The organism is Anaerorudis cellulosivorans (assembly GCF_025943985.1).
Lineage (GTDB): Bacteria > Bacteroidota > Bacteroidia > Bacteroidales > Dysgonomonadaceae > Anaerorudis > Anaerorudis cellulosivorans.
The window spans coordinates 57,672-141,728 of record NZ_JAPCWE010000007.1; the positions used below are offsets into that span (position 1 = coordinate 57,672).

The 84,057-nt window shown below is 41.0% G+C and carries 56 protein-coding genes, 2 tRNA genes and 2 pseudogenes; 33 read left to right on the forward strand and 27 right to left on the reverse strand.

Annotated features, from left to right (window positions below):
• Positions 1-253: 253 nt before the first annotated feature.
• On the forward strand, positions 254-694 hold the full coding sequence (locus OLM34_RS05415; protein WP_264405751.1) for a very short patch repair endonuclease: 441 nt from the start codon (positions 254-256) through the stop codon (positions 692-694).
• A gap of 68 nt (positions 695-762) precedes the next feature.
• On the opposite strand, the gene OLM34_RS05420 is transcribed toward OLM34_RS05415, so the two are convergent.
• From OLM34_RS05420 to OLM34_RS05440, 5 genes are read right to left on the reverse strand one after another with little or no spacing between them, the layout of a single operon-like run.
• Entirely contained in the window at positions 763-3,099 is a 2,337-nt protein-coding gene (locus OLM34_RS05420) for an AIPR family protein (protein WP_264405752.1), read from the reverse strand.
• Positions 3,096-4,091, reverse strand: a complete 996-nt coding sequence (locus OLM34_RS05425; RefSeq protein WP_264405753.1) for a PD-(D/E)XK motif protein — start codon at positions 4,089-4,091, stop codon at positions 3,096-3,098. Before OLM34_RS05425 ends, OLM34_RS05420 begins: the two co-directional genes overlap by 4 nt.
• A complete protein-coding gene (locus OLM34_RS05430) occupies positions 4,081-6,870 on the reverse strand; it encodes a Z1 domain-containing protein (protein WP_264405754.1) in 2,790 nt (929 codons plus the stop codon). The genes OLM34_RS05425 and OLM34_RS05430 overlap by 11 nt, the downstream gene beginning before the upstream one ends.
• Positions 6,863-8,335 carry an ATP-binding protein gene (locus tag OLM34_RS05435; RefSeq protein WP_264405755.1) on the reverse strand — a complete coding sequence of 491 codons (1,473 nt, stop codon included), beginning with the start codon at positions 8,333-8,335 and terminating at the stop codon, positions 6,863-6,865. Before OLM34_RS05435 ends, OLM34_RS05430 begins: the two co-directional genes overlap by 8 nt.
• A 3-nt stretch (positions 8,336-8,338) precedes the next feature.
• Positions 8,339-9,622 carry a DNA cytosine methyltransferase gene (locus tag OLM34_RS05440; RefSeq protein ID WP_264405756.1) on the reverse strand — a complete coding sequence of 428 codons (1,284 nt, stop codon included), beginning with the start codon at positions 9,620-9,622 and terminating at the stop codon, positions 8,339-8,341.
• 630 nt (positions 9,623-10,252) lie between these two features.
• Here OLM34_RS05440 and OLM34_RS05445 point away from each other — a divergent pair.
• Complete coding sequence (locus OLM34_RS05445; RefSeq protein ID WP_264405757.1) at positions 10,253-10,423, forward strand: RagB/SusD family nutrient uptake outer membrane protein; 171 nt, start codon at positions 10,253-10,255, stop codon at positions 10,421-10,423.
• A 536-nt stretch (positions 10,424-10,959) separates the two neighbouring features.
• A pseudogene (rhuM, locus tag OLM34_RS05450) lies at positions 10,960-11,124 on the forward strand (RhuM family protein); the annotation flags it as partial.
• Positions 11,125-11,241: 117 nt separating this feature from the next.
• Here the strand turns inward: rhuM and groL are convergent.
• Positions 11,242-12,873, reverse strand: coding sequence for a chaperonin GroEL (gene groL, locus OLM34_RS05455; RefSeq protein WP_264405758.1), 1,632 nt, complete (start codon positions 12,871-12,873; stop codon positions 11,242-11,244).
• A 28-nt stretch (positions 12,874-12,901) separates the two neighbouring features.
• Positions 12,902-13,174, reverse strand: a complete 273-nt coding sequence (locus tag OLM34_RS05460; RefSeq protein ID WP_264405759.1) for a co-chaperone GroES — start codon at positions 13,172-13,174, stop codon at positions 12,902-12,904.
• A gap of 291 nt (positions 13,175-13,465) precedes the next feature.
• Here OLM34_RS05460 and OLM34_RS05465 point away from each other — a divergent pair, with 291 nt between their 5' ends.
• The 5 genes from OLM34_RS05465 (at position 13,466) to secDF (ending at position 21,034) form a co-directional block, all read left to right on the forward strand.
• Entirely contained in the window at positions 13,466-13,696 is a 231-nt protein-coding gene (locus tag OLM34_RS05465) for a hypothetical protein (RefSeq protein ID WP_264405760.1), read from the forward strand.
• A 76-nt stretch (positions 13,697-13,772) separates the two neighbouring features.
• Entirely contained in the window at positions 13,773-14,879 is a 1,107-nt protein-coding gene (locus tag OLM34_RS05470) for an AI-2E family transporter (RefSeq protein WP_264405761.1), read from the forward strand.
• Between the two features lie 161 nt (positions 14,880-15,040).
• The gene (locus tag OLM34_RS05475) at positions 15,041-15,514 is read left to right on the forward strand and encodes a Dps family protein (protein WP_264405762.1); all 474 of its coding nucleotides are present in this window, start codon (positions 15,041-15,043) and stop codon (positions 15,512-15,514) included.
• Positions 15,515-15,765: 251 nt separating this feature from the next.
• Positions 15,766-17,886 (forward strand): M3 family metallopeptidase, encoded by a 2,121-nt coding sequence (locus OLM34_RS05480; protein ID WP_413777195.1) that lies wholly within the window; start codon positions 15,766-15,768, stop codon positions 17,884-17,886.
• A gap of 187 nt (positions 17,887-18,073) precedes the next feature.
• Positions 18,074-21,034, forward strand: coding sequence for a protein translocase subunit SecDF (gene secDF, locus OLM34_RS05485; RefSeq protein ID WP_264405763.1), 2,961 nt, complete (start codon positions 18,074-18,076; stop codon positions 21,032-21,034).
• A 252-nt stretch (positions 21,035-21,286) separates the two neighbouring features.
• Here secDF and OLM34_RS05490 read toward each other — a convergent pair whose 3' ends face one another.
• The 3 genes from OLM34_RS05490 to OLM34_RS05500 form a co-directional block, all read right to left on the reverse strand.
• Positions 21,287-22,369 carry a glycosyltransferase family protein gene (locus OLM34_RS05490; protein ID WP_264405764.1) on the reverse strand — a complete coding sequence of 361 codons (1,083 nt, stop codon included), beginning with the start codon at positions 22,367-22,369 and terminating at the stop codon, positions 21,287-21,289.
• 159 nt (positions 22,370-22,528) lie between these two features.
• The gene (locus tag OLM34_RS05495; RefSeq protein WP_264405765.1) at positions 22,529-23,869 is read right to left on the reverse strand and encodes a dihydroorotase; all 1,341 of its coding nucleotides are present in this window, start codon (positions 23,867-23,869) and stop codon (positions 22,529-22,531) included.
• Positions 23,866-24,630, reverse strand: coding sequence for a polyprenol monophosphomannose synthase (locus OLM34_RS05500; RefSeq protein ID WP_264405766.1), 765 nt, complete (start codon positions 24,628-24,630; stop codon positions 23,866-23,868). Before OLM34_RS05500 ends, OLM34_RS05495 begins: the two co-directional genes overlap by 4 nt.
• Positions 24,631-24,749: 119 nt before the next feature.
• Here OLM34_RS05500 and OLM34_RS05505 point away from each other — a divergent pair.
• A tRNA-Met gene (locus OLM34_RS05505) sits at positions 24,750-24,822 on the forward strand.
• A gap of 261 nt (positions 24,823-25,083) precedes the next feature.
• Positions 25,084-25,575: a septal ring lytic transglycosylase RlpA family protein gene (locus OLM34_RS05510; protein WP_264405767.1), complete on the forward strand. Its 492-nt coding sequence runs from the start codon at positions 25,084-25,086 to the stop codon at positions 25,573-25,575.
• 148 nt (positions 25,576-25,723) lie between these two features.
• Here the strand turns inward: OLM34_RS05510 and OLM34_RS05515 are convergent, their stop codons facing one another.
• Together OLM34_RS05515 and OLM34_RS05520 are read right to left on the reverse strand one after the other, a co-directional pair.
• On the reverse strand, positions 25,724-28,021 hold the full coding sequence (locus OLM34_RS05515) for a GH92 family glycosyl hydrolase (protein WP_264405768.1): 2,298 nt from the start codon (positions 28,019-28,021) through the stop codon (positions 25,724-25,726).
• A gap of 28 nt (positions 28,022-28,049) precedes the next feature.
• Positions 28,050-29,498, reverse strand: a complete 1,449-nt coding sequence (locus OLM34_RS05520) for a glycoside hydrolase family 125 protein (protein WP_264405769.1) — start codon at positions 29,496-29,498, stop codon at positions 28,050-28,052.
• Between the two features lie 269 nt (positions 29,499-29,767).
• Here OLM34_RS05520 and OLM34_RS05525 point away from each other — a divergent pair, with 269 nt between their 5' ends.
• The 15 genes from OLM34_RS05525 to ilvC all read left to right on the forward strand — a co-directional run bounded on the left by OLM34_RS05525 (position 29,768) and on the right by ilvC (position 47,656).
• Complete coding sequence (locus tag OLM34_RS05525; RefSeq protein ID WP_264405770.1) at positions 29,768-31,126, forward strand: Na(+)-translocating NADH-quinone reductase subunit A; 1,359 nt, start codon at positions 29,768-29,770, stop codon at positions 31,124-31,126.
• A 37-nt stretch (positions 31,127-31,163) separates the two neighbouring features.
• Positions 31,164-32,399: an NADH:ubiquinone reductase (Na(+)-transporting) subunit B gene (locus OLM34_RS05530; protein WP_264405771.1), complete on the forward strand. Its 1,236-nt coding sequence runs from the start codon at positions 31,164-31,166 to the stop codon at positions 32,397-32,399.
• A gap of 16 nt (positions 32,400-32,415) precedes the next feature.
• Positions 32,416-33,147 (forward strand): NADH:ubiquinone reductase (Na(+)-transporting) subunit C, encoded by a 732-nt coding sequence (gene nqrC, locus OLM34_RS05535; protein ID WP_264405772.1) that lies wholly within the window; start codon positions 32,416-32,418, stop codon positions 33,145-33,147.
• Between the two features lie 14 nt (positions 33,148-33,161).
• A complete protein-coding gene (nqrD, locus tag OLM34_RS05540; protein WP_264405773.1) occupies positions 33,162-33,794 on the forward strand; it encodes an NADH:ubiquinone reductase (Na(+)-transporting) subunit D in 633 nt (210 codons plus the stop codon).
• Positions 33,795-33,827: 33 nt separating this feature from the next.
• On the forward strand, positions 33,828-34,442 hold the full coding sequence (gene nqrE / locus OLM34_RS05545) for an NADH:ubiquinone reductase (Na(+)-transporting) subunit E (RefSeq protein ID WP_264405774.1): 615 nt from the start codon (positions 33,828-33,830) through the stop codon (positions 34,440-34,442).
• Between the two features lie 45 nt (positions 34,443-34,487).
• A complete protein-coding gene (gene nqrF, locus OLM34_RS05550; protein WP_413777196.1) occupies positions 34,488-35,765 on the forward strand; it encodes an NADH:ubiquinone reductase (Na(+)-transporting) subunit F in 1,278 nt (425 codons plus the stop codon).
• 328 nt (positions 35,766-36,093) lie between these two features.
• On the forward strand, positions 36,094-37,584 hold the full coding sequence (locus tag OLM34_RS05555) for a 2-isopropylmalate synthase (RefSeq protein WP_264405775.1): 1,491 nt from the start codon (positions 36,094-36,096) through the stop codon (positions 37,582-37,584).
• A gap of 5 nt (positions 37,585-37,589) precedes the next feature.
• Positions 37,590-38,978 (forward strand): 3-isopropylmalate dehydratase large subunit, encoded by a 1,389-nt coding sequence (gene leuC, locus OLM34_RS05560; RefSeq protein WP_264405776.1) that lies wholly within the window; start codon positions 37,590-37,592, stop codon positions 38,976-38,978.
• Positions 38,979-39,001: 23 nt separating this feature from the next.
• Positions 39,002-39,598 (forward strand): 3-isopropylmalate dehydratase small subunit, encoded by a 597-nt coding sequence (leuD, locus tag OLM34_RS05565; RefSeq protein ID WP_264405777.1) that lies wholly within the window; start codon positions 39,002-39,004, stop codon positions 39,596-39,598.
• 24 nt (positions 39,599-39,622) lie between these two features.
• Entirely contained in the window at positions 39,623-41,179 is a 1,557-nt protein-coding gene (locus OLM34_RS05570) for an alpha-isopropylmalate synthase regulatory domain-containing protein (protein ID WP_264405778.1), read from the forward strand.
• A 60-nt stretch (positions 41,180-41,239) separates the two neighbouring features.
• The gene (gene leuB, locus OLM34_RS05575) at positions 41,240-42,310 is read left to right on the forward strand and encodes a 3-isopropylmalate dehydrogenase (protein ID WP_264405779.1); all 1,071 of its coding nucleotides are present in this window, start codon (positions 41,240-41,242) and stop codon (positions 42,308-42,310) included.
• 58 nt (positions 42,311-42,368) lie between these two features.
• Complete coding sequence (gene ilvD / locus OLM34_RS05580; RefSeq protein WP_264405780.1) at positions 42,369-44,240, forward strand: dihydroxy-acid dehydratase; 1,872 nt, start codon at positions 42,369-42,371, stop codon at positions 44,238-44,240.
• A gap of 25 nt (positions 44,241-44,265) precedes the next feature.
• Positions 44,266-45,993: a biosynthetic-type acetolactate synthase large subunit gene (gene ilvB / locus OLM34_RS05585; protein WP_264405781.1), complete on the forward strand. Its 1,728-nt coding sequence runs from the start codon at positions 44,266-44,268 to the stop codon at positions 45,991-45,993.
• Between the two features lie 31 nt (positions 45,994-46,024).
• On the forward strand, positions 46,025-46,591 hold the full coding sequence (ilvN, locus tag OLM34_RS05590; RefSeq protein ID WP_264405813.1) for an acetolactate synthase small subunit: 567 nt from the start codon (positions 46,025-46,027) through the stop codon (positions 46,589-46,591).
• An 18-nt stretch (positions 46,592-46,609) separates the two neighbouring features.
• On the forward strand, positions 46,610-47,656 hold the full coding sequence (gene ilvC, locus OLM34_RS05595; RefSeq protein WP_264405782.1) for a ketol-acid reductoisomerase: 1,047 nt from the start codon (positions 46,610-46,612) through the stop codon (positions 47,654-47,656).
• 137 nt (positions 47,657-47,793) lie between these two features.
• Here ilvC and pdxA read toward each other — a convergent pair whose 3' ends face one another.
• The 3 genes from pdxA to rlmN all read right to left on the reverse strand — a co-directional run bounded on the left by pdxA (position 47,794) and on the right by rlmN (position 51,144).
• On the reverse strand, positions 47,794-48,897 hold the full coding sequence (gene pdxA / locus OLM34_RS05600; protein WP_264405783.1) for a 4-hydroxythreonine-4-phosphate dehydrogenase PdxA: 1,104 nt from the start codon (positions 48,895-48,897) through the stop codon (positions 47,794-47,796).
• Positions 48,898-48,941: 44 nt separating this feature from the next.
• Entirely contained in the window at positions 48,942-49,949 is a 1,008-nt protein-coding gene (locus tag OLM34_RS05605) for a DUF4837 family protein (protein ID WP_264405784.1), read from the reverse strand.
• A gap of 148 nt (positions 49,950-50,097) precedes the next feature.
• Positions 50,098-51,144 (reverse strand): dual-specificity RNA methyltransferase RlmN, encoded by a 1,047-nt coding sequence (rlmN, locus tag OLM34_RS05610; RefSeq protein ID WP_264405785.1) that lies wholly within the window; start codon positions 51,142-51,144, stop codon positions 50,098-50,100.
• A 215-nt stretch (positions 51,145-51,359) separates the two neighbouring features.
• Between rlmN and OLM34_RS05615 the strand changes: the two genes are divergently transcribed.
• The 6 genes and pseudogenes from OLM34_RS05615 to OLM34_RS05640 all read left to right on the forward strand — a co-directional run bounded on the left by OLM34_RS05615 (position 51,360) and on the right by OLM34_RS05640 (position 59,993).
• Positions 51,360-53,279, forward strand: coding sequence for a peptide-N-glycosidase F-related protein (locus OLM34_RS05615; RefSeq protein ID WP_264405786.1), 1,920 nt, complete (start codon positions 51,360-51,362; stop codon positions 53,277-53,279).
• 22 nt (positions 53,280-53,301) lie between these two features.
• Entirely contained in the window at positions 53,302-54,096 is a 795-nt protein-coding gene (locus tag OLM34_RS05620) for a carbohydrate-binding family 9-like protein (RefSeq protein ID WP_264405787.1), read from the forward strand.
• 55 nt (positions 54,097-54,151) lie between these two features.
• Positions 54,152-55,432: pseudogene (locus OLM34_RS05625) on the forward strand (alpha-L-fucosidase); the annotation flags it as partial.
• A gap of 453 nt (positions 55,433-55,885) precedes the next feature.
• Positions 55,886-56,977: a glycoside hydrolase family 10 protein gene (locus tag OLM34_RS05630; protein WP_264405814.1), complete on the forward strand. Its 1,092-nt coding sequence runs from the start codon at positions 55,886-55,888 to the stop codon at positions 56,975-56,977.
• Positions 56,978-57,796: 819 nt separating this feature from the next.
• A complete protein-coding gene (locus OLM34_RS05635; protein WP_264405789.1) occupies positions 57,797-58,078 on the forward strand; it encodes a hypothetical protein in 282 nt (93 codons plus the stop codon).
• A 133-nt stretch (positions 58,079-58,211) separates the two neighbouring features.
• Positions 58,212-59,993: a DUF4091 domain-containing protein gene (locus OLM34_RS05640; RefSeq protein ID WP_264405790.1), complete on the forward strand. Its 1,782-nt coding sequence runs from the start codon at positions 58,212-58,214 to the stop codon at positions 59,991-59,993.
• Positions 59,994-60,018: 25 nt separating this feature from the next.
• Here OLM34_RS05640 and OLM34_RS05645 read toward each other — a convergent pair whose 3' ends face one another.
• The 10 genes from OLM34_RS05645 to OLM34_RS05690 all read right to left on the reverse strand — a co-directional run bounded on the left by OLM34_RS05645 (position 60,019) and on the right by OLM34_RS05690 (position 78,540).
• The gene (locus OLM34_RS05645; RefSeq protein ID WP_264405791.1) at positions 60,019-62,853 is read right to left on the reverse strand and encodes a sugar-binding domain-containing protein; all 2,835 of its coding nucleotides are present in this window, start codon (positions 62,851-62,853) and stop codon (positions 60,019-60,021) included.
• A gap of 272 nt (positions 62,854-63,125) precedes the next feature.
• Positions 63,126-63,872, reverse strand: coding sequence for an SGNH/GDSL hydrolase family protein (locus OLM34_RS05650; RefSeq protein ID WP_264405792.1), 747 nt, complete (start codon positions 63,870-63,872; stop codon positions 63,126-63,128).
• 18 nt (positions 63,873-63,890) lie between these two features.
• A complete protein-coding gene (locus OLM34_RS05655; RefSeq protein WP_264405794.1) occupies positions 63,891-65,483 on the reverse strand; it encodes a sulfatase in 1,593 nt (530 codons plus the stop codon).
• 299 nt (positions 65,484-65,782) lie between these two features.
• The gene (locus tag OLM34_RS05660) at positions 65,783-65,989 is read right to left on the reverse strand and encodes a hypothetical protein (RefSeq protein WP_264405795.1); all 207 of its coding nucleotides are present in this window, start codon (positions 65,987-65,989) and stop codon (positions 65,783-65,785) included.
• 25 nt (positions 65,990-66,014) lie between these two features.
• On the reverse strand, positions 66,015-67,652 hold the full coding sequence (locus OLM34_RS05665; RefSeq protein ID WP_264405796.1) for a glycoside hydrolase: 1,638 nt from the start codon (positions 67,650-67,652) through the stop codon (positions 66,015-66,017).
• Positions 67,653-67,656: 4 nt separating this feature from the next.
• Positions 67,657-69,270, reverse strand: coding sequence for a RagB/SusD family nutrient uptake outer membrane protein (locus OLM34_RS05670; RefSeq protein ID WP_264405797.1), 1,614 nt, complete (start codon positions 69,268-69,270; stop codon positions 67,657-67,659).
• A gap of 20 nt (positions 69,271-69,290) precedes the next feature.
• Positions 69,291-72,305 (reverse strand): SusC/RagA family TonB-linked outer membrane protein, encoded by a 3,015-nt coding sequence (locus OLM34_RS05675; RefSeq protein WP_264405798.1) that lies wholly within the window; start codon positions 72,303-72,305, stop codon positions 69,291-69,293.
• A gap of 21 nt (positions 72,306-72,326) precedes the next feature.
• Positions 72,327-73,673, reverse strand: a complete 1,347-nt coding sequence (locus OLM34_RS05680; protein ID WP_264405800.1) for a hypothetical protein — start codon at positions 73,671-73,673, stop codon at positions 72,327-72,329.
• 112 nt (positions 73,674-73,785) lie between these two features.
• A complete protein-coding gene (locus tag OLM34_RS05685) occupies positions 73,786-77,139 on the reverse strand; it encodes a DUF5107 domain-containing protein (RefSeq protein WP_264405801.1) in 3,354 nt (1,117 codons plus the stop codon).
• Between the two features lie 18 nt (positions 77,140-77,157).
• A complete protein-coding gene (locus OLM34_RS05690; RefSeq protein WP_264405803.1) occupies positions 77,158-78,540 on the reverse strand; it encodes a sugar porter family MFS transporter in 1,383 nt (460 codons plus the stop codon).
• A 163-nt stretch (positions 78,541-78,703) separates the two neighbouring features.
• Between OLM34_RS05690 and OLM34_RS05695 the strand changes: the two genes are divergently transcribed.
• A complete protein-coding gene (locus OLM34_RS05695) occupies positions 78,704-79,585 on the forward strand; it encodes an AraC family transcriptional regulator (RefSeq protein ID WP_264405805.1) in 882 nt (293 codons plus the stop codon).
• A 196-nt stretch (positions 79,586-79,781) separates the two neighbouring features.
• Here the strand turns inward: OLM34_RS05695 and OLM34_RS05700 are convergent.
• Positions 79,782-79,854: transfer RNA gene (locus tag OLM34_RS05700), tRNA-Lys, on the reverse strand.
• Between the two features lie 315 nt (positions 79,855-80,169).
• Positions 80,170-81,594: an adenosylhomocysteinase gene (gene ahcY / locus OLM34_RS05705; RefSeq protein WP_264405808.1), complete on the reverse strand. Its 1,425-nt coding sequence runs from the start codon at positions 81,592-81,594 to the stop codon at positions 80,170-80,172.
• Between the two features lie 338 nt (positions 81,595-81,932).
• Here ahcY and OLM34_RS05710 point away from each other — a divergent pair, with 338 nt between their 5' ends.
• Positions 81,933-83,621 carry a transposase gene (locus OLM34_RS05710; protein ID WP_264405809.1) on the forward strand — a complete coding sequence of 563 codons (1,689 nt, stop codon included), beginning with the start codon at positions 81,933-81,935 and terminating at the stop codon, positions 83,619-83,621.
• The last annotated feature ends 436 nt before the right edge of the window (positions 83,622-84,057 follow it).

Here is an 84,057-nt window from a genome sequence, read left to right on the forward strand (position 1 = left end):
TACCTGACAAGCAGCTATATTACTTCTCCAGCAAACGTGATGGATATCTCCAAAATTTTCCCAAAAGGGAACTTGCATGATAAAGCAATAACCAATAAAACAAAATATAATCAAATTGCAAATTATACCTAACAAAACCCTTTTAGCAGATATTTTTTCGTCTGACATATCTCATTTTGGGTAATAAAAAAATTAACTATGGTTTGGAATAAAGACACAAAACAAATACATAACATGCAATTATTGAAAATTAATGGATATTTGGGATAAGAAAAAACGATCAGAAGTAATGTCGAAGATTCGCTCAAAGAATACCAAGCCAGAGATGACATTACGCAAAGCACTCTTTGCTAGGGGGTTCCGTTTTCGTGTGAATGATAAAAGATTTCCCGGAAAACCCGATATAGTTTTGCCAAAATATAAAACGGTGATTTTTGTGCATGGATGTTTCTGGCATAGACATGAAGATTGTCAATATGCCTATATTCCAAAAACTAATACTGATTTTTGGGTTGACAAAATAAATTCAAATGTCGAAAGGGATAAAAAGAATGCTGAAAAATTAAGTGTACTTGGCTGGAATGTCTTGACAGTTTGGGAATGTGATATACGACACACATACAAAAATGATATATCACCACTAATCGATTCAATTGTAAATAAGATACTTGAAAACCATTCGAGAGAAACTTAAATGAAGTTTTGAGTGGATCAGGAAAATGAAAAATCGAAGGATTCGGATGTTCTTATATATATAAGATTTTAATCAATCGTAAAACCGTGTTTTTTCAATATTTCAAGATTCTTCCTGCAACCCCATGCATATCTGTCGTTTAGCGGGTATTTACCGTTAACAATATCATTCATCACTTTCCATTGCCAGTCTTTAAGAATACGCCGGCGTTTATCCCATTCAACCATTTTCTTTACCAATTCAATGGTAATTCCATGATCGGAGTCCGCTTTTTCAGCATCTGTATCTGGCTCTTTTGTTGAATCCGTGAGTTCATCAGCCTCAGAAAGCAAATCAATATTGTGTTCACAAACTATTTCATAAATAATCATTGCTTTTTTGCGATTAATATCTGAAATTTCCCGATTGTATTTTACAGCGTTTGCCATATCAAAGCTTGCGAATGACTGCTGATTTATAGAAAGAAATCCACTATCCTTACCCCATTGTTCTATTTTTTTCCAAAGTGCATAAGGTATTGAGCGTAATAATGAAATTTCATAGTTCTTTTGTAAGGTATTCTCGTCAATATCATCGGCAATAGATTTTCTTTTCAGCAATTGTTCTTCCGTCGCGAAATCAGCTTTTATACTTTCACTATCCAAAATCCAACTTTGTTTTTTTACAGTTTCCCAGCATTCTTCCTTTTTTGCCCATTCAATATAATGTGAACTTGGTGAATTCTGCAAAATAAAATCATTTAGCTGTTTCATCAACGAGTAAAGAACAGCAGCCAATTCTTCAGAAATGCTCTGATTTTTCCAGATTTTTTCCAAACTCAATTTGTAATCAGTTAGATACCCTAATAATGCGATAGCATATGGAACGACAGCATTACGCATTTCGCCAATATTATTTGGCTTTATACCATACAATCTTTCCGCTTCACGAAATAATATGAATTTTGCAATTACATCTTCAAAATATACACCTGTAACTTTCTTTGGAAGGTTTTTGGCAATAAATTGTGCATAATTTTTTTCATTACCACGCACAACCACGTTCGGGCCAATCACCAATTTTTTACCTTCGTAGACTTCGTTATAGGAATTGACAAATTTAGCCAGATCCGTCTTCTTAAACATTTGTTTCCTTGGGTATTTTAAATCAAATTGTTTTTGACGGGCTTTTGTAAAACCATCGCGTAAACGCAAATTTCTATACTGCCCGTTAGCCCGTTCAAAGAACCAAATTGTAGGAATAGGATTTTTTACTGAAACAGGTGAAAATGACCGTCGGGAAATTTTTTCCAATTCAATGAGGATTTCATTATTTGCTGAAAAGTCAGCATCATTTACTTTATTTTGAGTGTTGGCATATTTTGAAATCTCTGATACAATTGTATTGTATGATTCGATTTTTTTTATAACTGATATTTTCATCTGGACGAAAATATTCGAAATGTCAGCTTTATCCTTATCCCATGTATGATAGATTGAAGCAGTTGTTTGACCTCCATTCACAATTTGCAGGTTGCTGATTTTATTTATATAACGTCCCGTTTCATCCAATTCAATATAATCTGCTGTTGCAGCAATACCGTTGTTGTACGCCAGAAACATATGAGGCAATTCATTGATGGTTCTACGGATACCTTTATTTATTTTTCCGGTAAATTGGAGAAATGACCTTACGTTTTGCTCCAATAACCGTGATCCAAATTGTTTATACAGCATAGCCAATCCTTGCCCCGGCATTATAGCAATATAAGATTCGTAATCTATATTTTCCATCGGCGCTTTCAAACAGGGAATCAGGATGTTCATTTCTTCAAAATCCAATTCGATAGGTATATGGGACTTTTCAGATATAGTATAAAGCCGGTTTATATCAAAAACGTTATAGTAAATATCCTGGCCTGCTACTTTTCCCTGTTTGGGAATCTCTCCATTGTAAATTCCATTTGTCAAGATAATTGCCTTAACACGCACAAGCATTTCTCTTAATTCGGATAGCTGAGCCAAATCATGAGCAAACTGAAAAACCGGCGAGGTTTCTTCTATTTCTTTCGAATAGTCATTGTAAAACGCTTTGCGAAAAAAATTAGTAACGCGCTTTGCAGCACGATCTATTTCATCCTTTGAAATACGACCTGGAGTGTCGCTGTTTTGAAAAATAGAAATGAACAAACATACTTCCTCATAATTGTCTGAAATGCTATACCCGTTAATTTTATGCTGTTTTTTTGTACCCAGCTCTTTTTCATCATAAGCTGGCGTTGCGTTTTCGGTTTCCCCCGCTTCCGCAAGTATTTCAATAGCTATTTGTGTAAAAAGCTGTTCTTGTGTTTCTCCTTCTTCCGAGGTGCTTTGCATTGCACGAATATCCTGCAATAGCAAGGTGTAATATTTTTCTATTTCATTCATATAGATTCAATTGTATTCAAAACTGACATTTCATCAACTAAATAGTCATTGCAATGAGAAAGGATAATAGAATACCTTACATCGCCCACTCCGTTACGAATTTCTTTTTCCTTGATACGAGGAAATTCACCATCTATTCTGTAATAATTTTCATTACGAATTTGATAACATCTTTCATCGTACAAATAGGCATGTTTTTCAAAATAGCCGGCTTCTAAAAGTTTTTTATTGAAAATATTTAAAAACATAATATCATTTTTCAGTGACTCACGAATTAAATTTATCTTGAAATTCAAATTTTCTCCGTTTTTCTTTGCTACTTCAACAGATAAGTGAAACAAAAACAGGTTTTTCAGCATTGTTTCATCCAATTGTCTTTCGTTGTTTATATTAACTTTCTGGTGGTTATTCCCTGAGGTAGTTTTAACTTCTACAGCCCAATCATTATACTGAAAATCCCTTATCCCTTTTTCTGTACCTACCCATGAATTGAGGGCAAGAATAATATTCTGTTTGGCGATAAGCTTCTGTAAAAAATGCAATTCTCCATAAAGTCCCTGCTGTTCATAAAAGGTCAGTCCATCTCCTTTCATTTTTTCGAAAAGACTTTGCCACTTTTCGAGTTGATTTAAAATTGTTTGCACAACTTGTTTTTCTGAATGTAAAGTTATTACGGACTGCACCATATTTTCGCACATTACCGCAAAAACGTCACGGTTTTCATATTGCAAAAGTTTAATTATAAGCATATTATTTTTGAAGAAGGAAGTGTCAGGCTGCAGTGATACTTGTAAATCTCGTAAATTGGAAAATGATAAAATATCTACGTAAATATCTTTACTGAACGATAGAGCAATTCCACAGTATTTTTCAGGATTTTGAAAAATTCCATAAATATGTAATTCAGTTTCACTTGTATAAAGTCGCTTCAATAATCCTGTTTCATTTGTTTGCTCTATATTCGACCATATATCCAATATATTATTCATCATCTTCCAAATTATCGTTATTTTCCTCAAAATCAACTTCAGATTGATAATATTCATTTGTCAATGCTGTATTGATTGCATATTCAACTGTATGTTCCAAATTACTTTTAGGAAAAACGATAGCGAGGCCAATTATCACATCATCTTCAGCATTGAAAATTATTTTTTCAGGAATTGGTTCGCTTGTTTTGCCTTTTTTCGGGTTTGCTCCAAGTGGATCCAATGGATAAATAATCAATAAGGGATTGTTCACACCTCTGAATTTTTCTCTTACAATCTTTGGCTTGGGATATGGTTTTTCCCAATCCTTATCTTGTAAAGATATTTGCAAAGCCTTTTTCAAATCGTCTGGATCAATATCAATTAATTCATCGGTCGGACTAACTATATGATTTTTTTTGATAATATATGTATCTGTATCTCCTGCTGTATTACGAGTAAAACATCCAACTGCAATCTGACTTGATAATTCAAATCTTTTTACAGCAGTGGTTTTGTTCATTAATGCAACCCGCCACGATTGAAGTTCATTATTTTGATTAAGTTTGCGAATGTAATTGCTGATTAAAGTTAAATTAACTTTATTTAGTTCAGGAGCAACTTTAAATTCAGAAAAGAATTTGAAAATATCTCCAGGCGAAACATCTACCCAAAGATAATTCATGTTTAACTTTGTAAAGGAATTGCCTAATTTTGATAAAAATGTTTTTGTAGTATTCAAATTTTTGTGAATGATATCTTTATCTGTAGGCAATTTATATGTTTCGACTAAACTTCCAGACCATGAAACTTTAATTTTGTCTACATTACGCATTTTTGTTATTGCTGTAACTTGCAATTGCCCCGGATGTGTACGAACTTTTAAGGCATATTTTTCGGGTGTGGCTTTAGCAGTCCACATTAAATCAAATTCTTCACGCAAATCCTCACTTGCCATTGAAATATGCCTAAACCACTCGTTCAACTCGCTGCTTGTGAATAAACGGCATAAATCAACATATCCAGGCCTATATCCAAACCAGCGTCCCATTTGCATCAATGTATCATACATCTTTGAAGCGCGTAAAAAGTAACTTACAGATAATCCTTCCAAGGTTAATCCTCGTGAAAGTTTGTCTCCTCCAATAGCTATTACTGAAATACCATTTTTATCATTTTCATAATATTCCAAAGCATCATCAGACATACCATTTATAGACATCACTTTTATTTTCTGAACAGCTCCGTACAAACATGGTTTTATCTCTTCCCATGAATGTATTTCCATTTTGTTGTCTATATCTTTAAATGAAGAATTAAGAATATTTTTGGTTGTTGTACAATATGAGATATAATCGTTGGTATCTATTTCAAAAACATTCCTAAATTGTTCAAGGATATCTCTGTCTTCTTGTTCAATACCACGTTTATAATAATTGAATAATTTTTCAACCAAATCTTTCAGTGAATTTTGCCACTTCAAATAACGCGTAACATGTATAAGCATTGAATTGTGCTTGTTTCCCTGCCCACGTGCAATTCGGATAGCACAAGTAACGATAAAACACTTTATAGCAGTTTTTAACGATTCAGGCAATTCTGTTGGAGTTGGATCATTCTTTTTATGTCTATCAGGAAAATATTTACCGTAATCATCAATTTTTCGAACAACAGGTAACAAATCATCATTATTTTCATCAGCTTCAAATGAAATACCAAAAATTTTTTCTGGACCTATATAATTACTAGGTGCAGGCAAGTTTATTATAAAATCTCTTGGAAATAAATCATCCTTTTCAAGTGGAATAAATATATTTGCAAATGGCGTAGCAGTATAACCAACATATGCAAAACGATAAAAATGATTGGTAATTTTCCGAATCCAGCCATTTATCGCAGTTGGTGATTCATTAGCTTTATTTGTATTGATCGAAGCAATATCTGCTTCATCATCAATTATTAAAAGTGATTTGTTTATAATTTTCTTTTCACCATTAATTTCTCGACATTGTGAGAGAAGCCAAGTGTTAAGTCGTCTCAGAACAGTAGAATTTTTCTTTACTACTAGTAATAAAGGATTTTCTATGTCAAAACTAATACCCAAACTGTCTGCTAAAGATTTTTTAAAATCAGACTTAATCGTTGTAATTGAAATGGCAGTGTTATTATTATCCATCACTCCAACACCAATTCTGTTTGTCCCATTTGTTTGCCAAGCCCGCTCGTGTTGTGTATCAAAGCCTAAAAAATCCTCGTCAAGACGATGTTGAGTTTGACTTCTGAGGTTATTATGCATACCTGCCAAAACAATAATAAGATTAAACCCAGCATCTGCTGCCTTGCAAATCAATCCCGTGTAGTTAGCAGTTTTTCCAGATTGCACTTGGCCGACAACCAATCCTTTTTTATCGATACCTTTTATGTTTCGGATTGTCGGATCAAATAATTTGTCTAAAATGTCATCCGTTAATCTGTTAATTTCATCAATTACTTTCGGCGCAAAGTTTTTTTTATTCTGCAAATAGGCAACGTATCTATTCCAAAATTTCCAAGTATCTTTTTTCCTTGTTGCCTTGAAGTTGATCAACCATGGAATATTTCTCTCATTGTCAAAAAGCATTTTGTATTCTTCCTGACGAACATTATAAAGTTTCATTAACTCAATATGAAGTTGTTCCCTATTAAATGAAGCAAATAATGGCATAGTCAAACACTGCTCAATAGCATTGTCTATTTCTTCATCAGTAACACTCGATTTTTCACCAATTATTGCCCTGCAGATATTTAATGCTTTATCAATCATAATCTTCTATTGATTCAATAAGTTCTGGAAAAAAATTAAAAGGTTCCATATTGGCAAGAAGAATTTTAATCTGTTCAGAATTTTTCCCGCTTTCCTTTTGAGCTTTATAAATTTGGCTGATCATAATTTTAACTATTTCGATATTAGAGGATTCAAATGGTTCAAAAGTTCCGACATCTTCAGATTCCCTGATAAAAATTGATTTAGCTGGCACAGTTTCTTCAATAAAACGCAAAAGATATTCAATGGCTTTATCGGGCTCTAATTTCGCCAAATGTTTTAATTCAGTAATCATTAAATGATTTCTATTAATGACAAATGACAATTTTTTCCCTTGTTTCTTTTCAAGCCAAAAAGGCTGAAACTCTTGCTGGTTTTTTTTTGTTAATATTTTGCCTCGATGCCTGAAAACTTCAACTCCCCGATTACGTACAGTTTTTGCATAGGATTTAATCTGATCCCGATATTCAAAAGGAGGACGTGCGGTTGATTTTTTTATGTCAATTTGCCAATCTGAATCCAAAGAATTCGGCAGGTCAATTTGTATTCTTACTAATTTATAATGCTCTTCTTTCCGAAATAAACCCAGCCAATCACCTGCCAACATTAACCGTTTCCCCCTATAAACGTAGAAACCCTGCTGATTTGACCAGCCATTTATGCCTTCAGCATATTTGTGGATTTCTTTTGAGATATGGCTTTTATGTGGTAAAACATATCCTTTCATTACAGCTTGACCTATATGTTCTTCCGGAAATGCCTGTGTAGCCGGTTCATCAAGCAAAAATGGATTCCAAGGATTTATTTCATGACCCCAACAATAAATTTTTACGATTTTTTCTCCTATAAAGCGATGAAAAGTCATCGCAAGATGCTGTTTAACTTTGTCCATTTGAGCTAAAAACCTTTCTTTGGCAATTTCATTTGATGTCAAGGTATCAGGAGAAACAATTCTATCCAATTTATCCCAGACAACCACTGTCCCGGATTCTTTATTATTCAATAAATTCACAAATTCATCCGGAATAGGATAACGGACTAACTCCCATTTCCCCGTTTTGTTAACATAATCTAAATCCCAGATCCAATAAATTGGAGAATATCCTTTTTTTTTACTTAGTACAATCAGCTTTCGACATTGCGAAAAAGAGGCAGTTTTTAATCCTAAACCAAAACGGCCCAAATCATTATCGCTTCGGTCATTTAATGGATGTTTTGCTCCAGGGCGCATTGCTTGAATAAGTTCTTCATTATTCATACCACATCCATCATCCAAAATAGTTATGAAAGATTTTCCTCCTCTCCATTCGGAATTGAAGAATATGTTTTTCGCAAAAGCAGAAATTGAGTTATCAATAATATCAGCAATAGCTGTTTCCAAATTATAGCCAATTGCTCGGAATGTTTCTATCATAGAGGACGCATATGGCTCCGCTGAGGTTGTTTCAATGTTAATATAATCCATTGTTTAAAGCTGTTTTTTTAATTCTAATGCAATTTTATAAGCTAAAACTACGGGAACCGCATTGCCTATTTGCTTAAAAGCGGCAGTTCTACTGCCCTCAAAATAATAATCATCGGGAAAGGATTGAAGACGAGCAGCTTCTCGTACGGTTATGGAACGCACATTTTCAATAGTGGGATTTAAAGTGGGATAAATATAATAATGTCCGTCCATTGCAATATGAGCAACAACAGTATGACTGCACCCATGAGGATCTACAACTTGGAATCGATTTAGAAAAGATTCCTTATTTTTATGATGTTGCAAACGAGATGGGAGTTTGGAATAATCAAGTCTTTTCTTTTGCTTGTTCCACATTTCTATTGCCATTTTGTATATTTCCCTGTCATTCTGATTGTTTGGCCGAGCAATATGTTGTGTTGTAAAATCAAATTCATAATTACGAATAGATGATTTTTCCAAATATTTCATCTCTAAAAGTGATTTTGTATATTTAACAGGTGCACATAATTGACCTTCACCCTGCTTTCTTTCCGGCAAATCAGCAAATAAATCCCTTAAAACCTCGTAATTATTTTCTTCTTTTTCCAATTCAGGGTAATGAAATAATGTAGAATTTCCATTTTTGTCTTTTTTTTTCCATCCAACAATAATTACGCGCTGGCGATGTTGCAAAACGCCATGTTCGGAAGCGATTTGAATATCGTATTCCATCTTATATCCTGCTTTTTCTACCAATTGTTTAAGATTTTCAAAAGGTTTACCTTTTTTTGCAGTGAGAATACCTAAAACATTTTCAAAAACAAAAATTTTAGGTTGATAGCGTTCCAAAAAATTTACATAGTATTTGTAAAGTTCATTGCGAGGGTCATTTTCAGCAGCTTTGCCCATTCTGGCTCTTCCAACAACGGAATACGCCTGACAAGGTGGCCCTCCAACAACAATATCAACTTGTTTATCTCCTTTCAATTTATCAACTTTTTCAAAAATATCTTCAATTGTTCTTTCACCGATTTCTGATTGTATTACGGTGTCAATTACTTCCTTTGGAACTTGCGACCATAGTTTGTTCCCATCTTCTTTTTCCTTTTTTTCATATAGATACCGTTTATAAATAGAAAGCTTACCATGATCTTTTAACCAATGATAGGCAGCTCGCGTCTTCAGGGTATCGCAGGCAAATTTGTCCATTTCGATATGCGCCAATGGCGTATAACCGGCACGGATAAAACCCTCAGAAAGGCCTCCTGCTCCAGCAAACAAGTCTATGAAGTTTATGGCATTCATATTAATCGATTTTGGAAAGCTTAAATTCAAAATTACAATTTATTTCTATCATTCGACAAAAAAATCGTTCCAATTTTTCTAACGAGTGGCTTATCATTGAACTTTGTCCGCATAGTAAGAGAGTTCGGACTCATTTATAAAAAATTAGTTTTTTTAATACTTCACATTCTCTGTACCGTCTATGCGAGGTTTTTAACAAAAATAATTCTCTCAATTTCTTTTATCCTTTTGTTTTATTGTATTCCAAAGATAAGTGGAATCTTACTCTTGGAGAAGCGTTTGGTAATTTATTTTTCAACTCTTTGTTTTTTTAAATTTACACTTTCGTTGCAGAATTAAGGTATCTTTTGACGCCATTCAGGCTTCCTCTCGCTTGTTTTATTCGAACGATGTACCAAAGACAATTTTGGCAAAAATGTACATGTATCTTGGAGAATACGACAAGGCATATCCTTTGTTGACGCAAATTATTCAAAGCGGCAATTATCCCTCAGCAATTCGAAGACGAATGCCTTATCTTCCGGCAGTAAGGAAATTATTTATGCCTTCAAACAAGACCCGCAAAGCGAATACAGTCGGTATATCGAATCGACGGATATTGTTCCCGCTCTTTTATATTCCGAGGTCATCATGTTGGCCGCAGAATGTGCTTATCGTCTTGGCAATAATGGCGAAGCAGTAAATTATTACAATAAGATGGCCGAAGAAGCATTGAATATTCCTGCTTACAAACAGTTGTTGCCGATTCCGGAAAGTGAATTGATGCGAAATCCTTATTTGGTACAAAATCCGGAATATTAACGGGAGAAGTAAATGCAGCATCGGCAAAGTACAGATGTGTTCACTACCGAAAAGGTGAGCATATGCGATTATGATCCATTGGAAGCCATTACGAAAATAACGACATGTACAGACTGCTTACGGGAATAAGTGTCTCGAAAATGGTCGGTTCCAATTTAAAGGGTTATTTCATGGGAAAAATGAATTTTCTAAATTGAATATGACATCGCTATTGTGATCATTGCCTATTTACAAAAGTATTTAAAACAAACTGAAAGAAACCTACAACTGCCACCAGCAGCTACGTGGAGCAGAATAACGTGAACGAAGAAGTGAATATCGAAAAACTGAATGCCGCATTGCCGAGATTCGTCATCCGCCAACAAAAACTACGCGAAAACATCGACGAAATTGTTGTCGATTCCGGAAAGGGTTTCAACATGAGAAAATTTGTAGGAATAATGGCAACCTGTCGGAATTTCCGACAGGTTGTGGTTGTTCGGTTTTTCCGAACTACCACAAATGTTTCACAATTCATTACACAGGGTGTCACATATTCAGTTGTCAAGTATTCCTTGACAACTGCCGCAGACGGCAAAAACTACCGTACAAAACATTACAACTTAGATGTAATTATATCAGTAGGTTACGGGGTGAAATCACTTCATGGCACACAATTTCGGATATGGACTACCGAACGTTTGCGCGAATATCTGATTAAGATCCAACAACTTCACATCTGGGCGGTTTAGGGTGCTGCGATAGCAAAAAAAGCGTAAAGCCTTCGATGTTTGTTTTCAGGCTTTACGCTTTTAAAAAATGGAATTATGTTTTGTTCTTTACATCATGCCCATGCCTTCATTCATCGGCATTTGGGGAGCAGGAGCATTTTTCTCCTTCTTATCGGTAATCACACATTCGGTGGTCAGGAACATGCCGGCAACAGAGGCTGCATTTTCCAGTGCAACACGCGTTACTTTAGCCGGATCGATTACACCGGTTTCATACAGATTTTCATATCGATCGGTACGGGCATTGTAACCAAAATCGCCTTTCCCTTCACGTACTCTCTGTACGACAACGGCACCTTCTTTTCCACTATTGTAAACAATTTGACGCAGCGGTTCTTCAATAGCGCGTTTAATGATTTCGATACCGGTGATTTCGTCTTCGTTATCCCCTTTCAGACCTTCCAGTTTCTCGATAGCACGCAAGTAAGCCACGCCTCCGCCGGGTACGGTTCCTTCTTCTACTGCTGCACGAGTTGCCGAAAGGGCGTCTTCCACACGATCTTTCTTTTCCTTCATTTCCACTTCGGAAGCAGCACCCACATAAAGAACGGCTACACCACCGGCTAATTTGGCCAGACGTTCTTGCAGTTTTTCGCGATCATAATCGGACGTTGTTTTCTCGATTTGTGCACGAATCTGCGCGATGCGGTTTGCAATGGCTTTTCTGTCGCCTGCACCGTTTACGATAGTGGTATTGTCTTTGTCGATCGTCACTTTTTCGGCACTGCCCAGCATATCGAGCGTAGCATTTTCGAGCGTCAGCCCTTTTTCTTCGGAAATTACGGTACCGCCGGTAAGAATGGCAATATCTTCGAGCATTTCCTTGCGGCGATCGCCAAATCCCGGAGCTTTAACGGCTGCCACTTTCAACGAACCGCGCAGACGGTTTACAACCAAGGTGGTCAATGCTTCGGAATCGATATCTTCGGCAATGATCAACAGCGGTTTGCCGGTTTGAATTTCTTTTTCCAGAATGGGAAGCAAATCCTTGATTGCCGATATTTTCTTGTCGTGAATCAAGATATAGGGATCATCGAAAACTACCTGCATGTTTTCGGGATCAGTAACAAAATAAGGCGAAATATAGCCGCGATCGAACTGCATACCTTCTACCACTTCGACATAGGTATCGGTACCTTTCGATTCTTCTACGGTAATAACGCCTTCTTTGCTTACTTTCTCCATGGCTTCGGCAATAAGACGACCGATCGTTTCATCACCATTGGCTGAAATTTTGGCTACATTCTCAATCTTCTTCAGGTCGTCTCCGATTTCGATTGCCTGTTCCTTGATGCTTTCCACTACTTTTGCAACGGCTTTCTCGATACCGCGTTTCAAATCCATGGGATTTGCACCAGCCGTAACGTTTTTCAACCCTACGCTGATGATGGATTGGGCCAACACGATTGCGGTAGTGGTTCCGTCACCGGCATCATCGTTGGTTTTGGAAGCTACTTCCTTCACCAGTTGGGCACCCATATTTTCGAACGGGCATTCCAATTCGATTTCTTTGGCCACCGTTACGCCATCTTTCGTAATTTGGGGTGCACCGTATTTTTTGTCGATAATCACATTGCGTCCACGAGGACCTAACGTTACCTTTACTGCATTTGCCAATTGATCCACGCCTTTTTTCAACTCTTCGCGTGCATCCATATCAAATTTAATGTCTTTTGCCATAATTCTTCTGTTTTTCCGTGTTAATTTGTTATTCGATAATTGCTAAAATGTCAGATTGACGCATAATCAAATATGCTTCGCCGTCGATTTCTATTTCGGTTCCGGCATATTTGCCGTAAAGCACCTTGTCGCCTTCTTTAACGACCATTTCTTCGTCTTTCGTGCCTTGACCTACGGCTTTAACTTCACCCTTTAACGGTTTTTCTTTTACAGTATCGGGAATGATGATCCCCCCGGCCGTTTTTTCTTCTACGGGAGCCGGCTGTACTAATACTCTGTCAGCTAATGGTTTAACTTTCATATCTATAAAATTTTTTTAATAATTAGAGAATGTTGAATTACTATTTTTACTCTATGTTTTTATCGACACCATTTCAGTTGCGAATTTTGTGCCAAACATTTTTTTCGGCTTTTCTTTTGAAAAGGAAAAGTAAATTTCGGCCGAATGCTGACAAAATTTCAGCCATAGGACATCAAATCCGATGGGTTGAATTGGTAAAGTACTTCAAAAGCTATCCGAAAACAGCGAAAAAAACACTCTGTCGAAAAAAAAACGTATCTTTACCCCCGAAATAGAAAGGGCATGAAAAAAATGAAACCGGATTTTGTCACCGTAAAAACATTTGCTTATCCGGGAGATGTACCTGTGGTGCAATCCTACATGGCCATGTGTGGAATAGAAACCTATATGAAGAATCTCACGGCCAACCGGTTGGCCTATACCGTAGGAGGGATTGAAATGCAGGTGAAAACCGAGGATTATGAACGGGCAAAACAAGCATTGATAGACGGTGGGTTTTCGAAACCCGAAGATTTTGAATAAAATCCTTTTGATGGGGAGGGGATATGGATATATTTACGGTAAAGATAATGATGCCTAACGCTTTAAAAACCGGTATATGAGGATTGAAAATTCGCCTTTGGAGAGAAAAAACCGGGAATATCGCTATATTCTGATCGGACTTATCCTTTTTTTCGGCATTCTCGTATTCAAACAAGCCCGACCGTATTTGAGCGGTTTTCTTGGTGCGTCGGCCTTATATGTTTTGCTGGAAAGGCAGATGGTTTTTCTTTGCGAAAAATGGAAATTCGGAAAGGGGTTTGCGGCCACCCTGATCGTTCTTGAGACCCTGCTGTTTTTTCTGTCTCCCTTAACCGGCATTGCTTTTTTGGTGATCGACACCTTATCGGGAGTTACGATTGATCCGCAGAAAATTATTCATAACGTAACCCAATTTGCCCAAATGGTGGAAGATAATATCGGCTTCAAAATATTTACCCCCGAAAATCTGTCGTTCCTTCCCCAAATCGGCACCAATGTGGTGCAGGTGTTGGGTTCGAGTGTTTATTCGTTGGTGATCAACGGAATCGTCATCATTTTCGTATTGTATTACATGCTGCTCAACTATCAGACTTTCGGAAATACCATAAAAGAAATTCTCCCCTTTAAAGAAGAAAATAAGCAGATCCTGGCCGAAGAAACCAAATCCATTATTCAGGCCAATGCAATAGGGGTACCGCTGCTGGCCATTATTCAGGGATTTTTTGCGTACGGCGGTTATATGTTTTTCGGAGTCAGCAATGCCCTTTTGTATGCCATTCTGACAGCTTTCGCCACCATTCTGCCTATTGTCGGAACCACGATTGTTTGGCTGCCGTTGGGAATAGCCGCGATCATCGGCGGCGATTTAGTGGGCGGGTTGGGTATAATCGCGTACGGATTCTTTGTCATAAGCACGGTAGATAACGTGATCCGTTTTATCCTTCAAAAAAAATTGGCCGACATTCATCCCCTCATCACCGTGTTTGGTGTTTTGATCGGTGTTCCGATGTTCGGCTTCTGGGGGGTTATTTTCGGGCCTCTGCTGCTTTCGCTTTTCATCCTTTTCTTCAATATGTACCGCTATGAATACATTCCTTACTCCACGGCGGAACCGCGCGTTACGACACGCCATAAAACCCGAAAAATAATACCCGGCTATAAAGGATTCAAAAAGAAAAAATGAGATAATTCGAAAGGAATTAGCGTAAGGCATAAAAAGATAATACACATATCATTAGGAATGTTATAGATAATATCTATATATCATTTCCGTTAATTTGCTTTGTGTCAATATGTTTTAAGCTTAAATTTGTGTCACGTAAAACAAATAAAACACCAAGCATTATGAAAACGACAGATTATTTGCAATTGGATTCGAAAACGACAGAAAAAGTGGCACATGAGTTGCAAACCTTATTAGCCGATTTACAGGTATATTACGCTAACCTGCGCGGCTTTCACTGGAACGTTAAAGGACAGGAATTCTTTAACCTGCATGCAAAATACGAGGAAATGTATGACGATGCTGCCGATAAAGTTGACCAGGTAGCCGAACGCATTCTTATGCTGGGCGGCGTTCCCGAACACAATTACAGCGAATACCTGAAAAAATCGGCAATAAAGGAAACCGGCGTAGTGAGTGACGGAAAAGAAATTGCCAACCTGCTCCTTTCTTATCTAAAAGAACTCATTGGGCAGGAACGCAAAATCCTTGAAACGGCTTCCGAAGGAAACGACGAAGGAACAGCCAATCTTATGAGCGATATGATACTCGAGCAAGAGAAGATGGTGTGGATGCTCACGGCATACCTGTCGTAAGCAGAAACACGTACCATATTAAAATTAAAGAGGGTGCCTCACACAATGTGATTTCACCTTCTTTTTTTTATGTTTTATTCAACCTATCCGATATTTTGCAATCGCATATGTACGATTTTCATCACGAATTACGGAACCGCGTAGGTATTATTGCCCTTTTCGGGACAAATATACTTGCATTTTTTTGTTTAGTGCCAAATCTTCGATAACTTTGTCAAAAAAATAAATCCTTTGTTTAATTTCATAAACCAATGAAAAAAGTATTTTTAATTTCATTAGCTGCTATGACTTTATTTGCATGTAATTCGTCCAAAAAAGCAGACCAAACGGCCGAAAAGGGAAGCGTTTTTTATACCGCATACGATACGCCGTACGAAGTTCCCCCCTTCGACAAAATAACCGAAGAAGATTATCGTCCCGCTTTTGCCTACGGCATGGAACAACACGCCAAAGAGATCGATTCCATCGCCAACAACCCGGAGGCTCCCACTTTCGAAAACACCCTTGTTGCCTTAGATAACAGCGGTATGATTCTCGAAAGGGTTTCATCGGTATTTTTCGCACTGGAGGGTGCGGAAAAAACAGACACCATTGAACAAATCGCGATTGAAATTTCTCCAAAATTATCGGAACACAACGATAACATCTACCTCAATCAGCAACTTTTTGAAAGAATCAAAACCCTTTATGACCGGGCAGAAAATCTGAACCTGACTACCGAACAAACACAATTGCTCAACAAATATTACAAAAGATTCGTACGGGGCGGCATTCTGCTGAACGATTCGGCAAAACAACGGCTGCGCGAAATCAATAAAGAACTCTCGGCCCTTACGCTCCAATACGGGAATAACGTATTGAAAGAAACCAACAATTACCAACTGGTGATTGAAGACGAAAAAGATCTTTCGGGACTACCCGATGCCGTTGTTGCAGCGGCTGCCGAAACGGCAAAAGCCAACGGTATGGAAGGCAAATGGGTCTTTACGCTTCAAAAACCGAGTTGGATTCCTTTTTTGCAATATGCCGACAATCGCGCGCTGCGCGAAAAACTGTATAAAGCCATGTATATGCGTGGCGACAATGACAACGAATACGATAATAAAGACATCGTCAACAAGATTGTAAACCTGCGCATCGAAAAAGCCAAGCTGATGGGGTATAACACGTATGCCGATTTTGTGCTGGAAGAAACCATGGCTAAAACCCCCAAAGCCGTGTACGATCTGCTGAACACGATCTGGAGTTATGCGCTGCCTCAGGCAAAAAAGGAAGCGGCCGAGCTTCAGGCCATAATCGATAAGGAAGGTGGAAATTTCAAACTCCAATCGTGGGACTGGTGGTATTATGCCGAAAAACTGCGTAAAGAAAAATACGCGTTGGACGAAGCCGAACTCAAACCCTATTTCAAGATGGAAAATGTGCGCGAAGGCATATTCACCGTAGCAAACAAACTTTACGGGTTGAATTTCAAAAAAATAGACAACATACCGGTATATAACCCGGAAGTAGAGACGTATGAAGTGACCGATGCCGACGGTTCGTTTCTCGCCGTATTTTACACCGACTATTTTCCGCGTCCGGGAAAAAGTGGCGGAGCATGGATGGGTACTTTCCGCGAACAATGGGTTGACAACGGTGTGGATATCCGCCCGTTGGTGTACAATGTAGGCAATTTCACCCGACCTACGCAACAATTGCCGTCGCTGCTTACGCTCGACGAAGTGGAAACCATGTTTCACGAATTCGGCCATGCGTTACACGGCATGCTCTCTAAAGTAAACTATAAAGGGGTATCCTGCACAAATGTCTATCGCGATTTTGTGGAACTGCCCTCGCAAATCAACGAACATTGGGCTTTTCACCCCGAGGTATTGAAGCTCTATGCCAAACACTATCAAACCGGTGAAGTAATACCTGATGCATTGATAGACAAAATCACAAAATCGACCTATTTCAATCAGGGATTCATGACCACCGAATTGGTTGCCGCTGCGCTGCTCGATATGGACTGGCACACGCAAACGCAACAGCAAACTTTTGACGTGCGCAAATTTGAAGAGGAATCGATGAAAAAAATCGGACTCATCCCGGAAATTATCCCCCGTTACCGCAGTACCTATTTTACCCATATTTTCAGCGGAGGCTATTCGGCCGGGTATTACAGCTACCTGTGGTCTGAAGTGTTGGATGCCGATGCTTTCCAGCCTTTTGCGGAAAAAGGAATTTTCGATCGGGAAACGGCACAATCGTTCCGCGAAAATATTCTTTCGAAAGGAGGATCGGACGAGCCCATGAAACTTTATATCCGATACAGGGGAGCCGAGCCCGATCCTATTTATTTGTTAAAAAACAGGGGATTTGTGAAATAGTTTTATTTCCTGAAAAATCGTCGGGTTATAAAAAAATAATCCGGCGATTTTGTCTTAAAAAGACAAAAAAACGTATATTTGCACCCTTAAAGAAGGGAGATCCGGCAAATATTTCTCCGTCATAAAAAACAACTGACATAACATCCTGAAAGATAGTAAATTATAAATATAAAAAAGTAACATAGAAATGTCAAACAAAGGATTCATCAAAGTTTTCAGTATTTTGCTCACGCTTATTTCTTTGTACTACCTATCCTTCACCGTAGTAGGTTGGCAGTACAACAAAAAAGCGAAAAAATACGCCAATGGAAACTTAGCCCTTAAGAATCATTATCTTGATTCATTATCCTCCGAAAAAGTCTATCTCGGATACACATTAAAAGAAATTCGTCAGCGGGAAATCGGATTAGGTCTTGACCTGAAAGGCGGTATGACGGTTATACTTGAAGTGGATGCAGCACAAGTATTGCGATCGCTTGCCAATACGGATGATCCTGCGTTCAATCAGGCATTAAAGGAAACAATAGAGCAAAACCGAAAAGGGAGCTCGTTGGATTTTGTTTCTCTTTTCCGTCAAAACTACGAAAGAATCAGCCCGGACGGAAAGCTGGCCAATATTTTCAGCATAACGATGAGCGACCGCATCAGTCCGACGGCTACCAACGACGAAGTGATTGCGGTTTTGCGTCAGGAAGTTGCCGCTGCCGCCGATAACGCTTTCAATGTGTTGCGTACCCGTATCGACCGTTTTGGCGTGGTTTCGCCCAACATACAAAAGCTGGACAGAGCAGAGCGCATTTTGATCGAATTGCCGGGCATCACGGAACCCGAGCGTGTTCGGAATCTGCTTCAAGGACGAGCAAACCTCGAATTTTGGAAAACGTATGACATAAGCGAACTGATGCCTTTTCTTAACCAGGTGAATCAACGTTCCATCGAACTTGTCAATGCCATGAAAGGGATTACCGATTCGTTATCGGTTGCCGAAGCCGACTCGGCGGGAGTGACTGCTTCGTTGCAGCTGACCGATTCGCTGCCGGTTCCGTCTCTTCCATCGACATCAACCGAAGAAGAAGAAAAGCCTATTGTCATAACCAAAAGTTTTATCGAATATTTTAATCAGCCCTATTTCGCCATGAGCGGAGCAAGTGGTCCTGTTGTTGGGACTGTTGCCAAAAACGATACGGCCGCCGTTAGTTTCATCCTTAACAAATTTAAAGATGTTTTCCCTGCCGATGCCCAATTCAGATGGGGATTTAAACCGGTGGATAAACGCGAAACGTACTTCGAATTGTATGCGTTGAGAGGGGATGGTACAAAAAGAGGTCCCGCCCTGGAAGGCGACGTGGTAGTGAATGCCCGTGCAGACCAAGGACAACAGGGAACGGGTTGGGAAGTCAGCATGACCATGAATTCTGCGGGTGCCAGCCGATGGGCAACCATTACGGGTGCCGAGAAAGGAAAATCCATTGCTATCGTTCTCGACGGTTTCGTTTACTCGGCTCCGCGTGTTAACGACCGCATAGAAGGTGGACGATCCTCTATCACGGGGAATTTCACACACGAAGAAGCAGAGGATTTGGCAAACGTACTGAAATCGGGTAAAATGAAAGCCGGCGTACGTATTGTTCAAGAAGATATTGTGGGTCCTTCCTTAGGACAAGAAGCTATTCAAGCCGGAATGATTTCCTTTATTATCGCATTGATCGTACTGTTCATTTTTACGTGCATGCTTTACGGATTCATCCCGGGTATGGTTATCAACGGAGCACTGCTTCTCAACCTCTTCTATACATTGGGAGCACTTGCCGCATTCCGAGCCGTACTCACCCTGCCGGGAATTGCGGGTATGATTCTGGCGCTGGCTATGGCCGTAGATGCAAACGTACTGATCAACGAACGTATTAAAGAAGAGCTTGCAGGCGGAAAAACGCTGCGAAGGGCTCTGGAAGACGGGTATAAAAATGCGTTCTCTGCCATTTTCGACTCGAACTTAACCACCATCATCACGGGTATCATTTTGGCCATATTCGGAACGGGTGCCATTAAAGGTTTCGCTATTACCTTAATTATAGGTATTATCGTTTCGTTCCTGACAGCCGTATATTTTACCCGTCTGGTTTACGAAGGACAGTTGGAAAAGGGAAAATGGCAAAATCTCTCGTTCAATACGCGTTTTTCCAAGATGATGTCCAAAGAATTCCACTTTAACTTTATCCACAACAGTAAAAAAATAATTACCGTTATCGGAATATTTATCGTTGTCAGCATTATTTCGTTGTTTACCCTGAAATTAAATACGGGTATCGATTTTACCGGAGGACGCAACTACGTCATACGTTTTGAAAAACCGGTGAAAACAGGTGAAATTCAGGATGCATTGGCACCTTATTTTGGAGAATCTGTGAGGGTAATCACCATCGGTTCAAGCAACCAGGTACGTGTATCGACCAACTTCAGAATTGACGACGATAGTGAAAATGTGGAACAGGAACTGCGATCGTTGCTGCAAGAAGGATTGAAAGAGTATATTGCTCCGGGAAAAACAATCGACGATTATATACAGAGTTCGCAGAAAGTCGGACCGAGCATTGCCGAAGACATGATGCGAAATGCCTTTTTGGCATTAGGAATCGCGCTCATTTGTATGGGATTATATATTTTGTTCCGGTTTAACAATTGGGCATTTTCAGTCGGCACGATTGCCGCTCTTGCCATCGATGCCTTTTCGGTGATCGGCATTTATTCGCTGTTCTGGAAAGTGATGCCGTTCTCGATGGAAATCGATCAGACCTTTGTGGCCGCCATCTTGACCATTGTCGGTTACTCCATCAACGATAAAGTGGTGGTCTTCGACCGTATCCGCGAATACCGGCATCTCTATCCCAAACGTGATTTACTCTCCGTTTTCAACGATTCGATGAATGCCACGCTGGCACGTACCATCAATACGGGATTAAGTACCATCCTGGTTATTTTCTGTATCTTGTTCTTTGGCGGTGATGCCGTACGAAGCTTTGTGTTTGCCATGTTGATCGGTATTATAACCGGAACGGTTACCAGTTTGTTCGTAGCCTCACCCGTTGCCTTCCGAATTATGTCGAAACAGCAACATGAGGTAAAAGAAGGAACCGGAAAAAGCAAATAAGTCCTCATAATTTGAAATACCAAAAAAGAGTGCTCCGAAAAAGGGCACTCTTTTTTTCTTTTCGGCCGACGCCGAATTTCATTCCCGGCGCATTCCATATCGAAGCCGAGGAGGTTGTCTAACATCACAAAGCTGCGGAGCTATTCCACATTGCGAAGTCGCGGGGGTTGCCTCATCGGCAGTTTTGAGCGAGCCTCACATCGAATTTCCGTAGGAACAGCCGTGGAATTTCCTGTCCGGCATTATTCGGCCTCATTCTCCGCAAATTTCCCGGATAAATATATCTTCTGCCTGATGCACCCAATCCCGGAAATGTTCGTCGGGGCGATAATACGGAATAAAATCGAGCAATTTATTCAACTCGAATTTTTTACTGCTGATGCCCGCACCCGACAAACCGGCATCGTAAGCGTTGAATTCCTGTTCGATGTGTACCGGAATCATCAACGTAGGTTTGCGATAATACAATGCTTCGCAAATCGACTCGAATCCGGCCGTAGAGGCATAAGCCATACAACCGGCCAGACTCCGGAGAAAAAGCGCGTCATTTAAACGATACATCACCAGATTTTCGTCTATTATGGTCACTTCTTCCGCATCTTTTTTATCCCAGAAAAAACGCAAGGGTACCTGTGGATTTTTGTTATGCCATTCCAAAATTTCGTCGAAATAGCCGACATTCAGCAGATAACCATGGATATAATTTCCCGGAGTAGGCTGAATTTGAAATACTTCCTGCCGCAGCAAGGGAGGAACGGTTACAAGGCGACATGATTCACAAGCAGGCATATCGCGAAACGATAAAGCCAATATCTTAGACGCACGCTGACAAGATGCTTTTGACAACAGGCGCAATAATTCGTATTTCACATCTTGCTCGGGAGTGGTTTTGTAATGCGGATTGAGTAAAACATACTGATGAGCAATGCATATCAGTTTCACGCCGAGTTTTTTATCGAGATGATGAATACCAAATGTCATACCGGTAATCAATTCGTAAAAATTAATCACGATATCGGGTTTGTACTCTTCGATTTTATTTTTTACAAAGAGGATACTCTTACGAAAAAAAACAAGCCGCATAAAATTACTGACCACACTGAGAACAATAATCGGTCGCTTATTTTTGTAAAAGGTGGTAAAGTTGGGGCTCTCGAAGGTATGAATAGGCGCATCGATTTTTTCGCTGAAAAACTCGGGAATCTGTCGCCACTTGCTTTTTCCTACCAAAACGCCAACCACTTCATGACCATGTTTGCGCAACATGGATGACAATGAAAGGGCTTGTGTAAAATGCCCTCTCCCCTCGCCCTGTATGGTAAAAATAAATCTCATGAAAACCGGATTTGAATACAAAAATAACAAAACCCTGCGACATAAAATGCATGAGAAGGCAACTTCCGCTTAATTTTGAACTTTGCCGCAAAAGGGGGAGTATACTGCGGATTATGATGAAAGATACCGTTTCTGCTTAATTTTAAACGCGAACGACCATCAGCGATTGAATTCGAGAGGCTTACCGGCTATTTCCCGGCTGACAGTACCGCCATCAAAAACAAGACGACCATTAACAAACGTTTTTTCGATCGTATGCGAAAATGTTTCGTCTTCCAACGGCGACCATCCGCATTTATATAAAACAGTAGAGGGAGTTACCTTATACGATTTTCCGGGATTTACCAATACCAAATCGGCAAAATATCCCTCACGGATATACCCTCTGTCCTTTATCTTAAAAAGCGTTGCCGGAGCATGACACATTTTTTCGACAACAAATTCAGGGGTATAAATACCTTGGTTGACAAGCTCAAGCATCATTTGCAGCGAATGCTGTATCAAGGGACCACCGGAAGCAGCTTGCAAACATCCTCCTTCCTTTTCAGCCGGCAGGTGTGGCGCATGGTCGGTGGCCACTATATCCAATTTACCCGATTTGAGTCCTTCACGCAATGCTTCCCTATCCGCTCTCGTTTTGATGGCCGGATTCCACTTAATGCGGCTGCCTAAGCGCGCATAGTCCTCGTCGGAAAACCAGAGGTGATGCACGCACACTTCGGCGGTTATGCGTTTCTCTTCGAGAGGTCGCACATCAAACAGGCTTAATTCTTTTCCTGTGGAAAGATGGAGCACGTGCAACCTCGACCCGTATTTGCCGGCAAGTTCCACTGCTTGAGCCGTCGATTGATAACATGCTTCTTCACTGCGAATCGAGGGATGGTATTTTATCGGAATATCTTCTCCGAAACGTTTTTTGAAAATTTCCACATTCTGCCGGATAATCTCCTCTTTTTCGCAATGCGTGGCAATGAGCATACCCACTTCGGCAAAAATGCGCTGCAACGACTTAGGGTTATCGACCAACATATTCCCCGTAGAGGCTCCCATAAAAACCTTTATGCCGCACACCTTTTTCGGATCGGCTTTCTTCAGTTGCTCGATATTGTCGTTGGTAGCGCCCAAGTAAAACGAATAGTTGGCTATCGATTTTTGAGCAGCTCTCTCGAATTTATCTTCCAAAGCTGCCAGGGTTATCGTTTGCGGCATGGTATTGGGCATATCCATAAACGAAGTGACCCCTCCGGCCACTGCAGCACGGCTTTCTGTTTCGATATCGCCTTTATGGGTCAACCCCGGCTCCCGAAAATGCACCTGATCATCGATCACGCCGGGTATCAGATATAACCCTTGCGCTTCAATGACATCGCTACACGTTGCCAACACATTTTCAGGCACCTTGCCATAAAAAATCTTTGCTATTTTTTCGCCTTCGATAAGAACAGAGCCTTCAATTGTTTTCCCCTCGTTGATAAGAGTTGCTTGATGAATAAGTATCATTTTTGTTTTCGTTCTTCTTTAATAGATAATTTCGGCTTTATTTTTCCTATCATCTTTCTCCATCGTAAATCGATTACGCCAAAGAATGCTTCACCAAATATGCCGGAATTCATTTTCGATACGCCTAACCTGCGATTGACAAAAATAATCGATATCTCTTTAATTTTAAATCTCAGGGCGTGAGCCGTATATTTCATTTCAATCTGAAAGGCATACCCTTTGAATTTGATTCGATCCAAATCGATGGTTTCCAATACCTTTCTTCGGTAACAGACAAATCCGGCAGTCGTATCTTTGATATCCATGCCGGTAACGATCCGCACATACTTCGAAGCGAAATACGACATCAACACCCGTCCTATAGGCCAATTTACCACATTTACTCCCGTACAGTATCTCGAACCGATGGCTACATCATACCCTTCAACGGCGCATGCTTCATATAATCGGGGCAAATCTTGGGGGTTGTGGGAAAAATCGGCATCCATTTCGAATATATAGGCATATGAACGATCCAATGCCCATTTAAATCCATGAATGTAAGCTGTACCAAGACCCAGCTTCCCTTCTCGTTCTTCAATAAAAAGCCTGTCGGGAAACTCATCCATCAACCGGCGAACGATCGCACCCGTGCCATCGGGTGAAGCATCATCCACCACAAGAACATCGAAATCTTTTTCCAACGCAAAGACGGCCCGAATAATGCTTTCGATATTTTCTTTTTCGTTATAGGTAGGTATAATTACGATACTGTCGGACATAAGACGGATTAATTTCTTTCAAAAGTACAATTTTTAACGGGATTAAAAGAAAAGAAAAAGAATTATTTTGACATTACGATAAAATATACTATCTTTGCAACACTATTAAGAAACAATATCGCGGAGTGGAGCAGTTGGCAGCTCGTTGGGCTCATAACCCAAAGGTCGTAAGTTCGAGTCTTACCTCCGCAACGATCGAAAAGAGGATGTATCACCCAGTGATTTCACCCTCTTTTTATTTGTTCTTCTATCGGATATTGGAGACCCATTTCAACTATTGAGCTATTGAGCTATTGGATTCTCGGCGGCTTGTTTTTTACTGATGCAGCCATTTTTTCCCCGAGAACCTCTTTGGGAAACCAGAAAGCAACTTTGCGTTCTTTTTATGGCAAATCGTTGCATCTTTTTAAATTATTGCGTTAATTTGCAACTTGACATATAAACCGTCAGCCTATGAAAAAAACAGTTTCTTTTTTCATGGTGTGTATTGTAAGCTCGTTATCTTTTCATATCTTCTCTCAGGAAAAAGGTAAAGCTTCATTCTATTCACACAAAATGCAAGGAAGAAAAACATCCTGTGGCGAGCCTTATCACAGCGACAGTTTGACGTGTGCTCACCGCACCTACCCCTTTGGCACCTTACTGATGGTTAAAAATCCGGAGAACGACAAAATGGTTGTCGTTAAAGTTACAGACAGGGGGCCTTCCAGGAAAAACCGGTTGATCGATTTATCCTATGCAGCCGCAAGACAACTCGGCATCATAAGACAAGGCATAGCGGAAATCGAGTTAAAAGAATGGAAATTCACTCCTTCTCCCCCACTTCAACCCTTCGATATAAAGAAACTTTTTATACCTGCCGAAACGGCCATCGATATTTCTAAAAAACTGATCGCCACGTATTCGAAAACACGAATAATAAACCGTTCTGCTGTTCGCCATTAATTAAAAAAGAGGATGCATCACCGGGTGATTTCATCCTCTTTGTGTGTTCGTTCTCCTTTTAAAAGGAGAACCATTTCAACCCTTCAATTCTCAGCGGCTTATTTGTTATATCGATGCAGCCTCTTTTTTATCCGGCATATATCGAAAATTACCGCTTTTCATTCGAAAAGGAATAGGGAAAATCAGCGGGTTGAACGCCTCGTTTGTAATTGGGCTTGTCGGACATCGTCATTTCAATTTGCGCTCCACGGGTCAGATCTTCATGCGTAAAATAATTTTTTGAATACGATTTTCCGTTCAGCTTGATATCCGTTATATAGCGTTTCGATGCCTCATTATCTGCAGCATGAATGGTAATGATATTTCCGTTCTCCAGCTTAATGTTTATTTTATTGAACAACGGTGAACCAATGACATACTCGTTACTTCCCGGACAAACGGGATAAAATCCCATTGCGGAAAAGACATACCATGCAGAGGTTTGCCCATTATCCTCATCGCCGCAGTACCCATCGGGAGCAGGCGTGTAAAGCCGATCCATCACTTCCCGTACCCAATATTGAGTCTTCCAAGGCTCGCCGGCATAATCATACAGATAAATCATGTGTTGAATAGGCTGATTGCCATGAGCATACTGACCCATGTTCATGACCTGCATTTCGCGAATTTCGTGAATGACACCACCATAATAACTCGCATCGAAAACGGGCGGCATGATAAATACGGAATCCAGCATCGTCACGAACTCCTTCGCTCCTCCCATCAAATCGATCAACCCTTGTGGATCGTGAAAAACCGACCACGTATAATGCCAACTGTTGCCCTCGGTGAAAGCATCTCCCCATTTGAAGGGACTGAAAGGCGATTGAAACGTCCCGTCTTCATTTCTACCCCTCATGAGCTTGTATTCCTGAGAGTACAGATTTCGGTAGTTTTGACAACGTTTGGCGTAAAGATCAATCTCTTTTTGAGGACGATTCAATGCTTTGGCAAGTTGATAGATCGTCCAGTCGTCATACGCATACTCCAATGTGCGGGCTGCACTTTCGTTGATACCCACATTATACGGTACATAGCCCAATCGGTTATAAAATTCGTAACCCAAACGTCCGGTAGAAGAAACCGTAGGGTGAACACTGTTTGCGCCGTGCAGAACCGCTTCGTAAAGCGTTTCGATATCGTATCCGCGAAGTCCTTTCAGATAAGCATCGGCAACCACCGAAGCCGAGTTATTCCCGACCATACATCCCCGATGACCCGGACTTGCCCATTCGGGAAGGAATCCACTTTCTTTGTAGGTATTGGCCAATCCTTCCTGAATTTCCCTGTTTACCGAAGGATAGACCAGATTCAACAAGGGGAACAACGCACGGAATGTATCCCAAAAACCGGTATCGGTGTACATGTAGCCGGGAAGAACCTGACCATTATACGGACTGTAATGGATAATTTTTCCCGTTGCGTCTTTTTCGTAAAGTTTTCGCGGAAAAAGAGTGGAACGATACAGCGCCGAGTAAAACGTACGTTTCTGATCGAGATTGCCGCCCTCGATCTCTATCTTGCCCAATACCTCATTCCATGCTTTTCTTCCTTCTGTCTTTACCGTTTCGAAATCTTTTCCCGATACTTCTTTTAAATTCTGCCAAGCTTGCTCGTAGCCGATAAACGAAGAAGCCACACGGGCTACTACTTTTTCGCCGCGCTTTTTGGTTGAAAAGCCAATAAAAGCCGCTGCATGATCAGCCTCACATGTTGTGGTATTTTCTTGAATTGCGCCGTTTTTAACCGTACTTTGATACACAAACGGCTTATCGAACACGATAACGAAATAATTTTTAAAATTCTCGGGAACTCCTCCGCTATTGCGTGTAGTATAGCCTATCACGGCATTTTTTTCGGGCAATATTTCCACGGCCGATCCCTTATCGAAAGCATCGATCAGCACATAAGCCTTGTCCGTTTCGGGAAACGTGAAACGAAAAATTGCCGCTCTGTCGGAAGGCGTTATTTCTGTTGTAACATCGTAGTCGGCCAAATACACCCTGTAATAATACGGTTTCGCAATCTCGGCCTTATGCGAAAACCAGCTGGCGCGTTTATCCTGATCGAACTCCGGTTTACCGGTCATCGGCATAATGGAAAACTGGCCGTAATCGTTAATCCACGGACTGGGTTGGTGGGTTTGCTTGAACCCCCGAATTTTATCGGCATCGTAACGGTATTGCCATCCGTCACCCATTTTACCCGTTTGGGGCGTCCAGAAATTCATGCCCCAAGGAAGAGCAACAGCGGGGTAGGTGTTGCCATTGGATAATTCGAATTTGGACTGTGTACCTACCAAAATATTCACATAATCTACCGGATCGACTTTCTTTTGAGCAACTGCATTTCCGGCAATACTGCAATTGAAAACGAATATCAAGAAAAAATAAAGTGTTCTCTTCATTACCTTATTCTATTAAAGCGAAATATTATTAAAGCGAATTCAACAAATCGATTTTTCCTTCTTTTTCCAACTTCACGATCAATTCGCCAAACAGCGTATTTGCCCACGCAAACCAACTGCGGGTGAATTTGGCAGGATTATCTTTATGAAAAGATTCGTGCATAAATCCGGTATCGGCATCCGTATCGCGAAGCATTTTAAGGCAATAGGCAATTTCCTCGTCATCGTTGCTTGTTTCGGCCCGCATAATGATGCTCATCGGCCAAATCATATCATATCCGATATGAGGTCCACCAATTCCTTCTGCAGCCTTCCCCTTAAAAAAATACGGGTTATTCCTGCTCAATACCAGTTGGCGGGTCTGCTGATAAACAGGATCGTTTCTATCGATACTGTTCAGATAAGGCATTGCCAACAGGCTCGGCACATTGGCATCGTCCATAAAATACGTATTCCCGAAACCATCGACCTCGAAAGCATAGACTTTTCCGAAACGGGGATGTTCTACGACGGCATATTTTTTTATGGCCGTCTCCACTTCATCGGCCAATGCGCGACATTCATCGGCGAAAGCAGGATTGCGGGTTACGTTTTCCGATATTTCGGCCAATTGACGTAACGAAACTACAGCAAACATGTTGGAAGGAACAAGAAATCCGAATGTGGTAGCATCATCGGAAGGACGAAAGGCAGAAAATATGAGCCCCACAGGATTTACCGGATGGCCATAGCCATCATTGGGTACCGTATCGAGCGCGCGGTCGGTGACTCGCAAAAAACGATAAGGTCCCAACCCGTTTTTACGCTGTTGCTCTTTAAATGTCTTTACAACCAATGCCATTGCTTTTCTCCAATCGGTATCGAAAACCGATGTATCGCCGGTCGTCTTCCAGTAATTATATGCCAAACGAATGGGGTAGCAAAGTGAATCGATCTCCCATTTGCGCTCGTGTAACATGGGTTTCATGTCAGTTTTATCGCTCATCCATTCCCCATCGGGTTTGGGCTCGAAATTGAAGGCATTGGCATAAGGGTCAATCAAAATGCATTGCGTTTGCCGGTTAATGACACCGGCAATCATCTCTCGAAGATGGTTATCCTGTTTCGTTAGCGGAAGATAAGGCCAAACCTGCGCCGAAGAATCGCGCAACCACATGGCGTTGATATCGCCCGTAATCACAAACGTATCGGGTTTTCCGTTTTTCGTTCCAAAATTTACGGTAGTATCCAGTGTATTGGGAAAACAGTTTTCGAACATCCAACGCAATTTGGGATCATTAATTTTTGATTTTACCCTTGCAATGGTTTCTTCAACTGCTTTGGAAGTAAATTTACGCTTTTCGGGAGCCGGTCGTTTCGATGAATACACTCGCTGCTGAGCGGTTTCGAATAAAGAAGACGTTGCCCAAGCCGGTTTCACCGCCAAAGCGGCAAATCCTATTCCGCTCTTTTTGAGGAAATTCCTGCGTGTTGTCATATATCTTTTTAAATTTATGAAATTAAAATGGATAAATTTTTCGGCTAAGATACAAAAAACCCCTATCCGACAAAAGGAAAAACGGAGACATGACAAATAAAGATTTTTTTCAGTAATTCCTCGCTATTTTTTTCTTTGTCGTAAGAAAAAAGTATAACTTTGCGCTTCAATCAATAAATTTATGTTCAGAAAAAAGCTTCGTCTTTAATAAATTAATTGATTTGTAATAGGTTAATCAAAAAAATAACAGGGTTATTTATTTTTAATATATGGCTGATCGAATACTAATTAAGAAAGGCTTGCAAATTCCTTTGTTAGGAGAACCCGACGAAGTGTTTCGTGGTAGGGTCACGAGTGAATTTGTAAAAGTCTGTCCTGAAGATTTTCACGGCATTACCCCCAAAGTTGCCGTAAAAGTGAATGATCGGGTGAAAGCAGGGACCGCCTTGTTTTACGAGAAGCGGCATCCCGAGATGTTGTTTGCTTCGCCTGTAAGCGGGGTGGTTACCGCCATCGAACGAGGAGAAAAACGCAGGATTCTCCATTTTACCGTACAAGCGGATAAAGAAATTCAGTATGAAGATTTTGGGAAGAAAGACGTTGCTTCCTTATCATCGGACGAAGTAAAAAAATCGATTCTGGATGCCGGCATTTGGTTCCTGATCAAGCAACGCCCGTATGATCTGATCGCTAATCCCGACAAAGCTCCGCGCGATATTTTCGTCACGGGCTTCGATACAGCTCCGCTTGCTCCTTCTTACGATTTCATTCTTGAAGGACAGGAAGCCGATCTTCAAACCGGACTGGATGCGTTGACCAAGCTTACGGCAGGGAAAGTATATCTTTCCATCAGTCCGAAGACAACAAATAAAGGTCTGCGTAATGCAAAAAATGTGATTATCAACGAGTTTGATGGACCTCATCCTGCCGGCAATGTGGGAGTACAAATCAACCACCTGTCACCCGTTAATCGTGGAGAAACGGTTTGGACGTTGAACGCCTTGGATGTGGCAATCATCGGTCGACTCTTCAATAAAGGTGTGGTTGATTTGACGCGAACCGTTGCCCTTACCGGTTCCGAAGTAAAACAGACCGGATACTACCAAATGCTCATCGGGACAGAACTGACTCCTATTTTCAAGAACAACGTCACGGAAGGAATCACCTTACGGTATATCAGCGGAAACCCGCTCACGGGAACAAAAATCGACGAAAATGGGGTGCTCAGAGCATACCATTCGCAGGTTACGGTTATTCCCGAAGGAAAAGAAGTACTCGAACCGCTGGGATGGGCATCGCTATCGCCCAACCGATACAGTGCCGGTTGTACGTATCCTCATCTCAAACGCAATCCCGGGAAGAAATACCGGCTCGATGCCCGAATTAAGGGAGGCCAACGTGCGATTATCATGTCGAACGAATACGATAAGGTATTTCCGATGGATATTTTTCCCGAACAGTTGATCAAAGCCATCATTGCATTCAATATCGATAAAATGGAGAATTTGGGTATTTACGAAGTAGCTCCCGAAGATTTTGCGCTGTGCGAATTTGTAGATACCTCCAAATTGGAACTTCAGAAGATTGTCCGTACAGGACTTGATATGCTTTATAAAGAAATGGAATGATTATTTACGTAGTATAACAACTAAAAAACAGAATACATTGAAAGCGTTAAGAAATTATTTCGATAAAATAAGACCGAATTTCGAAGAAGGCGGAAAGTACCATTGGCTGCATTCCGTTTATGAAGGATTCGAATCGTTTCTCTTTGTTCCGAATACGACTTCGAAATCGGGTGTGCATATTCACGATTCTCGCGACACAAAACGCACAATGAGTATTGTAGTGGTCGCATTGATGCCTGCATTGCTTTTCGGCATGTACAACGTAGGGCTTCAACATTATATGGCCATTGGGATGGAAGTGGGCTTTTGGACCCGTTTCTTTTACGGATTGTTGGCAGTTTTGCCTCAAATTGTTATTTCCTATGTAGTTGGTTTGGGTATCGAGTTTACCGTAGCTCAGATGAAAGGCGAAGAAATTGCCGAAGGGTTTCTGGTTACCGGGATTCTTATTCCGATGATTCTCCCTATCGACACCCCGCTATGGATGGTTGCCGTGGCAACTGCTTTTGCCGTTATTTTTGCAAAAGAAGTATTTGGAGGAACGGGTTACAACATCTTCAACGTTGCATTAATTGCGCGTGCTTTCCTGTTTTTCTCCTATCCTTCCAAAATGTCGGGCGATAAGGTTTTTGTCCGCACCGGAAGTGCACTTGGAATGGGGCATCCCGAAATGGTGGACGGGGTTGCAAAAACCGTCGATGGTTTCTCCGGTGCAACGCCTTTAACCCAATTGGCTACTACCGATGCTCCACATTTTGCTTCGTTTTCGTTTACGGGCGTAACGGGACAACCGCTCAGCTTGAGCGATATGTTCTGGGGATTCATCCCGGGATCGGTAGGTGAAGTTTCCACTTTCGCCATTTTGTTGGGTGCAATTCTGCTCATTTCCACCGGAGTGGGAAGTTGGAAAACCATGCTCTCCGTATTCCTCGGCGGATTGTTTACCATTACCCTGGTCAATTTATTTGCCGTGAATGCCACAATGGAAATGCCGGCTTATTATCATTTTCTTTTGGGCGGATTTGCTTTTGGTGCCGTTTTCATGGCAACCGATCCGGTAACTTCGGCAAGAACGGAAAAAGGTAAATGGATATATGGATTCCTTATCGGTTTGATTGCAGTAACCATACGCATTTTCAACCCCGGATATCCCGAGGGAATGATGCTTGCCATATTGTTGATGAATGCCTTTGCTCCGCTAATCGATTTCTACGTTATAGATGCCAACGTTAAACAACGGCTAAAAAGGGTCGGAAACAACAAAAGGAAGTAAATAAAAACAGATGAATATGAATACGGAAAATAACGGATATACCATCTTATATGCCTCAATAATGGTGATTATCGTTGCTATCGGATTGGCGTTTACCCACCAATCGTTGAGCAAACAGCAGACAAAAAATGTCGAAATCGATAAAATGCAGCAGATCCTTCGTTCGTTGCGCATCGATGCCGATGCAAAAGAGGCCGAAGAAAAATACAACGAAATCATCAAAAACGCCTATCTGATCAGACCGGACGGCTCTAAAATTGAAGGTTCTGAAGGAACAAAGACAACCGATCCTGCTTTTACTATCGATATAGCAAAAGATAAAAGCAAAGGACTTCCGGTTTTTGAAGCTGAGATAGACGGATCAAAAAAATATGTCATCCCAATGGCCGGTAAAGGATTGTGGGGGCCTATTTGGGGATATTTGGCCATCAATGAAGATGGGAGTACGGTTTACGGCGCCGATTTCAGCCACGCCGGAGAAACCCCGGGTTTAGGTGCGGAAATCGCTCTACCTCCTTTCCGAAACCGCTTTCAGGGAAAGCAACTGATAAAAGACGGTGAATTTAAATCCATCGCAGTGGTTAAAGCCGGACAAACAGTTGAAGGACAAGATTACGTCGATGGCATTTCAGGAGGCACTATTACCAGTAAAGGGGTAAACGCGATGCTTCTGAACAGCGTTGGAGAATACAAAAACTTTTTACTCAAGTTGAATGCTGCTCACAAAAATGAGAGCGAAGGACAATAAAAAACAGGAAGAAAATGGCATTATCTAGTAAAACAAAAGCGGTTCTGTTGGGTCCGCTAAATAAAAACAACCCCATTCTTGTTCAAGTGTTGGGAATTTGTTCATCGTTGGCCGTTACATCCAAACTCGAACCGGCAATCGTAATGGCCATTGCCGTAACCATCGTAACGGCTTTCGGAAACGTAATTATTTCCCTTTTGCGCAAAACCATTCCAAACCGCATCCGCATCATCGTGCAACTGGTGGTTGTGGCTTCGTTGGTAACTATAGTAAGCGAGATACTCAAAGCATATGCTTACGATGTAAATAAACAATTATCGGTTTTCGTGGGGTTGATTGTAACCAACTGTATTCTGATGGGACGTCTCGAAGCATTTGCGTTGGGCAACGGACCGTGGGCTTCGTTTCTCGACGGAATCGGAAACGGTCTGGGATACGGATGGATTCTGGTCGTATTGGGATTTTTCAGAGAATTACTCGGTTCGGGAACACTGATGGGGTATAAAGTAATCCCCCAATCGTTTTACGATGCCGGATACCTGAATAACGGACTGATGATCCTTCCACCTATGGCGTTGCTTCTCATTGCCTGCCTTATCTGGATACATCGGGCTAAAAATAAAGACTTGCAGGAAACAACAAATTAATGAATTGCTAACACATAAAATTAATCTATCGATATGGATGCTATTAGTCTGATTGTAAAGTCGATATTTGTCGATAACATGATTTTTGCATACTTCTTGGGTATGTGTTCGTTTCTGGCAGTATCGAAAAACGTAAAAACAGCGGTTGGATTGGGAATCGCAGTCACCTTTGTTCTCGTACTGACATTGCCGATAAATTATTTGCTTGAAAATTATATATTGAAACCGGGAGCCCTTTCGTGGCTCGGTGAAGAATTTGCAGAGGTGGATCTCAGCGTTTTCAGTTTGATCATTTTCATTGCTGTTATCGCCTCGTTTACCCAGTTGGTCGAAATGGTAATCGAGCGGTTTTCTCCCTCACTTTACCATTCACTAGGCATATTTTTACCGTTGATTGCCGTTAACTGTGCCATTTTGGGCGGCTCATTGTTTATGCAACAACGCGAATTTCCCAATATTGGTACGGCAACTGCCTATGCTTTCGGATCGGGAATCGGTTGGATGATGGCTATTGTAGGTATGGCTGCGATACGGGAAAAGCTGGAATATTCCGATGTGCCGAAACCATTAAAGGGATTGGGTATTACGTTCATTCTTACCTCGCTGATGGCTATCGGTTTCATGAGCTTTTCCGGAATCAATATTTGACAGTATAAATATAAACAGAATTTCAAATAAATTAAATACATAAATATGAGTGTGTTATTGAGTGCGGGAGGATTAACGATTATAACGAGTGTGGTGATCTTTCTTGTGATTATTCTTATTCTCGTAATAGTTATACTATATGCCAAAGCAAAGCTGATGCCGTCGGGCAACGTGGAGATCACGATTAACAACAGTAAAAAAATAACAGCACCTATGGGCGTTACGCTGCTGAATGCACTGCAAGCGCAAAACATATTTCTTTCGTCGGCATGTGGCGGAAGCGGAACATGCGGACAATGCCGTTGCCGCGTGATAGAGGGCGGAGGCGAAATTCTTCCTACGGAAAAAGGACATTTCACGCGCAAAGAACAAATGGAACATTGGAGACTGAGTTGTCAGTTGAAAGTGAAAGAAAATTTATCCATCATCGTTCCCGAATCGGTATTCGGCATAAAAGAATGGGAGTGTGAAGTAGTTTCCAATCGAAATGTAGCGTCATTTATCAAGGAATTGGTAGTAACGCTGCCGGAGGGCGAACGATTGGATTTCGAACCCGGATCGTACTGTCAAATCAGAATACCGGCTTACGATACCATTCGTTTTTCGGATATGATTATCGACGAAAAATATAAACCCGAATGGGACCGAATGAATATGTGGAGCCTCTCGGTAAAAAACGAAGAAGAAACCGTTCGTGCCTACTCTATGGCTAACTATCCTGCCGAAGGAGATATCATCAAGCTCAACGTCCGTATAGCCACACCTCCCATTGACAGAGCAACGGGCAAATGGATGAATGTGAAACCGGGTATTGCCTCATCCTATATCTTTACACTAAAACCGGGAGATAAAGTAAAAATGTCGGGGCCTTATGGCGAATTCCATCCGATATACAACAGCAAACGCGAAATGATGTGGATTGGAGGAGGTGCAGGTATGGCACCGCTGCGCTCTCAAATTATGCACATGACAAAAACGTTGCGCACAACCGACCGCAAAATGTCATATTTCTATGGAGCAAGAGCATTGAACGAGGCTTTCTATTTGGAAGATTTTTGGGAATTGGAAAAAGAATTTCCTAACTTCTCATTCCATTTGGCTCTCGACCGTCCCGATCCGGAAGCCGATGCAGCAGGGGTAAAATACACACCGGGATTCGTTCATCAGGTGATTTACGAAACGTACCTGAAATTTCACGAAGAACCCGAAGAAATTGAGTATTACATGTGCGGACCGGGTCCGATGGCAAATGCCGTAAAACGCATGCTCGACGATTTGGGTGTTCCACCCGAAATGCTTATGTTTGATGATTTTGGTGCATAAAATCGCGTTGCTTCTGTTGTCTTGTTTAAGTAGAGAAATAATAAAGTATCGTTTTTTCATAACAAAAACAGAAAAATATTTTGTAGTTTGATTTTTTTACTTTTACTTTGCAACCGAAAACAACGAAAAAAGGGTGATTTCATTTTCAACGTATGATCAATAGCAGTATTCATATTCTAGTCATTTCTATTCTTCTAGTGGGCAACTACCGGGAGGTGAGATAGGTATTTGAATACTTCATACGATTGAAATAAAATACGAACAACCTTTCTCACTCGGTGAGAAAGGTTGTTTCTTATAAATAAACAACGATAACTCAACATACAACATGGAAAGGATATATGTTTTCGATACCACATTACGTGATGGGGAACAAGTTCCCGGCTGTCAATTGAACACCATAGAAAAAATAGAAGTAGCCCGAGCATTGGAAGAATTGGGAGTAGATATCATAGAGGCCGGTTTCCCGGTGTCGAGTCCGGGAGATTTCAACTCGGTTGTTGAAATTTCCAAGGCTGTCACCTGGCCTGTAATATGTGCACTCACCCGAGCTGTCGAAAAAGATATCGAAGTAGCAGCCGAGGCACTGAAATATGCAAAGCGCAAACGAATACATACCGGCATCGGCACCTCGGATCCTCATATCAAATACAAATTCAATTCCAACAGGGAAGAAATTCTCGAACGGGCGGTCAAAGCCGTAAAATACGCACGAAATTTTGTGGACGATGTGGAATTTTACGCTGAAGATGCAGGCCGTACAGAGAACGAATATCTTGCGCGCGTAGTACAAGCGGTTATCGATGCCGGAGCTACGGTAGTAAATATCCCCGATACTACAGGATATTGTTTCCCTGATGAGTATGGGGCTAAAATTAAATACCTGATAGATCACGTGGACATGAAAAATGCCATTCTCTCCACTCACTGTCATCAGGATCTGGGTATGGCAACAGCAAATACCATCTCAGGAATCATTAATGGTGCCCGTCAGATTGAAGTAACCATCAACGGTGTTGGTGAAAGAGCCGGAAACACCCCTCTCGAAGAAGTGGTTATGGCGCTTAAAAGTCACCCGGAACGGGGTTTTTATACCAACATCAACACACAGAAGATTTATGCCACCAGCCGTTTAGTATCTAATTTGATGAACATGCCCATACAACCCAACAAAGCAATTGTGGGTCGCAATGCTTTTGCTCATTCATCGGGTATTCATCAGGATGGTGTACTGAAAAACGTCGAAACCTATGAAATCATTAATCCGCAGGATGTAGGTATCGACAGCAACTCCATTGTATTGACGGCACGTAGTGGCCGGGCAGCATTGAAAAACAGGCTGACGATGCTGGGTATTAAAATCGAAACAGAAGAGCTCGATAAGGTATATCAAAAATTCCTTGAGCTTGCCGATAAAAAGAAAACTGTCACCGACGACGATATTCTGATGCTGGTAGGAAAAGACTCGAGGCTGCATCGCATAAAGATTGATTATCTGCAGGTACTATGCGGAATAGGCGTACGCGATGTCGCCAGTATCGGGTTAAATATCGCGGGTGAACATTTTGAAGCCACCGCCACAGGCAACGGACCCGTTGATGCAGCCATTCGAGCCGTAAAAAATATTATCCGTCGAAAAATAACCATTAAGGAATTTCTGATTCAGGCTATAAGTCGTGGCAGCGACGATACCGGGAAAGTACACATGCAGGTTGAACACGACGGAATGGTATATTACGGTTTTGCTGCCAACACCGACATTGTGGCTGCTTCTGTAGAAGCATTTATTGATGCAGTAAACAAATTTGTAATCCAATAAAATAAATGAAAACATTATTCGATAAAATCTGGGATGCGCATATCGTAACAGAAGTAAAAGACGGTCCCACACAATTATACATCGACCGTCATTATTGTCACGAAGTAACCAGTCCTCAAGCTTTTGCCGGGTTGCGTTCAAGAGGGTTGAAAGTTTTTCGTCCCAAACAAACCATTTTAACGGCCGATCACAATATTCCCACGATGGATCAAGATAAACCGATTCGAGATGAAGTGTCACGTTTTCAGGTTGATACATTAACGAACAATGCTCGGGAATTCGGTCTCACCTATTACGGATTGGGTAACCCCAAGAACGGTATCGTTCATGTTATCGGTCCCGAAAACGGCTACACGCTGCCGGGAATGACCATTGTTTGCGGAGACAGTCATACGTCAACCCACGGTGCTTTTGGCGCCATCGCCTTTGGCATCGGCACCAGCGAAGTGGAAATGGTACTGGCATCGCAATGTATTCTCCAAACCCGCCCCAAAACCATGCGGATCACTTTCCGTGGAAAATTAAATGAAGGTGTCACAGCCAAAGATATGGCATTGTATATGATTTCGCAATTAACTACCGGTGGAGCAACGGGGTATTTTGTGGAATATGCCGGTGAAGCCGTAGAGAACCTTTCTATGGAAGGACGCATGACGTTGTGTAACCTAAGCATCGAAATGGGAGCTCGCGGCGGTATGGTTGCACCGGACGAAACTACCTTTGCTTATCTCAACGGACGTGAATTTGCACCTCAAGGCGAAAAATGGGATGAAGCCGTAGCCTATTGGAAAACGCTGAAAAGCGATGAAGATGCCGTTTTCGATAAAGAAGTAGTCTTCGATGCTTCACAAATAAAACCCATGATTACCTACGGCACCAATCCGGGTATGGCTATGCCTATCGACGGAACAATTCCCGCACCCGAAGGCAACGATGCAGCAAGTATAAATTCGTTTGAAAAAGCGTTAAACTACATGGGGTTCAAACCCGGGGAAAAATTGGAAGGTAAAGCGGTAGATTATGTATTTTTAGGAAGCTGTACCAACGGACGTATCGAGGATTTCCGTATGTTTGCAAACTATGTGAAAGGGAAAAAGAAAGCCGACAACATTACGGCATGGCTTGTTCCCGGAAGCTGGCAGGTTCGCAAACAAATTGAAGCAGAAGGACTGGATAAGATATTGAAAGAAGCCGGCTTCGAATTACGTCAACCGGGGTGTTCGGCTTGTTTGGCAATGAATGACGACAAAATACCTGCGGGAAAATATGCGGTTTCCACATCGAACCGAAATTTCGAAGGACGCCAAGGGCCGGGAGCACGCACTATTCTGGCCAGTCCGCTTGTGGCAGCAGCAGCAGCCGTAACAGGAAGAATTACCGATCCCACCCACTAATTATCAACGAGAAGAATTTTACAATGGAAAAATTTCAAACACTCACATCAACATATGTTCCACTTCCGATAGAGAATGTGGATACCGATCAAATTATTCCGGCACGTTTCTTAAAAGCAACAACCCGCGAAGGTTTCGGTAACTATTTGTTTGCCGATTGGCGATACGACAAAGCGGGCAATCCCAATCCCGATTTTGTATTGAACAATCCAACCTATAGCGGTCAAATATTGGTTGCTGGGAAAAATTTCGGCAGTGGTTCCAGTCGTGAACATGCCGCATGGGCACTCGCAGGATACGGATTCAGGGTAATCGTATCGAGTTTTTTTGCCGATATCTTCAAAAACAACGCCCTAAATAACGGCATATTGCCGATTGTGGTAAGCGAGGATTTTTTGAACGATTTATTTGAATGTGTAAATAAAAATCCAAAAGCAACGATCACGGTCAATCTGGAAGGACAAATCCTTACGAATAACGAAAACGGAAGAACCGAATCGTTCGAAATTAATGCGTACAAAAAAGAATGTTTACTGAAAGGTCTGGACGATATCGATTTTCTCCTTTCTAATAAAGACAAGATCGAAGCTTACGAAAAAAATCGTATTTTTCACTATTAATTCATTGCCGATTCAATTTATTCGATGGAAAAACGAAAAATCGAAATAATGGACACTACCCTGCGTGATGGGGAACAAACATCGGGGGTATCGTTTGCCGGCCAGGAAAAAGTCAGCATTGCCCGATTATTGCTCGAAGAACTTAAAGTTGACCGCATTGAAGTAGCATCCGCACGGGTTTCGGAAGGAGAATTCAAGTCGATTCGGAAAGTGGCGCAATGGGCAAAAAATCGCGGTTATCTCGACAAAATTGAAGTATTGGGATTTATCGATGGCACAGCCTCTGTCGATTGGATCATCAATACCGGCTGTAGAGTAATGAATCTGCTTTGTAAGGGCTCACTCAGACACTGCCGCGAACAACTGAGGAAAACGCCTGAAGAACATCTGGAAGATATTAAGCAGGTTATTTCCTATGCCCAACGGAAAGGGGTGGACGTGAATCTGTATCTCGAGGATTGGTCAAACGGCATGCGCCATTCCGAAGAGTATGTTTACCTGATAATGGACAACTTAAAAGATTTGCCCATTCGTCGCTTTATGCTCCCCGATACATTAGGTATTCTTACGCCTGATGAAACAGCCGATTTTTGCACCCGAATGATCCGTCGTTATCCCGATGTACATTTCGATTTTCATGCACATAACGATTACGACTTGGCTGTTGCCAACGTTTTTGAAGCAGTGAAAGCCGGCGTTAAAGGAGTTCATGTCACGGTAAACGGTTTGGGAGAAAGAGCAGGTAATGCACCCTTGTCGAGTGTGATAGCTGTTATCGAAGACCATTTGAAAATGAAAACCAATGTTAGGGAAAAAAGTATTTATCATGTAAGCAAAATTGTGGAAAGTTATTCCGGCATCCGCATACCGGCGAATAAACCGGTGATCGGCGACAACGTCTTTACTCAGGTTGCCGGTGTTCATGCCGACGGTGACAAAAAGAATAACCTCTATTTTAATGATCTCCTGCCCGAACGATTTGGCCGTTCTCGTGAATATGCACTCGGAAAAACTTCGGGGAAAGCCAATATAATGAAAAATCTCGAAGCATTAGGAATCGATTTGGACGAAGAAACGACCAAAAAGGTGACAGCCCGCATCATCGAATTGGGAGATAAAAAAGAAATTGTCACCCCCGACGAGCTTCCCTACATCATCTCCGATATTCTGAAGAACGGAACGGAAAACCAAGTCATTCAACTGCTGAATTATTCGCTTACGTTGACCAACGGACTTCGTCCGACGGCAACCGTAAAGATAGCGATAAAGGGAGAGGTGTATGAACAAACCGCAGCAGGCGACGGACAGTATCATGCTTTTTCAAAAGCGATGTACAAAATCTACCGGAGTTTAAACAAGCCTATACCCGAATTGCTCGATTATATGGTAGTGATACCTCCCGGAGGGAAAACCAATGCTTACGTGCAAACCATCATCACCTGGCGATTTGAAGGGAAGACATTCAAAACAAGGGGGTTGGATGTCGATCAAACCGCAGCTGCCATTAAAGCAACAATGAAAATGCTGAATATGATCGAAAATAAAACCATCCCAACATTCAATTATATGCAATTGCCGTAAACATCTTACGAAAATTATTGAGGAAAAGAAATACATACGAATCAAAAAAAAATAAAACAAATGAAACTGAACATAGCTGTATTGCCCGGCGACGGAATAGGTCCTGAAATCATGAATCAGGCAGTGGCAGTTACCCAAGCAATTTGTAACAAATTTGGTCATGAATTATCGTATAAAACAGGAATTGTTGGCGCTTGTGCCATTGATCAAACGGGTGACCCCTACCCTGCCGAAACACATCAGCTCTGCATGGAATCCGATGCCGTACTCTTCGGTGCTATCGGTTCTCCCAAATACGATAACGACCCCAATGCAAAAGTTCGGCCCGAACAGGGACTGCTGCGAATGCGAAAACAATTGGGACTCTATGCCAATATCCGCCCGGTAACTACCTTCCCGTCACTGATTCATAAATCGCCCCTTCGTTCGGAACTCGTCGAAGATGCCGATTTCATGTGCATCCGCGAACTCACCGGAGGGCTGTATTTCGGTAAGCCTCAAGGACGAAGCGAAGACGGCAATACGGCCTATGATACCTGCATTTACACTCGTGAAGAAATTGAACGTATTCTCCATCTGGCCTATAAATTTGCAGGGCAACGAAAGAAAAAAGTTACGGTGGTCGACAAAGCCAACGTGCTTGCCACTTCGCGACTCTGGCGACAAATAGCACAGGAAATTGCTCCACAATATCCCGATATTCAAACCGATTATCTTTTCGTAGATAACGCCGCCATGCGCATCATTCAATGGCCGAAGAGTTTTGATGTATTGGTAACGGAAAATCTGTTCGGCGACATCCTTACCGATGAGGCATCGGTCATTACCGGTTCTCTCGGATTATTACCCTCGGCATCCATCGGGTTGCACACTTCGCTTTTCGAACCTATCCACGGTTCCTATCCTCAAGCTGCAGGAAAAGACATTGCCAATCCGCTGGCCATGATTCTCTCGGCGGCACTCATGTTCGAATATGGATTCAACCTGATGGAGGAAGGTGCATTGATCCGCGAAGCCGTAAATGCAAGCCTGGAAGCCGGCGTAGTTACCGAAGATATTGCGGAAGGGGGCAAAGCTTACAAACTATCTGAAGTAGGCGCTTGGATTGTGAACTATATCAACAACAAATAAAATCGATTCTTCCCTTTTGTTTTCCTTACAATGGGAAAACGTAAACGAATATACGAATATGGACAAAAAAGAGCATAAAAATCATCCCTTCGAGGACTATAAAATACCGTTGAGAAGTTTTACCAGCACTTCGGGCCGACGGATGGCCGGCGCCCGTGCCCTATGGCGTGCCAACGGCATGAAGCCGGAACAGATGGGCAAACCCATTATCGCCATTGTCAACTCCTTTACACAGTTTGTACCGGGTCATGTGCATCTACACGAAATCGGACAACTCGTCAAACAAGAAATCGAAAAACAAGGTTGTTTTGCAGCCGAATTCAACACCATCGCCATTGACGACGGTATTGCGATGGGGCACGATGGTATGCTCTACTCACTTCCTTCGCGCGATCTTATCGCCGATTCGGTGGAATACATGGTCAATGCCCATAAAGCCGATGCCATGATTTGCATCAGCAACTGCGACAAAATAACGCCGGGAATGCTCATGGCAGCTATGCGGTTGAACATTCCGGCCGTTTTCGTGTCGGGAGGACCAATGGAAGCCGGTAAAATCGGCAACGAACAGGTCGACCTGATCGATGCCATGATTGAATCGGCAGACGACGCTGTTTCCGACGAGCGCATCCGCCAATTGGAAGAATTGGCATGTCCTACCTGCGGGTCCTGCTCGGGAATGTTTACGGCAAACTCCATGAACTGTCTCAACGAAGCTATCGGCCTGGCATTACCCGGCAACGGAACAGTGGTTGCAACCCACGTCAACCGCATCGCTTTGTTTAAGAAGGCAGCTAAACAAATTGTGGAAAATGCCCTGCGCTATTATTCCGAAGGTGATGAACGGGTTTTACCGCGCAACATTGCCACACGCGAAGCTTTTCTGAATGCCATGACGCTGGATATTGCGATGGGTGGGTCAACCAACACTATCCTGCATCTGCTGGCCATTGCCAATGAAGCGCAAGCCAATTTCACGCTTGACGATATCGATGCTCTGTCGCGCAAAATTCCCTGTATTTGCAAAGTGGCACCCAATACAAAAAAATACCATATCCAAGATGTCAATCGTGCAGGCGGTATTCTGGGAATCATGAATGAACTTGCAAAAAGCAACCTGGTGAACACTTCCGTACACCGAGTCGATGGATACACGTTGGCCGAAGCCATAAAAAAATACGACATCACCGTTGAAAATCCCGATCCTGAAGCCGTCAATATTTATTCTTCTGCTCCTGCAAACCGATTTAATTTGACAATGGGGTCACAAAATGCCCGATTCGAAACATTAGATACCGACAGAGCGGAAGGCTGCATCCGCGATATCGCTCACGCTTACACCAAAGACGGGGGTTTAGCCGTACTGAAAGGCAACATCGCGAAAGATGGCTGCGTGGTAAAAACTGCCGGAGTTGACGAAAGTATCTGGAAATTCAGTGGGACTGCAAACGTATTCCACTCACAAGAAGAGGCAAGTGAGGGCATATTAAACGGCACGGTTCAGGCAGGAGACGTTGTGGTGATCATCTATGAAGGACCCAAAGGCGGTCCCGGCATGCAGGAGATGCTGTATCCTACCTCCTATATCAAATCGAGACATCTGGGAAAAGCATGTGCGCTGATTACCGATGGGCGATTTTCGGGAGGGACCTCGGGGTTATCTATCGGACATATTTCGCCTGAAGCTGCAGCCGGAGGAAACATCGGCCTGGTAAAAAACGGCGATGTTATCGAAATCGATATTCCTAACCGCACCATCAACCTGAAAATAACCGATGAAGAGTTGTCAGAACGAAGAAAAGCAGAAGAAGCCAAAGGAAAAGAAGCCTTTAAGCCGATACGCGACAGGAAAGTATCAAAAACGTTGAAAGCCTATGCCTCGCTGGTAAGCTCGGCCGATAAAGGCGCAATCAGAATAATAGAAGAATAAAAACCGTAATTCGAATAAAAGTCATATGGAAGAAAAACCAACTATACCGATTATAACGGGAAGCGAAGCGCTGATTCGTTCGCTTATAAACGAAGGGGTAGATACCATTTTCGGCTATCCCGGCGGCGCCGCCATCCCTATTTTCGATGCGTTGTATGATCATAAAAACGAAATCAACCATATCCTGGTTCGTCACGAACAAGGCGCAGTACATGCAGCCGAAGGTTACGCTCGCGTTTCCAAAAAAGTGGGAGTTGTATTGGTGACCTCAGGACCCGGGGCGACAAATACCATTACCGGCATTACCGACGCCATGATGGACAGCATTCCGCTGGTAGTGATCACCGGTCAGGTGGCTTCTTCGCTGCTTGGCACTGATGCCTTTCAGGAAGCCGATGTAATCGGCATAACGCAACCCATCACCAAATGGGCTTATCAAATTCGTCGTGCCGAAGATATTGCGTGGGCAGTTTCGCGGGCTTTTTATATCGCGGCAAGTGGACGTCCGGGACCCGTAGTGCTTGATATTGCCAAAGACGCCCAAAACAACAAAACACCCTACATGTATCAGAAGACTACCTTTATCCGCAGCTACCAGCCAACACCCGATATCGACGAAGAAAGTATCAAAAAAGCTGCAGAACTCATCAATCAAGCGAAAAAACCTTTTGCTTTGGTGGGGCACGGCGTCATTTTAGGAAATGCAGAAAATGAATTAAAGGAATTTCTGGAGAAAGCCGATATTCCCTTTGCCTCGACTGTACTCGGGCTTTCTGCCATGCCCTCTTCTCATCCGCTTAACTGCGGCATGCTCGGCATGCACGGAAACATCGGTCCTAATATGAAAACCAACGAATGCGACGTTCTCATTGCCATTGGCATGCGCTTTGATGATCGCGTAACCGGTAACCCCAATACATACGCCAAACAAGCCAAAATCATTCATTTCGATATTGACCCGGCCGAAATCGACAAAAACATCAAAGTCGACGTAAAAGTCATCGGAGATGTTAAAGAAACGCTACCGCAAGTTACCCGATTGCTGAAAGAGAACAGCCATAAAGACTGGCTGGCAGAGTTTAAGCCTCACGAAGAAAGAGAATACGAAAAAGTAATCAAAGATGAACTGTACCCCACTTCGGGAGAAATAAAAATGGGCGAAGTCATCAACAAAGTGAGCGAAGCAACCGGCAATGACGCCATTTGCGTTACCGACGTAGGGCAAAATCAGATGATGGGAGCGCGCTATTTCAAATTTTCACAATCACGCAGCCTGGTTACATCAGGAGGGTTGGGTACTATGGGATTCGGGTTGCCGGCTGCCATTGGTGCAAAATACGGCGCTCCTGACAGGACGGTATGCGTTTTTGTTGGCGATGGCGGTTTTCAGATGACCATCCAGGAGTTAGGCACAATTATGGAATATGGCGTCGATGTGAAAATCATCCTTTTAAACAACAACTACTTGGGAATGGTACGTCAGTGGCAGGAATTGTTCTATGATGAACGATATTCCGAAACCCACATGAAAAATCCCGATTTTGTTAAAATTGCCGAAGCATATGGCATAAAAGGCAGAAAGGTAACTCAACGAGAGGAACTGGATGATGCCATTTCAGAAATGTTAAATCATAAAGGACCTTATCTGCTGGAAGTAAAGGTTGAAACCAAAGGAATGGTATATCCCATGATTCCTGCAGGAGGAAATATTACGAATATCCTGTTAGGCGAAAAAAACGGAAAAGGCAATTAATCAGAAATTTAATTTCTAAATGAATACAATCATGCAAGAAAAAACATTATATACCATTACCATTTTTTCGGAAAATACAGTGGGTGTCCTCAATCAAATTGCAACCATTTTTACTCGTCGGCAATTGAATATCGAAACGCTCTCCGTATCACCTTCGGCAATAAAAGGTATTCATAAATTTACCATCACTACTTTTGCCGAAACTGAAGAGGTCATGAAAAAACTGGTCAATCAAATCGACAAACGGGTGGATATTCTGAAAGCTTATTATAACACGAACGATGATTTGGTTCATCAGGAAATTGCCTTGTATAAAATCGAAACAGAAAAACTGTTGGCAACCAGCCAGGTAGAAGATCTGGTTCGCAAACACAATGCACTTATCCTGGACGTAAACGAACATTCCACTGTCATTCAAAAAACAGGACACTACGAAGATACACAGGCACTTTTCGACGAACTGGCGCAACGTATAGGTGTACTCCAGTTTGTCCGTTCCGGACGTATCGCTATCACCAAATCGCGTGTTGAACGATTGAGCGACATGCTGGAAAAATTAAAAGAGAAAGAAGAAAAAATAAAACGTAAAAACTCATAAACCCTAAAATTTTAAAATATGGCAGTAATGAATTTTGGCGGGGTAGAAGAAAATGTAGTTACCCGCGACGAATTTCCTTTAAGTAAAGCAAAGGAAGTATTGAAAGACGAAGTAATCGCCGTCATTGGTTATGGCGTGCAAGGGCCCGGACAATCGCTCAATTTGCGCGACAACGGGTTCAATGTTATTGTTGGACAACGGAAAAACAGTAAATCATGGGACAAAGCCGTAGCCGATGGCTGGGTGCCGGGCAAAACGCTCTTCGAAATCGAAGAAGCTGCGGAAAAAGGCACAATCATTCAATATCTGCTTTCCGACGCAGCTCAAATTGAAGTTTGGCCTGTAATAAAAAAGCACCTTACTCCGGGCAAAGCACTCTATTTTTCACATGGTTTCGGGATCACGTATAAAGACCGAACAGGAATTATTCCTCCTCCCGATGTAGATGTTATTTTGGTCGCTCCAAAAGGATCGGGAACAAGTTTGAGAAAAATGTTCCTCGAAGGAAGAGGGCTCAATTCCAGTTATGCCATCTTTCAAGATGCTACCGGTAAAGCATACGACAGAGTCATTGCTTTGGGTATCGGCATCGGTTCGGGATATTTGTTCGAAACCACATTCGAGCGCGAAGTATATTCCGATCTCACCGGCGAACGGGGTACGTTGATGGGTGCAATCCAAGGCTTATTCCTAGCCCAGTACGAAACTCTTCGCGAACACGGGCATACCCCCTCCGAAGCTTTCAACGAAACCGTTGAAGAACTCACCCAATCGCTCATGCCGTTGGTTGCCGAAAAGGGAATGGATTGGATGTATGCCAACTGTTCTACCACTGCTCAACGCGGTGCGTTGGATTGGATGGGCCCCTTCCATGATGCCGTAAAACCCGTTTTCGAAAAATTGTATAACGAAGTTGCCAGCGGAAATGAAGCACAGCGTTCTATCGATTCCAACTCGCAACCCGATTATCGCGAAAAACTGGAAGAAGAACTGAAAGCGCTTCGCGAAAGCGAAATGTGGCAAACAGGTGTGGTAGTAAGAAAACTGAGACCTGAAAACAATTAAAATCGCTTCGATTCAATTAGTAGAGATCCCATTAAATTAATTAAAGGAGGAAAGATATCACAATCTTTCCTCCTTTTTTGGTTTAGAACCAAATTAAAAACAAAAATATGAAAAAAACTCCCATGAGGGGAAAAATCCTAATTCTGCTCTTCTTCCTTTGTTAAATCCAATTTCTCGTCGTCTTTTCCACGATCAAAAAACATTTTGTTTAAGGGGTTTGCATGTGCTTCATCGTACCATTTGCGGTTGTTGAAAATATCGATCGCCATATAAATCGCATGAAGAAACGAATCGATTGATGCCTGATCTTTTCCCACAATATCGTAAGCTGTTCCGTGATCGGGCGAAGTACGTACAATGGGCAACCCTGCCGTGAAATTAACACCCGATTCCATCGCAATTGTCTTAAACGGTATAAGTCCCTGATCGTGATACATGGCCAACACACCATCGAACTCCCGATAACGTCCTGAACCAAAAAAACCATCGGCAGCAAAAGGGCCCGAACAAAGGATATTGTGCTCTTTCTGCGATTCCTCGATTGCCGGGAGAATGATTTCCTGCTCTTCATTACCCAGCAGACCGTTTTCTCCGGCATGCGGATTCAGGCTTAATACGGCAATTCGCGGATTTTCTATCCGAAAATCGCGTTTCAACGAATAATCCAATGTTTTCAGCTTCTTCTTAATCAATTCTTTTGAGATATTTTTAGGTACCTCGGAAAGTGGCATATGCGTAGTTACAAGTGCGATACGCAAAAAATCGGAAGCCATAATCATCAGCGCTTCATTGCCGTTTTTCGAAAAACGATCTTGCAAAAATTCGGTATGGCCGGGAAAATGAAATTTTTTACTTTGAATGGTATCCTTACAAATGGGCAAAGTAACCAATACATCAATCTTTTTTGCCGCCAAATCGTTAACGGCACAATCGAGAGCACAAAAAGCAGCCTCGCCGGCTGCTTCAGTAGGCATCCCCATGTCAATCTTTACCTCTTCCTTCACACAATTAACAAAGTTGATTTCCCCATCCTTGCACTCTTCTGCTTTATTGATAAAATTGAAAGGCACGGGCTTATAATCAAGTACTTTTCTGTAATACGAGGCTGCTTTGGCCGAACCGTAAATAACCGGTGTAAAAATTTCCTGCAATCGATTATCCGAAAATGCTTTTAAAATGATCTCATATCCCACACCATTCAAATCGCCGTGGGTAATCCCTACTTTTATCCTTTCCGACATGTACTATTCAAATTATATTTCAAATCAATAATTAGTATTTAGGCTTATTTTTTTTCTTTACTTTGTTCGTTTGGATTTAGAATTTTGATCGTATAAAACGATGCTTCCAACGTGCGCAGTAAATTACGCTTATTACCTTCCGGCGCATAAACAAAAACATCTACCACAATCACTTTATTGGTATACGGATTTACAAAAGCCTGTGCTACAAAAGGTCCGCCCATCATATCGGTTGTCATTTCCCACAATCCGCGAATTTCGGCACGGAAAATGCTGTCAACCTCCATTTTTCTATAGATCGGATCATATTGTTTGGAAGTCGTCATTTGTGCATCGAAAGAACCTTTGATGTGTTCTCCCAATACACGGTCTCTGATTGCAATCAACGAATCCTTTTCAAATACTTTTTCCGTAACGTATGGGAATTGGTAGATGACGATATCCTGGCGTCCTCTGGCTGCATCGTTGGTTGCCCAATAAAAATCCTTATCCTCAGTCACATGCGTTAATCCCGGCGGATAATGAATGCTGATACCGAACTTTTCCCTTATGCTTTTCTGCGGGGTTCCCGAGGCATCTTTGAGCCATTCGGCCGTCCGCTCCAATTCTTTGGTTACCAAATAATCGAGAATGGTTTGCCCATTTGTCTTGACATAATTGACAAACGAAACGGTATCGGGAGCTTTAATGGTCAGAATCACCTGTCCGTAAGCATATTTATCTATCTCGGAAGAAACCTTGGGCGTTGAATAAATACTCGAAATTTCCGGGATGATAATGTTCCTCGCCATTTTAAAAGTAGTAGAGAAATTCTGCGGCGATACATGCAATATCTTAAAATAAGGCTCCGTTTGAGGTAATGCAGGAACAGGTGAATTCAACAAATCAAAAACGGCTCGTCCTGCTTTGCCCTTTTCCCACGCGCTGTCTCCCATTACTACAACCACTTCATTAGCCATAGATGAAGCGCTTAAAAAACGGTTTGACTTTTTGCAAGATAAAAGTACTGACGATAGGGCAACAATGGAAATAAAAAAAGCTACATGTTTCATAATATCTTCCTTTTAGGGTATTTTCTTTTCTTTTTTATTTTGAACTAACTTTAAAACAAACATTTTCAAATTTTGTTTAGGAATTTCGAGACCGATCTTCTTGTTTTTGTATTTGTTTATGAAATTTTAGATATCGGGATCGTAATCCTTACGACATGATTTTCTTATCTCCGTTCTTTTTCATGGTTGACAACATGCCGCATGCTGCAAAAATATCTTCACCACGCGAAGCACGAATGGTGCAAATGAATCCCTTGGAGGTGAGAAAATCGCGAAATTTTATCATTGTTTCTTCATCGGAAGGTTGCAATAAAGTTTCTCGAAAAGCATGAAAACGGATGAGGTTGATCCGACAACTTAACCCCGAAAGGAGTTTGACGAGCCGACGCGCATATACAGACGAATCGTTCACACCCGCAAACATGATATATTCAAACGACAAGCGACGTTGATGCGTCCAATCGTAGTTGTGAAGCAAATCGATAATCTGTTCAATCGGATAAGTTTTCTCTGCCGGCATGATTATTTTCCGCTGTGCCGACAACGGACTATGAAGACTAATGGCAAGATGACAGCTGCTTTCATCAAGAAAACGTTTGAGCTTGGGTAATATGCCGATAGTGGAAAGCGTGATGCGTTTAGGACTCCACGCCAAAGCATAATCAGCCGTCAGTATTTCTATGGCTTTCATTACATTATCGTAGTTATCCAATGGTTCCCCCATCCCCATAAAAACGATATTGGATAAATTCTCGGCATCCGGCACAGCGTATACCTGATTAAGTATCTCGTTTGTAGAAAGATTACCACTAAATCCCATTCTCCCCGTCAGACAAAATGCGCAATTCATCTTGCACCCGATTTGAGACGAAACACAAAGCGTGAGCCGATCGGATTCCGGAATCGTAACCGACTCGATAAATTTGTTATTATGGTGAGTTGCAAACAGCATTTTCTTTGTGCCATCCGTTGAAGTTTGCACTTCTAGCGGATTTACCCTGCCGATATCGAACCGGCTGTTCAATATATCCCGGTTTTTCAGCGAAATATTGCTCATCTCATCTATGCTTGTCACTCGCTTCACGTACACCCAGTCGGCGATCTGCAATGCCGTGAATTTAGGCAGACCAAGCTCCTTCACCGCTTCTTTTATTTCGGCAAGCGTCATACCGAGAAGATATTGTTTTTCCTCCATAATTTCCTTTTTAGAAAACAAAGATAATCATGATTTGCGAAATAAGCCGAATACCTCGAGAATAAATGATAAATTGGCAGAGAAAAGAAAAAAATTCTTTAAGTTTGCACAAAATTAGGGTTGCGTATCTTTTGAAAAAACCGAACGTTTTTTAAGTCATGCCGCAAACAACCCTTAGTTTGTTGTGTTCAAAATAAGCTAAAATCAATTTATTAATGAAAAAATCAGCTTTATTATTCGTAATCCCGGTATTGACTCTTTTTGTAGGTAAAATTTTTGCCCAAAACACCTTAAATGTCACTACCCACAAACGGGTATTCATCAACACCGACATGAAAGAAGGGAAAAAATCATTCTTCGGGTGGGGTATTTTCCCGGGACCCACGGAAGATATTCGAAAAATCAAAATGCAGGTCACACTCGGGCACCCCGATTCTGCTGCCATTGCCCACTGGGACTACCTGGATTTTATTTATCTACGTCGCACCGGCGGTAAATCAGGCAAAAACCGCGACATTGAACTGGGCCGCTTAATCACACCCTACGGAAGCAGTTTTACCGACGACTGGAGTTTTACGTGGGAGGTAGATGTCACCGACTTTGCATCGTTGCTACGCGACAGTGTGGAAGTTGAATACGTCCATTCCGGATACGAGCCCGACAAACTGGGTTGGGCACTTACCGTCAATTTCGAAATACAAACCGGACCGCCCGTTGCGGATCCCCTCTCTGTCACCGAACTTTACAAAGGTCAATTTCCTTATGGGGATAAAAACGATCCGATTGAAAATTACCTTAAGCCCGTCCGCATAACTTTTGCCGACGATGCCGCTTTCGGACGCATCCGAATTCAGCACACGGGACACGGCTTTGGTCCACCGGACGGATGCAGCGAATTTTGCAATCGGTGGCGCGAAGTGATTTTCAACGGCAAAGTTATCGATCGAACCGATCTTTGGAAAGATTGCGGAAGCAATCCGCTCTATCCACAGGGTGGAACTTGGGTCTACGACCGCGGCCATTGGTGTCCGGGAGATCTGCAAAACCCCGATTGCTATGATGTGAAAGCCTCTTCGAAAGAAAGCCTTATCGATATCGATATGATGCCTTATGTGGATTCCATAGGAGAAGTTGACGGGAAAGAAGCCATAACCGCCTATCTTATTCAATACAAACAACCCAATCGCCGTTTCGATGTGGCAATGGAAGAAATCGAAGCCCCAACATCCAAACAACTCTATGGCAGGTACAATCCTTCCGTCTTCCGGCCGGTAATCCGATTCAGAAACGTAGGAAGCGAGCCGCTGAAAGAAGTCGAAATCAAATACGGTACCAAAGGATTTAAAAGCAAATCGTACAAGTGGACAGGCCATCTGGACTTTTACGAAGAAACCACCCTTGTTCTTCCCGGTCCCATCGAATTCGACGAAGGAAAAAATGTCTTTGAAGTCGAATTGGTAAAACCCAACGGTAAAAAAGACCAATGGATTTCCGATAACGTAATGCGTTCTACATTCAAATCGCTCAAAACGCTTCCGTTGGATTTCGTCGTAGCTTACAAAACCAACAAAAAACCCAAAGAAAACCTTCTCTTCATCATCAACGAAAAGCAGGATACGGTTTATCGACGAAATCCGCAACAATGCAAGCCCGACATGCTCTATACCGACACCATACATCTGGAACCGGGAGTGTACGAATTTGAATTGACCGACAAAGGAGGCGATGGTCTCGAATTCTGGGCTGAACCTCAACAAGGATACGGTTATTTGCGTTTCCTCGATACCGAAGGGAATATTTTGCATCACTTCATCAGCGATTGCGGAAACGGGCAATTCCTGGCATTTAAAGCCACTCCTGAAGCACAATTGGATTCCACCGTTTCACAAAACGCCTTTTTCATTTATCCGCGACGCACAAGAGACAAATTGGAATTGGATGCCTTTCTCAAGAATCCCCAAAAACTGCGCGTGCAATTTACCGTAGATGAAGTTCCGGTTGAAATACACGAATATACCAACTTTAAATCGGGCACATTCGAATACAATATCGGTTATTTGCCAAAAGGGAGGTATATTGTAGAAATCTATGTCGACAACGTATTGGTTCACAAAGACCGAATCAATCACGATTAATCATAACAAATTTGAAAACAAAATGAAGTTGATCTTTATCGCATTGCTCCATCTGCTGAGCAGCAGCTTTTCCGGAGAACCGTTGCCCAACGATGCGCCGTTGCGTTATGTGTGTTACTACACGACAACTGCACCGCAAATCGACGGGATTTTAAATGACGAATGTTGGAAGAAAGCCCCTTGGACAGCATCTTTTCAAGATATTCGCGGAAAAGATTTTCCAAAACCCACTTACAATACACGGGTAAAAATGCTTTGGGACGATCACTATTTTTACGTAGCCGCCTGTCTGGAAGAACCTTACATTCAAGGCACCATTACACAACGGGATGCCGTTATTTTTCATGACAACGATTTCGAAGTTTTTATCGACCCCGATGGCGATACCTATTTGTATTACGAATTCGAAATGAACGCTCTCAATACCATTTGGGATCTGTTATTGGTGAGAACCTATCGTGAAGGAGGTCCCGCACTCAACGGCTACGATGCCAAAGGACTGCGGTCGGCAGTGTACATCGACGGCACTCTTAACGATCCTTCGGACATAGACAAAGCCTGGTATGTGGAAATCGCTTTTCCGCTCGATGTGCTTAAAGAATTGAACGGCAATCGCAAACCGGCAGCCGGTGATCAATGGAGGGTAAATTTCAGTCGTGTCGAATGGCATACCACGATTGTAAACGGCAAATACATTAAAGAAAAAGATCCCATATCCGGCAAGACATTACCGGAGGAAAACTGGGTATGGTCACCTCAAGGGGTTGTTGATATGCATCGTCCCGAAATGTGGGGATATGTGCATTTTTCGAAATAAAACGCTTCGTGAAAATCAAACATCAGCTTGGCTTGATTAACCCATAAAAAAACATATAATGATGCGAAAAATCAATCTTCTTATTATTCTTTTGCTTCTTCTCTCTTTTTCTATTTTTTCACAGGAAAAACCGAAGAACACAGACAAGAGAATGGAAGGATTCAAAGACGCCAAACTGGGCATCTTCGTCCACTACGGCATCTATGCCGTAAACGGAATAGACGAATCGTGGTCGTTTCACAACGGCTACATCACCTACGACGATTACATGAAACAATTGAAGGGTTTTACCGCTTCGAAATACCATGCCGAAGAGTGGGCAAAACTCTTCAAAGATGCCGGTGCAAGGTATGCGGTGCTCACCTCCAAACACCACGATGGAGTAGCCCTGTGGAAGGGCAATTTCAATCATTTGAATGTGATAGATCACACTCCGGCAGGACGCGATCTCGTCAAGCCTTTTGTGGATGCATTGCGAAAGAACGACATGAAAGTAGGACTTTACTACTCCCTCATCGATTGGTCGTATCCCGACTACCCTGCTTTCACGCGCAACAGTGTTCGTTATCAAAACGACCCCCATCGTTGGGAGAAATTCGTAAACTTCTATTTCGGACAAGTGAACGAATTATCTACCCGCTACAATCCCGATCTCTTTTGGTTCGACGGCGACTGGGAACACAGTGCCGAAGAGTGGGAAGCAGCCGCGTTGCGAAAACAGATACTGACACACAACCCCAATGCAATCATCAATAGCCGTTTAGCCGGCTATGGCGATTATGACACTCCGGAGCAAGGCGTTCCGGTGGCCGTACCCGAAAGTCCTTATTGGGAGCTTTGCATGACGATGAACGACAGCTGGGGATATCAGCATAACGACCATAACTACAAGACCCCCTATCAGTTGATATGGACCTTTGTGGATTGCATCAGCAAGGGCGGCAATCTGTTGTTGGATGTTGGTCCAAAGGAAGACGGAACACTTCCCGCGGAGGAAATCGAAATTCTCAACGCTTTTGCCCGATGGACATCCAAACATCAAGAAGCCATTTACGGAACACGAAAAGGCATACCCGAAGGTCACTTTTTCGGCCCAACCGCATTGGGCAAAAACAGCCGGACCCTTTATCTCTACATCGACCATTTTCCCACTGCACCAATTTGTATCAAAGGACTCGATTCGGAAATAAAAAATGTTCGCATTGTGGGTAGCAAAGTCAAGCCGACAATTAAAAGGGAAAACGCCACAGGAACGCTATATATTTCGATTCCTGAAAATGCCGCAGATCCGATAATGACGGTAGTAGCCATCGATTTTACCGAACCGTTAAAATTAAAAACCCCATCAGAAGAAACCTCCTTGACCCAATCGTTTATCGATTATCTTCAACAAGATAAGCAATGGGTAGATAAACACATCCCCTTAGTCGGCAATTGGCAAAAAGGGATTTCCACCCTTCACTACGCCGGCCCTTCCATGCTTTCCGAAGACAAGACCATCCTGTATTTGTTGATTAATGGCAAACCCAACGGTCCGTTGGTGGTGAAAGGCCTAAAAAATCCCATCAACCGCATATGGGTGGTTGGAAATGCCACCAAATTGCATCATCGAATAGTTGGAAAACTCTACTGGAGCCAAGTTCCCGGTATTGTCTATATCGATGTACCCCAAAGCGTACTCGATCCGCACGGTACGGTAATAGCCGTATTGCTCGACGGACCCATTTCCCTCTATACCGAAGGAGGACAAGTGATCGAAAGCAATTAACACAAACTATCCCATATGAAGATGAAAAAAATACCCATTCTCCTTTTTGCCCTGATGGCGATATCGCTTGGCATTCAAGCGAAAAAAATACCGGTTCATGCCTGGTTAGGTGGACCCGGAAAAGCCACCGACAACGAAATTGCCGCTTATTTTGCCGATCTCAAATCCAAAGGGATCGATGCACTCATGTACAACGGAGGACATGACCCCACTACGTATGAACGTGTAGGAAAATTGGCCCACGAAGCCGGACTTGAATTTCATGCCTGGATTCCCGCAATGGTACAAGCCTACTCCACCAAATTAGACTCCTCATGGTACGCGGTTAATGATCTGGGCGAATCGGCCCTCACCCATCCGGCATACGTTCCCCATTACACTTTCCTTTGTCCTGAACGCGAAGAAGTTTACCGATTTCTGGAAGAATTGTATGTCCATGTTGCCAACGTGCCCTATGTCGATGGGATTCACTTGGATTATATCCGTTTCCCTGATGTGATTCTTGCCCGCGGATTATGGAAAAAGTACAACCTCGTGATGGATCGCGAATATCCGCAATTCGACTACTGCTATTGCGATTCGTGCGTTGCTCATTTCAAAGCGCAAACCGGCATCGATATCCGTCAAGTGAAAGACCCTTCTGCCGTTCCCGAATGGAAACAGTTTCGTTACGATCAGATCACCCGAATCGTCAACCGACTGGCCGATGCTGTTCACAAAGAAGGAAAAACGATATCGGCGGCCGTATTTCCGGGTCCTTCGATAGCCAAAAAAATCGTGCGGCAAGAATGGGATAAATGGAATTTGGATGCTTTTTATCCCATGAATTACAACGATTTTTATCTTGAAGATGTCCGTTGGATCGGGAAAATCACCCAAGAAGAAGTGAAAGCAGTTAAAGGAAAAAGCAACGTATACAGCGGCTTATTCATCTGCCCCAACCCCGCCAACAAAGCATTTGAGCCTGATCCCGAGAATCATGGTTTAACGCCCGAAGAACTGGGAAAAGCCATCAAGGCATCCATAAAAAATGGAGCAACCGGCATCTGTTTGTTCACCCCCGACAGAATGACCGAAGCCCATTGGAAAGTATTTGTCAAAGCCATTCACTGATCCATCCGGATTCCTATTACTCACGTCAAAAATGAAAAATTTGTCATCGACTTATGGTCAAACTGTACATAATTCTGATAGTATTACATCTGTCAGTATTTATGAATCATGTATGGTCTTGGCATCTTTACGCAAGGATGCAACAGCGATTTCGATGATGAAATCAGTATAGAAAATTTAGATATTCCAGAGGAATACAACAGAGATTAAAGCCTACGGCATTGAATATACAAAAAATCCGCGGTTGAAAAGTCGACCTTTTCTGGAAAATAAAGACAAAAGGATGGTGGGACGATATGTGGAATACTGCGAAAAGCTGGTGGAATTCAGCTTATGGCGCAGTAACAGATTGATGGAATAACGGAGACAGAACTGTAGTTGCTGTATCTACAGCTACAATAGGTTGGGGAGCAATACCTACAGTGGCTGTTACTGAAGGTGTATATGAATTTTCTGATCAAATATTAACTACATGAATACTAAATTAATGAAATACTTAAAGCTTTTTTTGATAATCATGCTTATTTATCCGTTTGTATCATGGATATTTGATCTTGTGTTGGGAAGTGAACAACAAATCTGGCATTATATTTTGTCAGGACCTTTGTTCGGTATTTTATTTGTGATTATACTTTATTTTCAGGATAAAAAGAAAGAAAAGAAGGATAAAAAGTAGAATAAGTCTTTTATTTTGCTTTATTTCCTCTTTGATTTTTATTTTTGCATCTGCTTATTCTATTTTTGCAAATTGGATCGAAGCAAGAGTATGAAAACAAGCCTGAGAATCATTATTCATTCATCACTTAATCTATGTATCCTATGAATTTAAAAGAACAAATCAAAATCGGTTGGCCGTTTATTGCTGCTGCCATTATATTTATCCTGCTTGTCATCTTTTCGACATCGGGCGTTTATAATGTAAGCGATATTCTTTTTGGTGCAGCATACATTTTATTAGCCATAACAGTGACGTACACCTGTAATAAAGCAGCGAAGAGATTCCAAAAAAATGGCAAATACGAATCATGTGCCCGCCTGTTATATGGGGCAGGGCTCTTGTCGGGATTATGGCTTTGCGAGGCCATCGAATACTTATTTTAAACAACATAGAAGATTTATAAGAGAATCGGTTTACCTCCTAACGTCAAGGGTATGAAAGTGAAAATCGACATAAAAGAAAAGAATAACTCAAGCAAATAGATTAGATAAAATAACCACTGTATTTTTATTGATTATGAAAGTATCAACTCCATTTAACCGCTTGGCGGTATGCATCGTATTAGGATTAACGGTTTTAATCCCTATCTCGTGTGAAAACAAACAACCCCAAAAAACGTGTTTCAATTTTGCAGAAATGCCCGACCCCACAAACGATACACTATCCGACTGGTCGAATGTACCTGCCGGTTTGCAGGCTGCATTTATAAGCATCGACGACAAGATGCCTAAATCGGTAGCACCCCGTGTGCCACTCATCAAAAAAGCAACGGTTACCGGTTGGAAAGGAGAAAAAGTGTCGTCTCAACTGCTTTTATGGTCGGCAAAAAATACCCCTCAGATAGCATTGGCGTTTACCGACTTCGAGTCGGGTGAAAACAAACTGCCGGCATCGGTTGCACAGGCACGGTTTGTGCGTTATGTAATGACCGACGAGTTTGGTCCCGGCTGTGGTTACCGCAAACCGGAAGATTTTGCGGCCTCACTTGCGCCGGATATGCTCGATAACCTGGAGTGCTTCGATATGGAAGCAAAAACCGCAAGGCCGGTCTGGCTTACCTTTAAAATCCCCTCCAACGCCGTTGCCGGCAACTATAAAGGCAAGTTGAAGCTGTATGCCAACGACCGTTTGGTGGAGGATTTCCAAATTGAACTGAATGTTATAGAACAAGTGCTTCCCGAACCATCGGAATGGGTCTATCACCTCGATCTGTGGCAGCATCCTTCGGCCGTTGCGCGAGTACACAATTTGCAACTTTGGAGCGATGCCCATTTCGAAAAGATGAAACCGTTGATGAAAATGCTGGCCGATGCCGGACAGAAAGTCATTACTGCAACACTGAACAAAGATCCCTGGAACCATCAGTGTTACGATGCATATGCCGATATGATTATCTGGACGAAAAACAGGGATGGAAGCTGGAGTTACGACTACACCGTTTTCGACAAATGGATACAATTCATGATGGATCTGGGTATCGATAAAATGATCAATTGTTACTCGTTGCTCACTTGGAACAACCAACTGCACTATAACGATGAGGAAAAAGGCGAATTGGTAACCGTAGAACTGAAAGCCCAATCGAAAGAATATGCAGAATTTTGGACCCCGTTCTTGAAAGATTTCACGCGGCATCTTCGCGCCAAGGGATGGTTGGAGAAAACCAATATAGCGATGGACGAACGCGCGCCGGAAGATATGGAGGCTGCATTGAAGGTGCTAAAGAGCTCCGCTCCTGAATTGGGCGTCTCGTTGGCAGACAATCATAAAAGCTATCGCCGGTATCCATGGATAAAAGATCTTTGCGTGGGAGTCGGCAATATTATCCCCAAGGAAGAAATCGCTGCAAGAAGAGCCAAAGGGTTAATCACCACTTATTATGTGTGTTGTGCCGACAAATTCCCCAACATGTTTACCTTCTCCGCCTCGGCAGAATCGGTTTATGCAGCATGGCATGCCGTTGCCGCCGATTTCGACGGTTTCCTGCGCTGGGCTTATAACTCGTGGGTCGAAAATCCGTTGACCGATTCGCGCTTCAGAACCTGGCCGGCTGGCGATACCTACATCGTCTATCCCGATGCGCGAAGCTCTATCCGTTTCGAACGCTTGGTGGAAGGTATTCAGGATGCAGAAAAGATCCGCATATTGCGCAAAAAGTACGCGGAAGAAAACACACCCGAATCGCTGGCTAAACTCAACCGATTGGAAGAGGCCATCGCGTATTTCATCACGCTTGAACCCTCTGCCGATTGGTCGAATCGATTAAATGAAGCCAAAAAACTCCTGAATGAAATCTAACATCATTAGAAAATTTTATGATATTTTATTTAGTCATTTTTTTCAACATATCCAATTCTATTTGTACAGAAGGTTTAAATTGATCGCTTTCCATATACCGAAGCAAACTGACCCTTAACTGCGTTGCTTCCGGTCGATTAGGAAGATCGTTTACAAGATCGGCTCCGCTTATCAAGATACTGCCTTTTCCTACTCTCGCTTCAAAAATTAATGCAAGCCGACGGTTTGTCACCCAATCGTCAATAATGCGAACGATAGGACTTAAATCCACAGGGAAAGAATCCAATTGAATGGCATCAGCATGACTCACCGCATCCCACCATTGCCAATTGGAATGATATTCGGTAGGGAATAACCGTAAAGCAGGATGGTTAGGATTACACAGAATACCAAGCGTATGAGGTTTTTGCCCCCCTGTCCATGCCGTATTCCAAAAAATGCCGGAAAAACCGACACCTACTTTGCCACCCATTTCCGGAGGTACTTTTCCCTTACCCAGGCTAAGCAATACTTTTCCGCCATTCTGCAGGTAGTTTAAAGTCGAATCGTCTAAATTCTCGACAATCTTAACTTCCTTCGATGAGATAACGTTGTTCTCAGGATAAACCCAAATATCCCACGAATTTTCAAAATCATCTACCTTTACACGAAACGTAAGTTTCCTCGGCATATTTTCTCTTTCAAATTTATAAACAACGCTGCCCAACAAAATAGCATTTCCAATAGGAATGTCACGTTCCCCCATGTCATCCTTCGCTATTACCTTACCGTTTTGAACAAGTTCCCAAGCCGGACTCGCATGAAGGGGTTTTTCGCCAAAATGAGCAATTTCAATATCAGCAGTCATCGTTTCCCCTTCTGTGAATATTCGCTTTTCCAATCGAGCCAATGGAACTGTAACATTACAAAATCGACGATATTCTTCGGGTGAAATATAGCCTTTTTCTTCCCAGAATGGATCCAAAACCCCTACTAAAGCCGTCCCCTGGCCCGGAAAATCGTGTAAGTCAAGTAACTGAAATCCGGCAAAACCCAGAGTACGAAGAGCCGCCTCAATGTCGGCTTTGTAACATAAAGCCTGTAATTTCCCCGATGCAAGCAAAAAACTATCCGCCAGTTGTTCCATGTGGTGTGCTTTCAAACTTTCGCGAAAAATCTCAAAGTTTTTAGGCTTCAATACACCCGTGTATTTTGCCGTTTCTTTAAAGTTCGGATAAACACACCATTGACCGATTTCATGACTTACAACCGGTTTTCCGTCCCCCGGTAATTTTTTCGACCAATCATAATCCGTCCGGGGTGGCTCAGCATTAATAATGCTATTTAACTCTTCGCCCCATCCTTGAATTCGGGGTTCAGGAATATTGTGATAATCATTCACTTCCAAAATTGGCCAACCTGCTCCACCGGTATAAAGCCGCCGACTGTCCGTTTCTTTCCAATAAGTTACAAACTTTGTGAGAAATTCACTGTAATGAGGCCCTCCCGGTTCATTCCCGTAAGCCATCATTACAAACGAAGGATGGTTGCCATAAGCTTTTACGATGCGTTTGCTTTCATCCCAAATGTATTGATCAACAGGTAAACCGCTGCCCAATTGGGTACTCTGATTCGCCCAGGATGAACATTCTACCTGCAAATAAATACCCATCTCATCGGCAACTTCAAAAGCCGCTTCAGGAGGACACCACGAATGAAAACGAACATGATTCAATCCGTGAGCTTTTACCGCACTGAAAATCTTTTTCCAATATTCGGGTCCTGTGGGAGGATAACCCGTCTTTGGAAAAATGGCGCACTCCAACGTCCCTCTGAGAAAAACCGGACGGTCATTAACCGCAAAACGCGATCCGTTAACTTTAAATTCACGCAAACCGAAATCAATCCTTTCCTCGTCCGTTTCTTTATCCGATTTCAGCGCCAAAAAAAGTTTGTAAACATTGGGATTAAACTCATCCCAAAGCAACGCATTTTCACCCAGTGAATATTCCATCTTTATCCTGTTCTCACCCGGAGTAAGCCGAAATTCCCATGATTTTCTCTCCGTTTTTTCCCCCGTTTTTTTGAGCTGAGCATAAGCGGTGAAAGTTACTATCCGTTCTTTCGGTAAAGCATTATTTACTGTTGCTCTTATTTCTATTGTTTTACTGTTGATTTCGGGAAATATTTCCACATTTTCAAATCGTATCTTGCCTGTTGCATTCAGCGAAATATCACCCACAATCCCGTTCCAGTTGGTTTGGGTATGATCCGTAATGCTGTGCGAATTTACCCCTACATCGATATCCTTTATCCTGTTATCGATACGTATGGTAAGCGTGTTTTCGCCAACCTTCAGATGAGGCGAAACCACAAATACATGTGGGGTTGCCAAACTGTTTTGCGTTCCAACCAACTGCCCGTTTACCCAAACCGTCGACTCCCAATGGGGCCGTTCCAACACTAGTCGAATCGACTTCTCTTTCCAATCGTTCGGAACGATTACTTTCTTCTGATGCCACGCTGCACCGGTATATTTCTTCAAGGGTTGAAGCCAAAAAGGAAAACGAATGCCGCCTGTGGAATCGAGGTAATAAGGAGCATAATTGGGATCTTTGTGCCATTCCGGATCTCTTATATCGCCCGTCCATTCCGTCTTTAACGTAATATCATCCCCTTTCCCGTTTTCCACCATCGAGCCCGGCAAACGAACCGTTTCAGGTAAAGTGGTCTCATACCATTTCTCCTCATCACCCCTGTCTTGGGGATCCATCTGAAATTGCCACTCGCCGGAAAGATCGATTCGTTGCAAATGTTGCTGACCATTAACAGCGAACGGTGTTAATAGCAAAAAGAAAAACACATAATAAAAATATTTCATTGTAAGTATAATTTAGATGATTATGTCCAAATAAAATTTATTCCCTTAAGTAAACTTTCATTCGACGCTATGATTAGGTACATCTGAATAATATTGATCCTCTATACATAATCCCACAAAAGGGGTAAAAGGGGTAAAAGGATATAAAAGATAATCTCCCTATTCCACATTTATCCAGGCCGAGTATGCATCGAAATTGGGTCACCGAGATCTCTTTTGAACAAGGATCTCAAAATTCATTAATTACCAGTCGCCTACTTTTCTGATTATTTTCAGTGTTGGATTGCTTTGTATTCTTTCCATTGCTGACCGTCAAAGAAATAATCAAGGATAAGTTCCTTCACTACTACATGTCCCTTGGCATTCGGATGGTTACTTTGGCTCATCAATGCATTTAGTTCTTCACCGTTTTTCATCTTTTGTTTGAAGGCGGCATAACTATCTACCAATCCCGTTCCATATTTTACCGAGAGATCACGAATCTGATTACTGTATTGCTCCAACGGAGAATTGTCATCCAGTATATCTTCACTTAAATCCGGCGTAGGAGTTAACAGAATTACTTTTACGCCTTGTCTCTGTGCCTTTTTTATCATTTCTTCCCAGGCATGGCGGGATCTGATCAAACCAATCGCTCTGTCATTCAATGCATAATCAATAAATAAAACATCAGGGTTATGGCAAAGTACATCCTGTTTGAATCGTTTTGCTCCCTGCTCGGCATTCTCTCCCCCAATGGCAGTAGTTATTGAATTGACCACCGCATAGGGATAGATTTCCTTTATCGCCTCCAACACCTGATGCGGATATGCCTGCATTGTCCTTACATAGGGAGTATCGAAATAGCCGGCTGGCACGCTGTGCCCATGAAACAATAGATTAATGGTTCTGTTATGCGTCCATTTTTTTTGTAACTCCTGCCGGATATTTTGCAGATAATCCTGCGGCTGTCCCGTTTGCGCCATTATACTCAGGGAAAACAAAATAGATATGGATAAAAGAATATGCTTCATGTTCATTAAAAATCAGATATTTTATCAATCAACGATGCTCCCCCACCACGTAGCGTTGGGTCGCCAATCCGCAGATAATTGTTCTTTCCGTATCTCACTTTGTCTCTTCATGGTATGTTCCTGTTGCTGCTTCCTGTATGTTGTTTCTTTACGAGGGTCATAAAGCGGATCGGCTACAGGCAGTTTAGCATTTACCTTTTTCATCCACCTAAATAAATTATTTTTCAATTCTTTTACCTTTTGCGGATAAAGTGCGTTCAGAAACTCATTTTCGCTTTCATCCAGTTGCAGATTGTATAATTCACACCTTTCATCTTCATGATAGTAAATTAATTTCCAATCTCCTTTTCTGATTACGGATGAAGGTTCACCTCCCTGATTTCCATAATGAGGAAAATGCCAATATAATTCCCTTTCAATCTTTTTCGATTGGTTGTTTTCAATAATCGGACGAATACTTATACCATCCTTATGTTGTTTCGAAACAGGCTTAATACCTACATAATCGAGAATTGTCGGATAGATGTCCATTCCGATTATAGGTTCATTGAACGAAATGCCACCAAGTATCTTCGGTGAATACTGAATGATAAAAGGCACCCGTAGTCCACCTTCCCATTGCGTGCCCTTTCCTCCCCGCAGTGGCAAATTGGACGTGGAATAATCATCTCCGGAAGATACGCCTCCATTGTCGCTGGTGAAGATGATGACAGTATTGTCTTCAATCCCTAAATCTTTAAGTTGTTGCAATACAACGCCCACAGCATCATCCATTTGCTCGATAAGCCCTGCGTAAACAGGATTATCTTGATGTTGCCTCACCGGAAGGTTGCGGTCAATGATAAAACCATCTTCAGATATGCCCATTCTTTCGGCTTTATTTCTGAAATAGTTCCATCGTTCTTTCGTTGTCTGTATAGGACTATGTACGGCGTAAAAAGACAAATATGCGAAAAATGGCTTATTCTTCTCTGTTTCCGTATGATTTTTAATGAAATTGCAAGTTTCCTTTGCTAATCGCATAGAAAGTTCCTCTCCAGCCAGACCATCGGCTAGCTTAGGATTATTATATGGAGAAAAGTATCCACCCACCGGCCTACCGGATTCCCATCCTCCAATATTAATATCAAATCCGTGCATCTCCGGCGTTGACTTTTCATCTCCCAAATGCCATTTGCCTGCCATAAAAGTTGTGTAGTTCGCTTCTTTCAATTTCTCAGGCAATGTCAGTTCATCCATTGAAAGTTGCCGATTATAATCCGGTGGAAGCATTTTGGTATGCCGGTTCATTTTTCTCCATTCTTCACCCGATGTTTCACCTATCCATGTAGTGATCCCATGGCGTGCGGGAGTTTTACCGGTAAGAATACTGGCCCGTGAAGGACTTGAAACCTGACAAGCAGCATAAGCATTGGTAAATATGGCTCCTTTCCTTGCAATACCGTCTATATTAGGAGTTTCATAATAGTTACTCCCAGTACAGTGCAGGTCATTCCACCCCAGATCATCAGCCAGAATAATCAATACATTGGGTTGTTTTTCCCCGGGCATACTGTATGATGAAAACGCCGGCAGACTTGCTCCGGATAATATTGAAAAAATTACTTTACTGTTCATAATTGTTACCTTTTTCACTCAATAAATAGTCTATCAATCATTTCAAATGTCAACGCCTCTTCAGACAAAAATTCCACTGAATTCATATAATAAACCATACTATAATACATCTGACGCGCAACTGGACTTCTATCTGTAATGTCGTAGAATGCAATGGTGGTTGCCAAAAGTTTCCCTTTTTCTTACTTTTGCTTCAAATATAAGATCTATTTTCCGGTTATTGTTCCAATCAGAAATAATTTGTACCAACGGCATGAATGCATAGGGCGTATGGTCCAGCACTACTGGCTTTAAATTTTTTACCAGATCGAACCATTGCCAGTTGGAAAGGTTATTTCTTCAAGAAGAAGGAGCAACAATTGAACGCCATTACTTTCAATTCCTCCAACAGAAGGATCGAGTTCGAAGTTCCATATTCCTGCTAGTGATAAGAATTCTTTTTTATTTTGTCGCTCTATTTGATCAAATATGTTCATCATACATAATAATATGAGAGCAACAAACATACAACTGTTTTTTATCTTACATAATTTATTGCAATTCGCCAACGAACGTAACGACGGACTTTGCAGGTATAACTATTTTTTCTAAATTCGTGATTGTTCCCCTCATTAAATTAGAATTTTCAGAAGTGATATATGGCGTCAATTCACCATTTTTGAGTTTCCCATTTATGTTCAACTTGTAAATTCGTTCTGCATTGCTTACATTAACTGTTACAATAACTATTTTTTTTGTTTGTCTATCTTTATAAGCAGAAATCATAACGTCATTAGATGCAGCAATCGGATTTTGGTCAGCAACATGAACCCTTACCATGCCAGGACGAATAAAGAAAGAATAATTACCTAAAACCCACATCAATTTAGATTCACGTATATAACCATTTCTTTTACAATATTCTGAACTACTTGTTGAACCCGAACTGTTCCCATCATCTAAATATATTAAACCATCCTTATAATCCGCTCGGCTAATAGCTGTCCACCATTGCCATGAGGATGCATTACCTACAACAAGATCATTATGAATGATACGAGCAACAAATAATGCAGTTTTCATCCCCAAATCTCGCTTGTTGCCTCCACCACCAGGTATTTCATTTTCTCCTGGCTGCTCTAATATACAATACTCTGTTTGCCAATACTTAAGATTAGAAAATTGTTTTATTTTAGCTGCCAATTTCTCTCGATGCAAAATTTGAATGTCGATAGGCCACACTGTGAAATAACTGTGCCCACTAATCACATTCATTACATTAGATAAATTACCTATATATAATGATGAAGACGGATTCCAAAAGTCATTTATTTGATTATCGCGATTTTCATTATTTACATCCTCATACAAATAATTAATTGCACCCGCTTCTCCAAGAACAACCTGTGTAGTCAATGATTTCTTCTCAAGTCTTTCAGTCAAAAGTGATACAAATTGATACATTTCATCATTTGTGGCAGGAGTCCCTTCTTGAGAGGCTTTACCATTTGAGTCAGCCATCCAATCCCATTGAGGTTCATTAACAGGACTTAAATATTCAAATTTTAACTCTTCGTTCTTTTGAAGATTATCAATACATTCTACTAAAAAGTCTGCATAATCAGGTAACATTCCTTCTTTTATATTCATATGCAATTTTCGTGGGGAAAATGCTTTTCCGTTAATAGTCATATGAACGGGTGCACTAAGAGTAAAAGCCAAGAATGTATTGACGCCTCTTTGTTTTGCTGCTTGTAAAAACCATCGTTGACCTTCTTGTTTTCCCCAATCATATTTTCCATCGCTGTCCTGAAAGCATTCTGCACGTCGCCATTCGTCGTATATATCACTCTCCGGTCCTTGTTCAGCACTACCAGCTCCCAGATAAAATCTCCAAATAGAAAGTCCTATACCCTTTGGATTTCCGTTTTCATCTATTTCTTGACTAAAAAGGAGATCTGCAATTCTATTTCGTTTCTCTAAAGGCCAATATTTCCCAACCATTTGACAACGCCAAGCATCCGAAGCACCAAAGCCATCAATTATCTGCATTTCTTTATTAATGTCGATATTCATAGTTCTAATATCCGAATAAACCGGCGGAGGAGGTACATTTACCTTAGAACATGATGAATTGATGGGTAAAATCAATCCGAATATAAAGGTTAATAAAATAAAATTATATTTCATACTTCTAATAATTTGGATTTTGTATTATTCTGCCATTACTCCTATCTATTTCAGATTGAGGAATCGGCCATACCAAATGTTTTGCAATGTCAAAATTAATCCCCTTATCTTGCAGTTCCTTTTTATTTGTGGTTTCATATTTGTCCGTTGATAATTGAGTGTTGTAAACGACAAAACTTCCTGTCTGGCCGAAAAGACTCGCAATTACAGGTTTGTTTGTTTGAGGATCTATTTGACGACGAATATCAAATAATCTCAGTCCTTCAAATGCTAATTCCATTCTTCTTTCCTTCCAGATAGTTCTCAAGATATTAACGCCTGTAACCGTTCCTTTTTTAGGCGGCAAGTTAACTCTTGCTCTTATAAAATCCACATCATCCATTGCAAGATCAAATTTATTAAGATGGTAGGCGGCTTCGGCTCTGATAAGGTACATCTCTGCTAACCGTAAAATCGGTACATTTAGTGGAGCGTTAAATCTTTTATCTACTAATATTCTCCTTGTAGCAACAGGGATATAATATTTTCTGATGATACGACCAGATTTATTCTGTTCCAGATCAAAAATATGTGTAGGATTTAAAGTTTCATCACCATAAGCAGCTTCACCATATTTTGTTATTGTAGCTCTTCTTCTTATTACATCACCTTCTGACAAATAACAATTTTCAAGGTCACTAGTAGGTGTACACCATCCCCATCCATCCATTACATCATCACTATTGTTACTTGGAAAATTTTCTTTTTTCTCACCTCTTGCTCCAGCAAAAGTACACATTTGATTACCAAGTTGCTTGTCGGAAGCACTACTTGTTTGTAATTCAAATATAGATTCAACGCCATTATGATTATTTACATTCCATATATTTAAGAAGTTAGATTCTAACTGAAATCCTCCTTTTGTAATAACGGTATCAGCATAAACATATGCCTTATCCCATTTTTCTTGAAATAAAAACACTCTTGCTAATAAAGCATAACAAGCCCATTTATTAACCCTTCCTTTTTCTGGATCTTTGCTGAGTAATTTAAACTTCTGTATAGCTAAAATCAGATCATCTTCAATTTGCTTATAAACCTCTTCTTTAGTCGCTCGTACTTTGTTCATATCATTTGATGACAAGATATCTAAAATAAGAGGTACTCCCCCAAAGTTATTAACCAAATCATAATAATTATAAGCTCGTATAAACAATGCTTCGCCTAAGTTTAAATTCTTTTGTGATTCTAAAATCTTAGAATTAGAAATCCTACTGATAGCAATATTACAGGCAGAAATATTTTCATAACGAGTAGCATAAATGCTTTTCAAATATCCCATTCTATTGGGAGTTATAACATAGTGAGCAGCTGGCTGTAATTGTGAAGGATCTTGTCCGGTATTACCCATCCATGCATCGTCTGTAGCTGTTTCATTTGTCAATTGAGGTGCTATCAATTGATACCAATCATAATGAAGAAGAAGCCTTTTATATAAATCATTTACGAAGGTTTGGCATTCTTCTGATGTTGAAAAATAATTATCCAGATTTTGGACGCCTCTCTCATTATGAACTATAAAATCATCACATGAAAACAAACTCAAACTTAAAATTATGAAATAGACATATTTTTTCATTTTATTTATTTTTTTAATTATTAAAAAGTAATATTTGTACCAATTAAAAAAGTTGGTTGTATAGGATAATCCCATCCCCCAAAACCAAATCCTAATACTCCACCTCCAACTTCTGGATCTATCCCATCGTACTTGGTAAGAGTCAGAATATTTTGACCTGCCAGATATATTCTAACTTTAGAAATATTGAACAATTGATTAAAAGTATACCCTATTTGCAAATTTTTCAATCTAATAAAAGAACCATCTTCAATATAAAATGAAGAAAATTTTGAAAAATTCTCATTATTGTCTATTGCAGAAATTTTAGGAATGTCATTTGATGTTCCCTCTCCATGCCATGCTAAATTTGTCAATCCTGCTATTTTGTTCGTTTTATCAATGCAATTATGTAATTCATTTTTATTTTGATCTACCAAATTATTCCCAAAACTACAGTAAAAATTAGCTAAAAGATCTATATTTTTATATGCAAAATTTAAATTGATCCCCATTGTAAAATCAGCCCACGGTGAACCAATTTTCGTTCGATCATTTGCATCCAAAACACCATCATTATTTATATCTTTAAATCTAATATCTCCAACTTTTGCATAGGGTTGCAAAAAAATCCCATGCTCACTAGTATGACTGTTTATTTCGGTTTGATTTTGGAAAATTCCGTCTGCTACATACCCATAAAAATATCCTGGCTCTTCACCTTCAATTGTAATCGTTTTCTCATTATTGCCATATAAAGGTTCTTTATTACCACCTAATGAACTCATTTTAACATTAAAAGTAGTAAATGTAACATCAGCATTAAAATAAAAATCATTTACTTTTTCAGAATAAGATAAATTAGCATCAACCCCTTTAGTCTTCATAGAACCAATATTCGTCCAAATTTTTGCATCGTTAGGATAACCTGAATAATTTGGATAAGCTTTCATAAAAAGCATATCTTTTGTATTCTTAACATAGTATTCTAAAGAACCAGATAATTTCCCCTGAAGTAAATTAAAATCAATACCAATATTTTTATCTTCAACAGTTTCCCATTTAATATCTTCATTTTTAATAGCACTCGGATAGGTTGTATTTACAATATTATCGCCAAAAACATAATACCCTTTGCCTAATTTAGACATATAAACAGCAGCTGGTAAATTCTGATTTCCAACTTGTCCTGCTCCGATTCTTACTTTTAAATCATTAACCACATCTCTAATACCTGACATAAAGTTTTCTTGAGAAATTCTCCAAGCAAGAGAGATAGAAGGAAAGGAAGCCCATTTGTTCTTTTCTAAAAATTTTGAAGAACCATCAACTCGATAAGTCGCTGTTAAATAATATCTATTATCCCGATTATACATGATTCGCGCAAAATAAGACATAACAGAATTTGTATAAGACGTCCCTCCTGTTTGAGGATTTAATGTTCCTGCATCTAATTCTCTCAATTCTTCACTGTTATTTGGTGTTTTTTCTTTTGTACCCCATAAAGATGTACCATTCCATTCCTCTAAGGTATTTCCCAACATAGCAGTAATATTATGCTTATTATTAATTGTCTTTAAATAAGTTATAGTATTTTGCAAACTCCAATTTCTGTACATGGGCTGGTTCCTCTCTACTCTGTTATATGTTTGAAATTCATGTGCAGCATCAATTACAAAGTCAGGATAAAAAGCATCACTAATTCGAGAATCCAATTCAAATCCTACCTGCGATCTGAAAACAATTTCTGAAATGGGCTGAATTTGTAGAAAAGCTGAAGTAGATAGAGCATAACTTTTATTTTTTTGATTCCATCTTTTTACAGCTGCAACAGGATTCCATACATAAGACGGAGATCGTGCATAAATGCTATATTCATTTTCATCGCCTGTTAACTGATCTGCAGGTTTGTAAATGGGAGTTATCGGGTCAATACGAATAAAATCTGCCCAGTTGCCAGGATTCCCCCATGATTCGAATCTCGGATTTAATGTAATCCCACCGGAAAAAATTTTGGAAAATTTAAAATCGTTAGTAAAACGAGATGTAAATCTCTCATATCCACCTTTCTCATAAAAAGATTTTTGTTGATAATAAGTAATATTTGCCGAATAAACATTTTTTTCATTCCCTCCGCGGAAACCAAAACTTAAATTCATTTGAGGAGAAGTTTCTTTAATTCCTGCATGCCACCAATCTGTAGTTTTTCCTTCATATTCCTGTGGATCTTCAAACACCTTGGGATAACCTGCATTAAGAGCTGCAAGATTCATAATCTCTGCATATTCGACTGCATCTGCCATGTTATAAGGCTTTTTCATTGATTGCAATCCATAACTTAAATCCAAATTATATGCAAGCTTTCCTTCTTTACCCCTTTTTGTAGTCACCATAATAACGCCATTGGATGCTCTACTTCCGTAAATTGCACTTGCGGAAGCATCTTTTAGAACTTCGATATTCTCTATTTCATTTGGGCTCAAAAAATTAATCCCTCCACTCAGAGGAATTCCATCAACTACATATAGTGGATCTGTACCCAAATTAATAGTTGAAAAACCTCTAACTAATACCTTCGGCTGACCTCCTGGAGCACCTGAACCTATAATTTGAAGTCCTGGCACTTTACCCTGTAAACTTTGATTTATATTGCCAACAGTCATGGACTGAACATCGGTTCCTTTGACAGATGATATAGAACTTGTGAGATCACTTTTTTTGACAACCCCATAGCCAATAACCACAATTTCTTCTAATTGTTTTACGTCTTCTTCCAATATTACATTAATAACTCTTCGCTTCCCCACTTTTTCTTCAACAGTTTTATATGTGATATACGAAAAAACCAATATAGAGTTTTCATCAGGTACCATTATACTGTATTTACCATCAGTATCAGTTACTACTCCTTTCTGCGTATCTTTTATTATCACATTGACACCAGCTAAAGGTTCACGATTAATATCAGTTACAGTGCCTTTTATCTGAATCTGACCATTTATAACAATGCTCGGCATTATTATAAGTATTATAAAAATAATAATATTTTTTTTCATATTTACAATACATTAAAAAATTTAATCTTTTACTTTTACTAAAATAGCTCGTTCTAATTCAGTATCCATAACAAATTTATATGTCCCAACAGCTCCTTTATAGGAAGCATTATTTCCTCCCAAAAATACTATAATGCCGTTTTTATCCAACCTCCACCAAGGACTACTCCAATTGGGAGAGGTAATAGTCATAGCAATATCTCCACCTGTAAGAGATAATACTCTTTCCAACTGATACGGATTTTCAGGATTAGCAGAAAGTAATAAATCCGTATTATTAGGATCCCATCCCCCATTCAAAATGCCATTTCCACAAATCGTTATATTACCTGGTGTATAAGGTGAAGTTTGTGGGGTATATAATGTCGCATTATATACAAGATTCCCAAGATCTACTGTAATAATGTAATAACCTTTCTCGGGCAAAACAATTGGCTGAGCAGTTGAACTGTTTTCCAATTTCCCATAACCACCTTTTCCGAAACAATGAGGTTCAAATGAATTTTCTTGTCCTAAAAAATAAATTTCTTTATTAGCTCGGTCTGCATAATATTTGAAGGTATAGGTTTCCCCTTCTTTTTTATGATAATACATAGGTATACCAAATATATCTTCAGTTAAATCACTACCTTTCGGAACATCTGCTAAATACAAAGCTGTTAATCCCTCACTAACGCTAAAGCGTATTCTTTTTGTTTCACTATTTGGATAAATAAAATTATCTACTACAATTATGGATAATTCATAAGAATTTACATTCGAAGGGATTAAATAGGTTTTATCAAATACATAATTTTTTGATCCTCCAACTTTTATTTTTTCATTGATATTTAATTCGTCAAGGAATACTATAACTGAATCTATACCTGTAGTATCGGTTACATTAAAATAAATATTTAATTCTATACTATCTTCTTGACTAGCCAAAATAACGCTTCCATCTGAAGGTTTTATATTACTAATTTTAGGAGCTTGAAAATCACCATCCAAATTTAAAATTAACTCTTTATTTACAGAGTTTCCGGAGACATTTGTCAATGTTAAAAACACCTTATATTTATCACTTGTTTTTGTTTCAGGAGGAGCTAAAAACTCATATGAAAGTAAATAATTTTTTATCAATGAATCTGTTGGAAAAGAAATAATTTTATCAAGATATAATTCGGGTATTTTAATTCTTACATCACTTAATCCAATTTCATCTTTTAATTCTGCTTTTATTATGAACTTGCGATTAGGATTTGAATAAAGCTCATTCGTTTCAGTTATTATTTCAGGAATTACCGTTTTTGGATATTGTGGCTCATCCTTTTGACAACCGACAAATAATAAAATAATCAATGAGAAAATCAATAATTCAGTTTTCATGTTCTTTGATTAATAATTAGATATTCATATTATATTTTTCAATGAAATAAAATGTGAAAAAACCAAGGAATAAAAATGCAAAGTGATCTACAACAAATTATCATCAGCATTATTATATTATTCCCTCAGAAATCTTTTCACATACTGTTTTCGCTTGGATATGGTTTACATCCAATTCCAATACCTTATCAAGGAATTCCTTGGCTTTTTCTGTTTCTCCCAAGCCAAGCCATCCCAATGCCATTACGTAATAGCAATGAATGCGATTACGTTTGTTCAAATCCTCTTCCCAGATTGCTAAATCGGGTAAGGAAACCGCAAAATAATCAATTTTGCAATTGTCGTTTACATGTTCTTTTCCATGATCGATTAATTTATTAAAACGTTCTTTTGCTTTTATTTCTTCGCCTAATTCTCTCCAAGCCAATCCTTGATAATAAATCTTGTCGGGACTCTCATCATAATAAAAGAAAGCTTGCTTTGGCTCGGCCGCTCCTTGGGTAGCTTTTAAAAACCACTGCTTAGCCGTTTCTTCATCACCCATTCCTCTATAGCACACCCCCTTAAAATACTCGATATCGTTTTCTTTTACGGTACATAATTTTCCTTCACCCAAATTATACGGATACAAATCCGTTTCATTTAACAACTCCAATGCTTTTTTATAGTCATTTCCCTTAATTGCCTGTTTAGCCAGTTCTACCCGACAGAAAGTATATTGAAATCCCACCTTGCCTTCACCTCCTTCCCACGGATGAAAATGACGTTGAGCCAACAGTTCTTTTGCCTTTTCATAGTTTCCAAGTTGATTATATAAGGTAATGCGTTCCAAATAAAGATCATCGCGTTCTTCAACAACAGAAAGATGTTTTTCGAGATAAGACAACCGCTCAACAGGGGAATAATTGAGTCTTTTATATAATTGGTCCAACTCCATCAATATACGCGCATCACTCGTATCCAACGAAAAAGCTTTCTCCAGTAATTCCTTTGCTTCCTGCTTTTTATTCAATTTATTATAATAGGCAAGAGATAGATTTCGTAAAACGGTTGGAAAAGCGTCATTGATCTTTATAGACCTTTCCCAACAATCGATAGCTTCTTTATATTGCCTGTTCGCATACCAGAAGTTACCAAGATAATAAAACGCCTTGTAATCCGTAGGATTTAATGATAATGCATGTTTCAGAATAACTACTTCCTCAATCCGATTCGGAAAACATTTATCGGGAGACATCGAAGCTGCCTTTTCATAAAAGTTCTTTGCCTTATCCGGGTCATTATTCAAGAACGCGATATAACCCAACGTATAATAAACGATAGGATATAACTCTTCTCTTTCGTCTAAAGAAAGTTGTAATAGTTCTGCAGCCTCTTCGTATAGTCCGGCATCCACAAAATCCAATGCATATTCAAGATAAGTATGATAATTGCCTTGCAGTATGCTTTTTATTTGATTTATTTCATTCTCCTGGTGAGTAAGTAAATATCTTTCAAAAAAACAGCCAATATTGAATCTGTCTAAAGAAAGTGACTCTTCAACCCATTTCAACGCCTCCTCTTTTCGCCCCATTTTCCGCAAAATGGATGCCTTCAACTGGCGGGCTTTATGATTATGCCAATTACGAATCAGGCTTTGTTCGATATTTTCCAGTGCAATATCCCAATTTCCTCTTATACAATCAATTTGTGCCACCGAGAAATAACCCGGATCTTTCCATGCAGCATTCCAAATCGATTTAAAAAATGCGTCATAAGCTTCATCCATGCGAGACTGCAGTTTCAGGCATCGACCTAAATTGTAATAAGGTTCCCCATCATACGGATTCGGATTCCTTTCCGTAAGCGTTTCGATTGCTTTTTCGAAATAAGGTTGAGCTTTTTCAAACTGTCCTCTTCGCAATAAAAGAAGTCCTACGGCATTGTTACATCTTACATCTCCCGGATCGCGAGAAAGAGCCTCCTTATAATAATCCAGCGGATTAAATGTGGCATGACGGTATTGTTCCAAATGCAATCCTGTCAAGTAGAGTTGTTCGATTAAAGGAATATCTTTGGGTTCTTTTGCTGCTCTTGCCGGTTTGGGTAATGGTTCGTCACCTTCCTTCTCGGGTCGGTATGTTAACAGAGCTTTGTTATCTTCGGATAAAAAGGAAAGAATAATCTCTTCTGCCTTACCATCAGCGAGTGTCAAAATTTTTTTATACGGTTTTTCCGGTGAAATGTTTATTTTTTCGCTAAAAAGGACCTCATCCGAATTATCCTTCAACAAAACCGTTATTCCCTTTAATTCGGAAGTGGCATATAAGATAATCGTTGCCTTCTTGTCATGAATATCCAAGTTCGCAATGATTTCTTTTGTCGCATTTTTTACATACCCTGCTTCAGCATATGGCATAAAATACTGTGACCACGATTTTTCCTCATAAGGTTGCAACCAACTGAAATCGGGCTGATTTTCCGTGTATACACCGGTCATCAATTCAATATAAGGTCCGTCTTCATCGGTAAGATTACGTTCCCACGCCTTCCCAAAATCGCCATTTCCCCACGTCCACTGTTTTTTCCCCGGCGATATATGATGGTCAGCTACATGTAATATTCCACTTTCGGTATCGTCATCATATCCGCCCAAAAAATCATAGTTGGAATGTACTGCCATAAAAGAAGTAGGGACAGGTATATTTTTATATCGGGAAATATCGGTTCCCGGAGAATAATCGTATTTGTAATAAACACCCTTAGCAATGGGGAAGGAAGAGACGTCCCGTTTCCCGTGATCATATACCGCATGCACATCAGGTGGAAAAACAGACTTATAGGCATCGTTTACGGAAACAGCCGGATTTGCCCACCACAAAAAGGTTTGAGGGAAAGGCGTTCGGTTGTAAATCTTTACCTTTACTTCAAGATAGGCTTTGTCGGGATAAAGGGTAAATCCCTGCATTCCTTTGGTACGAAACATGCGTTCTACCTCGTTACACCAAACCGTTTTGCTACCGTCTTCATTCTCTTCGATCCTATATTCCGTCGGCAAAAAAGTACTTGGACGGTGATGTTGTGGCCAATTGAATTCAATTCCACCGGCTATCCATGGACCTGTAAGCCCTACTAAAGCAGGTTTTATCACCTGATTATAATACACAAAATGACGATTCCTGATTTTATCGTATGCCATTTGAACACGCCCTCCCAGTTCGGGAAGAATCATAACTTTCAAATAGTAATTTTCTATAAAAAGAGCTTTGTACTTCTTATCCTTTTTTTCGTCATCAATTTTTTCAATTACAGGATACGGATATACTACACCTGAACTTCCTTGATAAACTCTCTTTTCCAAAAACATGGGATTTTTTTCTTCTTCCCCTGTTGCATAAGTGGGGAGTAAGATGTCTTCTTCCCAAGCTTTTACTATCCCTAATTTATCTACAGTCGATTGAGTCAAATAATTTGTTATTTTTTCCATTAACATCTTTCATTAATATTATCCTATAATTTCTTTTTCTATTTCTTCCAATGTTTTACCTTTCGTTTCAGGCAAATTCATTTTTATAAAGAAAAATCCCCCGAGACAAATTATACCGTATAACCAGAATGTCCCATACGAACCCAACAAGTTATGTAAAAGAGGGAACGTATAAGTGAGTACAAAACAAGCGGCCCATAAGGCAAATGTGGAAACAGCCATGGCCATTGCCCGTATCCGGGTGGGGAAAATTTCCGATATAACTACCCACGTTACCGGCGCCAACGTCATTGCATAGCATGCAATCGCCACTACTACCAAAATCAACATCGGAATCCCTCCCAAATGAAAAAAATAGCCTGCACCCAATAACAAATAAATAAAAGCCAACCCACTTGTACCTATGAGCATCAATGACCTTCTCCCCAATTTATCTACCGTATACATTCCGACAAACGTAAATATCACATTGACAACACCGGTAATAACGATGTTAAACAACATATCGGAGACATTGTATCCTGCTCCTGAAAATATCTCTTGAGCATAATTGAAAATCACATTAATTCCACACCATTGTTGCAAAACAGCTATCAAAACACCTATGAGAACTATCTTGGCAAGTTTCCCTTGGAATAAATGTTTAAATGGAACATTATTAGCTGTTAACGAAAGAGTTTCCTCTATTTCCCTGAGTTGATTTTTTGCATATTCCGAATCCCTTATCTTAGCGAAAATATCATACGCTTTATCGTATTTTAATTTCGATGCCAACCAACGTGGACTTTCAGGGATAAAAAATACCAACAGGAAAAATAATAATGCCGGAATTGTTCCTGCCCAAAACATATACCGCCATCCCATTTGGCCATTCCATGAAGAAAGTATATCTTCACCTTCAATGAAGGGTTTTGCAATCAGCCAATTAATTATCTGAGCCGACAAAATTCCCAGTACGATTGCCAGTTGATAAAAAGAAACAAATTTACCTCTTACTGAAGAAGGTGAAATTTCCGAAATATACATGGGAGATATATTCGATGCTAAACCAATGCCTATCCCTCCCACTATCCGAAAAAAAACAAACCATTCAATGGAATTTACAGCTCCTGTGCCAATACCGGCAAGGATAAAAATTAATGACGCGGTCATCAGCAATGCTTTTCTGCCATATTTATCGGATAAACTCCCGGACATGGCAACTCCGATCAAACACCCTAAAATGGCACTGCTCATTGCCCACCCTTGAAGCCAGGGAATATTCCCAATAGAAAAATAAACCTCATAAAAAGGTTTTGCTCCGCCAATGACTACCCAATCATAGCCGAACAAAAATCCTCCCATCGCAGCTGCAAAGGATATCAGGATCAAATAACGATTGTTGATTCTTACTTTTTCCATATTCTATTATTAAACGTTACAAAGTTAGGTCAACATATCACAAAAAAAATGGAGTTTATTTTGTATTTGATGTAAAAAATCACTATTTTTGGAATGATTTTAACAAAATATCAATTTATTAAAGATAAACATGTAAAATATAGCTATAAAGATGTAAAATACAATGACTGAAAAAATCGCCGAAGGCTTTAAAGGGGAAAAGGCAATCATATTACCTTATAACATCAGGACATATCAAGCACAGAATAATGTCACAAAACAGCTGTATGTTACTCATATTGGCTATTACCCAAAAGCGAAATACCATTTTAGAGAAAGGAAACAGGGTGCAAAACAAAATATTTTGATATACTGTGAAGAAGGCAAAGGTTGGATCATTTACAATGATGAAAAATTTCACTTAACAAGAAATCAAGCATTCATATTACCTGCAAACGAAGCTCATGCTTATGGAGCAAATAATGCCGATCCCTGGAGTATTTATTGGATACATTTTCTTGGAGAAATGGCAGGTATATTTTCCTCAATAACAGGGAAGATAATAGATGTCTATGAATCTGACAGTAGTAGGTACCAAGACAGATTTATATTATTTGAAGAAATTTTCCGAAATTTAGAAATGGGATATAGTCCCGAGAATTTGGAATATACCAGTTTTTGTTTATTGCATTTTTTGGCATCGATCAAGTACATACCCCAATTTAGAAGTATAAAAAACATTAAAGAAAAAGATACTGTTCAGAAAAGTATTTTATACATGAAAGACAATTTGGAGAATAAAATTACCCTTGAAGATATGGCTCAACATGTTGGATATTCACCTTCACACTTTGAAAATCTGTTTTTGGAAAAGACTTCCTATTCTCCTATGAAATATTACAATCAGCTTAAAATTCAGCGGGCATGCTCCTACCTCCAGTTTTCCGATTTAAAAATTAAAGAAATAGCATTCCGTCTTGGATATTTTGACCCCTATCATTTTTCTAATGCCTTTAAAAAAGAAATGGGTATTTCCCCAAAGGAATATAAAAGAAAATATAAATGATATAATGAACCCGATTTTACTTTTCTGTCATGGTGCAATTTTCTTAATTGCTGATTTTCTGAACAATATTTGAGATAAAAGGTATCGGAACCTGAAAAATTGTTTTCCGAGATCAATGGAAAAATTTTTTATCCTCCGTCGAATTTCCCGAAGATAGATAAAAAAACCGGTCATTCGACCGGTTTTATATTTTTTGTGATCCGCCTGGGATTCGAACCCAGGACCCCATCCTTAAAAGGGATGTGCTCTACCTGCTGAGCTAGCGAATCGACCTCATTGCTTTCTTGCAAAAGCGAGTGCAAAGATAGAATCTTTATTTTAAAAATCCAAAGGTTCGTATGGTAAATTTGTAAAAATATAGGTTACGATCTTTTCTGCAGCCTTCAAATAAACCGAAGCAACTTGCCTGCCCGACTCCGATATTCGGAGCAAGATCTTATGCCACCTTTAGATAAAAACCTTAGCCACAATCGCATTCCGAAATGAAAGAGCACCACATCGTCTTATCGGAAACCGTCCTTTACTAACGATTGCGTTCAGAATCAAAAAAAATGCACGTTGATACGAACAGCAGAAAAACCATCTCAATACCGATAGTGTTCCGGCTTGTAAGGTCCATCCACCGGCACACCCAGGTATTCGGCCTGTTTGGGCGTCAGTCGCGTAAGTTTCACCCCGAGTCGATCCAAATGCAGGCGGGCCACTTCCTCGTCGAGATGCTTCGGTAATCGATACACCCCCACCTCATAGTCGTTTTTCCACAACTCCATTTGCGCCAACGTCTGATTCGTAAACGAATTGCTCATCACAAACGACGGATGCCCCGTGGCACAACCCAGATTGACCAACCGCCCCTCGGCCAACAGAAAAATGGCATTTCCCGAAGGGAAAGTATATTTATCCACCTGCGGTTTGATATTGGTATGCCGTATCCCCGGGAAGTTCACCAGCCTGTCCACCTGAATCTCGTTGTCGAAATGCCCGATATTGCATACGATAGCCTGATCTTTCATCTGTTGCATATGCTCAAGGGTAATCACGTCGCAATTGCCGGTTGCCGTCACAAAGATATTTCCTTCCTTCACGGCCTCCTCCATCGTGGTCACCTCGAACCCCTCCATGGCAGCCTGCAAAGCACAAATGGGGTCGACCTCCGTAACCAGGACGCGCGCACCATACGAGCGCATCGATTGTGCGCACCCCTTGCCCACATCGCCGTAACCCAGCACCACCACCACCTTTCCGGCAATCATCACGTCCGTTGCACGCTTGATACCATCGGCCAGCGATTCGCGACAACCGTACAGGTTATCGAATTTCGATTTGGTAACCGAATCGTTCACATTAATGGCCGGCACCAGCAGTTCGCCTCTTTCCATCATTTGATACAGCCGGTGAACGCCCGTCGTTGTTTCTTCCGAAATCCCCTTCAAGCTCTCCACCGTCCTGTGCCAGCGACGATTATCCTCGTGCAAAATCCGTTTCAGCGTATCCAGAACAGCCTGCTCCTCCCTGTTCTCCCCTTTTCGGTTGAGCAACTCGGGATTTTCTTCGGCATAATACCCCTTATGCACCAGCAACGAAGCATCGCCACCGTCGTCCACAATCAGATTCGGCCCCTTACCTTCGGGAAAACGCAACGCCATATCGGTACACCACCAATACTCTTCAATGGTTTCGCCTTTCCAAGCAAAAACCGGCACACCCGCCGCTGCAATTGCGGCAGCAGCATGGTCCTGCGTAGAAAAGATGTTGCAGCTCGCCCAACGCACATCGGCACCCAATTTCACTAACGTCTCAATCAATACCGCCGTTTGTATGGTCATGTGCAGCGAACCGGTAATGCGTGCACCCTTCAACGGTTGTTCCGCCGCATATTTCCTGCGCAGGGCCATCAGTCCCGGCATCTCTTTTTCGGCTATTTCAATTTCCTTTCGTCCGAAATCGGCCAACGATATATCGGCAATTTTATACGGCAGATCCGTAGCATAATTTTTATTTTGAATCATAACAAAACGAATTATATTCACTATTTTGAACAACAAAGGTACGGGATAAATTTCTAAATTCCGAACCTTTACGAGAAAGTTGCACTCCTAAGTTGAACTTACGGCCAAACAAAATCTCGACCGAAATTTTCATCCTCTTGTATGAAGATTGAAAAAATTATCCTCTATATTTGTAAAAAAGGAAAAAAGCTGACGATTTGGAGCTTCGCCATATAAACCGCTGAACGTGTTTCGGCAGGTTTTTATGGAAATTTTCCGCATCTTTGCAAGAGGTAAAAACTTACGAATTGAGGCTTCACCGGATAAACCCAACGAAAAGATCGATCGAAAGAAAGAACATGAATGAGAAAAAAGAAAACCCCGACTATTGCTCCGAAAACACCCATGGGCATTTCCGAGAGAGCAAAACCCTGTCTGAAATCACAAACGATTTAGTAACGGAATCACTGAAATACTGTCTCAAAACCCACATCGAAAATACATTCCGAACAGCGAACCTTGATGAAAAACTCACTTCCTTGTTCTCGGAAACCGAAAAGGAAAATCCTTTTAACGAAAAAGAGACCCATTTCCTGGTAGAACAAATCAACCGGCTAAAAATCCTCGATCTCACGGTGGGTGACGGCACGCTTCTCGTCGAAGTGTTAAACAAACTGACCTTCCTGCTTTCGAAACTCGACCCCTTAAACGAGAAGTGGAAACAGCAGCAAATCATGGTGCTTGACGGTATCGCCGACCCCATTTTAAAAAGCAAACTTCGCGAAAAAATAGAAACCGTTTTTAGCCAAAACAAACCCGATTACGCGCGAAAACGGTACTTGTTTCAAAACTGCCTCTACGGCTTATGCAGCGACCCCTCGTCTTTAAACGCAGCCAAGCACAACCTTTTAAATTGCCTGCTTGAAGAACAGGAAGCAGCACCGGATATGAATGCACGTGAAGATATCGACTCCTTGTTCCATCTCGAAACCAATCCGTTGACCGCAAATGCACCAATCGGATCGTCCAAACATCGAGAAGAAGAACGTTGCCACACCAACCGGTCGGACGATGAGTTCGACCCCGAACGGGTATTCGGAATAGAAAACAAGAGCATCACCCTTCAAAAACAACGAAAATTGTTTCACATAACGTGGGGAACATACAATAGTCGGTATCATTATGATGAAGCACCTTATCCGTCGAAAGAGCCGGAAACGGTTTTACTAACCCTCGAGGAAAGAAATCTCCTGGCCGACATCCTGGCCGAAAGAATCCGGATGAAAAAATACAGGGTGTTGGCGTTGAATGTGTTACAGGATCATGTTCATCTGCTGTTGGCAGCCGAAGAAGAAGAGGTTGACCGAATAATCGATGACCTGAAGGGATATTCCTCCTATACCTTCCATCGTGAACAGGAGGAGGCAACGGCAAAACTACCCACCTTTGAAGAAACAGCCTCAGACACAAAATCGCCGAGAAAACTCTGGCAACGGAAATACCACACCATCCTGATCGAGAATAAAATGCAATTCGAAAAAGCAAGCGAAGAGATTCAAAACAATCACCTTAAGCACAACCTCCCTCCCATCGATTTCAACGTCCTGTCCCCTGCACTTACCCCATTCGAAAAAGCATTCGACCCCGAAACAATCTCCACCGGCTTCGATATCGTCTTCGGTAACCTGCACTGCGTGAGTGCAACAGTCTTGCCTTCTGTTGAAGACAACGACACGTCAGACGTTGGCAACCTGTTCCGTATAAGCACAACCGCAAAAGAGGTTCCGGAAAACGAAAAGAACCCATCGATACAATCCTGTGAATTTGCCGACGAACTCTACGCTCGCCTCGTTTTCAAGGGATTCGAGTTGCTGAAAAGTGACGGCATCCTTGCTTTACTTATCCCCCAATCGTCTTGGGAAAGTCTTGCCGAAAGCACCGTAAACGCATTACTTCGGAAAAACAACATCTTGGAAATCTCCGATACCCCCTCCTCTTTTTCCGGAAGAATCTCCACCACAGCAATCCTCCTCCAAAAAAGAGAATAAAAGGCCGATCATACGCTAGGAAAATCATACCGAAACCCTTCGGAAACAACCTTTACCTATTCACCGCTAATTCATTGGCAATCATTTCGGCTTGTTTCAACACCGTTTCTGTCGCGAGCATTTGCATATCGGGCGGATAACCCTATTTTCTTAGCAGCCTTTTTACCGAAAACTTTTAATTTAGCTTCCCAAATCCTACACTTCCTACACTTTCCTACGCTGCGTGATGTGCCTGAAACCCGCTCCTGGTCTGACTTTCCTACACTTCCTACACTTCCTACGGACACCTATGACTCCTGCATTCCTTTATGGATAATCCGGAGCATGTCCACCCACTTTCCGGTCAAAATCCGGTGATTTAAGAAGATAGCAAATTCTTCGAAAATCAACCATTTTGTCATATATCCAAGAAAACAGCTTATATATTGTAAAAATA

Excerpts from the sequence above, each read along its gene's own strand:
- OLM34_RS05640 (WP_264405790.1), top strand. The coding sequence starts at position 58,212 with ATGAAAGTATCAACTCCATTTAACCGCTTGGCGGTATGCATCGTATTA.
- pdxA (WP_264405783.1), bottom strand. The coding sequence starts at position 48,897 with ATGTCGGAAAGGATAAAAGTAGGGATTACCCACGGCGATTTGAATGGT.
- rlmN (WP_264405785.1), bottom strand. The coding sequence starts at position 51,144 with ATGGAGGAAAAACAATATCTTCTCGGTATGACGCTTGCCGAAATAAAA.
- ilvC (WP_264405782.1), top strand. The coding sequence starts at position 46,610 with ATGGCAGTAATGAATTTTGGCGGGGTAGAAGAAAATGTAGTTACCCGC.
- OLM34_RS05615 (WP_264405786.1), top strand. The coding sequence starts at position 51,360 with ATGAAAAAATCAGCTTTATTATTCGTAATCCCGGTATTGACTCTTTTT.
- leuB (WP_264405779.1), top strand. The coding sequence starts at position 41,240 with ATGAAACTGAACATAGCTGTATTGCCCGGCGACGGAATAGGTCCTGAA.
- OLM34_RS05490 (WP_264405764.1), bottom strand. The coding sequence starts at position 22,369 with ATGAGATTTATTTTTACCATACAGGGCGAGGGGAGAGGGCATTTTACA.
- OLM34_RS05630 (WP_264405814.1), top strand. The coding sequence starts at position 55,886 with ATGAAAAAAATACCCATTCTCCTTTTTGCCCTGATGGCGATATCGCTT.
- OLM34_RS05665 (WP_264405796.1), bottom strand. The coding sequence starts at position 67,652 with ATGAAATATAATTTTATTTTATTAACCTTTATATTCGGATTGATTTTA.
- OLM34_RS05650 (WP_264405792.1), bottom strand. The coding sequence starts at position 63,872 with ATGAACATGAAGCATATTCTTTTATCCATATCTATTTTGTTTTCCCTG.
- ahcY (WP_264405808.1), bottom strand. The coding sequence starts at position 81,594 with ATGATTCAAAATAAAAATTATGCTACGGATCTGCCGTATAAAATTGCC.
- nqrF (WP_413777196.1), top strand. The coding sequence starts at position 34,488 with ATGAGTGTGTTATTGAGTGCGGGAGGATTAACGATTATAACGAGTGTG.
- groL (WP_264405758.1), bottom strand. The coding sequence starts at position 12,873 with ATGGCAAAAGACATTAAATTTGATATGGATGCACGCGAAGAGTTGAAA.
- nqrE (WP_264405774.1), top strand. The coding sequence starts at position 33,828 with ATGGATGCTATTAGTCTGATTGTAAAGTCGATATTTGTCGATAACATG.
- OLM34_RS05435 (WP_264405755.1), bottom strand. The coding sequence starts at position 8,335 with ATGGATTATATTAACATTGAAACAACCTCAGCGGAGCCATATGCGTCC.
- OLM34_RS05645 (WP_264405791.1), bottom strand. The coding sequence starts at position 62,853 with ATGAAATATTTTTATTATGTGTTTTTCTTTTTGCTATTAACACCGTTC.
- nqrD (WP_264405773.1), top strand. The coding sequence starts at position 33,162 with ATGGCATTATCTAGTAAAACAAAAGCGGTTCTGTTGGGTCCGCTAAAT.
- OLM34_RS05710 (WP_264405809.1), top strand. The coding sequence starts at position 81,933 with ATGAATGAGAAAAAAGAAAACCCCGACTATTGCTCCGAAAACACCCAT.
- OLM34_RS05515 (WP_264405768.1), bottom strand. The coding sequence starts at position 28,021 with ATGAAGAGAACACTTTATTTTTTCTTGATATTCGTTTTCAATTGCAGT.
- ilvD (WP_264405780.1), top strand. The coding sequence starts at position 42,369 with ATGGACAAAAAAGAGCATAAAAATCATCCCTTCGAGGACTATAAAATA.
- OLM34_RS05655 (WP_264405794.1), bottom strand. The coding sequence starts at position 65,483 with ATGAACAGTAAAGTAATTTTTTCAATATTATCCGGAGCAAGTCTGCCG.
- OLM34_RS05475 (WP_264405762.1), top strand. The coding sequence starts at position 15,041 with ATGAAAACGACAGATTATTTGCAATTGGATTCGAAAACGACAGAAAAA.
- secDF (WP_264405763.1), top strand. The coding sequence starts at position 18,074 with ATGTCAAACAAAGGATTCATCAAAGTTTTCAGTATTTTGCTCACGCTT.
- OLM34_RS05555 (WP_264405775.1), top strand. The coding sequence starts at position 36,094 with ATGGAAAGGATATATGTTTTCGATACCACATTACGTGATGGGGAACAA.
- OLM34_RS05680 (WP_264405800.1), bottom strand. The coding sequence starts at position 73,673 with ATGAAAACTGAATTATTGATTTTCTCATTGATTATTTTATTATTTGTC.
- OLM34_RS05480 (WP_413777195.1), top strand. The coding sequence starts at position 15,766 with ATGAAAAAAGTATTTTTAATTTCATTAGCTGCTATGACTTTATTTGCA.
- OLM34_RS05690 (WP_264405803.1), bottom strand. The coding sequence starts at position 78,540 with ATGGAAAAAGTAAGAATCAACAATCGTTATTTGATCCTGATATCCTTT.
- OLM34_RS05525 (WP_264405770.1), top strand. The coding sequence starts at position 29,768 with ATGGCTGATCGAATACTAATTAAGAAAGGCTTGCAAATTCCTTTGTTA.
- OLM34_RS05415 (WP_264405751.1), top strand. The coding sequence starts at position 254 with ATGGATATTTGGGATAAGAAAAAACGATCAGAAGTAATGTCGAAGATT.
- OLM34_RS05460 (WP_264405759.1), bottom strand. The coding sequence starts at position 13,174 with ATGAAAGTTAAACCATTAGCTGACAGAGTATTAGTACAGCCGGCTCCC.
- OLM34_RS05430 (WP_264405754.1), bottom strand. The coding sequence starts at position 6,870 with ATGATTGATAAAGCATTAAATATCTGCAGGGCAATAATTGGTGAAAAA.
- OLM34_RS05420 (WP_264405752.1), bottom strand. The coding sequence starts at position 3,099 with ATGAATGAAATAGAAAAATATTACACCTTGCTATTGCAGGATATTCGT.
- OLM34_RS05660 (WP_264405795.1), bottom strand. The coding sequence starts at position 65,989 with ATGTTTGTTGCTCTCATATTATTATGTATGATGAACATATTTGATCAA.
- OLM34_RS05465 (WP_264405760.1), top strand. The coding sequence starts at position 13,466 with ATGAAACCGGATTTTGTCACCGTAAAAACATTTGCTTATCCGGGAGAT.
- OLM34_RS05570 (WP_264405778.1), top strand. The coding sequence starts at position 39,623 with ATGGAAAAACGAAAAATCGAAATAATGGACACTACCCTGCGTGATGGG.
- OLM34_RS05520 (WP_264405769.1), bottom strand. The coding sequence starts at position 29,498 with ATGACAACACGCAGGAATTTCCTCAAAAAGAGCGGAATAGGATTTGCC.
- OLM34_RS05445 (WP_264405757.1), top strand. The coding sequence starts at position 10,253 with ATGTTGGCCGCAGAATGTGCTTATCGTCTTGGCAATAATGGCGAAGCA.
- OLM34_RS05635 (WP_264405789.1), top strand. The coding sequence starts at position 57,797 with ATGAATTTAAAAGAACAAATCAAAATCGGTTGGCCGTTTATTGCTGCT.
- ilvN (WP_264405813.1), top strand. The coding sequence starts at position 46,025 with ATGCAAGAAAAAACATTATATACCATTACCATTTTTTCGGAAAATACA.
- OLM34_RS05500 (WP_264405766.1), bottom strand. The coding sequence starts at position 24,630 with ATGTCCGACAGTATCGTAATTATACCTACCTATAACGAAAAAGAAAAT.
- OLM34_RS05675 (WP_264405798.1), bottom strand. The coding sequence starts at position 72,305 with ATGAAAAAAAATATTATTATTTTTATAATACTTATAATAATGCCGAGC.
- OLM34_RS05440 (WP_264405756.1), bottom strand. The coding sequence starts at position 9,622 with ATGAATGCCATAAACTTCATAGACTTGTTTGCTGGAGCAGGAGGCCTT.
- OLM34_RS05685 (WP_264405801.1), bottom strand. The coding sequence starts at position 77,139 with ATGGAAAAAATAACAAATTATTTGACTCAATCGACTGTAGATAAATTA.
- OLM34_RS05605 (WP_264405784.1), bottom strand. The coding sequence starts at position 49,949 with ATGAAACATGTAGCTTTTTTTATTTCCATTGTTGCCCTATCGTCAGTA.
- OLM34_RS05470 (WP_264405761.1), top strand. The coding sequence starts at position 13,773 with ATGAGGATTGAAAATTCGCCTTTGGAGAGAAAAAACCGGGAATATCGC.
- OLM34_RS05670 (WP_264405797.1), bottom strand. The coding sequence starts at position 69,270 with ATGAAAAAATATGTCTATTTCATAATTTTAAGTTTGAGTTTGTTTTCA.
- ilvB (WP_264405781.1), top strand. The coding sequence starts at position 44,266 with ATGGAAGAAAAACCAACTATACCGATTATAACGGGAAGCGAAGCGCTG.
- OLM34_RS05495 (WP_264405765.1), bottom strand. The coding sequence starts at position 23,869 with ATGATACTTATTCATCAAGCAACTCTTATCAACGAGGGGAAAACAATT.
- leuD (WP_264405777.1), top strand. The coding sequence starts at position 39,002 with ATGGAAAAATTTCAAACACTCACATCAACATATGTTCCACTTCCGATA.
- OLM34_RS05695 (WP_264405805.1), top strand. The coding sequence starts at position 78,704 with ATGACTGAAAAAATCGCCGAAGGCTTTAAAGGGGAAAAGGCAATCATA.
- OLM34_RS05510 (WP_264405767.1), top strand. The coding sequence starts at position 25,084 with ATGAAAAAAACAGTTTCTTTTTTCATGGTGTGTATTGTAAGCTCGTTA.
- OLM34_RS05620 (WP_264405787.1), top strand. The coding sequence starts at position 53,302 with ATGAAGTTGATCTTTATCGCATTGCTCCATCTGCTGAGCAGCAGCTTT.
- leuC (WP_264405776.1), top strand. The coding sequence starts at position 37,590 with ATGAAAACATTATTCGATAAAATCTGGGATGCGCATATCGTAACAGAA.
- nqrC (WP_264405772.1), top strand. The coding sequence starts at position 32,416 with ATGAATACGGAAAATAACGGATATACCATCTTATATGCCTCAATAATG.
- OLM34_RS05425 (WP_264405753.1), bottom strand. The coding sequence starts at position 4,091 with ATGATGAATAATATATTGGATATATGGTCGAATATAGAGCAAACAAAT.